Below are 115,343 nucleotides of genomic sequence, written 5' to 3'. Positions count from 1 at the left end.
TTAACAGTGGCAAGTTACCTTTAGCCCTACGCCCACGTATGACCATAGGCGCGCTTAATTTTGAACGCCTAAATCATGCGGTCGCCCGTCCTTATAACACTCGCAAGAATGCTAAATATAAAGATCAACAAGAAGCGGTGGCTAGCCGTATCAGTCAGGACTAGTTCTGGTGATTTGGGTTAATGGCGTACCACAGGCGAATGTCGATCCTACCGATCGAGGTATTGCTTACGGGGATGGCCTGTTTGCGACTATGCGAACCGGCGCTGAGGGGATTTTATTTTTTGAAACCCATCAAGCTCGTTTAACCGCAGGCGCTGCAAGACTTAGATTTCAATGGCAAATGAATGAAGCATTGCAACAACAGCTTCAGGCTTTAGCCATTGAGTATCCACAGCATTGTATTAAGCTAATAGTTTCTCGTGGTGTGGGTGGCCGAGGCTATGCGCCGCCAGAACCCGAAATAGTTAAGCCTACCGAAATTGTTTCAGTTCATACTATTCCGAGCCATTATGCCCAGTGGCAACAACGGGGTATTTGCCTTAAAACCTCGTCGATACGCTTAGGTTTGCAGCCTTTATTGGCTGGAATAAAACACTTAAATCGACTCGAGCAAGTGTTGATTAAATCTTATCCGCTACCGCAGGGCTTTGATGACTGGCTAGTGGCTGATATTGAAGATAATATAATCGAATCTTCAATGGCGAATATATTTTTTATCAAAGGCAATCAGGTACTAACCCCTTCATTAGCCCAGTGCGGCGTGGCGGGAGTGATGCGTGAGCACGTGATGCTGGCTTTGCTTGAACAGCATCTAAATATCGAATGTTTGCCCGTTGGCGCTGAGCGTTTAATCGAATTTGACTCAGCGTTTATCACTAACAGCATTTTAGGCATTGTGGATGTGCTGGCGATTGATTCGCTTACATTCACCCGCACTCCTATTACTGCGCAACTTAGACAGACACTTTCACTTACTCTATGAAAAAAATCATTATTATTGCCAGTTCAACCCTGTTGACCTTGCTGACGTTAGCCTGTGTGGGCGCCTTTTGGGGCTATCAAACGGTGATTGAATACAGCCAAACACCGTTAAACCTAGACGAGCCAAGAGAACTCACTGTTGAACGCGGAACCAGTGTGAATCAACTGGCACAACAACTCACAGACGACGGCGTGATCCAAGATACTTGGAAACTCAAATGGTTACTCAAGTTTCGCCCTGAACTAGCTAATATTCGCACAGGTCTTTACGAAATGTCGCCATCACAAACCGTTACTGATTTGCTTAATGATCTGATAGCCGGAAAAGTTAAAACCTTCAGTTTGACGTTAGTTGAGGGGAAAACTATTGCAGAGTGGGAACAACAATTAGCCAGTGCACCGCATTTAAAGCTGTCACCAGAGATTTTTGTGGCGGTATTGATGGAGCAGGGCGATGATTCAGCGTTACCCGAAGGTAAATTTTTTCCTGATACTTACCATTATACCGCTGAGGCTAATGCAAAAGTCTTGCTGACTCAAAGTTATAAAATGATGGAGCAGGAGCTTGCTAAAGCGTGGGCTGAACGTGCGCCCAATCTACCGTTAAAATCACCCTATGAAATGCTGATTTTGGCATCGATAGTTGAAAAAGAAACTGGCCAAGCCCATGAGCGTGAACAAATAGCGGGAGTATTTGTCAATCGTCTAAATCAAGGTATGCGGCTGCAAACCGATCCTACCGTTATTTACGGTATGGGCGAGCGTTATAAAGGTAATATCACCCGTAAAGATTTAGTTGAAGAAACACCGTTTAATACTTACCGTATTTTTGGTTTACCCCCCACGCCCATTGCGGCGCCAAGTAAAGCGTCACTTGCGGCCGTGTCTAAGCCTGCCAGCGTGAGTTATCTTTATTTTGTATCGCGTAATGACGGTACCCATGTGTTTTCAACTACGCTTGAAGAACACAACCGCGCCGTTGATATATATCAGCGTAAGAAAAAACCGGCGACGCCAGAAAAGTCACCCGAGTAAAAAACGCAGAGTAATCCCATGTCAGTTTATGCAAAATTTATTGTTATTGAGGGTTTAGAAGGCGCTGGTAAGTCGAGTGCTATTGCCCTGATTCGTGATTTTATTGAAAAACACACTGGACAAGCGCCTGTTTGTACCCGTGAGCCCGGTGGTACGCCGCTTGCTGAACGTATCCGCGATTTAGTCAAAATAGCCGATGCAAGCGATCCTCTGTGTGATGAAGCCGAGTGTTTACTTATCTATGCCGCTAGAGCTCAGTTGATTGCTAATGTGATTAAACCCGCGCTTGCAAAGGGTCAATGGGTATTGGGCGATCGGCATAATCTATCGTCGCTGGCCTATCAGGGCGGTGGTCGTGGCTTAATGCCATTAGTGGAGGCGGTGAGTCATGCCACGCTAAAAGGATTCAAACCTGATTTGACCTTGTACCTCGATTTAGATCCTAAGCTTGGACTCACACGCGCAGCTAAGCGCGGTGAACTGGATAGAATTGAGCAGCAAGCGATTGACTTTTTTGAGCGGGCTCGCGCTACGTACCTTAAACTTGCCTGCGAAGATGATAGTATTATTGTTATTGATGCTAGTCAAACCATGGCCGAAGTCCATAAGGATATCTTAGCTGTGCTACAGGCGATGGCATGGTAGCTGAGTTAGCATATACGGCTGAGCAATTGCCTTGGCTCGAAGCACCAAGACAAGCATTTTTAGCGCAATTAACTGGGCAAAAAATCCCCCATGCTCAGCTCGTCGGTATTGATTCTGCCTATGGCGGCGAGTTACTGGCTGTTTTTATGGCGCGTGCGGCCATGTGTTTGCAACCTACGCGAGTGGGAGCCTGCGGTTTTTGTAAGTCTTGTCAGCTCTTTGATGCGGGTAATCATCCTGATTTTTACCATATTGCCGCCGACGGTAATCAAATTAAGGTCGATCAAATTCGTGAACTGTGCACTCGCCTAACCGCCACTGCACAGCAAAATGGCCGACGTGTTGCGGTTATTCATCATAGTGAGCGGCTCAACTCCGCCGCTGCCAATGCGCTACTTAAAACCCTTGAAGAACCCGGTAAAGACACTTTACTCATATTGCAATCAGATACGCCTGCACGTTTGATGGCGACGGTCAGTAGCCGCTGTCAGCGGATTCCTTTTGTGGTACCGAACAGAGAAATGATTAAAAATTGGTTAGCGCAACAGTGCGCCATCCAAGAAGATGTGACTTGGTGCCTTAGTGTTGTAGGCGGGCCATTAAAGTTGGCAGAGAGTTTGCTATCTGACGACGTGCAACAAAGCCGTTATCAATCCTTGCTACAGTTTCGCAAAGATTGGGCTCAAAGTTTGTCGTCGGGTCATCTGTGTGCTAGTTTGTTAATGATAAGTGAACAACAAATAATTGATGTTCTTAAGGTTCTATACCTACTTATGCGACAGGTTTTATTGAAAAACAGCCATCAAGATGCGTTTATTCAAGCGCAGATCGGGAACTTGGCGGCGAAGATCATGGGAATGTGTCATAGTTTGAGTACAATGCCGAGCGTCAATTATCTGGCCTTGTGTCAAAGTTATGTCTTAGAATATAGAGAGATAATAAAATAAGAAATATACCATGGTAGATCTCGTCGTTAACTTTGATACCTTACATCAGCTATACCGCGCCTATATGCCGTTTATTAAGCCGGCAGGATTATTCATTGCAACCAGCGAAAGCCATTATCTTGGTCAACCCCTGACGATTTCGTATCGTTTACCGGGTGCAACACTCATGAATGAATTTCGCGGTATAGTGGTCTGGATAAACCCTTTAGGTGCTTCGGGTGGGCGTCCTGTGGGCATTGGCATTAAAATTGTGTCTGAGCCTGATAGTCATAAGCATCATATCGAAAAGTTACTGTCCCGCGAACTCGCCTCTGGGGATTTAACCTGTACTATGTAGGTATATCCCACTGCATTATTGCCGTATTTTTAATGTTTACTCGCTGTCCAAACCTATTATTCAGTGTTGTCGAATTTGACCTCGATCCCTTGGCTGGGTATCCTTGTCGTCCTTTTGTTACTCTGCTTGGAAATCTCTGTGCTTATTGATTCACACTGTCATCTTGATCGCCTCAAAGCGGCGCCTGATCAACAAACTCTTGAAAATATTCTTGCTAGTGCTAAAGCTCGTGGCGTCGATTATATGTTGTGCGTCAATGTGCGCCAACAAGGGTTTGAGTCGATGCGAGATAAGGTGGCAGCCTTTGAGCAGATATTTTTATCATCGGGCGTGCATCCTTTAGATGTGAAAGAAGGACTCGATGTTGAGCAAATTCGTCGCTTCGCTACTGATCCTAAAGTGGTTGCGATTGGTGAAACTGGCTTAGATTATTTTTATGCTGATGATACAAAATTACTGCAACAACAATGTTTCGAACAACAAATAGCCCTTGCAGTAGAAGTAAATAAACCTTTGATTGTGCATACCCGTGATGCACGTGAAGACACCATCAATATGTTAAAGCAGGGCAACGCAGATAAAGTAGGCGGTGTGTTGCATTGCTTTACTGAAAACTGGGAAATGGCGAAAGCGGCGATTGATTTGGGCTTTTATATTTCAGTGTCAGGCATAGTCACCTTTAAAAATGCTGGTGACCTGCGTACCGTGATTCGTAAAGTGCCTCAGGATCGCCTGCTAGTTGAAACTGATTCCCCCTATTTGGCACCTATTCCGCATCGTGGACAAGAGAACCAGCCTGCCTATGTGCGTGATGTCGCGGAGTTCGTAGCCGAGCTTAGAGGTGAGCGTTACGAAGAGCTAGCAGAGTACACTAGCAATAACTTCTTTAATTTATTCAAAGATGCGGCGCGTTTGGTTGGCCGATAACAGTGTGCTCTACCCAAGGCGATATGTTGGCGTGATTGCCTATACAGACATAAAAAAAGGCCCAAAACGATTAAAGCTGTTTGGGCCTAGGGGAATGGCTCATTGAAGAGCCGTGCGCTACAGATGAAAGCGCCATGCAGCACGCTTTACAATAGATTCAGTGTAGCTGAGTTTTTATCCTCGAGTTTTTTATCCTTCCCCTTTTTTAGGTTATTTATCGCTAAAAAACAGCGATACTATAACGATTTTATCTGTTCTGGCAGCAGTAACACTTTATCTTTTACTAAGTCTCTGGGCAGGTTGTTTTTTAATTTATTGCCTAAGTGTTTCGCCATGCCTAATGGAGCGCCGCCATAACAAACAATCACTTCACCTTGGGCTTTTACTGCTGTATTTAAAGGAATATCTCGTCCCATTAAATACTCTTTGGCTTCAACATCACTTACATCGACCGTTTTTGACGCTGGGCTAAGCTGCTTTCCCGCTAATGCAATAATTGCTTCATGGCGCACTTTAAAGCCGTGCTTACTGTTATCGGCGAGTTTAATACCAATACGCTGAAATCGCATACGACCGATAAAGTTGTTGAACACGTGCGGAAATAACCAAAATTCATCATCGCGAACCATAATGAGTTCGTCCGGCAAGTTTATGCCTAAATCTTGCTGAAAATACTCTTTAATCTCTTGAGCTTGTTTTGCTGAAGCGGGCGTAAAAGGAAAGTTTTTTTGCCGTTTAGGCTCGGGCAGTAAACGCGGCACTGAGGCGGTTTTGGTTAATTTTGCGACGAAAAAACCTTCACTGTCGTAAATCTGTGGCCAGACATGTAAGAAACCTTCGGCAGTTGTGGCCTTTTCTGCACCATCAAATAAATCATGTAAGGATTCAAATTGCACGGCATCGCCGTAGGCTTGTTTTAAATACTCACATACGCCTTGGTTTTCGAGGCGATTTAAGGTGCAGGTCGAGTAAACTAAACTGCCGCCGGGTTTCAGGGCGAGAAAAGCGGATTCAATTAAGGCTTTTTGAGTTTCGCTAATCGCCACCACATCGTCTAGGCTCCAATGCTTTAGCGCATCGACGTCTTTACGCACCGTGCCTTCGCCGCCACATGGCGCATCGATGAGCACAGCATCAAAACTTTCATACAAGTATTCACCAAACACACGGCCATCAAAATGGGTCAGTGCGCAGTGGCTTGCGCCCATACGCAGTACGTTGGCGTGTAAGACTTTCACGCGGCTTGCCGAATACTCATTGGCCACCAATAAACCTTGGTTTTGCATTAACGCGGCCATTTGAGTGGTTTTTGAACCTGGTGCGGAGGCAAGATCGAGTACGCATTGCCAATTTGCATAGTGTGTAAAAAGTGCTGTTGGCGGCAACATAGAGCTGGCTTCTTGAATGTAGAATAAGCCCTGAATATGCTCTAAAGCATTGCCGAGTTGTTCTTCCTCATCGTAGCTTATCCAAAAACCATCAGCGCACCAAGGAATCGACTCGAACGTCCAACCCTTAGGTTGCATCAGTGTTTTAAAATCATCACTGCTGATTTTTAAGGTATTGACCCGAATGGAGCGTCTAAGCGGCCTGTCACAGGCGGTAATAAACTCGTCCATGGATAAATGGGCGGGGAGTTCTTGGGTGATTGTGTTGATAAAATTTTGATTTAATTGAACCATTGACGTTATTGGACCATTGATTTCATTGCACGAGAGGGAAATAGACTGTGTTTCAACGGGCGCAAGTATATCATAATCCCTTATTAGGGCTGAGATTTTCTCCTTTGATACTCTGTGGATGTGGCCACTTAACGCGATAGGCACTGACAATAGTACAGATATTGAATTGAACCGCCAAAGTTAACGCACTGCAGCGTTAAGTTAAATAGAATAAAAATAAGTAAAATAAAGGGGATAGGTGTGCTAAATCGTGTGTGGTTAGCTTTTTTTATCACGGCACTGCTCGCAATTGCGGTGCAGTTGTTCAATGGTCACTTTGACGTTTTATCGGTTTCGGTAGCGGCATTATTTGCTAGCGCTAAGCTTGCCGCTGAAATATCCCTTGGGCTGATTGGCGTGCTCTCTCTGTGGATGGGATTGATGCAGGTCGGTGAAAAGGCCGGTGTGGTTGGTGCTATCGCCTTTGTGTTTGAGCCATTACTGCGCCGTTTGATGCCAGAAGTCCCTAAGGGGCATCCTGCTTTTGGCAGCATTACCATGAATTTAACCGCGAATATTTTTGGCTTGGATAATGCTGCCACGCCGCTTGGTTTAAGGGCTATGCATGATTTGCAGAGTTTAAATCCATTAAAAACCGTGGCGACTAATGCGCAAATTTTATTCTTAGTACTCAATACTTCCTCTGTCACTTTAGTGCCAGTAACGGTATTTCTTTACCGCGCTCAGCAAGGCGCGGCAGCGCCTGCGGATATTTTCCTACCGATTTTACTGGCAACCTCAGCATCAACACTGGCGGGCTTACTAGTTGTAGCATTAGTGCAACGGATTTCATTATTGAACTCGGTGGTGCTCGGTTACGGCGCCTTGATGCTCTCTGGCTTAGTGGCGAGTGGATTTTATTTAATGACTTTAAGTGCACAGGCGATAGGCACAGTATCGACGGTAATGGGGAATGGTATCTTACTGTTACTGGTGTTTACCTTTGTTATTGTTGCTGGTATTCGCAAGGTGGCGGTTTATGATGAATTTATTGACGGGGCAAAAGCCGGTTTTGCTCAATCAATTCAGCTTATTCCTTATCTGCTCGCTATGTTATTGGCCATTGGTTTGCTACGCGCATCTGGCGCTCTGGATTATTTGTTGCAACTGATTGCCACTGGCGTACGTTTATTAGGTTTCGATACTCGTTTTGTCGATGCGATGCCAACTGCACTGATGAAACCTTTTAGTGGCTCAGGCGCCAGAGCTATGATGTTAGAAACCATGGATCACTATGGCGTCGATTCTTTTGCAGGGCGATTAGCCGCGATTTTTCAGGGCAGTACTGAAACTACTTTTTATGTTTTAGCGGTGTATTTTGGATCAGTGGGTATTCGTCACGGCCGTCACGCCTTAGCCTGTGGATTAACCGCCGATTTTGCGGGTATAAGTGCTGCTATCGCTGTCTGCTATTGGTTTTACGGTTAGAAAAACTTATCCTTAATGTTTTAAGATAAGTGCCCCTTTAATACCAATCGTATTGGCTATGTTCACGTTAACTGTGTCTGCATAGCCAATATGCTATTTTCATTTGGATTATCATGGGCTTCAAAGAATCTAAACCAGCCTAAGTAGTTCGGAAGATATTTAGTTGCTACGCCCCGAAAGGTATTTATCCATAAATGCAGTCGGCTAGGGTAAGCATTGATATGTTGAATATGAAAAACACCCTCCTTGACTCGCTTGCCATGACCTGCATTGAGTATCTTATGCTCTACTTTCATATCCTGAGTCATTTTTAGGTAGGAAAGAAAGCCATCGCTACACACCGCTGAATCCGCAGCTATTTTATTTTCTAGCACTCGGCCTTCTGCACGCTTGGCAGCAAGCGCAACCTGATAGCCACTGGTTGTTGCCGCTGAAGAAAGGCACTCAATATGAGGTGGTTCGAACGTTGGGTCAGCATGACCAGCGGGTGAGGCTAACCACCACGCCTCAAGCCAGAAAGAAATGGCCGCAGCTCCCTAGTCCGTTTACTTACTAAGACAGTGAAAGGTAAGCCAGTCGCTATTTTAACCTCGTTGACTGACCCGATGCGTTACCCCGGCGAAGACATTGTCGACTTGTATGCCCATCGATGGGAAATCGAACTGGGCTACAGAGAGATGAAGCAACACTTGTTGGAGAGTCGTTTTACGCTGCGCAGTCAAGTGCCGGAACTCGTGACTCAAGAGCTGTGGGGCGTGTTGCTGGCCTATAATCTTATCCGATACAAGATGTTACTGATGGCCAAAAGCTTGCCATCGGTCCATCCCAATCAACTGAGTTTTCGGGATGCTGCGAGTCATATCATCTTCAAGCTGACACAACTGCCATCACAAACGCCGGGGAATGTCCCGAGAGATGTATTGGATATAGAACGTAATGCACGGCAATTTAAGTTGGATGGTAAACGGGAAAGGGCTTATCCAAGAGTGCTTAAAATGAGCAAAAACAAGTATCCAATTAGACCAAATGAAAATGCCGTTCACTTAAGAGTGAACGGCATTAAGCATTATGCTCCCCTTTGTATTGATGTTATGGAGAGTTAAGCTTTCATCGCCTTTTCACCGCGGGCGAGACCTACCACGCCTGAGCGAGAAACTTCGACTAACTTTGTTACTTCAGCCAGAGCATGGATAAAGGCATCGAGCTTGTCTGAGGTACCGACCATTTGAATAGTGTATAAATTAGCGGTGACATCAACAATCTGACCGCGGAAGATATCCGCCATGCGCTTAACCTCTTCCCTAAACTCACCTTGAGCACGGACTTTAACCAGTGCTAATTCACGCTCAATATAAGCAGACTCGGTAATATTGGAGACTTTTAAGACATCGATTAACTTATGCAGCTGCTTTTCGATTTGCTCTAGCACCATTTCATCGGCAACGACTGTGATGTTAAGGCGCGATAGGGTGATGTCGTCCGTAGGCGCCACGGTTAAACTTTCAATGTTATAACCGCGCTGTGAAAATAAGCCGACCACACGAGAAAGGGCGCCGGATTGGTTTTCTAATAATACAGATATAATTCGACGCATTAGCATTGCTCCGTCTTGGTTAGCCACATTTCATTCATTGCACCACCGCGGATCAACATGGGGTATACGTGCTCAGTTTCGTCCACCATGATATCGAGAAAGACTAATTTGTCTTTCATCGCCAGTGCTTCAGCCATTTTTGATTCAAGTTCGGCTGGATCGCTAATCGTCATACCAACGTGGCCATAGGCCTCGGCAATTTTGGCAAAATTAGGCACTGAATCCATATAGGAATGTGAGTGGCGGCCAGAGTAAATCATGTCCTGCCACTGTTTAACCATGCCAAGAAAGCGGTTGTTTAAGTTGATAATTTTAACTGGCGTATCATATTGTAATGCAGTAGATAATTCTTGAATGTTCATCTGGATTGAACCATCACCGGTGACACATACCACGGTGGCATCAGGCATCGCCATCTTCACGCCCATTGCCGCGGGTAGGCCAAATCCCATCGTGCCTAAACCACCGGAATTTATCCAGCGGCGCGGCTTATCAAACGGGTAGTATAAGGCAGCAAACATTTGATGTTGGCCAACGTCAGAGGCAACATAGGCATCGCCATTGGTCAGCTTGTATAGGGTTTCAATGACTTGTTGTGGCTTAATGCGCCCACTCTTTTTGTCGTAGGCCAGACAATCTCGGCTACGCCATTGCTCAATATCGGTCCACCAAGTTGCAATGGCTTCGCTGTCGTTGTGCTCGTGCGATTCATCTAGTAGCGTTAACATACTATCTAAAATACTGTCGGCTGAGCCTACGATAGGAATATCCACGTGGATAGTTTTAGAAATAGACGATGGGTCGATATCGATGTGCAAAATGGTCGCATTCGGACAATATTTTTCCACATTATTAGTGGTTCTATCATCAAAACGTACGCCAATACCAAAAATCAAATCGCAGTTATGCATCGTCATGTTGGCTTCGTAGCGACCGTGCATCCCTAGCATACCTAAACTGTTTTTGTGGGTGCTTGGAAAGGCGCCAAGCCCCATTAACGTGCTAACAACAGGAATATTCAGTCTCTCAGCTAATTGCAGGATTTGTTTATCACAACCTGAGATAATTGCGCCGCCGCCAACATAGAGTACTGGCTTTTTAGCGGCCAATAGGGCTTGTAGACCACGACGAATTTGACCTTTATGGCCAACGGTGGTTGGATTATACGAGCGCATTTTGACGCTCTTGGGGTAACAATACTCATGCAATAAGGCAGGATTTAAACAATCCTTCGGTAGATCGACAACCACAGGGCCTGGGCGACCCGTGGAAGCAATATAAAAGGCTTTTTTAATAGTTTCAGGGATTTCGGTTGGATCAGTGACTAAAAAACTGTGTTTTACGACGGGCCGTGAGATACCAATCATATCGCATTCTTGGAAAGCATCATTGCCGATAAGATTACTTGGGACTTGGCCTGATAACACGACAAGCGGAACTGAATCCATATAAGCGGTAGCGATACCGGTAATCGCATTTGTTGCGCCAGGGCCTGAGGTGACTAATACCACGCCGACTTTTCCCGTAGCACGGGCATAGCCATCGGCCATGTGTACGGCAGCTTGTTCGTGGCGGACAAGTATGTGTTCAATACCGGGGATAACGTGCAGGGCGTCGTAGATATCTAAAACTGAACCGCCAGGATAACCGAATATGTGTTGTACGCCTTCATCAATCAAAGAACGCACTATCATGCTGGCGCCGGATAACATCTCCATGTGAAACTCCTATTGCATAGTACCGTTACGGTAAACAGTAACTTGTTACAGCGACGGTAATCGCTCTAAAATTAAGCCTGAACGGTAATCCAGACTGCAAAATGCGGCATCGACTTTGTAAAAGACAAGTAACTTATCCCTTAGGATGCTGCGACTGTTGCAATGAACAGAATTTCATCATATTCAAAAAATACTATAACTCAAGACTTTTATCCAAAAATTAACCAACTTGAAACAATTTCATGTTTGAGTCGCGCTAGAATGTATAAATAAGAGTAAGTGATGTTGAGTGTATTGTTTTTTATTTACTTACTTTCAATAGGTTATACTTTTAATGAGCAAAAAAGGCACTGGAAGTGCCTTTTTTGTATAAGACATTAAATAAGGGAGACCTTAACTAATGATTATTTCGCGTTATTGGTTTGTTGCTTTTATGCACATTAATGTGAGCTTCTTATTTAGCACAACATCCAGACTCATAAGATCTCGGTATCTGATAGTGGTTAAATCGTTGGCGGTAGTTGATGTTTTGGACGATTAAACTGACAAATCCCAACTAATAAAATCGCCGCTAACATGAGTGCGGCAAAGGGGACTGCGGTACCATCATAAAACATCGCCAATAAGGGGCCAGCCAATGCACCACAACCAAATCTTAAGGTGCCAATAACCGCCGTTGCCGTGCCGGTTTCTTGTTTGAACTTCATCAACACGATCGCATCGGCATTCACTGACATAACCCCAAGGCAACCCATCAAAGGAATAAGCATCATCACGGTAAAGTGATAACTCATACCGAGTAGGTTGACGGTTAATAAACCGACTCCCGCAATGGCGCCAAAAAAGGTCGATACATGCAACATACGCAGCGAGCCATAACGGCTCACAATGCGAGTATTGATGATATTTGCTAACATCAAGGCACCAACGTTGGTGCTAAATAAGATGGCGAAATAGGATTTATCTAGGGCAAAGACCTCCATATAAACGAAGGGTGATGCGGTGAGATAACAGAAAAAAGCAAAGGAGGTCAGTACGCCGCTGGCAATATTCAACTTAACACCTTGGCGAGTTAATACCGTTGCGTAGGCGCCAAGGAACGACTTTTGGCTGCGAGTATCCATATCTTTATCACTGGGCATTTTTAGCGCAAACAGCACGAGCAAGAGTAAGGTGACGGCATAAGCTGATTGAATAAAGAAGATTAAATGCCAATCACCCAGTTCAAGGATCACGCTGCCAATGCTTGGGGCTAATAATGGCGCCAACATCATGATTAAGCTCACATATGACATACCTTTAGCGGTATTGTCACCATAGACTTCTTTGATGTATCCCGGTACAACTACAGTTGCGGCGGCGCCGATAAAAGCTTGCAAAAAACGCAGTCCCAGAAAGACTTCGACTTGACCGGCAAAACCAATCAATAAACTGATCAGCATAAATCCACTTAGCCCAATGATCACCATTGGCCGGCGGCCAATACGATCGGCTAAAGGGCCAAAACACAACATGCCAAGAGCATAACCGGCTAAGTAAATACTCAGGGATTGTTGCACCGTGGTGACATCCGTTTGAAAACTGAGCGCCAATGTCGACATCGCGGGTAAGTACATGTCGATGGCTAATGGGGTGATAGCTACAATCGCCGCAAGCATGGGAATAAGCAGAGCTAAATTCGGTATACGTCTACCGTTATTAGCTGAAGACAGTGATTGTGGGCCCACGGTTACCTCGAGTGATAAAAAATGAAAATAGTTTTCTCAGATTGATTCGGTGATGTAAATTGTCCTATGACAATGTGCAATTACTGCCATGACTATATCAGCCCGTACTTTGCATTAATATCAACGCTATAATTACAACAATTGACAGGATTTAGGGCAATAGCGTTGCTGATTCATATTGTTTTGGCGTTAAGCAATAGCATAGTAGAGTGCTCAGATAAATAAACCAATCCTTACGGCGATTTCTTTACCACGTTTTACCGCTTAAATTGCAACTAAGATGACTTCCGTGATAATGCGGGCTTTGTGAGTAAGTCGCGTAATAGCGTAGTTCTTGATACCAAACATGGTTAAATTATCTATAGGTATGAATTAATTTCATCTTATTTTATGTATAATAATCAGTTGTTTTTATGATTTTAATCATCCTTACACTACAGAATAAGCATTTTGCACCAAAGAATGAATGGCCGCTTCGATACAATCAATCGCTTGTTGAAATTGTGCATTATTTTCGGCGCCGCCAAGGCTCAAGCGAATAAAATTATCATGGCAATTAAAGTCATCACCATTACGAATTAATATGCCTTTTGCGGCCAGAGCGGTAACGAGGTGATGCGCTTTAATATCTTCGGGTAGTTGTAACCAGCCGTTGAGTCCTCGCCAAGTCTGGATTAATCCTAGTCGTTCACCCATAGCAACACAGAGGCGCTGGCGCTGGCGCACTATGGCATCTCTATCTGCGGTGATTTTTCCTTTCTTAATCAACTGACATGCAATTTCAATATTGAGTGGTGACACCATCCAACATTGGCTATGGATCGCGAGGCGCACTTGGGCGATAAGGGGTTCTGGGACCAGAATAAAACCTTGTCTTAAACCACCAGAAAATAATTTCGATAAGCTAGAAATATAAATGACCCGTGGAATAGCCAGCTGCTTTGCTAATTGCCACAGGGGCGAATGCCATTCTTCAGGCAAACAATAATTCACATCATCTTCAATAATATAGAACTGGTATTGCTCTGCCAGTTCGAGGATTTTTTGTCGCTGCGACTCACTGTATTGGATACAAGTTGGGTTTTGATTATTTAGGGTGAGATAAACTACTTTCGGTGTGTGGATTTGTAGTAATGCCTCAAAGCGGGTGAGATCGACCCCCTCATGAGTGAGCGGTACACCAATGCTGTTTATACCGAGTTGCTTAGCGCAAATTCTCACACCAGGATAGCTGTATTGCTCGTGTAACAGTACATCGCCCGTCTTTAAAAAAGCATTTAAACAGGCAAAAATAGCTTGCTGGCCACCATGGGTAAAAATCAATTGCTCGGGAGTTTGCTCTATACCACGTTGATTAAGCCATTGGTGAAAAACTTGTTGGTGTTGATCTAATGGGCTAGCACGATAACCGAGTAACTGACTGAGTTTATTCGGGTCTTTCGCTAATTGGCTGAGACAATCGCTTAGGGTACTGATTTGATCTGTGAGTGGTTGTTGGCAGGTCGCCATATTCAGTTGTATGTTACCAATCTCAGGCACCGTGGCGGCATTAACATAGGTACCGTCTCCCACACGCGCTTGCACATAACCCCGTTGCTCCGCTAATGCATAGGCGCGGGTCACAGTGCCAACAGTGATGCCTAAAGCATCGGCTAAACGACGCTGCGGTGGCAGTTTACTGCCTTGGGATAACACCTTGTGTAGTATGCCTTTTTCTATGGCACTGACTAAGCGTTGATATTTAGGACCTGAAAATTCGGTTAGATCCGGCGTCCAGATTGTACCCATGACAATAAATCCATTGATCTCTAGTATTGTCCGTATATTATTTATTGACTCTGTTTATGTCAATAAATGTATGCATACAATATTAAGTCGATTATGAACACCGCATTACTCTATGATCCACAGTTATGGACTTTGATGGCGTCCACGGCCCTGTTTTGCGCCACCATGACGATGACGCCTGGGCCTAATAATGTGTTGTTAGCCAGCTCGGGGGCGCACTTTGGTGTGCTGCGTACTGTACCGCATATCACTGGGATCCGCTTGGGCTCGACGTCTTTACATCTTTCGGTATTATTCGGACTCGGGGCCTTGTTCGAAGCACTGCCTGTATTACATCAAGTATTGAAGTATTTTGCTTTAGCGTATTTGCTTTATTTAGCTTACAAATTAGTGACCTCGCCAGTGAACAATACGCATGTAGATGACGGTAGAAAGCCGATGACGATGATTGAAGCCGCATTATTCCAATGGATTAATCCTAAGTCTTGGATGTCGACAATTACCCTATGCAGTGCTTTTACATTAGGTGGCGATGGTTTTTGGTTAAGTGCTTTTTTGGGGGTGTTGGTGTTTAACTTAGTGGGATTTCCCGCCTCATTCACTTGGGTATTTGTGGGGGCTGCAATCAGTAAAAAACTGAATACCGATAAACGTAAACGCCATTTCAACTGGTTTATGGGTAGTTTATTATTAGTATCACTGCCGATGATCTTGCGCTAATGGCGTTTAATATCACTAAGCTTATCGTTTGTAGAAAAGTTTGCACAAAACAAACTCGGGTAATGATTGGCTTTATGTCATAAGCAACTTAATATTGGTAACTTTTTGAATAAGGATCACTCTAGGTCATCATTTGGGGATGGTTATACTCAACCTAGGGCATTTCAAGTATTATTTAACTGAACTTGGGATAATAGCTGTGCTAACGGATTAATCTTATTACCTTATCCACAAAATTAACTCTACAGAGTGGTTTTTTCGTTATCAAGGCAAGCTTGCACACCTAATAGCGGGTTACTTAGTCGCAAAGTTAATGCGGAGAAAGGGAGAACTAACCTGTAGAGATGCAGAGCTTATCCTAAGTTCAGGTTAGTTACCTTGGGAGTGAATATATGGAGGTTATCGCGTGAAGTTTCCCAGTTTAGTCTCGTTTATGCCTGGTTTAGCGCAAATGCTGCAGTATGAAAAACAATGGTTAAGGGATGATGTCCGTGCTGGACTGTCTGTTGCTGCTGTAGCATTACCCGTTGCGATTGCTTATGCCCAATTAACCGGTGTGAATGCCGCTGTTGGCTTGTATTCCTGTGTCTTACCTATGTTGGTGTATGCCTTTTTTGGCACTTCAAGGCAGCTTATCGTGGGGCCTGATGCGGCAACTTGCGCAGTAATTGCGGCTGTGGTTACGCCGCTTGCAGCAGGTGATAGCATGAAGCATTGGCAGTTAGTCATGACCATGACGGCGATGACGGGTTTTTGGTGTCTCATTGCAAGCCGGTTTAAGCTTGGCGTGCTGGCTGATTTTCTTTCGAAGCCAATTCTTATGGGGTTACTTAACGGAGTCGCGATTACCATCATTGTTGGGCAATTTTCAAAAATATTTGGCTTCACTTTTGACGAACGTTATCTCATTGAGCGTCTCAGCGGTACGCCTTCTTATTTATCAAAAACCCATTGGCCAACACTGTCGATGGGGATTGTGACGCTGGCAACCTATGCCTTAATTAAGCGTTTTCGCCCTCAATGGCCTGCTTCTATGTGCGCAATGGCGATGGCAGCCTTGCTGGTGTGGATGTTTAATCTGACAAGCTTTGATATTAGCGTTGTGGGGGAGGTTACTGCGGGATTACCGTCGTTTCAAGCACCGGCTTTCAATTTGGGTATTGCCCGTGAACTTGTGGTCCCTGCACTTAACTTAGCCATGGTGAGCTTTGTCAGTATGATGCTGACAGCGCGAAGCTTCGCCGCAAAAAATGGTTATGATATCGATGCAGATAAAGAATTTAGGGCGTTAGGGTTAGCCAATATAGCTTCGGCATTATCCCAAGGTTTTGCCGTTAGCGGCGCGGATTCTCGTACCGCTGTTAATGATGCTAATGGCGGTAAAAGTCAGCTAGTGTCTATTATTGCGGCAGTGTTGATTGGTGTCGTGGCATTATTTTTTACCGAGCCGCTAAAGTATATTCCGAGTGCCGCCTTAGGTGTGGTACTAGTGATTGCCTCTATTTCACTCATTGACTTAAAGTCGTTATGGAATCTGCGCATAAGGGACCGTTCTGCTTTTTTATTAGCCTCAATTACGTTGTTTTCGGTGTTGTTTATCGGGGTCATTCCAGGGATAACCTTGGCCGTATTGTTAGGATTATTCCAATTCTTAGCCACAGTCATGCGCCCAACAGATCAAGTGCTTGGTTTAGATCATAAGGGCGTTATTCGTAGCATTGATGATTCGGATAAAGCTAAATCAGTTCCTGGCGTGTTTATCTATCGGTTTAATTCTCCATTAACCTACTTTAATGCGACCTATTTTAAGCGCCGCTTGTTAGAACGATTTGTGCGCGAATCAGAGCCAGTTGATTGCATTATTATTGATGCAGTGCCATGTTTTACACATTTAGATTTAAGTGTGATGGCGATGTTAGCTGATTTACATCAGTTACTTAAAAAGCGCGGGGTGCGTTTAGTGTTAGCGGGGCGTAAGCGACAAATACTGAGTTGGTTCGAGCAAGCGGGTATGCATACTGGGGAAGGAGGGATTTTGATCCGCCCTGATTTATACTTAGCCCTTAAAATGAATCAGAGCTACAAACAGGCGTTGGCAGAAGGCCAAGCCCCAGTGATTAAAAAGGTTCCCGATGACTCAGTATTACTACACAGTCACTTGTAGTTAACACTAAGCTGCTTAAGTACAGCTATCGTTAATCCTTGATGATGATATTTTAGTAAAAATAGCGTAACTGAGATTGCGCTATTTTTTGCTTGCCAGTAACTTATCCATAGAGGGTATGAGGTTTTGCTACCGTTTAGTCTTTAAGAATTCTATCTAGCGGAATAAAACCGTGGTAACCATAGTAACCCATAGGGCCGAGTATCAGGCTGAGTAAACACCAGAAGCATTTCTTATTTGTGCTGAGGTTGACTCTACTGTTGAAGGCTCGTAAGGCGAATAGACAATGCAATAACAGCAATCCTGCCAGCATAATCATGATGTTGATATCCATATGTTCCAACTTACGTATCCTTGTATTTAATCATTCACGCTTTTGAGAGATGAAGAGCGGTTGCTTTTTATGTCTCTATGTTGCCCAAGTAATCAGCACTTTACTCGAACGGCGTATTAATAGCCATAACATAAAACCACAATAATCCTTTAAATTTATTTACTTACAAGTCCTCTAACAAGTAAATCGGTGCATGACTAGCATTCCAGATCACATGTTTATGCATGGCGCGAATAAATATCTCGCTCGACATTAATCGCTCTAGCCATACAGCGACAGCGGGAAAGTCATCACTCAGCGCACGTTTGGTTTCTACTGCGGCAAATTGGCGTACAAAAGGTACAATGGCATAGTCGGCGAGGCGAGGTGTATGGCTCACTAAAAATGGCGTTTCACTAAGGCACTGTTCCAGCTGTATGAGAAAACGGCTCGCCTGTTGGTAATAGTCCGTTTGTGTTTGCTCTGGGTAACGATCGCTATATTTATAGCGGTCAAGCCATGGTTTAAATTGCACATCATTTTGCTCAATAAGTGCTGCCATTTTATCGGCATCAGCAGGGTTTTTATGGCATAACAAATCTAATGGATCGTGCTGCGTGAGTGCCCAGCGCATAATATCAAGACTCTGGGCAATGACATCGCGGTTCACTAGCACTAATACGGGCACTGTGCCTTTAGATGACGCGGCCAGCATCTCTAGCGGTTTGGTTTTAAGTGTAATTTCGCGGATTTCTACATTACATTGAGCGAGTAATAATCCAAGACGCGCTCGTATGGCATAGGGGCAGCGGCGGAAAGTATACAGAACGGCTAAAGCCATGTAGGACTCCTCACTTGTGTTATCAGTTTGAAAAAGCCTTGGCAGGAATGCGGCTTATGAAAGGTGCAGATAGTACCGTGTTAATACGCATATTTGTATTCAACACATTATTTTTATCACTCATATACGTAAAGAATAACAGGCCCTGCATTTTATCTGTGTTTATCTGGCTGTGACTCAGGTAGAATTCTGCGCTATTTTGAGATCTGTAGCAAATCTACAGATGGTTAATGTGTTTATGCACTGGAAATGAAGTTCCAGCCAGCAAAGAGGGTGTTATGGCTAAAGTTGTCGTGTGTGCGTTATATAAATTTGTGTCGTTACCGCATTTTGAATCGATTCGAGCACCGCTGCTCGAGATGATGGAACAGGCCGAAATCAAAGGCACTTTACTACTGGCAAGTGAGGGGATTAATGGCACTGTCGCAGGTACTGAACAAGCTATCGAAGCACTATTAGTTTGGCTTAATAGCCAAAATGGCCTAGACAAAATTGTTCATAAACTGTCATTTGACGATGAAATGCCGTTCTACCGCACTAAAGTCAAATTGAAAAACGAAATAGTGACTATGGGCGTTGAAGGTATTGATCCTTTAAAAGTTGTTGGCACTTACGTTAAGCCGCAAGATTGGAACGCGCTGATCTCAGATCCCGACGTGATTTTAGTCGACACTCGTAACGACTATGAGGTTCAAATCGGCACCTTTAAAAATGCGGTTAACCCAGTAACTGAAACCTTCAGAGAATTCCCTGAATATGTGAAGCAGAATCTTGATCCTGCCAAACATAAAAAAGTGGCTATGTTCTGCACTGGCGGTATTCGTTGTGAAAAATCAACAGCCTATTTGAAAGAGCAAGGTTTTGAAGAGGTCTACCATCTTGAGGGCGGCATTCTTAAATATCTTGAAGAAGTCAAAGCCGAAGAAAGCCTGTGGGAAGGCGAGTGTTTCGTATTCGATAATCGTGTTGCGGTAAATCATGATTTAAAGAAAGGCCAATACGATCAATGTAATGCTTGTCGTATGCCCATCACAGAAGTTGAGAAACAGAGCCCTGCTTATGTGCAAGGCGTGAGTTGTCCACATTGTATTGATAAGATTTCCGACGAGCAGCGTAAACGTTTTGTTGAGCGTGAACGCCAAGTGAATCTAGCCAAAGCCCGTAATGAAGCGCATATCGGCAGCGATGTAAATCAAGTGATTGAAGCCCGCCGCGAGCAGAAAGAAGCACAGCGTCGACTCGCCGCCGAGAAAAATAACGCGAAAAAATCACCAGTGGTATAAAGCATACTGCATGAGTCATTAATATAATGTGTACTATGGCCCGACTTGTTCGGGCCATTTTTTCATTATTTATTGTGTATTTGCGCGAAAAGCCCCGCTATAACAATTGGCTTTAAAGCGTTTTGGTTGAATTATTTTATAAAAAAAAAGCGCATTTAACGCCTTTTTAAAAATAAAATAAACACGCTTAAGCACTGATTACTCTTTGCGATCCTTTGTATTAGGCTCAGAACTCGTCTCTATCGCTGAGGTTGGCTGTAATGGTGTGTCGCTACCTGCTTCACTAGGCATTTTATCCGGATCGTCATTGGCAGCGTTTGCCCCTGTCTTCAACTGCTTATCTTTGTCATGCTGACCAAATTGCGGCAGCTTAAACTTAGCACTGTATTTGAGTGCGGCAAGATTACTGGCAATGACACCAAGGATCAAAATAATCAGGATCCAAACTTCTAAGGTTGACATACTCAGCTCCTATTTCAAAAAGACCAACAATGCAATTACTTAGCCGCTAATCTTTGCTCACATTTACGAATGTCATCTGGCACATCGACTTCGACGGAATCAAAATCGCTAATCGCTATTTTGATCTTATAACCATGTTCTAGGGCGCGTAATTGTTCAAGTTTTTCCAGTTCTTCTAGGCGACCTAATGGCAGCGCGGCAAAAGCTTGTACGAATTTGCGGGTATAAGCGTAAACGCCTAAATGCTTATAAACAGGGTAATCTTGCGTATCACGACCAAAGGGAATGCGAGCACGGGAGAAATACAGGGCAAAGTCGTTGTTATCAAAAACCACCTTCACATGCATCGGGTCATCAAGCTCAGCTTTATTATCAATCACTAAACCTAAAGTGGCCATTTCAAACTCACCAGGTTGATCTTTAAATAGATTGATTAACTGTTCAATAGAAGTGGGATTAATTAGTGGCTGATCGCCTTGCAGGTTGATCACTAAGTCCTCATCTTTTAGCCCTAAGAGACTTATCGCTTCATTGATGCGATCTGTACCTGATGCTGCATCTGGGCTGGTCATAACAACATTACCGCCAAAACCTTCAACAACAGACTTAATGCGATCATCATCGGTCGCGACATAAATGTTAGTCAGACCTTTGGCTAACGATGCGCGTTCATACACATGTTGGATCATAGGTTTGCCATTAATCAGTGCTAAGGGTTTACCCGGAAAGCGGCTTGAAGCATAACGAGCGGGGATTAAAAGAGTGACATTCATCAAATTATCCTATTTTTATCAAATGCATACAGTTTAGTCAGCAAAAGAGCTCGTGATGAGCGCTTTTGATATGTAATAGAGCCTAGATGCGGCAGAAAAAAGTCGTCAACATGTTACCTATGATTTCCTACGCCTATGTCTCTATTATTGAAAGCAGAGTATGTAACCTGAACTCGGGATAAACTCTGCGTCTCTACAGGTTACTTTTCCCTTTATCTGCGTTAACTTTGCTAATTGCTCGCTATTGGTACGCAAACTTGCCTTGATAACGAAAAACTCACTCTGTAGAGTTAATTTTGTGAATAAGGTAATAAGATTAATCAGTTACCACTGCCACTATCCCTAGTTCAGGTTATGTAGGGTTTTCTTTAGCGTTTTGACGTATAGGCGGATTATAACTGGGGTAAAAGCCCCTTGCGATGTTTAATTGTTAAAAACAGCCATGTAAAAATAAAACCTGCACAGAGGCAGGTTTTATCTAATTTTTACGCGAACTTAGCATGATGCCACCCGCCCAAAAGCGAATCATTAGCGTGGATGGGCTAATCCATGTTCGCGGTCAACCGTGACATCTAAATCGGTGAGTAAGCCGTTATCAATACCGTAAATCCAGCCGTGCACCGCTACTTCTTGACCGCGATCCCATGCTTCTTGCACTATGGTTGAACTGGTTACATTAGCAACTTGCTCAATGACGTTAAGTTCGCACAGGCGATCAAAACGTTTGGCTTCATCCATCTGTAACAATTCTTCTTGATAGATACGGTAAATATCTCGTAAATGCCCGAGCCAGTTATCGATAAGCCCTAAGCGTTGCTGACCCATAGCGGCGCGCACGCCACCACAACCATAGTGACCGACAACCATAATGTGCTTCACTTTGAGTACATCAACGGCATATTGCAGTACTGATAAGCAGTTAAGATCGGTGTGAATCACCATGTTAGCGATATTACGGTGAACAAAGACTTCACCAGGCATAAGATCGATGATTTGGTTAGACGGTACGCGACTATCAGAGCAACCAATCCATAGATATTCAGGATGTTGCTGTTTAGCTAATTGTTCAAAGAAATCAGGGGTTTCTTGACGTATACGTCCGGCCCAGCGGCGGTTATTGTCAAATAGCGGTTTAAGTAGTTTCATTATAACCTATTGTTTTGTTGACACATAAAAGTCTTATGACGCTCTAGCTCTTGCTGGTAGCACTCTTTTTATAAGAGTATAGCAGTAAATTTTTCTGTGCTGGTCTATCCAATTCGTGACAATATTAACGGATTGAATCTTTATGATGTTTGCTATTTTTTATAACACAGGCCCCTTATATGGGGCGGTTTTATAAATAACGCGCGAGAAAGGTGACTAAATGTTGATTGATAAACTCAGCTTGCTCAAGCGTTGAAATATGTCCTGCTGACGGAATATGCACTAGTTGGCTACCGTCAATACTATCACTCATCAAATAGCTTTCTAATACACTATGTACCTTATCCTCAACCCCCGCCATGATAAGGCAAGGTAGCGTAAACTGCTCAGCATATTCCATCGTATCGCGTCGACCAAAAATCATCCGTCCCAGTTTAACGATTGTCGGGATTTTTTCTGCGGTGATATTTGCCAGAGAGTGCTCAAAAGCGGCGACACGCTCAGGTGCGTTATCTATCGCATGATTAGCGAAAAACAAGGGTGAAATGGTGCTGATAAGCGCCGCAGGCATAGCGTTCGCCATAGCGATAGTATCCAGCATGGAATAATATTTAGCACGAGTCACTTCGGGTTCAAAACCAATAAAGCTATTTAGCATGACTAAAGCGTTAACTCTTGTCGGCACTTTGAGCACCAGTTCAGCGCCCCACATCGCGCCAACAGAAAGCCCAATAATACTAAAATTATCAATTTCGAGGGCATCCATTAAGGCCAACATATGATCAGCAATATCAAGTAGGGTCGTGCAGTTATCGGGGAGTAAATCTGACTGACCATGGCCCCAAAGTTCTGGCACTATGCAGCGGTAATGGGCACTTAATACCGCGATTTGTGGCGCCCACATGGCGCTATCCCGTAAATAACTGTGACCGAACAACAATACTGGGCCAGTGCCGATATCGAGATAACTTAAATTACGCTCGGCAATAGTACATTGTTGATAGTGTGAAGAAAAATCCATAAAACCTACTTAATCAAATATATCATTATGTTAAGCTCCAACCTTGACGATGTTATTGGCCTAACCTTGGCGAACACTCGTAGTTAGGACTGGGCGATACGTAGTACGTATTCATCTACGAGCGCATCTAAGCGGACAAGTACAGCATGTTTGAGCAACATATCACTGTCGGCTAATAGGATGGCCAATTCAGTGCGATCAAATTGAGGCAATAGTAATTGTGATTCGGGGAAATAACTGATGTGCCAAGGCTCAGGGCTCACCGCACTTTGTCCACGTTGGAAGGGAAAATAAAAGCCAAAATCATAGGCATTTTCTAGCAACCAAGCATGCAGTTTGGCGCAGGGGCCATCTTCGACATATTCTGCTTCAATAAGACGCAGCGCTTTGACATCAATCGTCGCCGCATCGAATACATCAAGATCAGTGCCCCAATGATGGCGGGATGCGCCCGGAAGCGCCGACCAGAGTAAAATCAAGTCGACGATAGCATCATCATTCAGCCCCTGAATATTTACCACTTGTTCATTAATATCCAACACCGCACGTTTGCCGCTTGCCTTAGCATTCCAAATAGCGAGTTGCCGTTCAAATGGTCTGTGGGCGGAGCAGATAGCCAGTTTTATGCCCGCTTCGTTAGCTTTTTCCGCCATCGCATTAAAGGCAATCGCAGTGTTGGGCTCTAACCAAAAGCTATGATACCCATGGTGATGTGGACTTAAATACTCCACTAAGTCTGAGGAGGTTAAGCCATAAAGCCGTGCATTTTCGGGGCGGATATTAAGATGTGCTAGCACAGCAGTTGTTCCAAGATAATTTCATAACACAGGGCTAACTGTTCAAGATCATCCACTTTAACGCATTCATTTACTTTGTGAATGGTGGCGTTAACCGGGCCCAGTTCTAACACTTTAGCACCCGTTGGCGCGATAAAACGTCCGTCTGATGTGCCACCAGTGGTCTGAGGGTCGGTTTCATAACCAGTGACTTGGCGAATCGCGTGACGCGTTGCATCAAGTAATGGACCATCACCGGTTAAAAATGGCAGGCCATTGAAAATCCAGCTGATATTATAATCCAGTTCATGGGTTTTCAATAATACTTCAACACGCTCAATTAATATTTCAGCGGTCACTTCGGTAGAATAGCGGAAGTTAAACATCACCTCGAGTGCGCCAGGGATCACATTTGATGCGCCCGTACCGCCATTGATATTGGCGATTTGAAAGCTGGTAGGCGGGAAAAAATCATTGCCGTTGTCCCAGTGCATTTGGCTGAGTTCAGCTAAAAAAGGCGCCGCTTTATGAATGGGATTATCGGCGAGGTGCGGATAGGCCACATGACCTTGAACCCCGTTAACAGTTAAGTTGCCCGTTAAACTGCCGCGGCGACCATTTTTGACGACATCGCCCAGCTTTAGCGTTGAGGAAGGTTCACCGACGAGTGCCCAAGTAATCTTCTCGTTGCGGGCCTCTAGGGTATCAATTACCCGCGTTGTGCCGTTGATGAATGGGCCTTCTTCATCGCTGGTAATCAAAAAGGCGATAGAACCATGGTGATCGGGATGTTTTGCGACAAAGCGTTCGGTGGCAATGATCATCGCCGCCAGTGAACCTTTCATATCTGCCGCGCCGCGGCCATATAAATAACCATCGATAATAGTGGGCACAAAAGGCGGCGTGTGCCAGCGACTCACATCGCCTGTTGGAACCACATCTGTGTGGCCTGCAAAACAAAATAGTGGACCTTCATTGCCACGTCGTGCCCACATATTAGTGGTGTCTTCAAATATCATCGCTTCGATATTAAAGCCGAGTGTACTGAGGCGTTCTGCCATTAAGGTTTGGCAGCCTTCATCAAGCGGTGTCACCGAAGGGCGAGCGATTAATGCTTTAGTGAGCTTTGTTACGGGGTAATTATCAGCTGATATCATAGCGAGAATACTCTTTTATAATCGGCTTCATTAAAACCCACTAATACGTGTTCACCAGATACAAGGACGGGACGCTTGATAAGTGTTGGCTGCGCTAACATGAGTTTAATGGCTTTTACTTGATTAATATCGGTTTTGTCAGCGTCGCTCAGGGCGCGAAAGCTGGTACTGCGCTTATTGAATACAGTTTCCCAACCTAAGGTATTGCACCAGAGTTCGAGGTCTTCTTGACGTAAGCCGTCATCTCTAAAATCGTGAAAATTAACCGCTAGTTGATGATTTTCAATCCATTTACGTGCTTTACGCACTGTATCGCAATTCTTAATACCGTAGAGGGTCAAAATGATGCTCCAGTGTGGATGGACGCTTGACTAGCAAGCATTGATTTTGCAGGTATTTATCACGATATTGTTTATTTATCCTAAAACATAAAGGGCACTTATCATGGAAATCGCTCCCCCGACTATATTGTCTGGTAAATCATATCGTCTGGTAAAGAGTGCATTGCAATCATTAACCTAAAGCTGCACTGTGAAAAATTTAAAGCTGTACTGTAAAAATAACATCTTTACCCGCAACGACACTGCCTTGGGCTTTGTCGAGGTATTTAATGTCTTCCATATTCGCAAGTACGACAGGCGTTAGTAAGCTGTCGACTTGATCTTTAAGGTAATCAAGATCAAACGACAAAATAGGATCGCCGACTTTAACTTCTTGTCCTTCTTCGGCTAAGCGTGTAAAACCTCTTCCCCTGAGTTCAACTGTGCCCACACCAAAGTGGACAAATAATTCTAAACCTTGGGGCGATTCAATACTGAATGCGTGATTAGTCTCGAAAATTTTACCAATAGTGCCGTCGATAGGAGCAAGAATTAATTCACCTTTTGGGGCGATAGCGATGCCATCACCAACAATTTTTTCGGCAAAAACCACATCGGGAACCTTTTCGATTGCCACAATATCGCCTGATACTGGCGCATATACCATGATACCGCCCGCTAATTGAGACTGACCCGATACCAAGCGCCTTATTCGGCTTAAAAATCCCATAATGTCATGCCTCTTATACTTTTTTTGGTTATCGTTTTTCTTCTATAGATGCAGCATAACGAATAAATGTCTCTATTTATAGCTTGTTATACACTGCTGCAGGTTTGAAATTCTATCTTGTTGTAATGCTGTGTGTGCTAGTGCGGTAAATTGTTGCATATTGCCTTGGCAAATCGCCGCTTTCACTTCTAAGAGCGAGCTTAAGTTAACACTGAGCTCATCAAGCCCCATGCCAATGAGCAGTGGCGTAATGTGCGGTGAGCTGGCGAGTTCGCCGCAAAGTGAGACTTTAACATTGGCGGCTTTAGCTTGGATTATTGTCATGTTAATTAACGCTAAAACGGCAGGGGACAGAGAAGGATAATCTCGGGTTAATTGCGGGTTAGTTCTATCTGCTGCCATGGCATATTGGGTTAAGTCATTCGTGCCAATGCTGACAAAATCAAGCCTTGGTAGCATAGCGCCTAAATTCAGCACTGCTGCGGGAGTTTCAACAACGATGCCATAACTGAGTTCACCGTAGCCTTTTTCTTCCTCTTCTAAGGCATCTTGGCACTGGGCTATTAATGTAAACACCTCATCTAACTCTTCGACTTGATTAACCATAGGAAACATTAAGCGGATAGGACCATGGTTAGCGGCGCGCAAAATGGCTCTTAATTGGGTTTTAAATAATTCGGGGTGGGCTAAGGTGTAGCGAATACCGCGCAAGCCTAAAGCGGGATTTTCTTCCTGTTCTTGGTACAAGCAGGGAAGCTTTTTGTCTGCACCGATATCTAACGTTCTAATCGTAAAGGTTTTACCGCCTAGCGCGTGCAGAGCTTCGCAATATAAACTGTATTGGGCTTTTTCGTCGGGTAGGGTGCTTACGTTCATCAACATGAATTCAGTACGAAACAAACCGATGCCATCTGCACCGACATCACTCACATGGATGATGTCGTTCAGGTTACCCACGTTGGCCATTAACCCCACTTGGTGGCCGTCTAGGGTTTGTGCAGGGACATCTTTATAGGCTTGTAGTGCTGCGCGGCGCAGCTGTTCATGGTGAAAGGTAACCGTGAGTTTTGCCTGTTGTTCAGGATTTGGATTAATACAGAGTTCACCATTAAGCGCATCGAGCACTAAGGGTATGCCATTGGGGATGGCGTCGGCATCAAACTGGCAACTTAACATCGCAGGAATACCCGCCGCTCTGGCTAAAATAGCCGTATGGCTGGTTAAGCCACCAGTTTTAAGCACAATCCCACAGAGGTTTTCCCGGGGGAGTAATGCAAATTCTGCAGGGGTTAAATCTTGGGCTAGTAATATCGTCGGCGTGTCGAACTTTGCAAAACCCGGGTCTAAATGACCGTTAATGGCTGCCACGACTCTTTGGCCCAACGCGCGTACATCTTGCGCCCTATTAGCAAGATAAGGGTCGTCTAATGACTCTAGCTCATTAGCTTGATGAGCAAATATACGCTCGACCGCCACACTGGCTGACAATTGTAGCGTCCGAATAGCGTCATTAACTTGTTCAATTAACTCATCATCTTGCAATAAGAGTAAGTCAGCCTCAATCAATTGATAGTTATCTGAGTCGTGGCTTAATGTTGTTTGGCTATGCGTCAGCTGTGCTTGTAACTCTGTTAATGCTTTAACAAACTTACCCTGTTGTTGAGGAGTTTTAGACAGGGGAATCGGACGATAATCAAGGTGATGTTCGGTGTGAATAAGGTGAAGCGCCTGACCAAAAGCGATTCCCGATGACACTATAATCCCCGTTATTGACATATTCATTCCTAAATTAACCACTGAGCTTAGTGCTCTTTCGCCGATAGCGAGTCTAATTGAGTGCTGCTGAGTTTGTAAAGAGTGGGGATAAATGCATTAAAGCGTGACAATAATTGGACTAGCTTAGGGTAATAAGGAGTTCTGAAACCTTTTCTACCGCAGCTTGTGCTTGCTCACCTTCAGCAAATACTTTAACCGTCACGCCATAGTATAAGCCTAAGGTTTGTAGTTTAAACAAACTCTTAGCACTGGCTTGTTTGCCATTACATTCGACTAGGACATCACAGTCAAAGGTTTTGGCTTCTTTGACTAATAGGGCCGCAGGACGAGTATGAATACCATGTTTAGCAATAATCGTGACTGTTTTTTCGTACATAGTAACTGAGCTCATATTTAAGGGGATATTACACTTCACTTTTGGATTCTATGATGTGATAGCCCTGTTTTCTCAAGGCATCAATGGCAAGGCTGAGCCGATTATATTTCACTAAAATATAATCAGTATCAAAGGTCGACATGGCAAAAATACTGATATGTTCGTCTGCTAAGGTGCTCAACACTTTAGATAAAATGCCCGTTGTCAAGAATCCGAGTGGACCTAGCACTTCAAAACAGCGCCAACCGTGTTCTTGCTCTAAGCTATCGAGTGTGACATCACTGTCAATAACCAAAGATAAGCCTTCTGGTGTTTTGCCAATGAAATAGATTTCTTGGGCAAAGACTTCACTGGGTAATACGGCATTCGGGCTAAAGCTATGAATGGTATATTGTTCGGGAAGAACAGCTAAGGTCATGCGCATGGCAATTACTCGTTAGGGTATTGTAACTAAAGCATACCGCATATCAAACCCAGAGTGTGACACTGAATTTGTATTGAGCTGGCTGCCTTGTTGTCAACTGCAGGGCTTTAAAAATAAGTGATTCAACAAAAGCTAATAAAAAAGGGTGCTTAGTCGCACCCTTTTTATTGAGTCATCATGTTGTTAGAGCATTAGATTTTAAACTGCCCTAAAGTGCCAGACATACCTTGGCTAATGTCTTGCAATGACTGCGCGGCATAGCGGTTACTTTCGTTAGCCTTAACCGAGACTTCAGTTAACTCAGAAATGTTACAAATATTGCGATTAATTTCTTCAGTTACAAGGGATTGCTCTTCAGTGGCACTGGCCAGTTGAGTATTCATATCACTAATATGCGCGATTAATTGCAGGATTGCTGCCATCGCTTTACCCGCTTCATAGGCTTGTGCTTGTAATTCATCGGATTGCAGTTGAGTCTGATTATTACTTTTCATCACTGAGCTCACGCCCGATTGGATTTCACCGATGATGTTTTGGATTTCATTCGTCGAAGCTTGCGTGCGAGTCGCTAGGGCGCGAACTTCATCGGCCACCACAGCAAAACCTCGGCCATGAGTACCCGCGCGCGCAGCTTCAATCGCGGCGTTGAGGGCTAACAAATTTGTCTGGTCGGCAATACTGCGGATTACATCAAGTATGTTACCGATTTGCTGAGAAGCTACAGCCAGCTTTTGGGTAACGACTTCAGAGGCTTTTAATTCTGCCACCAGCTTTTCAGTATTATTAACCGTGTTATCGATCACAATTTGGCTTTGCTGCGCTTGATGTTTCACACTGTTGGCTGCATCGGCCGCTTGTTGTGTATTGCTCGCCATTTCATGCGTGGTAGAGAGCATCTGATTGATAGCGGTGGCTACACTACTGGTTTCTTTGTATATATGGTCGGTACTTTGATTTGATTCTTCTACCGCAATCAACAGTTGTTTTGCATCAGTGTCTAATGCTTGGCCTAAAGGCTGTAACTGGCCCACCATGTCGCCAATTTTTTGGGCAAACAGATTAAAAGCGCGGGCGAGGTGGGCAACTTCATCTTTACCTTGGGTGCTAATGCGCTGACTTAAATCGCCTTCGCCTTGGGCAATGTTTTCAAGGGCATCAATGGCATCATTTAAAGGCGAGGTAATAGAACGGTTGAGTACCAAAAAGAAAGCAAAAATTGGGACCGAAATCAAAAACATGATGATCAAGTAATCGATAATGATAGATTGCAAACTGGCTTTTACATCGTTTAAATAGGCGCCCGTTATCACCGTCCAGCCCCATTGTGGATAATAGCTGGCCTGTGCGAGCTTATCTTCTATGGCTCTAGTCATGGGATCGGTAATCGGATATTCGAGGGTGGTTTTCGATTGAGCCCGTGCTAATGGCAGCATAGTGGCTAATGGGTTGGTGCCATTAGGTAGCTTGAAATTTAATGCTGAGGTGCCAACTAAGCTCGCGTTATCACCGTGGGCCAGAATTTGATTCTTATCATCAATCACAATGAAGTAGCCTGAGCCTGAATAGCGAGTCTGATTGATTAAGTTAGCTGCTGCTTTTTTAGCTCCATCTTCGTTAAACCTACCTTTAATGGCATCTTGATGGTGTGCATCTATTATGCTTAATACGTTGGAGAGTTGACCATCGATCTGTAGCCATTTTTGCTCGATTAAATTGCTGTATTGTTCCTTAATCGAAAAGCTAGCAAAACAGACCGTGCCTAAAGCTGCCATAAGGAGCATCATCATTAAGCGTTGTAAAATGGTAAATCGGCGCAAAAATGTGATCATGGGTGTTCCTTAAGGTATTATTATTGAAGGTTAATATACCCGTGAATCATTTTTAATTGAATCATCTAATCTGTAAATTCAATTAACCCGCTTAATAAAGATCAATTTATTTGATCTAAAGCAGATTATTAAGGAGAGTCAATTTGAATGTGTTTCTTTATTAGCCAGATTTGTTTTTGTGTCGCTATTTTTTAAGTTTCTTAGTTGACGACGTTTTATCTGTTCTATTAGATATCAACACGTTAGGTTTATGTTAACACCACTAATATGATAGCATTAGGCTAATTAATTGTTTTAACTTTGATTTTTAACGCATTTACGCGCAAGATTAACCCATTATTCAGTTTGAGAATCAATTATGACCAATAATACTATCGTAACGTCGGATGATATTTTACTGAAGCTGTGTCATTCAGTCGCCCACGTCTTATCCAGTACCAGTGCCAGTCATGTCACCCACGCGGGTATGGTGCAGAGTATTGCACGCACTCGCCTTAAGCCCGATCTTGGTTGTTTTTCAATTTTTGATGGTGGTTTTTCTGGGCTGGTAGTGATTAATTTTTCCTCATCTGCTGCAATTGAAATTTACCGTCGTTACATGCTGAATATGGGCATGCCTGAAGCTGAACTCGCGTTTTCACATACGTCGGATGAAGTGGGTAATGTGATAGGTGAGCTGATGAACCAAATTTTAGGGGATTTTATTAATAAAATTTCTAAGGAATTACAAACATCGATCAGCCAAAGCCAGCCAAAAATGTTAACGATTAATAAAGAGTTAACTATTTCTATTGATGCAAATCTTGATGATGCCGTTGCTCGCAGAGTGTCATTTAGAACTGAAAATAATCATATTTTCTACCTTGAATTTGCCATGGACAAAACCGAGTTCATTCGTTTAGATGAGTTTGTATATGATGAAGAGTTCGATCCCGACAGTCTTTTAGAGCTGCACAGCACGATAGGGGCAAATAAGGGCTCAGCTTCAAATGTCTCGTCGTTGGTCAAAAATGTTGATAAGCCCGCAATCGCGACGCACACAATTGATAACGAAGCCGATGATTTACTTGATCAACTTGGCATTTAAGCAGGAATAGTAGTGTAAGACGGATGTTAATGCATTCGTCTATACAAGCTAATTGAACTGTTTTAGCATCATCGCAATATATGACTAAGGTAGAATGCTCTTTATGACACGATAGGGACCTCGATTGGTATTGCTTATCGCGCGTGGGTATCCCTGGTCAATAGCGTCCCGCGCACCTACAAGTCATCGACATGTTAATGTGGATATTAATCAAAATATTCAAGGTTTTGCTAAATTTTTTGATTGCTGGTTAAATGAAAATACCAGAATCGTCACACTCAAAATAGCCATACTTTGGCATTTAATGACTCGTGAATTTATTCTTTTTTATCCGCTAGACTTTAACGGCGTGCTGACTTAAAAAGCGTGGTACATCGGCTTTGCTTTTCTTGGTGAGCTTTTGCAGTAATTCAAAGGTCGGTGAACAGAGGCCAAAATCTTGTTTTAGATCGGCTAGCATCGCCAGCCATAAATGGCCTGTCATTTCAGCATCGGCTAAAGCACGGTGAAAGGTGCCATCAGTGGGTAACTGTTTATAGCGCACTAAGGTGCCCAATTGATGGTTGGGTGCCGCTTGATATAAACGTCTTGCCACCAGTAAGGAGCAGCCAAATTGCCCAAGATAACGGTGGCGAATTTTAGCAAACTCGGCATCTAAAAAACGTTGGTCAAAGGCTGCATTGTGGGCGACTAAATTATGGTTGGCGATAAAGCGGGCAAAGCGCGCCATCACTTCATCGCAAGGCGGCGCATCGCTGAGCATTTGATTACTGATCCCCGTGTAGTCCTCAATAAAGCGACTTATTCTGAATCCCGGGTTCATTAACTCTGAAAATCTTTGGGTGATCACACCATCTTCAATCAACACCGCCCCGATCTCAATCGCGCGATCCCCTTGATTAGGCGATAGCCCCGTGGTTTCAAAGTCGAGTACGACCAAAGTGTTAGCGGCGGATTGAGGCATAGATTTTACCTTGGCTTTAAAATAATGAATCAACATTTTATGCAGTAAAAAGAAAATGCTTAGTGATAAGGCAATTGTAATTCAATATGTTAGTAAATTCACTATCAGTATTATTATTGACTATTAGCCAGTGCTCGGCGGTAAGCTGCTTATTCGTCTACGGCTTAAGATTAACGTTCTGATGTTAAATCCTTATATAATCAATTTCCAGAACGTATGCCGATGGTTCGGCTTCCAAGTTACACACTATGCATTATATCGCCAACCTAAATACCCGCTGGCTCAGATTAAAACACAGAGGGTTATGGTCGCTTTATTGAGCGCTAAGCGCTAAATTATTTCTCATTGTTTCAGTCGATTAAAGGATTTTTATGTTTGTTGTTTCGCTCACCTATAAAAAGCCCATTGCGGAAGTGGAGTTACACTTAACCGCCCATATTGCCTATCTTGAACAGTATTATGCCGCAGGAACTTTTATAGCCTCGGGTCGTAAAGTGCCACGTACCGGTGGCATCATTTTAGCTAAAGCCGCAACTCGCACGGCATTAGAACTGATTTTACAGCAAGATCCTTTTGCTATTGCCGATGTTGCTGAGTTTGAGGTGATTGAGTTTGTGCCGACCAAAACCGCCGCTGGTTTAGAACAGCTAATTGAAAAGATCTAATTTTTATCGTTTTTTAAAATATTAATCCGTGTATTTTGTTATCGCTTGGTGGGAGGAAACGATTGGAGCCTCAGCCACCAGTGATGAAACATATCAATTTTAGGTCGGCGCCTGCTTTTAGCCTTTGTCTTAAAAGGCGTCTAACGAAAGCGATATAATAAAGTTGGCGTACCTTGTACTACCTCGCCAAAGCTCATTATTTCGGGTTATGCTGGTTAATTTCTCCGATATTTTGCGACTTAGTTTGGTATTATGCCGTTTTACTTCCCCAACCTTAAACAGGTTTGCGCTGCGCGAGTCTTGCTTTTTATGTCTATTCAAACGCTGTTATCGACGGCTCTGGCGAAACGCCATGATTTTTTACAACATGCAGAAGATAATCAAACCGATTGTTTTCGGGTGTTCCATGGCACGGTTGAAGGTGTGAGTGGCTTAAATATCGACCGTTACGGCGATACTTGGCTAGTACAGAGTTTTCATCAGACCTTAACTGACCAAGAGTTGACCGATGTTAGCGCCATTTTGCTGCAACAGGCCGCTTTGCCTATTGTATATAACGACCGTTCATTAGGTAATTCTCGTGTATTGAATACGTTATCGCCACAACTGGCTGAGATTGCGAGTTCTGAGCGGGTGATGCAGGAAAATGGCATTAAGTTCAGTACTAAACTGCGCCATGAAGGACAAGATCCGCTGTTATTTCTCGATATGCGTATTGGGCGTGAATATGTGCGGGCAAACAGCCAAGATAAAACGGTACTGAATTTATTTTCTTACACTTGCGGCATTGGTACTGCGGCTGCCATCGGCGGAGCAACCCGCGTGATGAATGTCGACTTTTCTTCATTTGCTTTGGCCACGGGCAAAGTCAATGCGGCGTTAAATCAGGTGTCGAATGTGTGTGAGTTCGTGCAGAGTGACGCGTTTCCTGCATTGCGCCAATTAGCAGGCTTGAGTGTGGGAGGGCGGCGTAATCAAAAATTACCGAGTTATCCCAAATTACCGCAAACCCAGTTTGATCTGGTATTCCTCGATCCGCCGCGTTATGCCAAGAGTGCCTTTGGTATTGTCGATTTAATCAATGATTATCAAGGTCTGTTTAAACCTGCGTTAATGACGACTAAAATGGGTGGCACTATCGTTTGCTGCAACAATGTGGCGAAAGTCGATCGTCAAGCATGGTTTGACAGTTTAGTGCGCTGTGTTGAAAAACAAGGCCGCACCGTTACTGCACATACTTGGCTCGATCCCCATGAGGATTTCCCCTCGTTCGATGACAATCATCCACTTAAGATAGTGGCTATGACGTTAAGCTAATGTAATAGCCTACAAAAATTTATTTTTATATTGATAAAATGCGATTGAACGATAGAGGAAAGGGCCTAGTTGAACTGGATGTAAGGCAGTTTTTTCTCTGAAATTGTACGTTTTTCGTTTATGCTGCCCTTTTTTAATCTCGAGCAATGAGCATGCGTCTACTCAAATCTACCCAAGATCCCGCGGTTAACCTGCTAACCGCTCGCGTTTTTTATCGCAGAGCTGCCCGTGCTATTGTGTTATCGGGCGATGATATTTTGCTGCTTTATACCCAAAAATATTGTGATTACAGTTTACCTGGCGGTGGGGTTGACGACGGAGAAAGCCTCGAAGCCGGTCTTATCCGCGAGTTACAGGAAGAAACCGGGGCTTTGGATATTCAAGTGTTAGCCCCCTTTGGTCGTTACGAAGAATATCGACCTTGGTACCGTGAAGGGGCGAACGTAGTACACATGGAATCATTCTGTTATGTGTGCCGCATTGATACCAATCTTGGCGAGCGGGGCTTAGGTGAGACTCGGCTCGAAGCCCACGAGATTAAAAATGGTATGCGGCCAAAATGGTTGAACATCCATAAAGCCATTGCCCACAATGAAGCAATACAGCGTAATCATCCGCAAAAAGGCCAATCGATTGAGCGAGAAACTTTTTTACTCAAACAAATCGTTTTAGAGTGCTTATGATTGTTAACTCAGTAAAAGCATTGAGTTAACAGCGACCTATTCTTAAGCAGTCAGGAAGCCAATGCAGATAATTTTGCTTACCCATGAACGCGAGCTAACCCGTAAAACCAATACTGGCCGTTTAGCCTTAGAAGCGTTTCCAGCCAAGGTGGTGAGTATTGTTTGGTCGAGAGTCGCTGCCGATAAAAAACTCATCGAAATGCTTGCATCGCAGCAAGCTAAATTGTTGTTTCCAAATGAGGATGCCGAACTTGCAGATGACTCTATAGAGACTGGCTTACCTGAGGATACCTTACAATTTATGCAAACTCAGGTTATTGCAAAACAGGTAATGCCTGAGCACGTGGTGATTTTAGATGCGACGTGGCAGGAGGCTCGTAAAATGCTACGGCAAAGCCCCTATCTTAAAACTGCTGCACGAGTAAGCCTGCCGTCGTTGATACCGCAATCTGCCTTTATATTGCGACGTAATCAACAAGAAGGGGGCTTGTGCACCGCAGAATGTATTATTACGCTTTGGCGCCAATATGGCTGTGACGAACAAGCGACAGTATTAGCATCGCTGTTTGCTCAGTTGAATACCCGTCAGTAATGGGATGTGTGAGAAAAATTTAAAAAGTATTGGGATAAAGCATCAATGATAACGACATCACGATTAGCGTTGATTTAGTTTAAATTACCGTCAGATAGATGCACAAAAAGTGACTTATCGCGCCGCCGAGCACAAATAGATGCCAAATAGCATGGTTAAATGGAATACGTTTACCGACGTAAAACACTACGCCCAGAGTGTAAAATAAACCACCTAAAATCAAAAGATTAAACCCCAGTTCTGACATCGCCGCGGTTAAATCGCCTATTACAGTGACGCATAGCCAACCCATGGCGAGATATAACACTAGACTTAACTTTTTGAATTTGTGAATAAACAGTGTCTTAAACAGGATCCCGCCCATCGCGAGTGACCAAATTGCCGTTAAAATTACTGTCGATTGTGTGCCTTGTAAGCTTATCAGCATTAAAGGGGTGTAAGTCCCTGCAATCAAACAGTAAATGGCGCAGTGATCGGCAATCTTAAGTTTATGTTTCCAGCCTGAATGGCTAACGCTGTGGTATAAAGTAGAGCATAGAAAAAGCATGATAATGCTGGCACCGTAAATGACAACGCCGGCAAGTTGAATTGATGTCAGGTGATCTTGCCCTTTTAGTAACATCAGCACTAATGCCACTATGCCTGCAATAACACCTAAGCCATGGGATGCACTGTTAGCGATCTCTTCTTTTATACTATATGGCCCAGATTTAGCTGGGACAGTGTCTGTATTTTGTTGTTCGATAATACTGTGACTCGACATGGTAGATACACACTCGCAAACGATAATGACTGAGTCTATCAGTTAGGAAAATAAATCACCATATTTAAGCGTACACTTGTAAGCTTAAATATGGTGATTTATATTGTTTTAACCTTTTAGATTTTGAACGCCGTCTTGCATTCCCGTCAGCGCATCGATGATGTTATCCGCTTCAAGATATGAGAGTTAACAAACCATTGCCCATTAATTTAGCGCAATTGTGATCTCAATTCCCAGCCCTATTTTTCTCAACTGGCAAGTGTCTTATCAAGCATGGGCGTAAGCGTTATGTTTGTAGCATGTAGCATTTGCGTTAAACCCTGCCTTGTTTGTCTCCTCTAATCTGCATTGAGCACCCGCAAGTGAATGCATCATTGGATAATTCGCTTTTAATATTCATCTACAAAGTGCACTCGCATCATCGAAATCAATGGATACTATACAAAACCTAAGGATGGATTTTGTCTTTTCAACGTCAACCTAAAGCAGCGACTTTATTTCCAGCATCACGTACAGCGATTGGAGATGATGCGGACAGTGCTTTGTTTATTTCGGTCATATAGCCAGTAGGTGAGACTTTTATTGCATTTGTTTATCACCTCGGTGATCTGAATGATACTCAAACGCCTGTTTTTACCATTGATACCGAGCCGTCAGCGTTCAATCGTGGTGCAGGCCGTTTAGTCATTAAGCATGACACTCAAGCTATAGAGCAAGCTCAAGATGTAGTACAACAAAAAAACCATACTCAATATCAAGATAAATTTGCACTTGAATCCAAATTTGAACTGTCTTGGACGATACAAACCCCTATTCAAAGATTGGGGACAGAATCAGTTTTGCGTGTTCGCCAGCCGTATTGCAAAGTATTAAGCCTGCTATTTTTTGTGTTCTCAGTGCATACGTGTTTATTTTTACTTATCTGAATTTTGTGACGCCCACAGTTAAATCCTTTTGAATTAATGGCAAGCGAAAGCCGTGGCTCTAAAGTGACGGCGCTCAAGGCTTACTATATTTATGATCCCGCGGTAGAGAAGGCTGAAACTACTGCGCCTATACCTGTTCCCACGCCTCCAACTCAAGTTAAGTTTCGGCGAATACTTGAAAAGGTCATGCCTCAATCAATAGCACCTGAAAAAGCCGTCCTTGAAAAGGTAGAGCCGGAAAAAATAGAGCAGGGAAAAGTGAAGTCAGAGACTGTTAAATCCGACATCACTCAATCGAGCCAATCTCAATTTAATAAAACTCAATCAAGTGCCCAAAGTGAAGTTCAACCCGCTGAAGTGACGGCAAAAAAACCAACTAATGCGCTTGATACCACAGAAATAAAGCCGCAGTTTGGCGCTAAGAGTTCGCCCGCAGCAGAAGGTGAGAGCACAATAGCGACAAGCTCAAGCATGAGTTTATTCACCCAGTAATATTTTGAACGTCAGCGTGAGCAAGCGCTCGATGCTCTCGTCATTGAACAGGCCGATAAATTCACCCAGAAATCGAATATGAGTGAAATGAGCCCTGAGATGGAAGTGTTATTTGTCCCTAACGCCGATGATTTCGGTGGCACAACGAGTCACGATTTACCCTTAGATCCAAATCGTATTGTGCGTAAAGGGGATACTTGTTATCGCGTGGTACAAGTCGGCACTCAAGTTAATCCTTACGCCGAAAATTTAGGCTTCCCATTTGACTGCAGTGGCAAAAAAATCAATCAAGCTATTGATGATGCCATTCAATCTCGATTAAATAAAATGATGCTTAAACCCCATAAATAGTGACTTTCTTTTATGATCTATTTTCATGCTAATTATGACATTTTTATTTTAATTTAATTTAATCAATTAAAAACAATAAATTATGAATCTTTATTTCGGATTGATAGTTAAGGTTTTTAATTACTTTTTTCCTTGTTTGTTGCTGCCGCTTCTGTCTATACTGCGCACTCATCTTGTCGGAGTGCCTCTTGGCTGAGACCGTTTATTCGGGATCCGTTGAACCTGATCAGGTTAAAACCTGCGAAGGAAACAAGCGTAATAACACAGATTAAATCGAAAATAGACGGCTTTAACACCTGTTTACTCAGCAGGGGTTTAAGCCTTAATGTTTAGATTTAATTGTTATTGAGCAGGGTAACTCAATTTTTGAAGCCAGTTTTGGCCACAAAAATTGATAGCCATGTCCAGCTATCAACAACTCAATTCTCCAGACAAGCAACTCCATTTTTTAACGTGAGATTGCTTATGTCCAGTTCAAACCCAAACCCAGCTGTAGCTGCCAATGCGATAGAAATCACAGCGCCAGAATCGACAATACCTAATAAATCGACAGTGGCTAATACATCGGCTGAGTCTAGTCAATCAACAGTGCCTAAGGCGCCGAGTCGCCGCGAAACCCGCGCGCAGGCGCAAGCCTTTATCGATACCTTAGCGCCACTGCAACATCCTAATTCACAAAAGATTTATCTCGAAGGTTCCAGTACGGATATTCGCGTTGGTATGCGGCAAATTCTGCAGACTGACACGCTGGTCGGCGGAACAGGTGATGCGCCTATCATGGAAAAAAATCCGCCAATCCGCGTGTATGATTGCGCCGGACCTTATTCCGATCCAGATGCCGACATCAATGTGCGTCTAGGCCTTGGTAAATTAAGACAAAACTGGATCCTAGCCCGCAACGATACAGAGCAATTACCCTGCGCGACCTCAGATTTTACCCAACAAAGACTCGCCGATGATGGTTTAGACCATCTGCGTTTTGAGGCAGGCTCGAGTGTCATTGTCCGCCCACGCAGAGCGCTGCAGGGCAAACGAGTCAGTCAATTACACTATGCCCGTCAAGGGATTATCACTCCCGAAATGAAATATGTGGCGATCCGTGAGAACATGGCACTTGCCGAAGTACAGGATAAAATCCTCAATCGTAAAGCCAAAGGCGAAGCTTTTGGTGCCTTAGTCGGCGAACCGATTACCGCCGAATTTGTCCGCGCCGAAGTTGCCCGTGGCCGCGCGATTATTCCGCTGAATATTAACCATCCCGAAGCCGAACCTATGATCATAGGGCGTAACTTTCTGGTGAAAGTGAACGCCAATATTGGTAATTCTGCGGTGACCTCTTCCATCGAGGAAGAAGTGGAAAAGCTCGTCTGGTCAACCCGTTGGGGCGCAGATACGGTAATGGATTTATCCACGGGGCGTTATATCCACGAGACCCGCGAGTGGATCATCCGCAACTCGCCAGTGCCCATCGGCACAGTGCCGATTTATCAAGCGCTGGAGAAAGTGAACGGCGTGGCAGAGGATTTAACCTGGGAAGTGTTCCGCGATACCTTGATTGAACAAGCTGAGCAAGGTGTTGATTACTTTACTATTCATGCTGGTGTGCTGCTTCGTTACGTGCCGATGACGGCTAAACGCGTTACTGGGATCGTTTCCCGTGGCGGTTCAATCATGGCCAAATGGTGCTTGAGCCACCATAAGGAAAACTTCCTCTACAGCCATTTTCGTGAGATCTGTGAGATTTGCATCGCCTACGATGTATCCCTGTCTTTGGGTGATGGCATGCGTCCAGGATCTATTGCCGACGCCAATGATGCCGCCCAGTTTGCAGAGCTTGAAACCTTAGGTGAGCTAGTCAAAATCGCGTGGGAATACGACGTACAAACCATTATCGAAGGGCCGGGACATATCCCGATGCAGCTGATTAAAGAGAACATGGACAAGCAGTTAGCTCACTGCGATGAAGCGCCGTTTTACACGCTTGGCCCGCAAATCACCGATATCGCACCTGGGTATGATCATTTTACCTCCGGCATAGGCGCGGCCATGATCGCTTGGTACGGCTGCGCTATGTTGTGTTATGTCACGCCAAAAGAACACTTAGGATTACCGAATAAACAAGATGTTAAGCAAGGTTTGATTGCTTATAAGATCGCCGCCCACGCCGCCGATGTGGCGAAAGGTCATCCAAGTGCGCAAATTCGTGATAATGCGCTGGCAAAAGCGCGGTTCGAATTTCGCTGGGAAGATCAATATAACCTAGGGCTCGATCCTGAAACTGCGCGTGCTTATCACGATGAATCTTTGCCGCAGGAATCTGCTAAAGTCGCGCATTTCTGCTCTATGTGCGGCCCTAAGTTTTGTTCGATGAAAATCACCCAAGATGTGCGCGCCTATGCTGCGGGTTTAGAGGCGGCAGAAGCGAAGGCGGAGCAAGTTGAAGCTGCTGACCAAGCCATGCAAGTCACAGTCAAGACGCCGCAGGAGTTGGAAGCGGCAATGGCGCTAAAATCGGCAGAGTTTGCTGCTTCGGGCGCCGAGATCTATCATGCCAAAAATAAGCTTATTACTGAAGTCGGGGAAGCCTAATTATGCTGGGTATTCATGGGGATAATGCGCCCATTAATACCGAGCGTCCCGCGCTTGTTTGGACTATAGCTGGTTCAGACAGTGGCGGCGGTGCCGGTATTCAGGCGGACTTGGCGACAATTCAAGATTTGGGCTGTCACGGTTGCAGTGTGGTCACCACAGTGACGGCGCAAAGCTCAGTGGCGGTCACTTTAGTCGAGCCCGTATCAGCGGCGATGTTAATGGCTCAGCTGACGACTTTGCTTTCAGACTTGCCACCCAAAGCAATTAAAATCGGCTTACTGGCAGATCAAACTCAAGTGGCATTGCTGGCAGATTGGATAGCAGGTTTTAAAATCCACTATCCATCGGTGGCTGTGATTGTCGATCCTGTGATGGTCGCCAGTTGCGGCGATACATTAGCAGCAGATAACTGTCAGGATATAAAAAGTACGGCCAAATCAACCTTAGATTTTAGGCCTTTCAAAGGTTTAATCGAACTTATCACGCCCAATGTTCTTGAACTTGGGCGGTTAACTCACAGTGATGTTTCCACGAAAGCGCAATTCGCTGCCGCGGCACTGGCTTTATCCCAGAGCCTTGATTGCAGTGTGCTCGCCAAAGGTGGCGATGTGATCTTTGGTTGCACTGACATTCTTGATGATACTCATGTTCAAACTCACGCTAGCACTTATGCTCAAACTCAGGCTAACGCTCACAAGAGCAACGGCTGGGATCTTGCGCTTGCCGAGGATTATCTGGTTTGTCGTCAAGTGCGCGCGAGCTCTAAACTGCATCAAAATGGGCGTTTCTGGTTAGCCAGCCAGCGGGTTAATACCCGTCATAACCATGGTAGCGGCTGTACTTTGTCATCGGCCATTGCCGCTGTGTTAGCGCAAGGTTTTGTATTGCAAGATGCAATGGTGGTTGCGAAAGCCTATGTGAGTCAAGGCTTAAGCGCAGCGATTGGTTTAGGGCAAGGTCCAGGCCCGTTGGCCCGAACGGGTTGGCCTAATGATTTATCCCGCTATGCAAAGATAAGGCAGTGTGATGGCAATTTTATTAGTCATCAACTCAACCAACACCTTGATTTTGTTAATTATTTAGTTGCAACAGTTTTATCTGCAACAGATCAGGCAACCGCTCAGGTAAGAATAGCCTCGACGCCATTTCAAAATATTTTATCCCACGGTTTTAAAGTGCTCGATGCCGATCTGGGTGTTTATCCCGTAGTGAATGACCTAGCCATGCTGGAGAGTTTGTTAGCTGCGGGCGTTAAAACCGTGCAGTTACGGATAAAAACTGACATCAGCGAGTTAACTACTACCGCGCCAGCCGAATTTGATTTAGGCAAGTCTGCGCTTGGCAAATCTAAGTCAGGCAAATTTGAGTTAATTGGCTCTGAATTAGAAGTACAAATTCAAACGGCCATTGCCTTAGGCAAGCATTTTAATGCGCAGCTTTTTATCAATGATCACTGGCAGTTAGCGATAAAATACCATGCCTTTGGGGTACATTTAGGCCAAGAAGATCTCGCCGTTACCGACTTAGCGGCCATTCAAGCCGCGGGGCTCGCGTTAGGTCTATCCAGCCACAGTTATTTCGAGCTGTTATTGGCGCACCAATACTCTCCATCCTATATAGCGCTTGGGCATATATTTCCAACCACGACTAAAAAAATGCCTTCAGCCCCTCAAGGATTAGCAAAACTCAAACATTATGTAATGTTACTCAAAGATCACTATCCTTTAGTCGCCATTGGCGGCATTGATATCGATAATGTGGCAAAGGTAAAAGCCACGGGGGTTAGTAATATTGCTGTGGTGCGCGCAATCACACAAGCATCGGATCCCCTTGCAGCGTTTATTCAATTAAGCCAAATATGGGAGCAAAGCTGATGCAAGTTATGAATAAGCCTGACGCTATTACCGAGTGCAACACGCTTAATGATAAAGATTTTATGCGTTATTCACGGCAAGTCCTACTGCCAGAAGTGGGCGAGGCCGGCCAATTACGATTGGCCGATGCCCATGTGGTGATTATTGGCATCGGCGGTTTGGGACAATTAGCAGCGCAGTATTTGGCTTGTGCGGGAGTGGGTGAATTAACGCTAATTGATATGGATAAAGTGGAAGTATCAAACCTACCAAGGCAATTGTTATTTAGCGATGCCGATATCGGGCTCAATAAAGCGTTAGTTGCTAAAGAAAGACTCAAATTTTTAGCGCCGAATTGCACTATTACTGCATATGAAACGAGCTTTAACATTAAACAATTGTATGGTGTTCTACAGAAAAAAAGGCAGGGGAAATGTACATTGGTACTTGATTGCACCGATAATTTTGAGACTCGCCAATTGATTAATCGCAGTTGTGTCGAAGCCTATTTACCCTTAGTGAGCGCGTCCATAGCTGCATTTAGCGGCCAATTATTCGCGGTCGATCAAATATCTTTCCCTTCAAGTGGTTGCTATCACTGTATTTTCCCTGCACATACTCGAGTGTCCCACAGTTGCAGTACTCAAGGCGTACTTGGACCGAGTGTGGGAGTGATGGCGTCGATGCAATCATTGGTGGCTATGCAACTCTTGTTGGGTATGGATAGTCGTTGTGATGGAGCACTACATCCTTTACTCGGGCATTTTTGGCGCTTTGATGCTAAATCTCTGTCATGGACATCAGCTAAATTAACGCGTGATCCTTATTGCGATGTATGCGGTGTTAGAAAGGCAATTCCATATTTAACATAAACAATGCTGAGGTTTGATATGATTTTAATTCATATAAATAATGTTGCGCAATCATTAACGGAACCGACTTCTCTCGCGGCGGTGATCCTCGCGCAAGATATTGCCCTCGACTCAGTTGCTATCGTGTTGAATGCAGAGTTGATTCCGCGTAATCGCTGGCAATCCATTCTCTGTCAACATGAAGATAAATTAGAACTTTTCTCAGCTGTAGCGGGAGGCTAGTATGTTAAAGATTGCCGATGTGGAGTTTGAATCACGGTTATTTACCGGAACAGGAAAGTTCAGCAGTAGCCAAGTGATGATTAAAGCGATAACGGCTTCTAAATCGCAGTTAGTGACAGTTGCGATGAAAAGAATTGATTTTAAAATGGGGCTTGATGATTTACTCACGCCGTTACGTCAAGCGGGTGTCCGGCTATTGCCTAACACTTCGGGGGCGAGAAACGCCAAGGAAGCGGTGTTTGCGGCAGAGCTTGCCCGTGAAATGCTGGGAACTCATTGGATTAAGCTCGAAATCCACCCAGATCCTAAGTACCTAATGCCCGATGCGATAGAAACCTTAGAGGCGGCCAGAATCCTCTGTGAGAAAGGCTTTATCGTGTTGCCCTACGTGCATGCCGATCCTGTGCTGTGCCGTCGTTTGGAAGAAGTGGGCTGCGCTGCGGTTATGCCACTGGCGAGTCCGATTGGCAGTAATCAAGGTTTAGTCACTGAAAGCTTTTTAAAAATCATCATAGAGCAGGCGCGGGTGCCAGTGGTGATCGATGCCGGCATTGGCGCACCTTCACAGGCTGCGCGGGCAATGGAGCTGGGCGCCGATGCGGTGCTCGTTAACACCGCCATCGCCAGCAGCGCTGCGCCGATAGTGATGGCCGAGTGCTTTAAGGAGGCGGTGCAATGTGGTAGACGGGCCTTTGAAGCTGGGCTTGGCCGAGTACAAACGGGCGCGGTACATACCAGTCCTCTTACGGGATTTTTAAATCAATGAGTTTTGTAGCGGAATTTGCCAACATCCCACGGGATAAACTGTTACTCGATTTGTATTCTTGCACTGCCCAAGATGTTGAGCGGGCGCTAGTGAGTCCAGCAGGGGATTTATGTAGCTTACTGGCCTTGTTATCACCTGCGGCGGAACCTTATATCGAAACCATGGCGCAGCACTCTGCGGCGCTTACGCGGCAGCGATTTGGCGCGAATTTGGGCTTATATTTACCTTTATATCTCTCAAATTTGTGTGCCAACGAATGTGATTACTGTGGTTTTAGCATGAGCAATAAACTCAAACGCAAAACCTTGAATGAGCCGGAATTGATGGCCGAGATGGCCATTATCAAAGACAGAGGCTTTGACTCTATTTTATTGGTATCGGGTGAGCATGAAACTAAGGTTGGTATTGATTACTTTAAGCAAATGTTGCCGTTGGTAAAACAGCAATTTAGCCATGTGGCGATGGAGGTTCAGCCCATGAGCGAGGACCATTATCGTCAGTTAGTCGCGCTAGGTTTAGATGCGGTGATGATGTATCAAGAAACCTATCAGCCAGAGACTTACGCCAATCACCATACTCGGGGTAAAAAGCAGGATTTTGCCTATCGTTTAGCAACGCCTGACAGAATCGCGTCGGCGGGCGTCGATAAAATAGGTCTTGGGGTGTTACTGGGGCTGGATGATTGGCGTTTAGATTCGTTAATGATGGGATATCATCTCGACTATTTAGAGCGACGTTATTGGCGCACCCGCTTTAGTATTTCGCTGCCAAGGTTACGACCTTGTACTGGCGGGATTACCCCAAAAGTCATGCTATCCGATCTAGGTTTAGTGCAAATTATTTGTGCATTTAGACTTTTTAATCAACAGCTTGATATCAGCATGTCGACAAGGGAAAGTCCCTTGCTTAGGGATAATCTTTTACCTCTTGGGATCACTCAAATGAGTGCGGGCAGTTCGACGCAACCGGGGGGCTATCAAGCGCCTAACAGTCAACTCGATCAATTTGAGATAAGCGATGTTCGCAGTGTCGAGCAAGTCATTGAACAGATGCAACGCGAGGGCTTTAATCCGGTATTTAAAGATTGGGAAGCTAATTGGATCACAGGATAAATCTGGCCATAAATAGCAAGAATATGGATAAAACCTGTACATCCGCGGGTGACTGGTCAATAATCAACCCATCAATCACAGCGTGCAGGAATATCATTATGCAAATCCAATCATCTGGTATGCAAGGCTTGCAAAGTGCTCAATCAGGGCTAACTCAAGCCACCATAGATGTGGCTAAACCCACACCGACTCAAAGTTCGACTCCGGCAGCGGCCACAAGAGAAGTTGCCCAGCCTGATAAAACCTCAGCCTTGCTGTCTGCAAATGAGTCATTAAGACAAGGCGAAGCATCAACTAAAGTGATTGAAGCTGGATCAGAAACAATAGGCTCGATCATTGATATAAAGGTATAAATATCATGTCGGTTGTGGCGCTATCTCCTAAGGTTAGCGCACCATCCTCTTCATTTTCGGCGCAGGATAAGACGCTAAGCCCGAATCTAAGCCAGAGTCATGCTAATAGCACTTACCAAGGAGCTAGCACTCAAACAGTGGGCTCCGCTAAAATTGAAGCGAGTGGTGCCTATAAACCCCATTTTACTGGAGCTTTAACTGCTTCGGTTCAAGCTGCGCCAGTGGCTTCGTTAGCTTCTAATTTAGCCACCAAAATTTTACCCTCTCTACACTCATCACCTAATGTACCCCTTGTCGAAGCTACACCACAGGTCAATTCACTTAAGCCCAGTACGTTAAACAATCGGGCAAGCTTACATGCTGATACGAGTTTTAGTTTATTATCTGGACCACGATCCATTTCGGGTGTGCGCGCGGGGCAAATTGCAGTACCTACGTCTACGTCGGCATTTCCAGCAGTTTCATCGTCCTTATTGAATGCGGCGGATAGTAGTGGCTTAGCGACAAATTCTTTGCCGAAATCGAGTCTCAATACAACAAGCCTTATTAACCGCGATACTTTTATCCATTTAAGCCCATTAACGGATATGAGTGGAATAACCGGTGCGGGTAGAATCGACGTTCCTGTTATCAGTCTTGCAAGTACGAGCAGTATTTCCGCTACTACGCCTGTTTTGGCTGCGGTATTTAAACCGATACCTTTAACGGGAGGCACTTTAGCTAAACCTTCAACGGCTAGTTCAACGGATAATAATCCAATAATAGGTGCAGCTGTTCAAACTTCTTCATCATCGAGTAATGCAGTTGCAAAACCTTCGGTATTGGAACAATTTACTCAGGTTTTTGGTGAAGTTAAGGCCCAAGCCACAGCAGTTACAGACCCTTTGGTTGTACCTAACTCAGATGATCCTCTGCAGGCCTTCGCTGCTGTTTTTGGTAAAAATGATTATCAGATTGAAAAGCAAGCACAGGAAGAGGCTTTGCAGAAACAGCAAGTCGCGGCAGCGGAACAAGCAAAGCAGGAACAATCGCAGGCACAACAGGTTCAAGAACAAGTCAAACAAGCTCAAGAAAAAGCTCAGGCTCAACATCTACAGCAGGTCAATGCACTTAAAACTCGAGATTCAGAAGTCAAAGCTCATGAGCATGCTCATGCCACGGTCGGGGGGCAATATGCTCAGAGCCCAAGCTTTAAGTATGAAAAAGGCGCCGATGGCCAACGTTATGCTACCGATGGTGAGGTACAAATAGATGTATCTTCCGTTGGAGGTGATCCGCTTGCAACAATGAATAAGATGAAACAAGTGTACGCTGCGGCAATGGCACCTGTTGACCCTTCATCTGCCGATGTTAGGGTTGCTGCTGAAGCTTTGCAAAAAATGAATGAAGCGAAAGTGAAGCTTACAGAAGAGCGCCAGCAACAGATTATAGATTCACAAACGACTCAAACCTTATTGGGTGCTGATGCACAGATTAAAGGGCTACCGCCGTTACAAGAACGTATACCCGTAGTTACGGGGAAAGTGGATGAGAGTGGAAATATTGCGAAGGAAGAGGAGATGGTTTCAACATTGGTATCTGATGCGCTCGATAGGATAAAACAAGGTATTGAAGCGCAAACGGCCAAAACTGTTACCGATACTCTCTCTAAAATCCCGCCTGATATTGTGAATGGCAGCAGCGCAGCCAATACAAAAACGACAGTGGAATCGATTGAACCACCGACCGCCACTTTAGCATCGGCAATGACCTTGGCTCCTGTAGATTTAGCCGCGAGTTTTATCTCAACATCTAATAGCATGGCGAGTCGCTATTATGCTGCTGTTGCCCAAGCCAATCCGTAATTTTTGCTCACAAACGATACCCAGCCCCCCAAATATATGGCTATTAATGATAGTCGCGCGGGTAGTCCTTTTCTAATGATTGCTATTTGTCGTTTCAATCCCATGCTGTTTTAAAATCAATGAGGTGAGCAGTTTTGATGCGGGACCTTGTTGGTCTCTATCTGGGATCACTAGGCTGAGCATGATGCGACGTTTTTGGTTACCCGATAAATGTAAACGCACTAAATAACCTGAGCTTAATTCCGTTTGGATTAAGAAAGAAGGGATCCAACAGAAACCAATACCTTGATTCAAAATTACTTTTGCCTCATGAAAATTAGACACTGTCCAACGCTGCTCCGCCTTCAGCCAGCCGATATCGGCATTAGATTGTACGCCAGTATCTTTTATGACTAACTGTAAATGCTGCGCCAGTAGCTTATCGTCTTCGATTATGCCTAAATCAGCCAGAGGATGGCTTGGATGACAAACAAGAAAGAGTTCCTGTTCACATAACGGTTCAGATAAATATCCCTTTGGTGGGGTTCCTGCACAGATAGCAATATCGACCTTATTTTGCAAAATATGCTCTTGGGTGCCAGTGATTACTGAGTCCAGCATGATAATACGGGTACCGCGGCTATCGGGAAGAAAAGCATTGAGGGCACAAACCAAGGATTCCATCGGATAAATAATTTCGCGGGCGATAGTCAGAGTAGGCTCCCAGCCTTGTTCGAGGTTACTGGCGAGCTGCTCTAATTCACTAACCGCTTGGGTGACGTGCCGTGAGCGACGCAGTAATACTTCGCCCTGTTGTGTGAGATAGGCTTTACGGCCTTTGACTTCGAGCAAGTCAATCCCAAGCTGATGCTGTAACTTGGCAACGGCATGGTTCAGGGACGATTGACTTTTATTAAGTTTTTCGGCCGCTTGGGCATAACCACCAAAATCGACGACCGCTTGCAAAATACGCCATTGCTCTAAGGTGGATTTAGCTCGAGTCATTATTATTATCTCAAAAATGATAGATTGCGGCTCATAGTGGCCAGTTGTTACTATTTTTCAATTAAATCTGTATCAAAGATATTGTGTGTTCTCTGCTTTTATCGTTGTCGCGCTAAGTTATAGAGGACATCAGTTTATGTGTTTGATGGAATACCTATTGATTTACTCAGTCTCTGATAGTTGAGATATGCGTTGAATTAACGATGCACTATCGACCGGAACACCGATAGTGGCAGTCAATTGTTCGCTAAAGCTAAGTGACGCTTCATTGATTATTAACGTATTGAATAAACCAAGCTTGTCTGGGTTGTTTAATGTGGTTTGATAAATCAGCTGCGCTAACGATGTTTGCCAAAGGGATTGATAGTGAAGTGGACCTTCGTTGGCGATAGCATTAAAACTATATTGATAATCCTCCCTATGCGGCCACTCCTGCCCAAAGCTGGCATTGAACTCTGCATCAAGATTAGGATAAATTTGTGCATCTTGGCGCTGATAAAAGTTAACCGCTACCTTAGCACGAAAGACCTTGAGCTGTTTGGCATACGCTTTCGCGAGTATTTCGCGTTCATGTAGATAGGTCTGTTCAAATTGCGGGAAGACTTGTTGGCGTAATGTTTCAGCTAGCCAGAGGCTAGCTACAAAATGGCTATCTTGGCTTTGTCCCATCGCATTGTTGAGGTAAAAATGGCTAGATCTGGCTAACGATGTTACTGCTTCTGCTATGGCTTCACTTAACTGTTCAATGTCTTTGTAGTTACTGAGCTTTGGCTTGAGATCTAATGCTTGCTGGCCAAATTGCTGTCCTAGCACGCTTTGACGCAGTGTTTGATGATGGATCTGCTGCGATTGAGCGTGATAAGCCACGTAAATTTCACCTAACAATCTTTGCTGGTGGTAAACCCTCACCGTATACGGCTGATTAAGATTATCTTCAGTATGTGTGGTTGCTATGGTTTCAAACTGTAAACCAAAGTTTTGCAGGTAGGTAAAAATTTGGTTTAATAATTCAGCCGTTTGTAATGTTGGACCTTTGACCAAAGCCTGCTGCGATAGGTTTCGTCCAATATCCCAAGGCGCAATGTTTAAATTTTGAGTTTGGCTATCGAGAAACGCTTTAACCGATTCAGGGGATGATAACTGCTGGGTACTAAGCACTAAATCCGTGTAATCGTTAAATCCTCTTGTGACTGCGGCATTTTGGCGTTGCTGCGCAATTCGCTGTAATGCCAACTGATTCGTTTCTTTTGCTCTTGCTTGATAAGCCTGCCACACATTCTGTCGACATGTTGCGTTTTCTTGTGTGAGCAAATAACTGGCAATAGTGTTTGAAAATTTTGTATTTTTAGCTTCGCTATTTTGATTATCTTCTTCACTAAGCACACTATTTTTTGCTTGGGTCGCTTCTGGCTCACATTGATTGTTATTGAAGGCAAGATTAAATTGTTGACTGCTTAAGCCTTGACCAACACTGGCCTGAGCGGTATAAAGCTTGGCTTTATCTTCTGCAGGCCAATGTTGTTGCAGCAATAGTGTTAGCTGTTGACTCAATAAGACTTGTTCCGCATTACCTTGAGCTAAAGCTTGGCTAAGCTGGCTAAATTCGGCTTGATTGAGTAACTGCGATAAGGTGTCAGCAAGATGTAACTGACATTGCAGTAAACCTTGACGTTCTGCACTTGGCAAATCAAAACGACGGTAATAGTTGAGCCTATCGTTGATGTTATTGAGGCCTATTGTCTGTTGCTCAAAAATCAGCGCTTGCTGAGCTAAGGTGGCTTCAGGTGTATTTGAACGTGTATTAGCAAACGCCGCTCCAAGCTCAATACTGGGCAAACGTAAACATTGCTCGACTAAGAGCGGCACAGGGCTTGGCGCCGCATAAGCAACGTCCAAGCTATAAAGGCTTAAACTAAATAAGCTAATCAGTAAAGTGGGCTTTAATATAGGCGACATGTTTTGCAACTATTATAGAGTGAGCTGACATGGCATCAACATGCTTGGCTTAAGCATAACGCGCCCCCTTTGTGACAACTTAGATTTAGCCCAGTAAATCTTGATTAGGTTGATTCTTCACTGCGATAATAGTGGCGCGTTTTGGCGCAGAATAGCCTTCAACGGTTTTAGTCATATCGGTTGGGTCAAGATATTCAACCAGCGACTCGTTGGGCATCCAGTCGGTACGACGTTGCTCTTCAAGGGCCGTGATATCGGTATCAACACAGCGTATATCGGTGAAGTCACATTTTTTTAACCACAGCATTAGCGCCGCAACGGATGGAATAAACCATACATTATTCATTTTGCCATATCTATCTTCAGGTACGAGTACCGCATTTTCGTCGCCATCGATAACTAACGTTTCTAATACTAGTTCACCACCGGTACGTAACTGATCGCGCAGCTGTAACAAGTGATCGATAGGTGAACGCCTATGATATAAAACACCCATCGAGAAAACCGTGTCGAATGCATCAAGCGGGGGCAACTCTTCAATACCAAGGGGCAACAAGTGCACAGGATGATGTGTGCCTGCTAAGCGTTTTACAGCTTCAAATTGACATAAAAACAACGGTGAAGGATCAATGCCCACCACGCGTTTGGCACCTGCACCCAACATGCGCCACATGTGATAACCACTACCGCAGCCAACATCAAGCACAGTACGATTTTTTAGCGGTGAAATATGCTGTTTAACGCGATCCCATTTCCAGTCGCTGCGCCATTCGGTATCAATATGGATACCGTGAATGTGGAAGGGTCCTTTACGCCATGGCATAAATAGACGCAGTAGATTCTCTAGTTTCTCTTTTTCACCTGGGCTTAATTGCTCGCCGCTACCTATGGTCACGCTATCAATAAAATCCACTTGGTCTGGCACAGGATAGTGCAGTTTATTCAGCACTTTTTCCCACTTTGGTAAGTTGCCGTGCTTATGTTCCCGCTGCCACTTGCCTAAAATACTCGGTAAGGTTTCAAGCCAGTGTTGTAGATTTGAATCGGCGATTTGTTGGTAAAACGAGCTAAAGCTGATCACTTGATGGCCACCATGGAAGTAAAATTAAAGCATTGAAACCAGAGACTAAAGTGACTGAATCCTTGGTCGGTTAGACGTTGTTGATGTGTGGTTAATGTGTCGGGCTTCATCACATTTTCCAGCGCACTACGCTTCTGGCTGATCTCAAGTTCGCTGTAACCGTTGGCGCGTTTAAAGTCTAAATGTTGCTCTTCAAGTAAGGTTTGAATAGAAGCATCATCAAAGCGGATTTTTTCAGATAGCACTAATATTCCGCCAGGGTTTAACCCTTGGTAAATTTTAGCGATCAGCGTTTCTCTGTCTTCTGGTGGTAAAAATTGCAACGTAAAGTTCAGTACCACCAGTGACGCATTTTGGATATCGATATCGCGAATATCACCACAAACCAGGTCAACCTCTGTATCGCTGACATAGGCATTTAGGTTCTCTTGGCAGCGCGCCACCATTGATTCGCTGTTATCTACGGCAATAATGCGACATTGGCGGCCTTGGATTTGACGACGAATACTTAACGTCGCCGCGCCTAATGAGCAACCTAAATCGTAAATTTGCGTATTGGGCTTGACGAAACGATCTGCAAAATCGCCTATGGTATTAATAATTTGCGTATATCCAGGCACAGAGCGGAGGATCATGTCACTGAACACACCCGCCACGCGGTTATCAAACTGGAAATCGCTAATATTGTCGCTCGCTTGAGCGTAGATAGTGTCTTGAGAAACGGTCATCTGAGATTTTTCATGGGAATTCGACCTGTCATTTTAACGAATCCTATTGATTAGCAGCAAGTCTCATCTAGTAATTTGCGCTAATTTTTTGTCTAATACGCTACTTATAACAAAACCGTTACATGTACCTTACGTACTAAGGGTTCAACTTGAAGTTTTTGATCCATTTAATTGTGATCTTGTGTAGCGGTTTTTTTTGCACTATGGGGCAAGCGAGTTCGCTGCCCACTGAGCCGTTAGTGATCGTTATGGGTGAGGATAGCTTTCCCTATCAATATGTTGATAACGATGGTGAGCCAACGGGGCTGCTGGTCGATTTATGGAAAGAGTGGGCCAAACAAACTCAGACTCATGTGGTTTTTGTGGCGCGCCACTGGCACGAGTCCCTTGAACAGCTGAGGCAACATAAAGCGCAAGTGCATATCGGCATGGGTAAAACTCAAGAGCGAGCGCAAGAGTTTGACTTTGCTGAGCCTCTCGCTGATGTGGGCACCTTTTTGTATTTGCATAAATCCTTACAGGGTAAAAAATCGATTAAAGAACTGATCCCCTTTCAAGTTGGCATCGTGGTGGCTTCGTCCCATGACGTGGAATTACATCGTATCGAACCTCAGCTAGTGTTTAAACGCTACGAAAGCCGTGAGGCGTTACTGGCGGGTGTAGCTGCAGGCGAGATTATGGTGTTTGCCGGCTTAGAAGGTTATTTGAAAGATCCGGCTTCATCGCAAGTGATTGGCGCAAATTTTCCTAATACTATGCGTATTCAAATTAAAACGATGCAGTTGGCTCCCGCAGTAACTAAGGGAAATACAGCATTAGTTAATAAAATTAATACGGGGTTTGCTTTACTCAAAGCCGATTTTATCCAACAAACGGAGCGACGTTGGCTTGGCTTTCAACGTCAGCAATCTGGATTAGTTATTTCTATGCAGCAAGGCGTTGAACCCTTTGTCGATATTGGCGCAGATGGTTTACCCCATGGCTTGTATGTGGATATGTGGCAGTTGTGGTCTGAAAAAACAGGTATTGCGATTGATTTTATGTCCGGTGATATGAACTCCAGTGTCGACGATGTCCGCCGTGGTCTAGCCGATGCGCATATTGGCTACCCTGAGAGTGATGATTTAAAAACAGGCCTTAAGCGTGCTTGGCACTTATATAGCTTAAAGAGTCGTTTGTTTCTGTATCAACAGCAGTTAACCGATTTAAACAGTTTAAAAGGGAAACGTATTGGCGTGGTGCCGACTGCGCCTTATCTGGTGGAACTTCGTAAAGCTTTACCTGAGGTTTCACTGCGTTATTACGATAGTATGGATGCCATGGTGACTGGCGCACGCGCGGGGGATATTGTCGGTTTTGTTGCCGCAGGGGCATGGACATCCCACTACTTGTTACTCAATAAAAGCTGGACTGATTTTTATCAGTATCAAGGGCTAGAATTTGCTACCGATGTCTATGTGCTAACCCGTAGTGATGATCCTGGGCTTACCGAGCGGATCGCCAATGGTTTTAATAGTATCAGTCCCCAAGAGTTTGCCAATATTGAACAAAAATGGATGCTTAATCCAAAAGATCATATTTTTACTCAGGCGGAGCCCCATGTCAGTTTAAGTGTTTCCGAGAAGGCCTATGTCGATGGTTTAGGGGAGTTAAAGGTAGGTTATCTTAAGCAATGGCCACCGATGGAGTTTATGGATCCGCAAGGACAATTTTCTGGGATCAATAGCGATGTGGTTAATTTGCTCAAAGATCAACTCAATCTTAAAGTTACCGCAGTGGCATTTAACGATTGGCACTCACTTATCAAGGCATTACAGAAAGGCGAAGTCAATTTAGCTGGCAGTGTTGCTAAAACGGCGGATAGGCAGCAACGCTTAATGTTCAGCGAGGCTTACTGGCCATCACCGTGGGCCTTAGTGTCACAATTAGAACAAGTTTCGCTATTTAATATTGCACAACTAGCAGGCCAAAGGGTGGCTGTGATTGAAGGCTATCATTTAGTCGCCCAACTGATGAGTCTAGAGCCATCGCTAAAGTTGGTGCTTGTCCCTAATACACAGGCTGGGCTCGCTGCGGTGGCTAACGGTAATGCCGATGTATTTATTGATAAAGTAGTGATATTGGCCTCTAATCTTAAAACAGGGCAATATCCAACACTGAAAATGTCGTTACTGAGTGATTTAGCCGATCAGCACAGCCATATTGGCGTTCATCCTCAGTTTGCGCCATTAGTACCACTGATTAATAAAACCCTGGCTTTGATTAATGCTCAAAAGCAGCAACGCATTTATGCCCGTTGGGTGTCATTTTCTGTTGCGACGGATAACAACCAATATCAACAGTGGATAAATTATATTGTGCTTGGTGGTATAGCCTTGTGCTTAGTGATGGCGGCGGTATTGTTAGTCAATCGCCGCTTAAATCTTGAGATAGCCCAGCGTTTAATCGCCGAAAAACGCTTACAGCATATAGCGAACCATGACGCTTTAACTCAGTTACCTAACCGCGCCTTACTCGATGATAGATTAGCCCAAGCATTATTGTCACATCAGCGCGAACAAGCACATTTCGCATTGTTATTCATTGATATAGATAATTTTAAACAAATCAATGATCAATATGGCCATCCCATTGGTGATGAATTACTTGTATGGATAGCTAAAAAGTTTAGCAAGGTTATCCGTGGTTCAGACACCGTCGCGCGATTTGGCGGCGATGAGTTTGTTATCCTGCTAAATCGTGTGCAAGATCTCGATGCTGTAACCCAAGTTGCTGATAATATTCTACAGGCATTGTCGAACCCTTTGATTATTCAAGGCGTCAGTGTCAGCATAGCGGTTAGTATTGGGGTGGTGGTTTATCCTCGAGATGGCGACACCGCGATAAGTTTGTTGAAAAAAGCCGATCAGCGAATGTACCAAGCAAAAAGTGATGGTGGACGTTGTTATCGCTTAGCTTGATGTTTTTTTGAACGCTCATGCGCCGATAGTACACTCGGCTCTAGTCAAGGGCGTAAAACTGTTTGATACTTCACCGCCTAAGTGTGAAGTACTTTGGTAATCGGCATTATTTTACTATAATGCCGCTTTTATCTCGTTTTGATTATTTCCAAAGCACCGGTTTCCGGATAAAGGATAGAGTTAGATGCGCAGTCATTATTGTGGGGACGTCAATAAGTCTCACGTTGGACAAGAAGTTACCTTGGTAGGTTGGGTTAATCGTAGCCGTGATTTGGGTGGCGTTGTCTTTTTAGATTTAAGAGACAGAGAAGGTCTGATCCAAGTGGTCTATGATCCAGACTTACCTGAGGTATTCAATGTCGCCAGCACGCTGCGCGCCGAATTTTGCGTTCAGGTTAAAGGCCTTGTTCGCGCTCGCCCCGATAGCCAAGTTAATGGTCAAATGAAGACGGGTGAGATTGAAGTCTTAGGCCAAGCCTTGACGATCATCAATGCTGCTGATCCACTGCCATTGAGCATGGATAACTACCAGAACAACAGCGAAGAGCAACGTCTTAAGTACCGTTACTTAGATTTACGTCGCCCAGAAATGGCGCAACGGTTAATTTTTCGCGCTAAAGTGACCAGTTCTGTGCGTCGTTTCCTCGACTCAAACGGTTTCTTAGACATAGAAACGCCAATCCTGACCAAGGCAACCCCAGAAGGTGCCCGCGATTATTTAGTACCAAGCCGTACTTATAAAGGTCAGTTCTTTGCCTTGCCACAATCGCCACAGCTGTTTAAACAGTTGCTGATGATGTCAGGCTTTGATCGTTACTATCAAATCGTAAAATGCTTCCGTGATGAAGACTTACGTGCCGACCGTCAGCCAGAATTCACCCAAATCGATATCGAAACGTCTTTCATGAGCTCTGAGCAAGTGATGGCGAAAACCGAAGAGATGATGCGCGGTCTGTTCCTTGAAATGCTGAATGTCGATCTGGGCGAGTTCCCGCGCATGACCTACAACGAAGCGATGCGTCGTTTCGGTTCAGATAAGCCAGATTTACGTAACCCATTAGAGCTGGTGGACATTGCCGATTTACTCAAAGAAGTCGAATTTGCGGTATTCTCTGGTCCTGCTAACGACGAAGAAGGCCGTGTTGCTGCACTGCGTATTCCAGGCGGCGCTGCACTGTCTCGTAAGCAAATAGATGATTACACTAAGTTTGTTGGCATCTATGGTGCTAAAGGCTTAGCGTGGATGAAGATTAATGACCTAAGCCTTGGCTTAGAGGGCATTCAATCACCTGTGCTGAAATTCTTAAACGAAAGCATAGTCAATGAAATCGTCAGCCGCACTGGCGCGCAAACCGGTGACATTATTCTGTTTGGTGCTGACCAAGCGACTGTGGTTGCCGAATCTATGGGCGCACTGCGCCTTAAAGTGGGCGAAGATTTCAACTTATTACAAGGCGAATGGCGTCCACTGTGGGTGGTTGACTTCCCTATGTTTGAGAAAATCAACGGCAGCTTCCATGCAGTTCACCATCCGTTCACCGCACCGCGCGGCGTAACGGCGGCAGAACTTGAAGCCAACCCCGCTAATCGCGTTTCTGATGCCTACGATATGGTGTTAAACGGCTGCGAATTAGGTGGTGGTTCGGTGCGTATTCATAACCAAGAAATGCAGTCTGCGGTATTCCGTATTTTGGGTATTGGTGATGATGAAGCTAAAGAGAAGTTCGGCTTCCTGTTAGAAGCGCTGCGTTACGGCACACCGCCACATGCTGGTTTAGCATTTGGTTTAGACCGCATCATTATGTTGATGACGGGTGCAAGCTCAATTCGTGATGTGATGGCGTTCCCGAAAACCACCACAGCAGCTTGTCCGCTGACCAATGCACCAGGGTTTGCCAATCCGCAGCAGTTAGCTGAACTTGGCATTGCCGTGGTTGAGAAAGCCGTTAAAACGGAAGACTGATTTTTGGGAAGAGGGCTCTAATAAGTCGACTCTGGTAAGTTGTCTTTGATTAGTCCTCTTTTATCAGTCGTATCGTAAACCGAGGCATAAGCCTCGGTTTATTTTAGTAACATGTCATTTCATCGCTTATCAATATTTTTTAGTTCAATCCTTTAGGTAAATAGCCGTTATTCAATCCGATTACACCTTGAGCTATAAATAATCGGCTATAGATAAGCTGTGCGATGATATAGCCAAACTAGAGGAGACTTCCCATGGCAGGTCACAGTAAATGGGCCAATATTAAGCACCGTAAGGCAGCTCAAGATGCTAAGCGCGGTAAACTCTTTACTAAATTTATTCGTGAATTAACCGTAGCAGCCCGTGAAGGCGGTTCAGATCCCGATTCAAATCCACGATTACGTGTCGCCATTGATAAAGCCCTCGGTGGCAATATGACCCGCGATACGGTTGAGCGCGCGATTAAGCGCGGCGCCGGTGAATTAGAAGGTCAGCAACTCGAAACCATTCTCTATGAAGGCTATGGCCCTGGCGGCACGGCTGTAATGGTTGAAACGATGACGGATAATCGTAATCGTACCGTGAGCGGCGTACGTAATGCGTTTACTAAATCGGGGGGCAATTTAGGCACCGATGGTTCGGTTGCTTATTTGTTCACTAAGCGTGGGGTTTTATCCTATGCGCCGGGTACCGATGAAGATACCTTGATGGAAGCGGCGCTTGAAGCGGGCGCAGAAGATATTGTCAGCTATGATGATGGCGCAATCGATGTATTCACCTCTCCCATTGATTTTTATACGGTGAAAGAGGCACTTGATAAAGCGGGCTTTGTGGCCGATAACGCCGAAATCGCAATGATAGCAGCAACCAAAGCAGAGCTTGATCTCGACACCGCTGAAAAGTTTATACGTCTTATCGATACCCTTGAAGATCATGACGATGTGCAAGAGGTGTATCATAATGCGGAAATCTCCGATGAGGTCATGGCAAACCTAGGCTAGATAGTTGGTGAGCTGGATAGCATAGCAATTTTGGCCAAGTCCGGCTCACAAACACTAACATAGGGTTCGAGATCAAAATTCAGATCGCATATAAGGCATGTAATGGCAATTATTTTAGGTGTCGACCCTGGCTCACGGATCACCGGCTATGGCGTGATCCAATGTGTGGGGCGACAGCAGATTTACCTCGGCAGTGGTTGTATTCGCACTTCGTCCGAAGAGCTTCCTGGCAGGCTCAAACAAATATTTGATGGCATCACTGAAATTATTCGTCAGTATCAGCCAGATGAATTTGCGATTGAACGGGTATTTATGGCAAAAAATGCCGATTCTGCGCTCAAGCTTGGTCAAGCACGCGGGGCGGCCATCGTTGCCGCTACTGTGGCGAATTTACCGGTTGCAGAATACAGCGCGACTCAAATAAAAAGCGCAGTCGTTGGCACGGGCCGGGCACAAAAAGCCCAAGTACAACATATGATCCAACAACTACTTAAATTACCTGCAGCCCCACAAGCTGACGCTGCAGATGCACTCGGTGTTGCAGTGTGTCACTATCACACCAACCAGAGCTTAATAGCATTAAGCGGCCGGGCAACGGCAAGAACATACGGACGGTACAAATGATAGGTCGTTTACGGGGCGTTTTAGTTGAGAAACAAGCGCCAGAAGTGTTGATTGATGTTAATGGTGTCGGTTACGAGTTGCAGATGCCGCTTACCAGCTTTTACGAGCTGCCTGAGATTAACCATGAAACCATGGTTTACACCCACTTTGTGGTGCGTGAAGATGCGCAGTTACTCTATGGTTTTATCACTAAGCAGGAAAGAGCGTTATTTCGCTTACTGATCAAGACCAATGGTGTGGGTCCTAAACTCGCGCTAACCATATTATCTGGCATGACCGCCGGAGAATTTGTCGGTTGTGTAGAGCGTGACGATATTGTCACCTTAGTGAAATTACCCGGCGTAGGTAAAAAAACCGCCGAGCGTTTATTGGTAGAAATGCGCGATAAGCTCAAGAGTTTAATGGCAGCTTCTGCAGGTTCAGAGCGTGAATTTGTGTTGCAATCCAATTATTCGCCAGCACCAACGGTTAATAGTGCCGAAGAAGACGCTATTTCAGCCTTGATTTCATTAGGTTATAAACCACCGCAAGCGAGTAAGTCCGTTTCTGCAGCCTATAAAGCAGGCATGGATTCAGAAACGCTGATTAAAGCAGCCCTTAAGTCGATGCTTTAATTGAATAATGATGATAATTAAGATGAAAGCTTCGATAAGGAATAATAATGATTGAGGCAGACAGACTTATCCAGCCGCAGATCCAAGTACAAGATGAGTCCATTGACAGGGCAATGCGCCCTAAAATGCTCGATGAGTACACGGGTCAAGATGACACTCGGGCGCAGCTTAAGGTGTTTATTCAAGCGGCAAAGAATCGTAATGAAGCCTTAGATCACATGTTGATTTACGGCCCGCCAGGATTAGGTAAAACCACCTTGGCTATGATTGTCGCCAATGAGATGGGCGTAAACATTAAATCGACATCTGGACCCGTGCTTGAAAAAGCCGGTGATCTGGCCGCACTTCTGACCAATCTTGAATCCGGTGATGTGTTATTCATCGATGAAATTCACCGATTAAGCCCTGTGGTTGAAGAGATATTGTATCCGGCAATGGAAGATTATCAGCTGGATATCATGATAGGTGAAGGCCCAGCAGCGCGTTCTATTAAACTCGATTTACCGCCATTTACTTTAGTGGGCGCGACAACACGGGCAGGGGCGTTAACCTCACCATTGAGGGCGCGTTTTGGGATCCCACTACGGCTTGAGTTCTATAACATCAAAGATTTAAGCACAATCGTCACCCGCTCAGCGCAGGTAATGGAATTAGATATTGATGCTGAGGGCGCATTTGAAATCGCCCGTCGCTCACGTGGAACACCGCGCATAGCCAACCGACTGCTTCGCCGCGTGCGGGATTATGCGCAAGTGAAGCATGATGGCGCAGTTACCAAGTTTGTGGCCGAGCACGCTTTAGACTTGCTAGATGTAGACTGCGAAGGTTTTGATTATATGGACCGCAAACTACTGTTGGCAATTATCGATAAGTTTATGGGCGGCCCTGTGGGGCTGGATAACTTAGCCGCTGCTATTGGTGAAGAGCGTGAAACCATTGAAGATGTGCTGGAACCTTTCTTAATCCAGCAGGGATTTATCCAGCGCACCCCACGCGGCCGTATTGCTACCGCGCGGGCATATCAGCATTTTGAATTGATTAAACCCGAATAAGAGTTAGCTTAATGTATTGAAAAAAGGTGACACTGTGTGTCGCCTTTTTTTATTGTTAAATTTACGTATTTTGGAATATCAGCAGATTATTTTGTGCAGAAATTTATATTAATAATACCCAAATAATTAAAGTTAAAGATCTTACCTGTATCTCTTTTATTATTTTTAATCGAATCCTAAATGTAACGCCAGCACTTATTTTTAGCTGATTAGTTCGACGGTGGCAGAGTGATTATTAACTTAATTATGTTAATTTCAATTTGCCCATAGTAAATTACAAGCTTGTAATAAATGTATCTATTTTTGTTGTTGGTTTAATTAAATGACCGAGATGTCTTTTTTATTTTCTACAGATTATGAGTGAACAATTAACCATCAAAAGAAACGAATGGGCTTGTTCCGTGATTGAATGCGAAATAGTTTGTATTAAAATTGTTTCATTTTCATTTAGACGACTATGTAGGTGCATAAGTAACGATGATTTTATTCACTGAATTTTGACTGATATGTTGATTTATCAAGCAGAGATTGACTTTGAGCGTGTTCTTCAATCAGTGTTGAATTAAATAGGTATGCAATTTTAGTCAACATTACTCGGTACAATACTTGTTATCTATTTTTACTTATTCAAAAATGTGTGACTTATATCACATTTTTTAATGATATCGATGTTGCAGGTATGTTTCTTGTTAACAGTTTTAATCACTATTAAGTTGGTGATTACTGGAGTTATAAACTGCAAAAAATGAACTTATTAAATCAATAAAAAAATATAGCTATAGCTGTTAACTTTTATGCAACTAATGGTTAACCATTTGTGTTTTTAAGTTAATTTATTGGGCGTTGACGGAGTCAAAGTGAATCTTCAGTATCGTGTGCAACACTAGTACAGCAATTGTTGTACAAGCTGTAAGCATAAAAATAATAGTTAGATCTTAGGGAGCATTCATACATGATCAAAAGAACCAAAGTAGCGTCAGCTATTAACTTAGCTATCGTTGCATCTATCACTACAGGTGCATTTGTTACATCAAGCGCATTTGCTGCTGAAGAAACCGCAAAAGTTGAGCGTATTGAAGTAACAGGTTCACGTATTCAACGCCAAGACATGGAAACAGCTTCTCCTGTGACTGTTATCGATGCAGCAGCGATTAAAGCAGAAGGTTTTACTTCGGTAGACCAAATGCTGCAAGTACAAACGTCTATGGCGGGTGCCGCTGTGGGTTCAACGACAAACAATGGTGCAGATGGCGTTGCGCAGGTTGACTTACGTGGTATGGGTGCACAGCGCACGCTTGTATTACTGAATGGCCGTCGTATGGTGAACTCAGGATCAGGCGCCGATAGCTCTGTCGATTTAAACTCTATTCCTGTCGCTATGATTGCCCGCGTTGAAATATTAAAAGATGGTGCATCAGCGGTTTATGGTTCAGATGCGATTGCGGGTGTCGTCAACATTATTACCAAAAAAGACTTCGAAGGCTTCCAGTTCGATGTTAATGGCAGCGGCACAGATAAAGGTGACGGCGAAAACGGTGATGTAAGTGCACTGTATGGTTTCAATACTGATGGTGGTAATTATACTTTTGGTGCTGCCTATGCTGACCGCCGTGGTGTGATTCAAGGTGATCGTAATTGGACTGCACCTGGTGCAAGCTCATTTATTCCTACTGGTACTTTAGGTGGTAAAGTTCAAGACGCCAATGGTAACTGGGTCGCACGAACAACAGGTTATGATTTCACTCAAGATAGTTTTTATCAAACACCAAGTGAACGTCGTAGTTTATTCGCTAATATGACACAAGAGCTTGGTAATGATGTCGTATTAACTGCGGATGCTATATATACAAATCGTCGCTCTAACCAACAGTTAGCTCCTCAACCTGGTGATATCATGCTAAATGTTTGTGGTGCTGCGGGGGTGCCTGCAGGGGCATCATGCGTAACACTTGATAGCGCGATGATTGCCGGTGGCATTAAAGCTGATGATAAGGGTTTAGTTAACTATCGTCGTCGTACTAACGATGTTGGACCACGTGTTTACACTCAAGATATTGATACTTGGCGTTTATCTGGTGGTTTAGCTGGTACTGTAGATGTCCACACTGGTATGAACTGGGATCTTACTTATACTTTTGGTAAAAACAAAGCTAACACTTCTGTTGGTAATTCTATTAATGCATCAGATATGGCTGACTCCATTTACGCTAATCCAAATGCATGGTTTAGTGGTGTGCCGCTAACTGAGCAAATGGTCAATGATATTAGTTATTCTGAAGATGCAAATGGTGGTAACGAACAACAAACACTATCAGCGGGCTTAAATGGAGAGTTATTTGATTTAAGTGCTGGAGCTGTGGGTTTTGCAATTGGTGCAGAATATCGTCGTGAAAGTGGTTTTTACAATCCAGATCCAGTAGTTGTTGCGGGTGAAAGTACTTCAGCACAACAAGATCCAACAGACGGTAACTATAACGTTATCTCTATTTTCCAAGAAGTTAGCGTACCCTTTACTGAGAAGTTAACCGGTGAGTTTGCACTACGTTTAGATGATTATTCTACTTTCGGTAAAGCGACCACCTGGAAGATTGGTTTAACTTATGCTGCAACGGATGATCTAATGCTCCGTACTGTTGCTGCTACAGGGTTCCGAGCTCCAAGTGTAAGTGAGCTTTATGGTGGTAACTCAGGTTCATACGATTACTTAGACGATCCATGGGGTAATGCTCCAGATCCACAAATTTTAGTAAATCGTACTTCTGATCCAGATTTACAGCCTGAAGAGTCTGAGTCTTATACTGCTGGTCTAGTATACTCACCAAACTATATTGAGGGCATGTCAGTAACATTGGATTACTGGCGTTTTAAAGTTGATAACGCGATTGCGCGTATGGACACTCAGGCTGGTTTAAACGCTTGTCATAAATTTCAAACAACTGGTAGTAGTACAGATGCAGCATCATGTGAGATATTTAACATTGGCGCTAATGGCGATTTAAATAACTTAACCAATGCTTTAACTAACGTAGGTACTCAAGACACTAGTGGTGTTGATTTCAACTTAGCTTATGGCTTCGAGTTAATAGGTCTAGATTGGAAAGTGAATAACGATACAACTTACTTAGTTAACTTTGAACAGGATGGCGAGGATTACACTGGCACTATCGATGGTAACTTCGGTGCATATGCCCGCGTTCGTAACAACTTTAGTCTTTCTGCTGGTAGAGATGATTGGAGTGTAATGTACTTCAACCGCTTTATTGGTGAGATGACTGATTTAGCAGAAGGTACAGATGTTGATTCGATTTTATACCACAATATTTCAGGAACATATCACATCAACGATATGACGACTGTTAGTTTAGGTATTAAAAACTTTACTGATGAAGACCCTGTTGCAGTTTCAAACGGTAGCGACGGCGGTACAGTACCACAAGTTTACGACACAATCGGTCGTACTATTTATGGTGGTGTAACCGTTAAGTTCTAATTAGAGTTAATTCTGTTATGACTCATAAAAAGCGCCGAAAGGCGCTTTTTTTATGGGATTATTTTCATTAAAAACTAAGTGAAATAAACCGATGATATCGGCATTTGGTGTAGATAGAACAAAGGTAATCTTGTTACATATCACACTTTACTTATAACTGAACTGAATGATGTGATTAACACTAGAGTCAGAGATAAACGCATGCTAATATAAATGATATCGATTCTCGTTTGGGCTTTTAGGGATGAGTAAAATACTGTTGGTCGATGATGATCACCTGATAAGAGGGTGGTTAACTGAAGCACTGTGTGTGCAAGGACATGAGGTGGAATGTGCGGTAAATGGTATTGACGGATTGGCTAAAATAGCCAGCTTTGCACCTGATATCATTATGTTAGATTTAGTCATGCCACAAATGAACGGTTTTGAGCTGCTCAGAGCGCGCGAGTGTGTCACACCTGTTATTATGATTTCAGCCACTGATAGCGAAGAAAATAGAATAACTGGTTACGAACTTGGAGCTGATGACTTTTTAGCCAAACCTTTTAGTATCAAAGAATTGCTAGTGAGATTGCATGCGCTTGAGCGGCGTCTATACGCAACACCACTACGCCAACCCAAAGTGACTGCAATAGGAATGCTGCCAGTTGACTTTGACGATGCTGCCTATCGCATCACAATAGGTATGAACAGTGTTGATTTAACCCAAACTGAGTTTAGGTTATTTAAATATCTTTTTGAAAGAAAAGGCCAAGTGATCACCAAGCAAGAGTTACAACGCTCAGTGTTGCAGAAGGATTTAGGACGTTTTGATCGCAATCTCGATATGCACATTAGCAACACTCGCCGTAAATTAGCCAATATTAGCTTGCCGCGTAACTTAATTAATACCGTGCGAGGTCAAGGTTATAGCTTCATGGCTTAACATCATTTGACGCTTAGTGAGCGGCTAAAATTTGTGAATTTTAAGGTTGAAAGTGGGTTAATAAAAGTGCGCCTAAAACCGTATTGATTGAATTTTTTGGCTTTCATTTTCCCCTTGGGATGTTTTGGTTTATCCTATCGGCCATATAATAAAATATGCCGTGTGCTATCAGTCTCGTAGCATTAATTGCCCTTAGCGTTAACAACCTGTTAGGAATCATTATGCGGATCAGTGCCAACTTTGATGGCGGAAATATCCAAGTCGTCAATCTTGATAATAAAGACGATATTCAACTTGCTATCCGTCCAGACGCGGGCTGCGAGTTTTATCAATGGTTTAATTTTCGATTTGAAGGTGAAGTGGGTAACCATTACACTTTAAATATCATTAATGCCGGAACGGCTTCCTATACCAAGGGATGGGAAGACTATCAGGCAGTCGCAAGCTACGACCGCCTGCATTGGTTTCGTATTCCAACCCAGTATCAAGATGGCAAACTGAGCATGAGCATAGAGCTGGATTGCGATGCGATTCAAATTGCTTACTTTGCACCATACAGCTATGAACGCCACCTAGATTTTCTCAGCAGTGCCCAGTTACACCCTGATGTCAATTTAGAACATTTAGGCCTGACCTTAGATGGTCGCGATATTACGTTAATGAAAGTGGGTAATGGCGATACTTCTAAGCGAAATATCTGGATCACTGCCAGACAACATCCGGGCGAAACCATGGCAGAATGGTTAGTCGAAGGTTTAGTGAATCGTTTACTCGATAATGATTGCCCAACGGCAAAGGCGCTGCTCGATAAAGCCAATTTCTATATTGTGCCAAACATGAATCCCGATGGCAGTGTTAGAGGTCATCTGCGCACTAATGCCATTGGTGTCAATCTCAACCGTGAATGGCAAACCCCGAGTTTAGAGAAGAGTCCTGAGGTGTACCACGTCGTCAACAAGATGCAACAAACGGGCGTAGACTTATTTTACGATGTACATGGTGATGAAGGCCTGCCTTATGTATTTTTGGCGGGTTGTGAGGGCGTGCCTGCTTACAACGATAAATTGGCGCAGCTGCAAGCGGATTTCAGTCAAGCATTGACCTTAGCCAGTGCCGATTTCCAAACTCAGTTTGGCTATGACAAAGACGAGCCAGGCAAAGCTAATTTAACCGTTGCATCGAATTGGGTCGCACAGACCTTCGAGTGTTTATCCAATACCCTTGAAATGCCTTTTAAAGACAATAACAATCTGGCGGATCCTTTTGTGGGTTGGTCGCCAGAACGCAGTATTTATCTAGGTGAAGCATCGCTTATCGCTATGCTTGCCGTTGTTGATAGATTGCGTTAGGTCGAGGTAGATATGGCATTAATTGAATGTCCAGTGTGTCGCAAGCGTATGTCGAGCAAGGCGACATCATGTCCTTATTGCCAAGCGAGCACTAATGGTGATAACGGATCCTTATCGCGCATTAGTCATATTCAAAAGTCCAGCAGCCTAATGAATCAAAGTTTCGTTGCTATGACCTTGTTTATTGCTGGGGTGGTAATTTGGTTTTGGGGTGGAGAGCCTGCCGAAGGTATGCGGGCGAATATCGCTGGAATATGTTTTGTGTTTGGCTTTGTAGGCTATCTCATTACACGAGTCAGAATTGTGTTACATAAGCGGAAAAGTGTATGACAGATATTAATCAAGTGATCGAGCAAATGCCCATTGAAGTCTATGAAAGGCTTCGCAGTGCGGCTGAATTAGGTAAGTGGGAAGATGGTACTGTGTTAAGTGAAACGCAGCGTGAATCGACCCTACAGGTAGTGATGTTGTATCAAGCCCGTAAGCTTGAACAAACGGAGCATTTCACCATCGCACCCGATGGTAAAATTAATGAGCTGTCTAAAGCTGAGCTACAAAAGCAGTTCCGCGGTGAACCGATTGCCGAGTTTAAAGCACAGGATTTATAAATGGCTCTGACTTCAAAAACGGTTTATGTTTTATAAGAAGTTAGATAAAGATTAAGATCACTGTTTGATTGACGTTTATATTGAATTGATATCAAATAACTTCAATATAAATAACGTCTGGTAAATTGAACTATAATAAGTGCTTTTTGACAGTCATATAATTTGAATTAACATTTTAAAAGCCCATTAAACATGGGCTTTTTTTGTTTATAGCAATTAATAATATGATTATGGTCAAAGACATTTCTTCAAAGAGAGTGTCTTTAATCTATGCTCAATTCACCGACTAAATTTTGCAGCATGGCTGCTTTTATCTCTGCTGGTTTTAAATTTTTAGATAGCAAATAATGCAGTTTTGCTAATGCTGCTTCTATGGTCATATCGGCACCACTAATCACGCCTGCTTGAGCTAGCGCATTGCCGGTAGCGTAGCCGCCCATGTTCACTTTGCCTTGGAAACATTGGGTGAGATTAACCAAGACAATGCCACGCTCATCTGCTTGCTTTAGGGTGTTGAGTAAGCCAGCATCTTGCGGCGCATTGCCAACACCAAATGTCAGCAATATTAGGGCTTTAACTGGCTGTTGCAGGATGTTCTCAAAAATCTGTGTTGAAATGCCAGGATATAAAGTGACCACGCCGATAGGTTGCGGACTGATGTTTGATACTTCTAATGGGGTCTCGTTTGCGACGGTTATCTTGCCTGCACGCAAATTAATTTTAATTCCCGCTTCGAGCAATAGCGGAAAATTAGGTGAGGCGAAGGCATCAAAGCCATCGGCGTGGGCCTTAGTCGAGCGATTACCCCTAAAGAGTTTATTATTGAAAAACAAACACACTTCAGCAACCGGGTAGTTCGCTGCAATATAGAGTGAGTTCAATAGATTTATTTGCCCATCTGAACGCAGCTGCGCTAGAGGTATTTGTGAACCGGTTACTATCACAGGCTTTGATAAGCCTTGCAGCATAAATGACAGCGCCGAAGCCGTATACGCCATAGTATCAGTGCCATGGAGGATTACAAAGCCATCATACTTATGGTAATTAGCTTGTATATCGTTGGCAATCATCTGCCAATCGGTCGGCGCCATATTGGAAGAATCGATAAGTGGATTGTATTCGTGGATTACGAATGCCGGCATTTCTTCATGGTAAAACTCAGGCATTGATTGCACGCACTGAGTTAAAAATCCCGCCACAGGAACGAAGCCGTTATCGGTTTTTTGCATACCTATGGTGCCGCCCGTATAGGCAACATAAATGGAGCGTTTAGTCATTATTATCATTTTCTTAGCTTCAAGTGGGTGAATTATACGATTTTATGCGTATAAACCCAATAAAAAAGCCCGAAGGTTCGGGCTTTGTATTTATGATCTGTTTGATGCTGCGTGCAGTAACACAGACTGACAGATTTAGTTCATCAAGTTGCAATTATCACAATAGATGTAAACATTGTTTGGATCATCGAACGAAGTGAGCGTTTTCAAACTACTGCTCCACTGCTGTAGCATGTGTTCTAACACCGATGATTGACTCAGTGAGGCTGGCAGGTAGCTTGATACTGAAGCGAGCATCTGTTGCATAAACATTTGCTCAGGAGTCAGCTCTTGTTCAATGAGACGGGTATCAAATAACGACATATTAGCCAATTTAGCCGCTTTAGCAATTGCGGCATCCATATCGCCCAGTTCATCGACTAAACCAAGCTCAAGGGCTTTCTTACCACTCCAAACGCGGCCCTGGGCAATCTTATCGACTTGTTCTATGGTCATTTTACGTTCTTTGGCGACTAGCGAGATAAAGTCTAAATAACCACGTTCTATATGGCGTTGAATAATCGCTTCAACTTGGGGTGAAAGCGCGCGAGTGACAGATAACCCTGCCCACTCTGATGTTGATACACCATCGGTATGCACGCCTAAGCTGGCAAGTGAATCTTCAAAGGTGGCAATCATACCAAAGATACCAATGGATCCCGTGAGCGTCGTCGGCGTAGCAAAGATATAATCCGCACTGGCTGAAATCCAGTAACCGCCTGAGGCCGCTAAGCTCCCCATACTAACAACCACAGGTTTGCCAGCGGCTTTTAACGCTAACAGTTCTTGCCGGATTTGCTCTGATGCAAACGCGCTACCGCCAGGGCTATCAACGCGCAATACTAAGGCTTTAACATGCTTATCAAAACGTGCCTTACGGAGTAGCTCGGCAGTGCTTTCACCGCCAATTTGCCCAGCAGGTTGAATCCCGTTCAGAATTGTACCACTGGCGACAATAATGCCAACGCTATCTTGCTCAACAAAGCTTGGTAATGGCGTGACTAAGGTTAAGTAATCATAAAAACTTACTTGCTTGAAACTGTCGCCTTTTTTAGCTTTACCAACGGCTTCTAGCATGGTTTTACGAAAATCTTCCGTAGTCGCTAAGCCATCAACCCATTTCATGTTGATAGCCATCGTCGCTGAATCACCATTGGCTTTATCTAACTCCGCTAAATAAGTGCTGGCGTCGGGTACCAGTGAATTAGGGTCTATGTTGCGATTACCCGCTACCGTTTGTGTATAGCTTTGCCATACATCGGCTAATAGTGCACTGCTGGCTTCTCGCGCTGCATCTGACATATCGTCACGTATGTAGGGTTCAACGGCGGATTTAAAGGTTCCTACGCGGAAAATATGCGCGTTAACTTTGAGTTTATCTAAGGCTGATTTGAAGTATTGGTTGTACATACTCAGACCATCAAGTGATACACCGCCTTGGGGGTTGAGATAAATATTATCGGCAAAGCTTGCGAGGAAATATTGGTTTTGTTCGTAGTAATTGCCTATAGCGACGACTTTTTTACCACTTTCCTTAAAGCGAGTGAGTGCATCACCTATAGATTGCAGCTTGCTGATCCCCGCGCGTTTAAGATCGGCAAGGTCAAGTACGAGCGTGCTAATCCTTTTGTCCTGTGCTGCATTGTCAATCACATAAAGCACATCGGCTAGCAGAATTTCGCCATCTGTATCCGCATTTTTTCCTTGTTTAAATGCCGCCTCTAAGGGATCGACCTGTTGTTTCTGATCAACAATAGTACCGGCCAGGTTGAGCACTAATGCCGAGTTATCTTCAACTTGGATATCTTCACTGCTGCCAATGGCAATAATGATGGCAGCTAAGAGACCAAAAAAGATTAAATTGAGGATGAGTTTACGAGTCCCGTTCAGGGTGTGCCAAATAAATAAACATATTCTTTTGAAAAACGATGGGTTAGCGGACATTTGCCACTCCTTTATAAGTCCAATCTGTTTATGCTAACTGAAAATAGCGCGACAGGCTAAACACAATTGTAAAGGATTTTGACTCGAGGGTTTTACACAACGGTTGAGCTTAGATTTGACTCAAGGTATGCTGATTTAAATCACTTGTTTTAAAAGGATGTTTGAATGTCGTTTCCCCATTTATTAGAACCCTTAGATCTGGGCTTTACCCAGCTCAAAAACCGCGTGCTTATGGGCTCAATGCACACAGGTTTAGAAGAAGAAAAGGGCGGATTTGAGAAACTGGCAGCGTTTTATAAAGAACGCGCTCAAGGCGGTGTAGGTCTGATTGTAACGGGCGGTATTTCTCCTAATCTGCGTGGTCGGCTTACGCCCCATGCTTGTCAGCTAAGTTTCCCTTGGCAAGTGGGCAAGCATCGTGTGGTAACGCAGGCGGTGCACGAGGCAGGTGGTAAAATCTGTATGCAAATTTTGCATGCTGGCCGTTATGGTTATCATCCTTTTTCCCTAGCACCGAGCAAGATTAAATCACCAATTACCCCTTTTACGCCGTCTGCGATGTCTAGTCGCCAAGTACGCTCAACAATAAAGGATTACGCTAGCTCAGCTGCGCTTGCGAAAAAAGCGGGTTACGATGGTGTTGAGGTGATGGGCTCTGAAGGCTATTTGATCAATCAGTTTGTCAGTTCCCGCACGAATACTCGCACCGATGAATGGGGCGGCGCGTTTGAAAAGCGGGCTCGATTTCCCATTGAGATTGTTAACGCAATCAGAGCAAAAGTAGGGAAAGATTTTATCATTATCTTCCGTCTATCGATGCTCGATTTGGTGGATAACGGCTCAACTTGGGATGAAGTGGTGCAATTGGCACAATGGCTAGAGCAAGCTGGGGTTTCTATCTTGAACACCGGTATCGGTTGGCACGAAGCGCGTGTCCCGACAATTGCCACCAGTGTGCCCCGCGGCGCATTTGCCTGGGTGACAGAAAAACTTAAAAAATCGGTCTCAGTGCCGCTAATCGCCACCAACCGTATTAATACCCCCGAGATTGGCGAGCAGATTATTGCATCAGGCCAAGCGGACATGGTGTCGATGGCGCGGCCGTTTTTAGCCGATCCTGAGTTTGTCAATAAAGCTGCCGCAAACACACCAGAGCTTATTAATACGTGTATAGGCTGTAATCAGGCTTGTTTAGACCATACCTTTGCCCTTAAACGTGCTACGTGTTTAGTGAATCCTCGCGCCTGTTACGAAACTGAAATTAACTTCTTACCGACATCCAATAAAAAGTGCATTGCTGTTATGGGCGCTGGTCCTGCGGGTATGGCATTTTCGGTATACGCCGCAATGCGTGGCCATGAGGTAGTACTGTTTGAAGCGAAATCTGAAGTGGGTGGGCAGTTTAATCTCGCCCGCAAAATTCCAGGCAAAGAAGAGTTTAACGAAACTATTCGTTATTTTATCAACCAAATTAAGCTACATAAAATTGATCTGCGATTAAATACTCGCCTTGATGCTAGTGTACTCGCAACAGAAAAATTTGATGAAATAGTCATTGCATCGGGTGTTGTACCACGGGATTTAGTGTTGCCAGGATTTGATAATCCACGGGTGGTGGATTATCAAAAGGTGCTCTCGGGTGAAGTCACTGTTGGCAACACTGTCGCTTTGATTGGCGCGGGTGGCATTGGTTTTGATATGGCACATTATCTTTGCGAGCGTCAATCTAGCACGCTAAATCCTGATAAATGGCTACAGCAGTGGGGCATAGATAAAACCTACCAACATGCGGGCGGCCTGACAGTGCCTCACACTGATAATACCGATCATCGTAAGGTGTACTTACTGCAACGTAAAACCTCAAAAATGGGTAAAGGTTTAGGTAAAACTACCGGCTGGATCCATCGTCTCGTGCTCAAGCAACATGATGTGAAAATGAAAATTGGCGTAAGCTACGATAGATTTGATGACGCAGGCTTACATATCCGAGTAGGTGAAACGAGTGAAGTGCTTGCGGTTGATAACGTGATCCTTTGCGCGGGGCAAGAGTCGAATCGCACATTACTAGATGAGATGAAAGCGACGGGTATTCCAGTGCATTTGATTGGCGGTGTTGATGTCGCAGCAGAGCTTGACGCTAAACGCGCTATTCGACAAGGCGCTGAGCTAGCTATGCGTTTGTAGTAAAATAAAAGCGAGTATTTTATGAAGCCTAGACTTAAGTTTGGGCTTTTTTATAGCTGCTATTTGTAAAGGGAGTGCTTACTGATTTTATACTGAGTAAAATAGCGATGATTACAGGTTTAATCATCTAAGTTTAACCAAATTAACTCGAGTTCTTTTTATATTGTTATAATATCGAGTACGATTATTGGCGGTTGTTAAAGCAGGGTGTAACAGAGTAACACAAGTGCAAGCCAGAATAACTTTCCTATAAACGGCATCGAATATAGCATTGCTGAAATACTGATAATGATCAGTAATGTCGTTGGTTTACATATAGGCTTAACGCCAGTAAGAAATGATTTCATTACGTTTCTCTAGCATAAATACAACAATCGGCCTTGCGGAAATATAAAAATACGCTGACAATGATAATAATGATACAGCCAAAATAAATATACAGACTTTCCCTTTTAAAGTAAATGTTGAAACAGATCAATACGTCATTACTTTAACTAGAATATGGAACATAGAGTCTATTTTTTTATAATGAATATTTTAGACTTAAATATATTCCTATATGGTTCAGCGGCTTGGGGCTGAGCTGTTATTCTTTCCACACGACTAATCTATCTGAATATATTGAATGTTGATGGTTTTATAAATTTATATAAATATGAAATTGGAGGGGGAACTAGGTTTTTTGTATGATATAAATCTAAGCTAGATTGATATAAAGTCTATTGTTGAATGTTATTTCGCGGTAGATATTTTTTGTGGCGTTATCGGTTTAATTTATGCGATTACTTACTGCGTTGTTGCGGTTAATTATTTATTGTGAAGTGTATAGCATTAACAGTGGTAACACTAAATGCTTACGTTCATAAAATCAACACTAGTTAAAATGTCTATCTGTATGAAAGAGATAATTAATCCTTTCTTAGCTCAAGTTTTAATAACGGTGCCAGCTCTTCAAATTGCTTAATTCTCAAATACTTCTTTCTGTAGTGTTAGAGTTGTTGCGGTGTTATTTATCTGCTTTGGCTGACAAAAGCTAACTACGGCAGCACCTTCTGCTGATAAATCTAGTTCTAAATCCGTGGCCGGTATACAGCAACAAGGCAAACATTCATCGTGTTTGAGCTCGGCCAAGGGTTCGCTTAAATAGCTGACTTTACCGCTGATGATACGTGTTTTACAGGCACCACAAAAACCGTTGCGACACTCTGAGAATATTTTGACCTTTTTGGTTTCGAGCGCTTGCAGCAAAGTGCCGTATTGCTCACTAAAGAGTAATAGGGGCTGACCTTGCAGGCGCACAATCGGCGCCTTAGTAAACAGTTTTTTATGTGATGTTTTTGAGATCATTTTGGACTACAGATCGAAATCAAGAAACTCATCACCATCAACCGCAGAGTCGATTTGGCCAACAAGGTAAGAAGAAACTTCAACTTCCTGTGGTGCAACTTGCACAGCATCACTTTCTAACCAGCTTTTCATCCAAGGTAATGGATTGGTTATTTCTGGGTACGGTTGTGGTAGGTTAACCGACTTCATGCGTTGGTTTGTAATAAACTCCACATATTGGCAAAGAATTTGCTCGTTTAAGCCTATCATAGAGCCATCTTTAAACAGGTATTTCGCCCATTCTTTTTCTTGCTCTGCCGCCTTGAAAAATAAATCAAAGGCTTCTTGTTGGCACTGGGCAGCAATTTCACCCATTTCAGGATCGTCTTTACCCCCTTGCATGATGCTTAAAATATGCTGAGTGCTGTTTAAGTGTAAGGCTTCATCACGGGCGATTAAGCGAATGATTTTTGCGTTACCTTCCATTAGCTTACGTTCAGCAAAGGCAAACGAGCAGGCAAAGCTAACATAGAAGCGAATCGCTTCTAAGGCATTGACTGACATCATGCATAAATATAAGGCTTTTTTCAGCGTGCGAGTGTTAACGATGATTTCTTTGCCATCGATAACGTGGGTACCTTCGCCGAGTAAATGGAATGCTTGGGTTAATTGTATTAAGTGATCGTAATAAGCGGCGATATCGGTTGCACGACTTAAGATCTCTTTGTTTACCACGATATCATCAAAAATCACCGAAGGATCATTAACAATATTACGAATAATGTGTGTGTATGAACGCGAATGAATCGTCTCAGAAAAAGACCACGTCTCTATCCACGTTTCTAATTCAGGTAGTGACACTAAGGGTAAAAAGGCTACATTTGGCGAGCGACCTTGAATCGAGTCAAGCAGGGTTTGATATTTCAGGTTTGAAATAAAAATATGCTTTTCATGATCAGGTAATGCACCGTAGTCGATTTTGTCACGACTAACGTCTACTTCTTCTGGACGCCAAAAAAACGATAGCTGTTTTTCTATCAGTTTTTCGAACACTTCATATTTTTGTTGATCGTAGCGAGCCACATTGACCGATTGACCAAAAAACATCGGTTCGCGGGTGGCATCGTTAGGTGTTTGACAAAAGGTAGAATAGGCCATGTTGCTATTTTCCAATGGGTAGGGATCTCACCTTAAGTGGATCCCTACACTTCTTATGTGTAAGAGTACCGTTAATGTAAAAAGTTATATTTTACATGCGCCGCCGGCACAACCGTCGTCTTCTTTCTCAAGGCTGGTAATGTCATCGTGAGAATCTGACGCACCATCGCGAGTGTTATGATAATAAAGCGTTTTAACACCCAACTTGTAAGCATTGAGCAAATCTTTCAGTAGTGTTTGCATCGGTACTTTACGGCCCTCAAAACGTGAAGGGTCATAGTTAGTGTTGGCCGAAATCGCTTGGTCAACAAACTTTTGCATAATACCTACTAGCTGTAAGTAGCCGTCGTTACTTGGCATTTTCCACAGTAATTCATAGCTATCTTTTAGAGTGTCAAAGTCAGGCACTACTTGTTTCAGCTGGCCATCTTTACTCGATTTTACACTGATAAGACCGCGTGGTGGCTCAATACCATTAGTCGCATTAGATATTTGCGATGAGGTTTCTGATGGCATTAATGCCGACAGTGTTGAGTTACGCAGGCCATATTGTTTAATATCGCTACGCAGTGATTCCCAGTCTAAGTGCAATGGTTCAGCACAAATTTTATCTAGGTCACGTTTATAGGTGTCGATAGGTAAAATGCCTTGAGAATAAGTGGTCTCGTGGAATAACGGGCATGCACCTTGTTCTTTAGCTAAGTTCATTGAGGCTTTCAGTAAATAGAACTGAATCGCTTCAAAGGTTCTGTGGGTCAGTGCATTGGCGCTACCATCAGAATACTTCAGGCCATTTTTCGCTAAGTAGTTCGCAAAGTTAATCACGCCTATGCCTAAAGTACGGCGATTCATCGAAGCGCGTTGTGCCGCCTTGATGGGGTAATCTTGGTAATCTAATAAGTTATCTAGCGCTCGCACGGCCAGATCGGCTAATGGCTCAATATCAGATAATTCTTTGATAGAACCCAAATTTAGCGCCGACAAGGTACAAAGTGCGATCTCACCCTCAGGATCATCAATGTTGTTCAATGGTTTTGTCGGCAGGGCGATTTCAAGACACAGGTTAGATTGTCTGATCGGCGCGACTTTTGAATCGAACGGGCTGTGAGTATTGCAGTGATCCACGTTCTGTATGTAGATGCGGCCAGTAGAAGCACGCTCTTGCATCATTAGTGAAAACAGCTCAACAGCCTTTATGGTTTTTTTACGAATACTGCTGTCTTGTTCATACTGCAGATATAAACGCTCAAACTCGTTTTGATCTTCAAAGAAAGCATCGTACAGGCCAGGTACGTCCGATGGACTGAATAGGCTGATATTTTCGCCTTTGATCAAACGTTGATACATCAGTTTATTCAGCTGCACACCGTAGTCTAAATGACGGATACGGTTGTCTTCCACGCCGCGGTTATTTTTCAATACCAGCAGTGATTCGACTTCTAAGTGCCAAATTGGGTAGAACAGCGTCGCAGCGCCACCACGCACGCCGCCTTGAGAACAAGACTTCACCGCGGTTTGGAAATACTTATAGAAAGGTAAACAACCCGTATGGAAAGCTTCGCCGCCACGGATTGGACTACCTAATGCACGAATTCGACCAGCGTTAATACCGATACCCGCACGTTGGCTGACGTATTTCACGATAGACGAAGCTGTCGCGTTGATTGAATCTAAGCTGTCACCACATTCGATCAGTACGCAAGAACTGAACTGACGCGTTGGTGTACGTACACCCGCCATGATAGGCGTTGGTAGCGAAATTTTAAACGTCGACACAGCATCATAGAAATCTTTAACGTATTTCAAGCGCGTTTCTTTTGGGTAACGGGCAAATAAACACGCTGCCACCAAAATGTACAGAAATTGCGCGCTTTCGTAGATGTCGTGTGTCACACGGTTTTGAACTAAATACTTACCTTCAAGCTGTTTTACTGCAGCATAAGAGAAGTCCATATCGCGCCAATGGTCGATATAGGTATCCATTACATCCAGCTCTTCGCGGGTGTAATCTTGTAAAATATGTTTATCGTATTTACCCAGCTCAATCAGCTTAGTCACATGAGCATACAATGCTGGCGGTTCGAACTGACCAAAGGCCTTCTTACGTAAATGAAACACCGCTAAACGGGCGGCAAGGAACTGATAGTCAGGTGCCTCTGGTGAAATTAAATCCGCCGCTGCTTTGATGATCGTTTCGTGGATAGCTTCAGTAGGGATGCCATCAAAAAACTGTAGGTGTGAGCGTAGTTCAACTTCAGAAACAGAAACGTTTTTTAATCCCTTGGCTGCCCAAGTAATTACGCGGTGAATTTTGTCGAGATCGATGTTTTCACGATCGCCACAACGTTTTGTGACTGTCATAGTGCTTTTCATTTGAAGATAGGCCTTGGTTCTTATATCTGTTTAGGTGAGCAAGTTCACCGAACGTATCCTTGTAAAACAATCAATAACCGTCCCTTAAATATCGATGACTGAGTAAAAACAAGTCAATTAAGCGGCGAACTTCATAGAGTGTCTGATTGCTACCTATACACAAGATATGGTGTTTTAAATTATCTGGGATACAAGATAGTGAGGTTTGCCCCTATTTGCAAGCCTGAATTCAGGGGGTATCTTGTGGATATCTTGGGGGTAAGTCGATGCGTTAGTAGTGACTAACCTTGTAGGTCAATTTCAGGGTAGCATACACAGTTGCTGAATATCTTTTAAGCGATCTCTTGCTGAGATCGCGATCGCTACAATAAGCAGCGATCGCTGTTTTTGGCTTAGCATTTTTTGAGCGACGTTACTGTTCCTTTCTAGTTCACCGCAAATGGCACAAATTATAATAGATGGTAAGCACCGTTTTTAGGCTAAATTAGCGCAATGACTCAGTATAATGTTAATGCTTGCGTTAACAGGCTAGCCGCTCGATTAATGTTTGATGTAGCTGTTCAGGGCTTACAAAGTAGGCGTGAGCTGGCCACTGTAACGGCTTATCGTTCTCCCCTAAATAACCCCATAGTGCCACGCCGCCTAACATGCCTGCAGCTTTGGCTGCCAGCAAATCGCGCTCAGCATCCCCAAGGTACAAAATCTGCGATGGGGCGCAGCCAAGTTGTTGTGCGCCTAACAACATTGGCGCTGTATGGGGTTTGGGATGTTTTGTCGAATCGCCGCTGATAATAACGGGCATACGCAAGTGCAAATTTAGCTTTCGTAATAAAGGCCGGGTAAAGCGCGCTGGTTTGTTGGTGATCACCCCAAATGGCACATGCGTTAATTCGAGCCAATCGAGTAATGCCATTATGCCTGTAAATAGTTCACAGTGATCGCCATTAATGCGCTGATAGTGGGCGAGCAGCCCTTGCTGAACCTGAATACGAAGATCATCCGCTGCATTGGGTATTGCCGCATCGACTAAGGCAAAACTACCATGGGAAGCGGCGTAGCGCATGGCTTCTAACGGCTGCGGTGCAATGCCAACATCTTGAAGACTTAAATTGAGCGCTTGCACCAGATCCGGCGCGGTATCGGCTAAAGTGCCGTCGAGATCGAACAGTACGCCTTTAATCTGCGTCAAGCTCATACTAATCAACCTTACGCGTCGCTATCATGTAATTCACATCAACCTTAGGCGTGTATTTAAAAATGCCCGTCAATGGGTTGTAGCTAACACCTAACGCATCGATACAGATAAGGTCGGTGTTATCCACCAGCTCAATCAGCTCGGAAGGCTTAATAAATTTTTTATGTTCATGGGTGCCAACAGGCAGCATTTTTAGCAAATATTCGGCACCTAAAATGGTGTGCACATAGGATTTAATGTTGCGGTTAATGGTTGAGAAAAACACATAGCCGCCGGGTTTTACCATGTCGCAACAGGCTTTAATAACCGATTGCGGATCGGGTACATGTTCTAGCATTTCCATGCAAGTCACCACGTCATAGTACTCTTGATGATCTTGGCTGTGGGCCTCGGCTGTGTTTTTCACATAGTTAATGTTGACGCCCATTTCCAGAGCGTGTAGGCGCGCAACTTCTAAGGGCGCTTCACCCATATCTAACCCATCAACCTTGGCGCCGATGCGTGCCATGCTTTCAGATAAAATTCCGCCGCCGCAGCCGACATCGAGTACTTTTTTACCGAAAATCCCCTCAGCAGTTTGATCGATGTAATTTAAGCGCAGCGGGTTTAATAGATGCAGCGGCTTAAATTCGCCGTTGAGATCCCACCAAGTTTCGGCCATACGTGCAAACTTTGCGATTTCCTGCGGATCAACATTGGTATTTTGATGCATGCTATTTACCTGAAAGAAGCTGTTTTGTGCGGCTATTATAACGACTATGGTTGATAAACAAAGTGTTCGACTAAGCCATGTCCTTGTGGTTGATTGAATTTTCAGCAATTGTCCGGCTTTATGTAAATTGTTGTGCTCCACATCGACTTTTCAGGTCATCTATTTGAAGATTTTTTCTGACCTTCAGCGGTTAATTCGAACGGTTGTTTACCGTTAAAATGGCTAAATTGATAGTGTTTTCATCGATTAAAGCACTAGACTCCCAATTCGATAAGGATAGGTCTGGCGACATTAAATAACTGTGTTAGAATGCCAAATCACGTTTTTGGGCTAGGCAATGATACGGATTATACGTTGTCGGCTATTTTTCAGGGGAACGAGCAGTTTATGACTGATCTGGCATCATCTATTTCGCCAATTAATATCGAAGACGAACTAAAGAATTCGTACCTTGATTACGCCATGAGCGTTATCGTGGGACGTGCATTACCAGACGTGCGCGACGGCTTAAAGCCTGTACATCGCCGCGTTTTGTTTGCCATGAGTGAATTGAAGAACGATTGGAACAAGCCTTACAAAAAATCTGCCCGTGTGGTCGGTGACGTCATCGGTAAGTATCACCCCCATGGTGACTCTGCTGTTTATGACACTATTGTCCGTATGGCACAGCCATTCTCACTGCGTTACACCTTAGTTGACGGCCAAGGTAACTTCGGTTCGGTCGACGGTGACAGTGCGGCGGCAATGCGTTATACCGAAATCCGTATGGATAAGTTAGCGCACCAATTACTGGCTGACCTTGAAAAAGAGACGGTTGATTTCGTCCCTAACTACGACGGCACAGAACTCATTCCAGCGGTTATGCCTACACGCGTCCCTAACCTGTTGATTAACGGTTCATCGGGAATTGCGGTTGGTATGGCAACCAACATCCCACCACACAACTTAACGGAAGTCGTGAAGGGCTGTTTAGCACTGATTGAAGAACCTTCGCTGTCGATTGAACAGTTGATGGAATACATTCCTGGTCCAGATTTCCCAACAGCTGCGATTATTAATGGCCGTAAAGGCATTATTGATGCCTATAACACTGGGCGTGGCCGCGCAATTATGCGTGCGTTGGCGAGTGTAGAAACCGAAGATAATGGCCGTGAACGCATTATCGTGACTGAAATCCCTTATCAAGTGAACAAAGCGCGGTTAATCGAAAAGATTGCCGAGCTAGTTAAAGATAAAAAGCTTGAAGGGATCAGCGGTTTACGCGACGAATCTGATAAAGACGGTATGAGTATCGTTATCGAAATTAAGCGCGGCGAAGTGGGCGAGGTAGTATTAAACAACCTTTATGCTCAAACGCAAATGCAGTGTTCTTTCGGGATTAACATGGTGGCCCTGACCAATGGTCAGCCTAAGCTATTTAACCTTAAAGAAATGCTCGAATGCTTTATTCTGCATCGTCGTGAAGTGGTAACGCGCCGTACTGTATTCGAATTACGTAAAGCCCGTGAACGCGCCCATATTCTGGAAGCTCTCGCGGTTGCACTGGCCAACATTGACCCGATTATTGCACTGATCAAGGCCTCGCCTACGCCGGCTGAAGCCAAAATTAAATTGGTTGAACAAGGTTGGGAATTAGGTCACGTTCAAGGCATGCTTGAAAAAGCGGGTGATGACGCTGCGCGTCCTGAGTGGTTAGAGCCACAATACGGCATCCGTGACGGTCAATATTTCCTGACTGAACAACAAGCTCAGGCAATTCTTGAATTGCGTTTACACCGTTTGACCGGTTTAGAACACGATAAAATCATCGCTGAATACGAAGAACTACTCGAATTTATCGCAGGTTTACTGTTTATTCTGCGTAGTCCTGAACGTCTGATGGAAGTGATCAAAGAAGAACTTGTTCAAATTCTTGAAGAATATGGCGATGCCCGCCGTACAGTGATTAATGCCAACGAAGTGGATATGAGTCTTGAAGACTTGATTAACGAAGAAGACGTTGTTGTAACACTGTCACACTTAGGGTATGCCAAGTATCAACCATTGACCGATTACCAAGCCCAGCGCCGTGGTGGTAAAGGTAAAGCCGCGACGAAAGTAAAAGACGAAGATTTCGTCGAGAAGCTACTCGTTGCTAATACCCATGACACCATTTTGTGCTTCTCAGACTTTGGTAAGATGTATTGGCTCAAGGTGTATCAATTACCACTGGCGAGCCGTACGGCCCGCGGCCGTCCTATTGTTAACTTATTACCGTTAGCCGATGGCGAGCGCATTACTGCGATTCTGCCAGTACGTGAATACGCCGCTGACAAGTACATCATCATGGCGACCTCACACGGTACTGTGAAGAAAACCGCATTAACTGCTTATAGCAACCCACGTGCAAACGGCATTATCGCCGTTAACCTCAAAGACGGTGACCAACTGATCGGTGTCGACATTACTAATGGTGATGACGAAATTATGTTGTTCTCAAACGAAGGTAAAGTGGTTCGTTTTGGTGAGAAAGTGCGTGATTCAGAAACCGGCCAAGTGAAAACGGATCCCGAAACTGGCGAAGAAGTCTTGTCCTTACGTCCAATGGGCCGTACAGCAACTGGCGTTCGCGGTATCCGTTTAGAAGAAGGTCAAAAAGTCGTATCACTTATCGTACCTAAAGGCGATGGTGCAATTTTGACTGTGACCGAAAACGGTTATGGTAAACGAACTCAATTATCTGAATATCCAGCGAAGAGCCGTGCGACTAAAGGTGTGGTTTCAATCAAGGTGAGCGAGCGTAACGGCGCGGTCGTTGGCGCAGTTCAAGTCGGTCTTAACGACGAACTGATGCTCATCAGCGATAAAGGCACTTTAGTGCGTACACCGGCAAGTGGCGTGTCTATTATTGGCCGTAACACTCAAGGTGTAACGATTATCCGCACTGCGGGTGACGAGAAAGTGGTTGGCCTGCAACGTATCGATGAAATCCAAATTGATGAGGATGAAGTCGAGCTGGATGAAAACGGTTTACCGATTGTTCCCGTCGTGGTTGAGGGCGAATTAGCCGACCAACCTCTCGATGACCAGCTTGACGAAGAGCTGGATGACGAAGAAGAGTTGGATGAAGACGACGAGCTTGCTGATGATGAGCAAGACGAAGAGTAATTAAGTGTCACATTAACGAGCGTCCAATTGGACGCTCGTTTTTTTGATGGGTTATTTGTCATTAAGAACATTAATCATGGTTGGGATTAAGGAGAGTATCAGTGAGCGCGATTTATAATTTCTGTGCTGGACCAGCAATGTTACCCGCAGTGGTAATGCAAAAAGCACAACAGGAATTACTTGATTGGAATGGCCAAGGCGTTTCCGTGATGGAAATCAGCCACCGAAGTAAAGAGTTCATCGCGCTGACTGAGCAAGCCGAGTCCGATTTACGTGAACTGATGCAAATCCCTGCTAATTACCATGTGCTATTTATGCACGGCGGTGGTCGTGGACAATTTTCTGCTGTCGTGAATAATTTTCTCGGTGAGCAGGGCAAAGCCCTGTATTTAACCAGTGGTCAATGGTCGTCAGCCGCATTAGCCGAAGCGCAAAAGCTCGCGAGTGAAGCGCAAATTGACAGTCTCAATATTGTTGAAAAACACAATGGACTCAATGCAGTTGTCTTACCTGACTTACATAAAATCGATGCCGATTATCGCTATGTTCACTACTGTCCAAATGAGACCGTCGATGGTATCGAAATTTTTGATGAGCTAGATTCACCTTGGCCGATTGTTGCCGATTTATCGTCAACCATTATGTCCCGTGAAATCGACGTTAGCCGCTATGGCTTGATTTACGCTGGCGCGCAAAAGAACATTGGGCCATCGGGTTTGTCGATAGTGATTGTACGCGATGACATGCTAAAACTGCCGAGTTTACCGCAGTCGTCCATCATGGATTATCGGCTCCAAGTCGAGCACGGTTCTATGTTCAATACGCCACCTACCTTTGCTTGGTACCTTGCCGCAGAGGTTTTTGCTTGGCTTAAATCCATTGGTGGTATTGCGAGCATTGCGAAAGTTAATCAACAAAAAGCGCAGATGTTATATCAATGTATTGATGGTAATGCGTTTTACCGTAATGGTGTCGTTGCTGCTAACCGCTCACAAATGAACGTGACCTTCCAGTTAGTTAACGAAGCGCTTGATAGTGAGTTCTTAAAACAAGCACAAATTGCTGGACTCGTCGCCTTAAAAGGCCATCGTATTGTCGGTGGTATGCGCGCGAGCCTTTACAATGCGATGCCACTTGAAGGCGTAGCTGTGCTAGTCAAGTTTATGAATGAATTTGCTGCTAAGCATAGCTAAGCGCGCATAGTTCTAAACGCACATAGTGTAGTTTTTATGTGTGTATTGACCTTGTGCGAGTGCCAGAAATCTTTTGTAAAATATGTTGATAAATAAAAAAGCGAATACGTTGAGTATTCGCTTTTTTTTTTTGCATCCCCCGAATGAACGATATCCACACCCAATCATCTCTAATGTCACTCTATTTTTATCTGTGCATGTCTTGATAATGAGTCATTCGAGTAAGGTATGACACCATTAGCATTAAGTCCAATATTAGTATCGTGTCTGCCTAATCCCACTTAATCAGGCTTTTTCGGTTGAGGTTAGTTTTACCACCTTCACCTGTCATTTATATTTTACATATTTAAACGAACTGTATGGCTTTTTAAACGAAAGCCTGATTATAATTTCGTTCTCTCATGGTGCTGTTCTCAATAATTAGTGGCTAACAAATCAAATGGACTCAACTCTTCTTACTGCATTTTTTAAGCACGGTACTATTCGTGATGTCGAATGTTTATTCCCTGATATCTCTGGTTATCCTAGGGGTAAACTTATGCCAGCCCAAAGTTTTGTAAAAGGGGCTGAACTGCGTATTGCCCAAGCGATTTCAATGCAGGCGATTACAGGCGAGTATTCCTATGATGCTGTGTTCCCTGATGCCGATCCTGATATTCTGTTAATCCCTGATTACAGTAGCTTAAAAATGATCCCGTGGAGCACGGTGCCACGCGCCTTTGCCATCCATGATTGCGTGTTATTAGATGGCCGTTTATGTCCATTTGCACCGCGCTCTATCTTGAAAAACGTATTAGCACGTTACCAAGCGCTTGGATTAACCCCTGTGGTCGCGCCAGAAATTGAGTTTTATCTTACTGAGGCGAATACCGATCCTAATGTGCCATTTAAGGCACCTATATCAAAAAGCGGTCGCACTGAAAATGGACAATCTGCCTTTAGCATGAATATGCTAAATGAGCTTGCGCCATTTTGGGATGAGTTTAATGCCACTATCGATGCGATGGGGATCAAGGGGGATACCTGGATCCATGAGATGGGTTTATCACAATACGAGATTAACTTAGTGCATGGCAATCCACTAGCCTTAGCCGATCAAGCGTTTATGTTTAAATATGCGGCAAAAGAAATTGCGATTAAGCATGGAATGAACGCCGTCTTTATGGCCAAGCCGATAGCGGGCCAACCTGGTAGTTCTATGCATTTACATCAAAGTGTGGTCGATAATAACGGTGTTAATATTTTTAGTCACAGTGATGGTAGCGACACTGAACGGTTTCATCATTACATTGGCGGCTTACAAAAATATCTGCCTGATTTGATGCTGTTATTTGCCCCCAATATCAACTCGTTCCGACGTTACATATCGGGTAGCCAAGCGCCCATTAACTTAAGTTGGGGGGTTGATAATCGTACGACAGGCTTACGTGTGCCATTAAGCGTTCCGTCTGCGAGACGGGTAGAGAATCGTATTGCTGGCGCCGATGCGAATCCGTATTTGATGATTGCCGCTTCTCTTGCTGCAGGTTTGGCAGGACTGGAAGAAAAAATAGCCGCCACCGAACCCGTAATAGGCAACGCTTATGATAATAGTCATGACTTAGCCCCCACCTTTTTAGCAGCATTAATGCAAATGCGCCAAAGCGAATCGGCAAGACGTTTATTAGGCGATGACTTTGTGGCAGGTTTTGTGTCGGTGAAGGAGATTGAATTTCAAAGTTACTTGGCAGAAATAGGCGCCTGGGAGCGACGATTTTTAGGCCCGCAAAGCTAACCTTTTGATACATAAATGCATTAGCCATCTTAGGGTGGCTTTTGCACTTAATACACTGAGTAGCGATTCAGTGTATTTCAACATTTATGGGTAGACATTATCTACTATGGTAAGTGCTATACCTTAGGTTGATATCACACTCTATTGATTTGTATCATCTTTTAAAACAGCGCATCCCTTATAATCTGCAAGTAATAGTACCTATTCTCAAATGATATTTATAGTTATCGCGATAAACTGTCTGACCAGCTCAAGGGATATAAGCAATGGATTTAGCAAAACTTTCACGTATCAGCATGAAGCATTTGATTACCTTACATGTGATGCTTGACACTCTTAGCGTGACTGCGAGTGCTGAACGTTTATGCCTAAGCCCTTCATCCGTCAGTAAAACCCTGAGCCAACTGAGAGACAGCTTAAATGACGAGTTATTTTATCGTCATGGCAATACATTAATCGCCACGCCCTTAGCGAGAAGATTAGGCCCAAGCGTGCAGCAAATGATCAATGATATGAATCAAATCCTGAGTCAGGATGCGTTTGACCCTACACATTATCAGGGGCGGTTTTCGCTCGCGATGCGAGAAAGCACCTTTGAACTGCTGGCCGCTAAACTCAGCGCGCATATTCTCAATTTGGCGCCTAATATCCGCTTAGAGTTTTATAGTAAGGACAATATTGGTTTTGATGGTTTAAGCAAAGGTTCATTAGATTTTGTTCTGTTGCCCCATGACTTGAGCCAACCTAATCCTCTTCAAGACGATCTGGTATGGGAGACCTTGTTCAACGATGAAATGGTTTGCCTAATGAACGCGTCCCATCCATTGGCCAAACAGCAAAATATCAGCTTCGATGACTATCTTAATTACAGTCATATTGGCATCACAGATACTGATCTCAGTACGCCTTTTTTTGATATTCTACTTGCTCAGCAATCTAAAAAGCGTGCCGTACCGATTTCAGTGCCTGATTTTGGCAGTGCCGCATTAATGTGTCACCACAGCGAGTTACTATTTACCTGTTCGCGCCGCTGGGCCAGTATTGCCAGTCAAGCTAAAGGCCTAACGATTAAGCCTTTGCCCATTGAATATGGCAAGGTGGCTTATAGTCTAGTTTGGCATCGACAAAGTATGAACGATCCCGCCCATCGCTGGCTTTACGCACAAATATTGCTTTGTAGCCATTAAATTAGTCATTAGATAAACGTAGATGGCAGTACAATATTGGTTAATCCTCGCTTTGCAAGTTGAGCCGCTAAGTTTTCGATATCCGTTGACGTACATTTAGGCCACATCAAGGCTTCATTAACCACACCATGGTGATGAAAAGCATTGAGCTTAATGTGAATACCCGTGCCTAATTGCAGTAAATAACGCGCTAATTCTTCTATTTCTTGTTCATAATCTGTGATGCTAGGAATGTGTAACAATCTCACTTCATACAATTTTTGATGTTGAGCAAGCAACTGGATTGACTTGAATACAGCATGGTTGTCGCGACCAGTAATGTACCTATGGGTATCTTGCTGCCACGCTTTAAGATCCACCATAGCGCCATCTAAAAAAGGTAATAGTTTGTGCCAACCGGTTAAACTCAAACTGCCATTGGTATCGAGCATGCAAGTGAGGTGTGATAGTTGTGTGGATGTCTTAATCGCTTTAAAAAGTTCAACAATAAAAGGCAATTGTAGACTCGCTTCGCCGCCGCTAACCGTAATACCATTGATAAAGTGATGTTGACTGTGAATGATGCCTAGCACGTCCTCAACACTGTAATGAAGGACCTTAGGGCTTGCTTGTTTCGGACACACTGAAATGCAGGTATCGCATTGGCTGCAACGTTCGCTATCCCAAACAATATGGGGCTTATTATTTGGGTTTATCAGTGACAGCGCATTTTGAGGACAATGAGTAATGCAGTCACCACAGGCATCGCATAATCCTATGGTGTGGGGGTTATGGCAATTTTTGCATTGATAATTACAACCTTGCATGAAGAGAACGAGCCTGCTACCAGGCCCGTCGACACATGAAAAGGGTAATATCTGATTAATAATCGCTTTTTTATTGAGTGACGTAGGGGGATTGTTCATGGGCAATCACTCGTGCTTGTCGTTGTAATATTCCGGTGTTAATTGCCGCTTCTGTTGCTAAACCTGTGGTGTTGGTGCGCGAGCCACATTGCTTAAATGCCTCAATGTCTGACCGTTTTACCATATAGCCCGTTACCCGCATTAAATCACTACCGCTGACATTGGCGGTAAATTCCCTAAAGCCTAAATTAAGCGCCGCTTTACACAGTTGAAACATAGCTTGAGGATTGGCTTTTACGGTTTCATCTATGGTTAAAATATCGCTTATCCCCGCCGTATAATATTGATGATGCTGCGCTAAGGCTTGAATGTGAGCGATGGGGTTAGGTTCAGTACCATAGGGAATGCGTACGCCTGGTGTAATGTCTTTATCGATACTAATCCCACCTTGAGAATGCAGTAGCGCCCGATTGTGGTAACCATGTGTAACGGGTGTTGATTTAACAATGGCATCGAGCATTGACGAGATCCGGTAACCGAGCTGATTTGCATCAGTCCCATGACCATAGCGTTGTTCTCGCTTGCTGGGTGTTGATGTTGTGTTGGTATCGCTTGGCGATAACGCTTGTAAAATATTAACGGCTTCTGCCATACCATAAATGCCAAACATAGGCGCAAAACGCGACTCATCAATCAATTGTTCTTTCACTAAAAAACTGTCAAAGAAGTGTGATTCTTGATGCAAAAATGCTGAGCGCGCCTCAATCAGTTTGAAGGTGAGTGAACTGTAATAGGGCAATACAGTATCGAAAAAGTCATTAATGGAAGTGGCCTTTAACGCGACTTCTTTAAGATTAAGTCGAACTAAGGTGTTGGCGCCGCCCGCTAAAGGTAAAGCGTTATAGCAACTTACAATGCCAAAACCGCGTTCATCAAATGCCTTGGCATGCAGTGGGTAATTCGCGATATGCGGCTTAGCGCACTGACAAATATTGGTGGTGGCAAGCAGCAGCAATTCATCAGGCGTGACGGCGGGGTCGTACATAAAGGTTAAATTTGGGGCAACTTGTTTTAACTCGGCATCAATACGTAACACAGTGCGGCAAACAATATTATCCGTAGGACCAATATTCACGTGCATAAAGGCATCGGGCAACGTCCTGTCGAGCATGATCCAGAACAGTTTTAATTTACGATAAAGCACTTCGTCACTAACCCCGAGGGTGAAAGGCATTAATATTTCATCTAACTGGCCTAAATACACTGGAATATTGGTCACCGACGGTACGTGGTGATAAAGAATAGTTAATGCGGTTAAAGCTTCATCCAAGTCCTGTGCGGCTGGCAGTTCTAAATACTCCGATCCTTGCTTAAGATAGCGGGCATAATCTGGCAACACATAGCGCGGTTTAAACGGCGCATGGCCTTCAAACATATCGCAAATAATGCCGTCATTTATAGCCGTTTTCACTTCTGCTGATATTGGCATATAGGGCAAGCTCGCCTCTGCCTCTAGGGCCAAGTAATTCGATTTTTGCTTGGGTGAAAGCAGAGGATTTGTCACTATTTGTACTAATTTATCTTGTAATAGCATGGTGGAATATCCATAAGTTCTATGATGACTACTAATCTACTGGGCAGCTCTGGCTTTAAAAAGTGAAAATAGCCGCAGCCCTGATTGGTGAAATGGAAATCCGTCGACCTAGATCACAACTTGCGATTTATTGCATTAAACGACCGTTTGTTAAAACGATAGAGTGTGGTTTTTACGATTAAAAATAAAAGCTTGAGCAGAGAGATATAGCTTTGCTTGATAAGGTTTTAGGGATTAGAGCTGAAGGGAAGGTTTGTTAACGCTGACGCAGTGGGATGATTGAAAATTTTAACGTTTGTAAGAGGTAAATAAACTCTGCTGAATCGTGACGATACAGCAGAGTGAGCTGTGCAGATAAACTCAGCCGTGCTTAAAGCACTTTAACGATAGACTGAGCTAAGTAATCGACATTATCTTCACTGATCCCAGCAATACTAATGCGGCTTGAACCCACCATATAAATGCTGAATTCCTTTTGCAGGCGCGCCACTTGCTCTGGATTCACCCCGAGGAAGGAGAACATGCCTTTTTGACGGGCGATAAAGCTAAAGTCACGGTCTACGCCATTGGCTTTAAGTTTATCGACTAAAATGGCGCGGTTGCCGTTGATGCGATCGCGCATCACTTTCAGCTCATCAAGCCATTCTTGAGTTAATTCTGCTGATCCTAAAATCGTTTCAACAATCGCCGCGCCGTGGGCTGGAGGCATAGAGTAGAGGCAACGAACCACATAAAGCAGTACCGATTGCGCAACATTGGCGCTATGGGCATCTTTGGCAATCACAGAACACGAACCGATACGCTCACGGTACAAACCGAAGTTTTTCGAGCATGAGCTGCAAAGGATCATATTATCGACCGCTGCCGCCATTTGACGCACACCGTAGGCATCAATATCAACGCCATCACCAAAACCTTGGTATGCCATATCGATAAGCGGAGTAAAGCCTTGCTCTTTAGTTAGGGCAACGACTTTATCCCATTGCTCTGTGGTTAAATCCATGCCACTTGGGTTATGGCAACAGGCATGGAATAACACCACATCATCAGGACTCACTTGCGATAGGGCTGCAAGCATCTCATCAAATTTCAATGATTGGGTATCGTAGTCATAATACGGATAGGTTTTAACAGTGATACCCGCCGCTTCGAACAAACCGATATGGTTTGCCCAAGTCGGATCGCTCACCCATAACACCGCATTAGGGTTGCAACGTTTAATAAAGTCAGCCGCAACGCGCAGTGCGCCCGTACCACCGGGTGTAGAAACAGTGCGAATACGGTTAGCTATGATGGCACTATGGCCAGCGCCAAAGGCTAATTCTGTCATTAAGCTATTGAATTGTGGTGAGCCCGTTGGTCCGATATACACTTTGGTGGTTTCGGTATCGAGGCGAAATTTTTCTGCCTTTTTAACGCAGCTAAGAATAGGAGTCACGCCGGTAGGATCTTTATAAACTCCGACACCTAAATCGACTTTCAGTGGGTGAGTGTCTTCGCGGTACTGAGTCAACAAGCCAAGGATCGGATCCGCTTGCATTGCAATAAGTGAGTTAAACATAGCTCCATCTACCTTTATGGTTATTTAGCAAACGTGATGATGTATCAGATATGCATTATTTATTGTTTGACCATTAGGATAGCGCGGAAAGGCTAAGTGTTTAAAGTGAAAATGTGATTAAGCGCTCGTTATGTTGTTCACAAAGTCAGGCAAAAATACGCTTAAATCATAAGTTGGCGGCTTATATTATAGATTTTGGTATTTTTATATTGTTTTCAGCAAATAATCTGACCTAAAAACCATTTTTATCGAAAAAACGGTTGAATCCTTAGCTGCAATCGGTAATTTTATAACCACGAAGGATTAACAAGGCCGCAATCTCCCTTTATTTGTAATCTTAACTTGACGCTGTGTAGCATTAAGTTGCCATTTACGTATTTAGCCCGCGTGATCGTGATGATGACGCCCTATAGAGAAAGAAGATTTATTCATGAAGCAATTACGTCTTGAACCTGTTGTGCAAGTCCGCGGTGAGATCAATATTCCGGGCTCAAAAAGTATTTCGAATCGCGCCCTATTATTGGCCACTTTAGCCCAAGGTACGACCACACTCACTAATCTGCTCGATTCAGATGATATTCGTCACATGTTGGCATCCTTAAAGCAGTTAGGCGTGAATTACCGTTTATCGCATAACAATACTGTGTGTGAACTCGATGGCTTAGGTGGCGTGATCTCCTCAAAATCTGCACAGGAATTATTTTTAGGCAATGCGGGGACCGCCATGCGTCCTTTGTGCGCCGCCTTAACCTTAGGCCAAGGCGAATTTACCTTAACGGGCGAGCCTCGCATGGAAGAGCGCCCGATTGGCGATTTAGTGGATGCCTTAAGGCAACTGGGTGCCCATATCGTTTATCTCAAAAATGACGGTTTTCCACCGCTGACGATTAACGCGACGGGTCTTAATGGCGGCGATGTTGAGATTGCCGGTGATTTATCCAGCCAGTTCTTAACCGCATTATTAATGGTCGCACCGCTTGCCAAGGGCAAAGTTAATATCTATGTGAAAGGCGAGTTAGTGTCTAAGCCTTACATCGATATTACACTGGCCTTGATGGCGCAATTTGGCGTCACTGTGATTAACCATGATTATGCCCGTTTTGAAATTGTTGCAGATCAACATTATGTGTCACCGGGTAAAGTGCTGGTAGAAGGCGATGCATCATCAGCATCTTACTTTTTAGCCGCAGGCGCGATTAAAGGCGGTGAAGTTAAAGTGACGGGCGTGGGGCGTTTGAGTATTCAAGGTGATGTAAAATTTGCCGATGTGCTTGAAAAAATGGGCGCAGATATCGAGTGGGGCGATGACTATATTATCGCCCGCGGATCTCAATTAACGGCGGTTGATTTAGATATGAATCATATTCCCGATGCAGCCATGACCATTGCTACCGCCGCCTTATTTGCCAAAGGTACGACGGTTATTCGTAATATCTACAACTGGCGTATTAAAGAAACCGACCGTTTAGCCGCAATGGCGACCGAATTACGAAAAGTTGGCGCCGAGGTTGAAGAGGGCAATGATTACATTAAAATCACCCCGCCAGCCGTGATTAATACTGCTGAAATTGATACCTATAACGATCACCGTATGGCCATGTGTTTTTCCATGTTAGCATTCGCCGATTGCGGTATTACCATTAACGATCCTGATTGTACTTCTAAGACATTCCCCGACTATTTTAAACAATTTGCGAGTCTTCAGCATTAAGTTGTCAAGACCTAAAAACTTAATTTAGCCTCAACGCAAAAGAAGCAGTCGTATACATACGGCTGCTACTCCTCATAAAAAAATCCACGGTTTTTGTTTGTCTTTTATTGTACAATGCTGCGCGCTCATTTTCGGGGCTCACTTGATGAACTCACGGATGATGGTTATTTTTTGCGGAGGAATATATGTCTGAACGGGCTCCTGTAGTCACAATCGACGGCCCAAGCGGTGCCGGGAAAGGTACGATTAGTCAATTATTAGCCCAGCATTTAGGCTGGCAACTACTTGATAGTGGTGCTATTTACCGAGTTCTTGCGCTTGCAGCAATTCATCATAACGTTGAACTGGATAATGAAGAGTCTATCACGCTGTTAGCGGCACACCTTGATGTGAAGTTTCTAACAGGCACTGATAAAGATCCGGTTCAAGTCATATTAGAAGGTGAGGACGTCACCACCGATATACGCACCCAAGAGTGTTCGAATGCCGCGTCAAAAGTCGCTGCATTTCCAAGGGTGAGAGAAGCATTACTGCGTCGTCAACGTGCTTTTAAAACGGCACCAGGATTAATTGCCGATGGTCGCGACATGGGAACGGTTGTTTTCCCCAATGCACTGGCAAAATTATATTTAACCGCCTCAGCTGAAGAGCGTGCCCAAAGACGCTATAATCAGTTGCAGGACAAGGGCTTCGATGTTAATATCGACCGCCTTTTAAGTGAAATTATCGAACGTGATGAGCGCGATATGAATCGTCCGGTGGCTCCTTTAGTCCCCGCCGAGGATGCGCTCATTATCGATACTAGCGGTAAGGGTATTGATGAAGTGCTGGCGCTTGCGCTTAGCTTTATCAACCAAAAATTATCCGACGCTAACTAAGTTAGCCCACCGGGTAGGTATTCGTATTAAGGATGATACGGATAATTTGACTGACTCCACGTCTAGGACGGACAGTGGTTTAATAAATAAAGTAACCTAAACATGACTGAATCTTTTGCTGATCTATTTGAACAATCCCTTCAAACTCTGGAGTTCCGTCCAGGTTCTATCGTTCGTGGTACTGTTGTATCAATCAAAAACGGTATGGTACTGGTTGACGCCGGTCTGAAGTCTGAAAGCCCAATTCCAGCTGAACAATTCAAAAACGCTCAAGGTGTTTTAGAAATTGCTGTTGGTGATGAAGTTGACGTAGCTCTTGACTCTGTTGAAGACGGCTTCGGTGAGACTCAACTGTCTCGCGAAAAAGCGAAACGTCATGAAGCTTGGATCGTTCTGGAAAAAGCTTATGAAGATGCTGAAACTGTAATCGGTATCATCAATGGTAAAGTTAAAGGCGGTTTCACTGTTGAATTAAACGGTATCCGTGCTTTCTTACCTGGTTCTCTAGTAGATGTGCGCCCAGTTCGCGACACCGCTCACTTAGAGTACAAAGAATTAGAATTCAAAGTTATTAAACTAGACCAGAAGCGTAACAACGTTGTTGTTTCTCGTCGTGCAGTTATCGAATCAGAAAGCAGCGCCGAGCGTGATGCACTGTTAGAAAACTTGCAAGAAGGTCAAGCTGTTAAAGGTATCGTTAAGAACCTGACTGACTACGGTGCATTCGTAGATTTAGGTGGTGTTGACGGTCTGCTACATATCACTGATATGGCGTGGAAACGTGTTAAACATCCATCAGAAATCGTCAATGTTGGCGATGAAATCAACGTTAAAGTACTGAAGTATGATCGTGAGCGCACTCGTGTATCTCTAGGTCTGAAACAACTTGGCGAAGATCCATGGTTAGAAATCAGCAAGCGCTACCCAGAAAACACACGTTTAACGGGCCGCGTCACTAACCTAACTGACTACGGTTGCTTCGTCGAGATCGAAGAAGGCGTTGAAGGTCTGGTTCACGTTTCTGAAATGGATTGGACTAACAAGAACATTCACCCATCTAAAGTGGTTAACTTAGGTGATGAAGTTGAAGTTCTGGTTCTGGACATCGATGAAGAGCGTCGTCGTATTTCTCTAGGTCTGAAGCAATGTAAGACTAATCCATGGGATGACTTCGCAACTCGTTACAATAAAGGCGACAAGGTTTCTGGTAAGATCAAGTCAATCACTGACTTCGGTATCTTTATCGGTCTTGACGGCGGTATCGACGGTTTAGTTCACCTGTCTGACATTTCTTGGAACGGTACTGGCGAAGACGCAGTTTCTGAATACAAGAAAGGCGATGAAATCCATGCAGTGGTTCTGTCTGTAGATCCAGAGCGTGAGCGCATCAGCTTAGGTGTTAAGCAAACTGAAGATGATCCATTCAACGCATACTTAGCTGACAAGAAGAAAGGCACTATCGTAAACGGTACTGTTTCTGCTGTTGATGCTAAAGGTGTAACTGTTGAATTGGCCGACACTGTTGAAGGTTACATCCGTGTAGCTGACATTTCACGTGAGCGTATCGAAGATGCTTCTACTGTCTACAATGTAGGCGATGCAATCGAAGCTAAGTTCATGGGTGTTGATCGTAAGAACCGCTCTATCAGCCTGTCAATCAAAGCGAAAGACGAAGCTGAAGAGAAAGAAGTAATGGCGACGTTGAACAAGCAAGATGACGTTGTTATTAGCAATGCAATGGCTGAAGCGTTTAAAGCAGCTCGTAAATAATCGCCTGTTGTTTGGGGAGACTTATCTCCCCATTAGGCGACTGTGTTTGGCTTGATAATAGGGGATAGCTAAGATGACGAAATCTGAACTTATCGAAAAACTCGCCACCAGGCAGTCGCAGCTGTCGGCGAAAGAGGTTGAAGGCGCAATCAAAGAAATGTTGGAGCAAATGGCAACAACATTAGAAAGCGGTGATCGTATTGAGATCCGCGGCTTTGGTAGTTTCTCTCTTCACTATCGTGCACCGCGGACTGGCCGTAATCCAAAGACAGGTTCATCTGTCGATTTGGAAGGTAAATATGTCCCGCACTTTAAGCCAGGCAAAGAACTGCGCGAGCGTGTTGACGCCGTTAATGTGTGATTGACCGCATAGTAAAAAGCCTCCGTTAGGAGGCTTTTTTGTATCTATTGCTGGTCAGCTCAGTAAATTTCTTGGATAATCATTAAATTGAAACGCGAATAGGGAGTGCAGCGTGAAATCATTTGTGGCAACTGTGCTGGTAGCACTATTATTTATTTTGGCGTTGATTTTTGGTGCACGTAACGAACAAGTTGTGACAATTAGCTATTTTGTCGCACAGGGTGAGTACCGCCTGCCAGTCGTGCTTGCTGTGGTCTTTTTTGTAGGTTTTATGCTGAGTTGGTTAGTGGCGAGCTATTATATTGTTCGCTTGAAATTGAGCTTAGCAGCGACGAAGAAAAAGCTAAATCAAGTACTTGCCAAGGCCCCTCAGGATATAGACGCTTAATATGCTTGAGATCCTCTTTCTGTTGCTTCCTATCGCCGCCGCTTACGGTTGGTATATGGGGCGACGGAGCATAAGGCAGAATCAATCTAATCAACGTAAACAATTTAGCCGTGATTACTTTACAGGGCTCAACTTTCTGCTGTCCAATGAATCCGACAAGGCAGTTGATTTGTTTATTAGTATGCTCGATGTTGACGATGAAACTATCGACACTCATTTATCGCTTGGCTCGTTATTTCGCAAACGCGGCGAAGTCGATCGCTCCATTCGTATTCACCAAAATTTAATCGCGCGCCCCAGCCTAACCAACGAACAACGCGATATTGCGATGATGGAACTTGGCAAAGATTATCTGGCAGCCGGGTTTTATGACCGCGCCGAAGAAATTTTTATTAATCTCGTCAGTCAAGACGACCATAGTGAAGAGTCTGAAACCCAACTTATTGCAATCTATCAAGTGATTAAAGAGTGGCAAAAAGCGATTGATATCACTAAGCGTTTGAGTCGTAAGCGCCAGCAAGCTTTAAAGCCGTTAACTGCACATTTTTATTGCCAGTTAGCTGATGAAGCGAGCGACGATGCACAAAAAATTAAATTACTACAACAGGCACTCAAACAAGATCCTCAGTGTGGCCGAGCTTTATTAACCTTAGCTAAAAAATTCCTCGATATTCAAGATTATGATCAATGTAAACAAATGCTGCTGCAGTTGAAGAACGCTGATATTGAGCTGTTTGCCGATGCGATTCCGACGGCAAAACAAGTGTACCGTGATACTAACGATAGAGAAGGTTTCCAAGAATTACTGGCAGGCGCTATGGCTGATGGCGCTGGGGCATCTGTCGTTGTCGCTTTAGCGCAGCACATGATCAGTTTAGATGAGATAAAAGCAGCAGAAAGCATGGTTCTCGATGCGTTATATCGTCATCCGACCATGAAAGGCTTTCAGCACTTGATGCAAATGCATTTACGCCAAGCTGAAGAAGGGCAAGCCAAACAAAGTTTAACGCTGCTAGAACAGCTCGTTGAGCAACAAATTAAATTCCGTCCAAGTTACCGTTGTAAAGAGTGTGGTTTCCCATCTCATGCGCTTTACTGGCATTGTCCTTCTTGTAAAAACTGGGGCAGCATTAAGCGGATAAGAGGCCTGGATGGCGAGTAAACCATAACATATCTATACTCAGTGTACCCCCCGTTGGAGAGATAATGACGACTAAACCTATCCTCGTAGCACTTGATTACGATAATAAAAACCACGCTTTACAATTGATAGATAGACTCGATCCCAACATGTGCCGCCTTAAAATTGGCAAAGAAATGTTTACCTTATTTGGCCCACAATTGGTAAAAGATATCCATGACCGTGGTTTTGATTTATTCCTCGATTTGAAATTTCACGATATACCTAATACCGTTGCTAAAGCCGTGGCAGCGGCCGCAGAGCTGGGGGTGTGGATGACGAATGTACACGCTAGTGGCGGTTTAGCGATGATGGAAGCAGCCAAAAAGGCATTGCTGCCTTATGGTGACAAAGCGCCGCTGTTGATTGCTGTGACGGTATTAACGTCTATGAGTGATGCTGATCTTAAATTACTTGGTATCAACGTGCCTGCCTTTGAGCATGTACAGCGTTTAGCTAAACTCACACAGCAAGCAGGGCTTGATGGCGTGGTGTGTTCAGCACAAGAAGCGACGGTATTAAAAACACTGCTGGGTAAAGAATTTAACTTAGTCACGCCAGGTATTCGCCCTGTTGGCAGTGACGCTGGCGATCAACATCGGGTGATGACGCCGCCTCAAGCCATCGCAGCGGGCTCGGATTATTTGGTGATTGGCAGGCCGATTACCCAAGCAGCCGATCCCTTAGCTGCGTTGCAAGCGATTCATCAATCGTTGAAGTAACCGATTAGCACGGTTGAATAATATTGTTGATACATGATTCACGAACTGAAGGGTAAGGCGATTGACATTGTATTTTTGATAGCAATATAAAAATACCCACACAGGATTAATGCTTATTTTGTTGTTTACGGAGAACTTCTATGTTTAATGCTACGATGTTTAATTATCACGGTAAGAATGTTGTCGTTGTCGGTGGGACCAGTGGGATTAATCTTGCGATTGCCATCGCGTTCGCACAGGCTGGCGCCAATGTGGCCGTTGCGAGCCGCAAGCAAGATAAAATAGATGCCGCCGTATTGCAGCTGAAACAGGCCAATCCTGATGGCATTCATTTAGGTGTGAGTTTTGATGTACGTGATTTAACTGCACTGGAAGTAGGTTTTGATAAAATTGCCTCAGAGTTCGGCTTTATCGATATACTCGTCAGTGGCGCAGCGGGCAATTTCCCGGCTAGTGCGGCTAAACTCTCCGCTAATGGATTTAAGTCAGTAATGGATATTGATTTACTGGGAAGCTTTCAAGTCCTCAAACAAGCTTACCCTTTGTTACGTCGTCCCAATGGCAGTATTATTCAGATTTCAGCGCCGCAAGCTTCAATTGCGATGCCAATGCAAGTGCATGTTTGTGCTGCTAAAGCGGGCGTTGATATGTTAACGCGTACACTTGCATTAGAATGGGGTTGTGAAGGATTAAGGATAAACTCTATTGTTCCAGGACCAATTGCTGATACGGAAGGTTTTAATCGTCTGGCTCCTAGTGCAGTATTACAACAAAAAGTAGCCCAATCGGTCCCGTTAAAACGCAATGGTACAGGTCAAGATATCGCCAATGCCGCGCTATTCTTGGGCTCTGAGTTGGCATCTTACATTACGGGAGTGGTGTTACCAGTAGATGGCGGTTGGTCACTGGGCGGCGCCAGTATCGCAATGACAGAACTTGGCGAATTAGCCGCAAAAATGTAATTTAGTTTTAAGCGTCGATAATTAATTTCACATCGACCTCTTGTGTTTATAAATAGATTAAATAGGTAATGATCCATGGCTAATGCATTACAAGAGCAATTACTCAAAGCTGGGCTTGCCAGTAAACAAAAGGCGCGTGACCTTAAAACCCAACAACGCCGCGACAAAAAATCGCGCATAGACGATGGCTCAGGTGTTTTTAAGCAAGAAGTCGCAGATCAAAAACGTTTGCAGGCACAGAAAGATAAAGCGCTGAATGAGCAACGTTTTGCCGAAGCATCGGAGCGTGGACAAGTGCGCGGGTTAATCACTGAGTTCACCCAGTTTGCGATTAAAATCCCTACCTATGCTGAAGTTAAATTTAACTATACTCTTGATAATAAAATCTATTCTTTATATATAGATGAAAAATTACAGGCGGAATTGCTCAAAGGGCAGTTAGGTATAGTACGTTACGAAGACAAGAGTTACTTAGTTCCGCATAAGTTAGCCGAGCGAGTGAAGCTGTTAGTGCCGCAGTGGTGCGGTTATTTATGGCAACAGGATAGTGCTAAAGCCGTAGTGGTTGAAGATGATCCCTATGCTAATTATGCGATTCCAGATGATTTAATGTGGTAATAATTGTAAGCGTGAGCTAACGCTGCGACAATTTAATTGTAAAACTTATAAAATAGAGACCCTTAAGATGCTTAAGGGTTTTTTATGAGTTTAATTTGTACTTAGCTCACGCACTTTTATATCTAACCCAGCTTAAAAGATACCGCAGTTCGAAAATAGAGGTGGGTTAGGGATATATTATTCGCAGTTGTATTTGTAATGAGATTGTTTTCTACATTGAACTGGTATAAATTAAAACAACTGTTTTAATTCTACGTTAAGAGTCTACTAATGAACCCTTACCAAGCCCCGTTGACGGATATGCGTTTCCTGTTAGAACAGGTATTTGATGCTCCTACCACTTGGGCACAATTGCCTGATATTGCTGAAATAGTCGATATTGATACCGCAAATGCCATTCTTGAAGAAGCGGCAAAAATTAGCAGTGACTTAATCCATCCACTGAACCGGACCGGAGATGAGCAGGGCGTGTTACATCAAGATAATCAAGTGATTACTCCTGATGGTTATAAAGCCGTTTATGAACAGTATTCGCAGGGCGGCTGGATTGGTTTGTGTGGTGATGCTGAGTTTGGTGGCATGGGCATGCCCAAAATGCTGGGGATCTTAGTTGACGAAATGGCTTACAGTGCCTGTAATGCCTTTACGCTTTATGGCTCGTTAACTGCGGGTGCGGCTTTATGTATCAATGCACACGGCAGCGAAGAATTGAAACAAGCTTATTTGCCTAAGTTATATTCTGGCGAATGGGCGGGTGCTATGGATATGACAGAGCCGCAAGCAGGTTCTGATTTGCGTAGTATTCGCACGCGCGCACTGCCACAAGACGATGGTAGTTATGCCATTACTGGGAGTAAGATTTTTATCACGGGTGGCGATCATGATTTAACTGAAAATGTCATTCATTTAGTGTTAGCCAAATTGCCTGATAGCAAAGGGATTTCACTTTTCCTCGTGCCTAAAATATCGATTAATGCCGATGGCAGTTTAGCTAATCCAAACGGTGTATCTGTGGGTTCTATTGAGCACAAAATGGGTCTTAAAGGTTCTGCGACCTGTGTGATGAATTATGACAACGCCCAAGGTTACTTGATTGGTGAACCTAATCGCGGTCTAGTGTGTATGTTCACTATGATGAACTACGAGCGTTTAGCCATTGGTATTCAAGGGCTTGGCAGTGCTCAGGCGGCGTATCAAATGGCAGCCGATTACGCTAAAGAGCGTAATCAAGGCGTTGCCGCTGGCGGATCGCCGACAGGTAGTGAGTCCGATCCTATAATAGTGCATGGCGATGTGCGCCGTATGCTGTTGACCATACGCGCGATGACAGAGGCCGGTCGTGCTTTGTCGGTATTTACAGGACAACAGCTTGATTTAGCAAAATATGCTCAAGATGATGTTAAAGCCAAAGCGGCGCGTTATGTGGGGTTATTAACCCCAGTTGCTAAGGCATTTTTAACCGATCGCGGTTTAGATGCCACTATCATGGCTCAACAGGTCTTTGGTGGACATGGATATATTCGCGAAACAGGTATCGAACAATTAGTGCGCGATACTCGTATCGCACAGATTTATGAAGGCACTAATGGTATTCAAGCAATTGATTTCCTTGGTCGTAAAGTCACTGGCGATAATCTAGCGGCGTTAAACGAATTTGTGGCAGACTTAAAGGCACAAATGCGATCATTTACCCATGTTGATGCTGTAAAAGTGGCGGCAGTGAGCTCACGTTTAGATGCATTAGTCGTTGTTGCTGAGTCAGTTAATCAGCATAAAGTAGCTCAGCCTGCGCTAATTAATGCCTGCGCGGTCGATTTTTTAGATGCCTTTGGTTACACGCTTTATGGATTTTACTGGTTAGCTATGGTCGATAAAGTGACCGATCACGAAGATAAAGTCTTTGCCGAGCAGAAAAACTACTTAGCTAAATTCTATTTTGATAAGTTATTGCCTAAAGCGGATTATCATATCGCCCAAGTACGCGCGGGTGACACAACCACTATGGCGATGCCAGCAGAGTTGTTTTAACCAATATATTTTAGCTTTAGTAAATTAAAAGCACTGAATTTTCAGTGCTTTTTTATTGCAGTTGTAGCAGCAATTTGCGCTGAAATATAAGCTAGTATATTGGGGCGTTAACCGTTTCAGTGGTCGGTGAGGGCAGTTGTAATATTGAAATTAAGTGTTGAAGAAACTTAGCATTAAAAGATATTTTATGCTGTTTTTTGACATCAGGACTCATGCCATTTTCAAGTATCACAAATAGCGTGTCGCTATGCTGTGGCAATCGAATAAAACCCGCTAAATTAGATACGCCTTGCATTGAACCCGTTTTGGCAAAAATTTGCTGTTTAAGGGGAGGCTTATTGTAGCCTAAACGGTATTTTAAAGTACCGCTCACACCTGCTTGCGGCAAACTGGCCATTAATAGACTAAAGCGACTATCTTGATGCATTAACGTAAGGACGGCCGCAAGTTGCTTGGCATTAAGCAGGTTATAGCGTGATAATCCCGAGCCATCGACAATCTTGGCATTGGTTAAATCAATCCCTAAATCAGTTAAAATGCGGTTCATCGCCACCGCGCCATTGGTAAAGCTGCCCTGGGTATTAAAATAACTTTTACCCAGTTGCTTAAACAGACTGTCGGCGATTAAGTTGTCTGATTTAAGTAACATAGTATCAAGTAATGCTGGTAGCGGTGCTGAACTATGGCTGGCAATAAGCTTCGCCTTTTTAGGTAAACTTGTCCCAGGTTGAACCTTACCTGCTAGCGACATCTCCCCCTTGAGTTGAAAGGTCAGAGTATCTTGGGCAAACTTAAGTGGATCAGTCACAGCAATCGCTAATGGAATAGCCTCTGCACCTGGATAACAGCCACGTAGATGGTAACTATTTTGGCCTAGTCGCATCAAATCGAGCTGGCAAAATTCGCGACTCGCTTTTTGATCAAACACGGCATCACTACTGATTTTTATACCGAAGCTCCCCGTTCGCAGACTTACCAGCGAGGGGTTGTTGGCGGTGCTAGGGCTAAACTGACCATAGACACAATTCTGGTTAATAATGTAGCTCGATACTGGCGCAGCAAAGCAAATCCCTAAATCATCCCATACCCAGCCTGGAGCTTGTAATTGCTCCTGTTTATCGCCGATTAAATACAGATGCCCATCAATACGGTTAATGCCTTGTTTGACTAAACTGGCAAAAATGGCTTTGAGATCGGCCTGAGTGAGCGTTGGGTCGCCACTAAAACGCAGATAGGCACTGCCAGCGATATGGCCTTTACGTATAGGAGCATCGCTCCATAATTCAGTGACATATCTAAAATCAGCACCAAGCTGAGCCATAGCGCTTACCGCCGTGAGCAGCTTTTGAGTACTGGCAGGAATAAAAAGTGTTTCAGCCTGTTGGCTATATATGACTTGATGATTAGCCATATCCATTGCAAGCAGCGCAACTTGAGAATACCGAGGGCTTAATTCGCTGACGGCTTGGCTTAGTGATTGTGCTGGAGCACTTTGAGTTTGCTCAGCATAGGCGAGATTATGACTCGCAGTTAAGATGAATCCTGCATACAGTGTAGTTCTTAATAACATATCCATTTAACGAGCAACCCAATCAGTCTAAATCAACACAAAAAGGAACCGAGTAGTGATAGAGCCATGAACTGGGCTAATCCTCATTATTATCCTTTTCCATTAAGCGGTATAAACGTAAGGTAACAAATAATACCAGTCCAATAAACAGTGGCAGGATGAATAATCCCAGTTGGGCCTTAAAGTGAAAAATACCCCAAGCAAATAACAATGTTAGCGCTAGGGTGAGTAAGATTTTCTTATTCATTCTCAGTCTCTTTTATGGCAGTAATTTAATCAGTAAAAGTCGCTTTAGTTTACGTTAAAACACCTTGTTAAGGGTGAAAGGCAAGTGTTTTAAAGGAGTATTTTGTGATTTAACCACTAGGTTATCAGCATTTCAGTGGCATATTACATCATTAATAGGAAGTAAATACGGTGATAAAAAAGCATAAGAGCCCGCTCCGTAGACTGAAAAAGTCTCTTTTTGAGCGGACAGCCATAAAGGTGCTATTCGGGTATATTTTGCCTAAATGTGTTCAATTTGCTGGCATAAAATCGTCTAAGGTCAAATTACCAGCAAAACCGCGAGGTTTAAGGGGACTTTTGGGAGAAAAGTCTTGCCGAGACGGGGTGAAGTCGGTAATTTCTAATCCTTACGATTTTAGGTTCTTAGGTAACAACTAAACATGCCACATATTAGTATGCGCGGCCTACCACAAACGGTCGTTGCAGCGTTCAGCCAAACATTACTGCAGTCATTGGCGGATATATGTAAAGGTAATGTAGAGAGTTTCACATTAGATTGGATCCCAAGCATCAGTTTTCGAAATGGAAAAATTGATCAACGCTTCGTCCAAGTTGAATTACTCTGGTTTCCTAAAGATCCTGATATCCATCTAAAAGTCGAACAAACGATCAGGCTGGCAGTTATAGATGCCTATCCAGAATTAACTCATATTGCGGTGATGTTTTTATCACTTAACCCTAGTACTTCCTATCGGGGTGGTCAGCATGTTTAAAGGAGGATGCCTTGCTAGATAAGCTTGGTGGAATAGCCGTTCAACCCGAGGCTTTAACGTGGTTGCTCACGCCATGCCGCTTCAAGGCAGAATTACTTGCTCGCATTGCAAGCGCAAAGCAGAGTATTTATATTGCGGCGCTGTATTTAGAAGATGACGAAGCTGGCCGTGAGATATTACAAGGGCTGATGGCTGCCAAAGCGGCCAATCCTGCACTCGATATAAAAGTATTAGTCGATTTTCATCGTGCTAGGCGTGGTCTTATTGGTCATAAAGGCGATAGCGGTAACTATTTGATGTACCGTAGGGTGATGGCTGAAGCTGAACATCCTATTGAGATTTTAGGCGTGCCGGTTAAGTCGCGCGAATTTATGGGCGTACTGCATCTTAAGGGTTTTATTATCGATGATGCGGTGATCTATAGCGGTGCCAGTCTTAACAATATTTATTTACAGCAACATGATAAATATCGATTCGATCGTTATCATTTGATTGAGTCGGCGGAATTAGCCCGCAGTATGCGTGCTATGATCCAGACGAATATTATTGCTGATCCTGCGGTGTGTTCGCTCACGCAAGAAGCGGCAGAAGAAGTACTCCCCCCTAAAGCAGATATGCGTAGCTTTAAGTTGAGATTATCTGACGTTGAGTACCAATTTAAAGAAACCCATGAAGGTAATCGAATTACCCCGTTACTGGGTTTAGGGCGGAAGAAAAATCTGCTCAATAAAGTGGTGGTGGCTTTAGTGGAGGAATCCAAGGAGTCGTTGTTTATCTGCACTCCTTACTTTAACCCTCCTTATATTTTAGTACGTGCTTTATCTAAGCACTTACGTAAAGGCAAACGTATCGATATCGTAGTGGGTGATAAAACGGCTAACGATTTTTATATCCCGCCTGAGCAGGATTTCTCTACAATAGGTGCGCTGCCTTATATGTATGAGCAATCTCTGCGTAAATTTGCTAAACGGCAACAATGGGCAATTGATAATGGTCAGTTAAATATTCATCTGTGGAAGCATGGCATTAACAGTTATCACCTCAAGGGTATCAGTGCTGACGGTAATAAGCATTTGATCACGGGTTCTAATTTGAACCCAAGAGCTTGGGCGCTAGATTTAGAGAATGGTTTATTGATCCAAGATGAAACCGGCTGCTGGAAAAGCCAGTTTGAAGCAGAGCAAGCCCATATTTTGGAACACACGCAGCGGTTATATCACTACAGCCAAGTGGATACGTTACAGAGCTATCCTGCGCCAGTGAAAAAGATCATGACTCGAATTCGTCGCCTTAAAGCCGACTTTTTACTGCGGCGTATTTTATAGTTTTTTAAGCGGAACACAGTTATTGATGAACCCAAAAGCCACAGAAATGTGGCTTTTTATTTTCGATGAATTGCACCTTTTATCAGCAAGAGATAAACTGAAACGCTGCGATAGAAGATAGCTTAGGCTATAAATCTAGGCCCTTAATTATCGCGATCCCGATTAAGTTTTAACAGAGAATTGGTTTTTATGGCTTTAGCCCCCCATGCTGTACATCGTTTATATCAATATCGAAAATCAATCTCGACTAAGCCCTTTGGTGCCCGTGGTAAAAGCCTAATCCGTTGTCCATTATGCCTATTAGGCGAGCAATTTTGTACCTGTGCGCTACGGCGTCAGTTACAGACTCAAGCCAGTTTCTTGCTAATTATGTATAACGACGAAGTATTAAAACCGACCAATAGCGGCCGCTTAATTGCCGATTTAATCCCTGATACCCATGCTTTTCTTTGGTCAAGACTCGCCCCAGAGCCAGAGTTATTGGCGCTATTAGCATCACCACAATATCAACCATTTTTAGTCTTTCCAGCCCAGTATGCAGAACCAGGACAAACGGTTTTGAGCCAAGTCCCGCCGCCGATGCTAACACAAGGTAAGCGGCCATTACTTATCATGCTCGATGGCAGTTGGCGAGAAGCGATTAAGATGTTTCGTAAGAGTCCTTACTTACACGCGTTGCCGCTGTTGTCCTTCGATCCTGACACGCTGGCAACTTATGCATTGCGTAAAGGTAGCCATGATTTTCAACTTGGCACCGCTGAGGTCGCTTCATTAGCATTAGGCGCAATGGGGGAGGCCGCTAATGGTAAGGCCTTAAGTACATGGTTTGATTTATTTGTTGAGTCATCTTTATTAGGGCGTAATCGTCGTTGTCGTGAAGATTTACTGCCCATTACAAACTTCACTGATGCGTTTGAGCAAGCCTTTGAACAGGCAAATAGCAGCCATAATTAACCATTATGTGATGTTAATACGCTCGTTACTGCGGCGATAAATCGCCATAAAAATAAAAAGCTGCTCACTGTGAGCAGCTTTTTATATATAATTTTTAGCTTTAATTAAGTGCCTAAAATTAAGTACTTATGATTGAAATTGATTAACAAGATTATTGTTTATACGGCGACTTCTTTACCATCTAACTTACGGATCACCACAGTGGCAGCGCGTGGGCGTAATTTTGTCCCCGTGGGTGTTGGCTCTGCGGCATTAGATGAGTAAGGCCAGTTACCTGGGTGTTGAATATTGGCAAATATGGAGGTGTAATCAGGGCTAATCGCAAAACCTGTGACTTCACAATCATTGGGGCCAACGAAAAAGCGTTTTAATTCCATTTGGTTATCTGCTGTTACACCAAGCTGCTTTTCTTGGCTATCCGTAAGTGTTGATGGCACGATAGCGAGCATCTGATCGTTAGTATCTTCAGCGACTTCCTTTGCTCCATTATCAGTTTGAACCCACAAAATACCGCGTTGATCGAAAGCTAAACCATCTGGACTGGCAAATTGATTAAGATCTGTTAAACCCGACAAGTTAGTGTCGGCATTCGCATCACTAGGAGCGCCGAATACAAAGATATCCCATGTAAATTCAGTGTCTTTCTCACCTTCATCCCAACGAATAATATGGCCAAAATTATTGTTTAATCTTGGGTTTGCAGGATTCGCCTCGGTACGTTTTGAGTTATTCGTCAAGGTTAAATAAACAGAACCAGTAAACGGGTCAACCGCGCACCACTCAGGGCGGTCCATTGGTGTTGCACCGACTAAATCTGCAGCACCAGCAGTATTTAAAATCATGTCGGCTAAGCTTGCGAAAGTATTGCTTAAGGTTTTGCCGTCTGTAGTTTGGCTATCTAATGTTAACGGTAACCAAGTACCACCGCCATTTTCATTGAATTTGGCGACATATAAAATCCCTTCATCCATATACTTATCACCAGTTTGTAGGCGATTAGTGCTATTGGCATCTTGTTCATCCCAAACCGCCGCCGAGACAAATTTATATAAGTATTCAAATTGTGAATCGTGGCCAGAATAAAAGATAACCGGCTTGCCTACGGTTAATTTACCAAAGGTACAACCTTCATGGCGGAACCGACCAAGTGCCGTTCGTTTGACCGCGCGCGATGTCGCATTATAAGGATCGATTTCAACGATATAACCATGACCGTTCGCTTCATTACGGTAGTCGTATTGGGCACTTAAGCCCTTTGGCGTTACATCGAAACGGGCAAATTCATCCAAACGTTCTTCATCGTGGCCAGCAAGATCATCCCAGCCATAACGAGTACTGGTTTTGCTGATCCCAATACGGCTTTGATCGGCCGTTAAGCTGCTACGATTAGCAAAATAACCAGGCCAATTTTCTTCGCAGGTAAGATAAGTGCCCCAAGGCGTATAACCATTGCCACAGTTATTTAAGGTGCCACGTGTTTGACTACCATCGGGAGAATAGCGGGTTTCGAGTAGGGAAGAGTAGGCCAGTGGACCACTAACATCCATCACAGTCGCGCCGGTGAAGCGGCGGTTATGGTTATCATTGTTGACCACTTCCCACTGATTATTCATCAGCTTAATTCGTACAACTGATACACCGTGAGCGTTAATTTCTTTGCGTACCTCATCGACAATGGTACGTAAGCCAGAAGCGGGATCGAATGTTTGCCCGTTAGGGTGTAATGCATCTTCATCAATATATTCGTGATTAATGCAAAGCAAACCATCATCACCCGCTTCATTTAAAGGGAAAAAATGCATACCATCATGGTGCATTCCAACTGAGTTGGCTTGATCATCGGCAGTGTTACTACCATCACTTTTCCATGGCGCCGCTTTGGCGTTTAATGGCGTCCCCCAAGGGGCTAAAACTTGCGCCATGTAGCCTTCTGGAACAACAACCGCATCTAAGCGAGAACCCGCAACTGAGGTGAAATTCAGTTTAGCGCTACTTTTAGTTGGCAGTAATGGCGTGACAGGAGTGATAGGTTTTGGACTTGATGCGCTATCGGAGCCACAAGCGGTTAAGCCAACACTCGCAAAAGCGGTCATAGCACTGAGGCCTAAACCACTTTTGACAAAATTCCGACGAGATAAGTGTTTATCCAACACTTGATTAAATGGGATATTATTACTCTTATTATACAGTGTGGGGTCAAAGGTAGCCTTGCTCATATTTACTCCGCTTAAGACAATAAAATAACTTTCGTGCTTAAGGTTAAAGTATCAATATGACAAAAATAATGAATTTACATTTCAAAAATGTTACGTGTTGAATGCCATTAAGTTCCGACTATACATGATGGAATGTAGTAAATGATGAGCGTCATTGAAGTTGACATTGCTAGGTAAGGAAGAATGAATATATAATATATACATCTATATTAACTTAATCTTTTATGATTTAACCCACTACTTTTTTATCATAAAAATATTATTCAAATATAAATATAATCTTAATGACGTATAAGTGATTATTTCTTTTTAAGCAGTAAATTATATGCTTGAAAAATAGAAGATAGAAAAAACTAATAACTTGATGGCTGATTTTTATCTTATAAGTATTAACATCTAGTCCCTAGGTTTTAAATAATGACGTAATGAACGAGGATCTGTGTGTCCGGTTCTTGCCATGATATACAAATGATCTCTATTATTTTCATGAAGTTGCGTAACACAACCACTACGTAAACTATGAGCACCATAAAACCTTGCGGGTAATCCTGCTTTAGTACAATATTTTTTGATAATACGATAAATATCATCACCGGTGAGGAAACCACTATTTTTATTTAAGGTTGAGTTTGCATCTAAATTACGCTCGACAATCTGATATGGGCGTAAATCTTTACCATCACGGGATATCGAACGAAATAAATGTCCATCTTTAATATTAGTTAACGCTAACCAATATTTAACAGCATCAAATGCGGCAAAGGGTTCATGATCTGGAAGATCTTTCCATTCTTTTTGACCTTGCTGATTACTCTTAGAATAAGGGAGGCGTACTTTCAATTTGTTTCGCAAAAAACTGACATACTGTACTTTTATATCTGCAAGTTCAGAACGACGAAATCCGCCCTGTAATCCTAATTGAATAATGGCTTTATCTCGCGCTCGTATTAAAGGATGCACTTGTTCATCGATTGCCTGGATTAACATTTCCACTTCATCATACATAATGGGTTGTTGATCATAATCACTGACATGACGAGATTGGTTTCTGCTTAAGCCGCGCATCACTCGGATCACCAAAGGGTGCTCGGTTGGAGAATGGAATCCGGCTTGAATATGATAATAACGAATCGCTGCCAATCTTGTCGTAAGAGTCTGCTTTGACAGTTGTACGCCCGTGTTTTCTTGAATTAATTCTTTTTGATGACCGATAAATGAAATCACACTACGGGGATCGGCTGGGAGGGGCTGAAGTTTATGTTCAGCACAATAACGGCTAAACAAACTAAAGCTCGTGTTATAGACACGGCGAGTGTTAGTTGAAATTTCATATTCCGTTTCTTCGGCGGCGCTTAAATAGTCATTACGTACAGATTGTGGAAGATATGATTCCTCAAAAAAATGCGGGTTTTCGGTGTGATTATTCTCTGATCCGGTTAGTTTTTCATTTGATATATTGTGGTTATTTTGACCAGATGAATTTACACGGATCATTTTAGACATACTGCTCGTATTACCTTATATCGAATAATAAGGCGTAATTATACGCAAATCATAGTAATATCTACCAGTGATAATCGTCATTATCACTGGTAGATATGCTATTTGATTAAAAAGTATTCTTTTATTGAGAGTAATGTTTTAAATAATGCTTAGTTTGTTATTTATGCTTAAAAATAACACACAGTTTAAGCGCTGTAATAATGGTCGATAATAAGGCGAAAATATAATAGAAGAGAACAGGTGTATTAAAATCATGCACAACATGGGTTCGTGCTTTAGTCAAGTTAGCTGAATACTCCTTATTTTTAAAGAATGGTTTAACCATTCTATGTGACGTCTATATGATTAACATTAAACGAGAGAGTAGGTTTGAATGCTTTTTAACCGATGAGTTACAGTGAGTTACCTGATTATTGTTTTGTTCATTCCGCATAAAAATACCTAAAACAGCATTTTGGCGTTTACAACCCTATAAAATGGTTGAACCATATATTAATGATCGGCGATTTGTACTAGTATTGGGTGTCATTTAATTAATAGCATATTAGATATAAAAAGTATTTATGGCAGCACAAGCTTGGAAGTATCATGAGAGTAAGCCAACAGCAGGTAGAAAATTATTGTTGCTTGAGGAGAGTGAGTTAATCTTTGCCTTACCTTTAATTTATCGACTTATAAACCCTGATGCTGCAGCCTCGAAAGCAACGTGGTTTTATAATCTAAACTCTTACCCTGAGTTGGTCACTCTGTTAAATGAAGTGGTTCGTTTACGCAAAAAAGGGCAGCTACTCGATAACGAACTCACCAAAGCAAATAATATGCTTAATCAATATTTCTCTGATTTTGGTTGGCGTATGGTTCGTAAAGAACTATCTCAAATAAAAAAACGCCAAAAAAAATCTCATATTGAGGTTAGTAGGGATATTATTCAAAGGTTGAAGCACTATATGGAAACACAAAAATTAGACAGCTTTGATCAGGCGATAGATACCTTGTTATCAGAGCATGATGAAATATCAGCATTAGATATTTCTCAAGCCGGCTACATAATGGACTAAGTAATAAAAAACTATTATTAGCGACACTAATTTACGGTTTTTTATATTTATGTGTATCGGCATTGAAAATAATGGTTAAGCTTAACGCGATATGTTAAGTTTTTACGGTATCACATTGAGGGCTAAAGATGAGTGTAAGTATTGTTAGCGAGCGACAAATTGCAGTATTGTGCCGCATTGAACCTGGCTGTCTTGGCCCCAATGGCTTAGATCATATTGAAGCTTTTTGTGCTTTGGCCCAAAAGGCGATGCAAAACTTTGACGTCAATGTCGGCACTTGGGTACTGACCCCAAGGTATAATAAAAGCCTTGAAGAGATGCAGTACAGTGTTGCTAATAAATTACTTTCACATGAACAAGCAACCAGATATTTCCAATTAATTGGGCGCGATATTGAGAGTTTTGAAGAAAGATTTCAAGATAAACTGACAGCTTTAATTAGTCTCTATTTAGCGAGGAAATCATAAATTATCAATAATTTATAACAGCACTGGTTATAGCAATAAGCTCACCATTATTTATAAAAATGATAGGTTTCTAATATCTTCATTAAGCAAACTTATTTAGTTATTAGCATTTTATTATTGACTAAAAGGTCACGTTAATTCTTCTTTTATCAATCAGTTAATGACTCTCAATTCATGATGTCCTCCTACTTTTTTATCAGCTCACTTGCGGTTTTAAATGCGCTTGTGAGTAATTAACTCCATAAAGTATCTTAAAATTTGCTAAACTAGGCGATTAATTAAATGCTAAATCTTTTTCTTGCACTAGGTCTTAACATTTAGGCGGGTAAGAATGAGTGTAAAGGACGCTTGATGCTTAATCCTATTCTAGAGACCAACCCGTATGAAAGTTTATTGCAACAAGGTTTTGGTTTCTCTGAATTTCGTCCTGGGCAAGTGCAAACCATAGCGCAACTATTGAGTGGACAGTCGAGCTTAGCTATCTTCCCAACGGGCTCGGGTAAATCCCTTTGTTATCAATTTACGGCATTGCAGTTACCTCATTTGACACTAGTGATTTCACCACTATTGGCCTTGATGAAAGATCAGCTGGAATTTTTGCAATCTAAAGGTATTAATGCTGCCAGCATCGACTCCACATTGAGTGCCGAACAGAGTCAAAAAGTGATGGTAGATGCACGTTCTGGTACACTTAAGATTTTAATGGTGTCGGTAGAACGTTTTAAAAATGAGCGTTTTAGGCAATTTATTCAATCAGTTACTTTATCTATGTTAGTGGTTGATGAGGCACATTGTATTTCAGAATGGGGACACAACTTTCGTCCTGATTATCTTAAATTGCCTGATTATCGCCGTGAGTTACAAATCCCATTAGTATTGTTATTAACCGCTACGGCGACGCGCAAAGTTAAGCTGGATATGGCAAAACGGTTTGATATCGCGCCTGAGCACATAGTGCAAACGGGTTTTTATCGACCTAACTTAGATTTGACAGTACTGCCTATCTCCACACAAGAAAAAGATGCTTTGCTGGTTAAGCAAATCGCCTCATTTTCTGGCGCCGGTATTGTGTATGTGACGTTACAGCAAACTGCTGAAACGGTAGCGCGCTTATTAAGCCAACATGGGATTATTGCCAGCGCATACCACGCTGGATTTGAAGATGAAAAGCGTCAACAAATCCAAAATGACTTTATGCAAGATAAGTTACAAGTCGTTGTGGCCACTATCGCCTTTGGCATGGGGATAGATAAGAGTAATATTCGTTTTGTGATCCATTATGATTTACCTAAATCGATAGAGAATTACAGCCAAGAAATAGGTCGAGCAGGGCGCGATGGTCAGTTATCTCACTGCGTAACTTTAGCCAATCTTGATGGATTAAATACCGTTGAAAATTTTGTCTATGGAGATACTCCAGAGCGGGATGGTATCGCACAAGTAGTTGACACGATTAAACTTGAACAGCATTTAGGTCAATGGGAATGCCAGTTAAATGGCCTCTCCACTGCGAGTAATATTCGCCAGTTGCCCTTGAAAACTTTGCTCGTTCAGTTAGAAATATTAGGCGTAGTAAAGCCGTTGTTTGCTTACTACGCTGATGTAAACTATAAATTTCTAGCAGATAAGCAAGCCATCTTGGAGCGATTTAATCCAGAGCGGCAGGCATTTTTGTCGCAGATTTTTAATCATACACAAATGAAAAAAATATGGGGCGCATTGGATTTTGATGCTCTATACAGTGCCACTGGCCATGAGCGTAGCCGCGTGTTAGCAGCACTGGAATATTTAGCAGAACAGCAGTTAATTGAGTTAGAAACTAAGCGTATAACAGATGTGTATCAGGTAGATGCGAACGCATTGGCGCAAGCGGATTTGGTTGATGTGCTTTATCATTATTTTAACGATAAAGAACAGAAAGAAATTGCACGAATAGCACAATTAGTGCGCTTTTTTGAACTTGAAACATGTTTAAGCCATAATTTATCGCGTTATTTTGATGATAATCAGGCACCCACCTTGTGTGGTCATTGTAGTGTTTGTCGTGGAAATATTGCTCAGTTACGCTATTCAACAGAGCCCGTTTGGCCCACTGAACAGCAAATACTCGCTGATTTGATTGCGTTAAAAACGCATTTAATCGCCAAGGGTATTAATGCTATATCCCTTGATACCTACTGTCGTTATCTTGCTGGTATGGCGGTTCCCTTGGTCAGTCGCTTTCAAGTGCGCAAGTTAAGTGGCTTCGGTCGCTGTGAAAAATTGAGATATGCTGAAATTAAACAGAAAGTTGCGTCGCAGTTGTCGCAACTAGATGAGAAAAGAGTTGATCATGAATAAGGCCGTAAAAAAGATGTTAGCTACCCATGAGCATTTGGTTCACTCTGAAGGTGTGACTGTGGTTTCTCACATGCAAAGAGAAAAAGCTGACTGGATACAACATACCGTGATGATTGAAGATTGTGATGTGCCGTTTAAATTTCGCCGCGTCAAAAAGTATAAAAATTTGCAAGGGCAAAAAATCAACGTTATTTATTATCCAGAAACAGAGACTGTTGCTGGCTTTGAAATAGAGATTATGCAAGTTGTTAGAATTAAAAGATTTTGATTAATGTGCTTCGAGCCTTTGCTCGTGATGATTAGCAAAGACTCGAAGCGCATTGGAACTATTTTTACTTAGAATATTGATATGTTGAGTCTACTTTCCAGGTTCTAACGCGTATTTCTGTTCCCTCAGGAAGATAAAAAACTTTAGGTAAGCGGTTGTCATAGCGCAGTATAAGTTCGTCTGGGATTTGGATAAAAGCACTTTGTTTTGCTGTATCAGAACAAGCCATCATAGTGCTTGGACCTGCCGATATTTCATCTACTTGATAATAGTTATAGCCCCAGCCTTCGACTGTGCGCTCTTTTAACTCGCCATTTAATCGATGTTTATTACAATCAACCATTTTCGTCTGACCAATTTGAATTTCGATCATATAGTCATCTTCATTTTCTAGCTTAGGCAATGTCAAAATGTGTTGCACTATCCCTGCCGAAGGCGCGGGAAACATCTTAGTCACTTCCTGTGGGCTGTAATCTGTTTGGCCAAAACGTTGAATGCTGATCATGGGGGTATCGAGTCCTATTAACTGGGGTGAGCTCATTGCCATGGCGTTAAATGAGCTAATGGAAAGTGCTAATGACAGGGCTGCAGCACTTAATAACGTATTCAATTTCATCATGTTTCTCCTAATCTAACTCGCTTTTATCGGCAACGTTGCCGATGTGTTGTCCCTATGAAGTGGTCAACTAAATTTGGCCACGGCTTTAGAATCTTCCCAAAATCTTCGCTCTGATTCATTTGGGCTTAATCCTGCATTGTAATG

At 43.7% G+C, this 115,343-nt stretch carries 98 protein-coding genes, 2 pseudogenes and 1 riboswitch (1 of these 101 running past the window's edge); of the genes and pseudogenes, 59 read left to right on the top strand and 41 right to left on the bottom strand.

The window, feature by feature from the left end; genetic code table 11:
- From dcd to L2717_RS07240, 7 genes are all read left to right on the top strand, one after another.
- Positions 1-164, top strand: the 3' portion of a protein-coding gene (gene dcd, locus L2717_RS07270) for a dCTP deaminase (RefSeq protein WP_220774448.1). The gene continues 418 nt to the left of window position 1, outside the view; only the last 164 of its 582 coding nucleotides appear in the window; its start codon lies beyond the left edge, outside the window; the stop codon is at positions 162-164.
- 5 nt (positions 165-169) lie between these two features.
- The gene (gene pabC / locus L2717_RS07265; RefSeq protein ID WP_220774447.1) at positions 170-985 is read left to right on the top strand and encodes an aminodeoxychorismate lyase; all 816 of its coding nucleotides are present in this window, start codon (positions 170-172) and stop codon (positions 983-985) included.
- Positions 982-2,019 carry an endolytic transglycosylase MltG gene (mltG, locus tag L2717_RS07260; protein ID WP_220774446.1) on the top strand — a complete coding sequence of 346 codons (1,038 nt, stop codon included), beginning with the start codon at positions 982-984 and terminating at the stop codon, positions 2,017-2,019. Before pabC ends, mltG begins: the two co-directional genes overlap by 4 nt.
- Positions 2,020-2,037: 18 nt before the next feature.
- Entirely contained in the window at positions 2,038-2,664 is a 627-nt protein-coding gene (gene tmk, locus L2717_RS07255) for a dTMP kinase (RefSeq protein ID WP_220774445.1), read from the top strand.
- On the top strand, positions 2,658-3,611 hold the full coding sequence (gene holB / locus L2717_RS07250; protein ID WP_220774444.1) for a DNA polymerase III subunit delta': 954 nt from the start codon (positions 2,658-2,660) through the stop codon (positions 3,609-3,611). The genes tmk and holB overlap by 7 nt, the downstream gene beginning before the upstream one ends.
- A gap of 10 nt (positions 3,612-3,621) precedes the next feature.
- On the top strand, positions 3,622-3,948 hold the full coding sequence (locus L2717_RS07245; RefSeq protein WP_076499726.1) for a PilZ domain-containing protein: 327 nt from the start codon (positions 3,622-3,624) through the stop codon (positions 3,946-3,948).
- Positions 3,949-4,086: 138 nt separating this feature from the next.
- Positions 4,087-4,875, top strand: a complete 789-nt coding sequence (locus L2717_RS07240; RefSeq protein ID WP_220774443.1) for a TatD family hydrolase — start codon at positions 4,087-4,089, stop codon at positions 4,873-4,875.
- A gap of 236 nt (positions 4,876-5,111) precedes the next feature.
- Here L2717_RS07240 and rsmF read toward each other — a convergent pair whose 3' ends face one another.
- A complete protein-coding gene (gene rsmF / locus L2717_RS07235; protein ID WP_220774442.1) occupies positions 5,112-6,557 on the bottom strand; it encodes a 16S rRNA (cytosine(1407)-C(5))-methyltransferase RsmF in 1,446 nt (481 codons plus the stop codon).
- A gap of 240 nt (positions 6,558-6,797) precedes the next feature.
- Between rsmF and L2717_RS07230 the strand changes: the two genes are divergently transcribed.
- A complete protein-coding gene (locus tag L2717_RS07230) occupies positions 6,798-8,024 on the top strand; it encodes a nucleoside recognition domain-containing protein (protein WP_220774441.1) in 1,227 nt (408 codons plus the stop codon).
- A 62-nt stretch (positions 8,025-8,086) separates the two neighbouring features.
- On the opposite strand, the gene L2717_RS07225 is transcribed toward L2717_RS07230, so the two are convergent.
- A complete protein-coding gene (locus L2717_RS07225; RefSeq protein WP_246611810.1) occupies positions 8,087-8,365 on the bottom strand; it encodes an IS1595 family transposase in 279 nt (92 codons plus the stop codon).
- A 23-nt stretch (positions 8,366-8,388) separates the two neighbouring features.
- Between L2717_RS07225 and L2717_RS07220 the strand changes: the two are divergent.
- Positions 8,389-9,127, top strand: a pseudogene (locus tag L2717_RS07220) (transposase); the annotation flags it as partial.
- Here L2717_RS07220 and ilvN read toward each other — a convergent pair.
- From ilvN to L2717_RS07200, 4 genes are all read right to left on the bottom strand, one after another.
- Positions 9,124-9,618: an acetolactate synthase small subunit gene (gene ilvN / locus L2717_RS07215; protein ID WP_220775016.1), complete on the bottom strand. Its 495-nt coding sequence runs from the start codon at positions 9,616-9,618 to the stop codon at positions 9,124-9,126. The pseudogene L2717_RS07220 and the gene ilvN overlap by 4 nt on opposite strands.
- A complete protein-coding gene (locus L2717_RS07210; protein WP_220775017.1) occupies positions 9,618-11,336 on the bottom strand; it encodes an acetolactate synthase 3 large subunit in 1,719 nt (572 codons plus the stop codon). The genes ilvN and L2717_RS07210 overlap by 1 nt, the downstream gene beginning before the upstream one ends.
- A gap of 503 nt (positions 11,337-11,839) precedes the next feature.
- The gene (locus L2717_RS07205) at positions 11,840-13,063 is read right to left on the bottom strand and encodes a multidrug effflux MFS transporter (protein WP_220775148.1); all 1,224 of its coding nucleotides are present in this window, start codon (positions 13,061-13,063) and stop codon (positions 11,840-11,842) included.
- 429 nt (positions 13,064-13,492) lie between these two features.
- A complete protein-coding gene (locus L2717_RS07200; RefSeq protein WP_220774902.1) occupies positions 13,493-14,851 on the bottom strand; it encodes an aminotransferase-like domain-containing protein in 1,359 nt (452 codons plus the stop codon).
- A 93-nt stretch (positions 14,852-14,944) separates the two neighbouring features.
- On the opposite strand from L2717_RS07200, the gene L2717_RS07195 reads away from it, so the two are divergent.
- Both L2717_RS07195 and L2717_RS07190 read left to right on the top strand, forming a co-directional pair.
- Positions 14,945-15,571 carry a LysE family translocator gene (locus L2717_RS07195; protein ID WP_220774901.1) on the top strand — a complete coding sequence of 209 codons (627 nt, stop codon included), beginning with the start codon at positions 14,945-14,947 and terminating at the stop codon, positions 15,569-15,571.
- A gap of 406 nt (positions 15,572-15,977) precedes the next feature.
- Positions 15,978-17,735, top strand: coding sequence for a SulP family inorganic anion transporter (locus tag L2717_RS07190; RefSeq protein ID WP_220774900.1), 1,758 nt, complete (start codon positions 15,978-15,980; stop codon positions 17,733-17,735).
- Positions 17,736-17,871: 136 nt separating this feature from the next.
- Here the strand turns inward: L2717_RS07190 and L2717_RS07185 are convergent, their stop codons facing one another.
- Together L2717_RS07185 and L2717_RS07180 are read right to left on the bottom strand one after the other, a co-directional pair.
- Entirely contained in the window at positions 17,872-18,069 is a 198-nt protein-coding gene (locus tag L2717_RS07185) for a hypothetical protein (RefSeq protein ID WP_220774903.1), read from the bottom strand.
- 163 nt (positions 18,070-18,232) lie between these two features.
- Positions 18,233-18,889, bottom strand: coding sequence for a glutathione S-transferase (locus tag L2717_RS07180; protein WP_220774899.1), 657 nt, complete (start codon positions 18,887-18,889; stop codon positions 18,233-18,235).
- 278 nt (positions 18,890-19,167) lie between these two features.
- Here L2717_RS07180 and trhO point away from each other — a divergent pair, with 278 nt between their 5' ends.
- Entirely contained in the window at positions 19,168-20,172 is a 1,005-nt protein-coding gene (trhO, locus tag L2717_RS07175) for an oxygen-dependent tRNA uridine(34) hydroxylase TrhO (protein ID WP_220774388.1), read from the top strand.
- 198 nt (positions 20,173-20,370) lie between these two features.
- On the opposite strand, the gene L2717_RS07170 is transcribed toward trhO, so the two are convergent.
- The 12 genes from L2717_RS07170 to L2717_RS07115 all read right to left on the bottom strand — a co-directional run bounded on the left by L2717_RS07170 (position 20,371) and on the right by L2717_RS07115 (position 30,962).
- Positions 20,371-20,634: a DUF2897 family protein gene (locus L2717_RS07170; RefSeq protein WP_220774387.1), complete on the bottom strand. Its 264-nt coding sequence runs from the start codon at positions 20,632-20,634 to the stop codon at positions 20,371-20,373.
- 35 nt (positions 20,635-20,669) lie between these two features.
- Positions 20,670-21,407: an 8-amino-3,8-dideoxy-manno-octulosonate cytidylyltransferase KdsB gene (gene kdsB / locus L2717_RS07165; RefSeq protein ID WP_220774386.1), complete on the bottom strand. Its 738-nt coding sequence runs from the start codon at positions 21,405-21,407 to the stop codon at positions 20,670-20,672.
- A 528-nt stretch (positions 21,408-21,935) separates the two neighbouring features.
- The gene (gene can / locus L2717_RS07160) at positions 21,936-22,553 is read right to left on the bottom strand and encodes a carbonate dehydratase (protein ID WP_076500346.1); all 618 of its coding nucleotides are present in this window, start codon (positions 22,551-22,553) and stop codon (positions 21,936-21,938) included.
- Positions 22,554-22,743: 190 nt separating this feature from the next.
- Positions 22,744-23,574, bottom strand: coding sequence for an alpha/beta fold hydrolase (locus L2717_RS07155; RefSeq protein ID WP_220774385.1), 831 nt, complete (start codon positions 23,572-23,574; stop codon positions 22,744-22,746).
- Between the two features lie 83 nt (positions 23,575-23,657).
- Positions 23,658-24,371, bottom strand: coding sequence for a M15 family metallopeptidase (locus L2717_RS07150; RefSeq protein ID WP_220774384.1), 714 nt, complete (start codon positions 24,369-24,371; stop codon positions 23,658-23,660).
- The gene (dapE, locus tag L2717_RS07145) at positions 24,365-25,507 is read right to left on the bottom strand and encodes a succinyl-diaminopimelate desuccinylase (protein WP_220774383.1); all 1,143 of its coding nucleotides are present in this window, start codon (positions 25,505-25,507) and stop codon (positions 24,365-24,367) included. The genes L2717_RS07150 and dapE overlap by 7 nt, the downstream gene beginning before the upstream one ends.
- Positions 25,504-25,848 (bottom strand): ArsC family reductase, encoded by a 345-nt coding sequence (locus L2717_RS07140; RefSeq protein ID WP_220774382.1) that lies wholly within the window; start codon positions 25,846-25,848, stop codon positions 25,504-25,506. The genes dapE and L2717_RS07140 overlap by 4 nt, the downstream gene beginning before the upstream one ends.
- Positions 25,849-26,047: 199 nt before the next feature.
- A complete protein-coding gene (gene crr / locus L2717_RS07135; RefSeq protein ID WP_220774381.1) occupies positions 26,048-26,557 on the bottom strand; it encodes a PTS glucose transporter subunit IIA in 510 nt (169 codons plus the stop codon).
- Between the two features lie 72 nt (positions 26,558-26,629).
- Positions 26,630-28,333, bottom strand: a complete 1,704-nt coding sequence (gene ptsP / locus L2717_RS07130; RefSeq protein ID WP_220774389.1) for a phosphoenolpyruvate--protein phosphotransferase — start codon at positions 28,331-28,333, stop codon at positions 26,630-26,632.
- Between the two features lie 118 nt (positions 28,334-28,451).
- Positions 28,452-28,709: an HPr family phosphocarrier protein gene (locus tag L2717_RS07125; protein WP_220774380.1), complete on the bottom strand. Its 258-nt coding sequence runs from the start codon at positions 28,707-28,709 to the stop codon at positions 28,452-28,454.
- A 28-nt stretch (positions 28,710-28,737) separates the two neighbouring features.
- Positions 28,738-29,133: an ACT domain-containing protein gene (locus tag L2717_RS07120; RefSeq protein WP_220774379.1), complete on the bottom strand. Its 396-nt coding sequence runs from the start codon at positions 29,131-29,133 to the stop codon at positions 28,738-28,740.
- Positions 29,134-29,324: 191 nt separating this feature from the next.
- A complete protein-coding gene (locus L2717_RS07115) occupies positions 29,325-30,962 on the bottom strand; it encodes a methyl-accepting chemotaxis protein (RefSeq protein ID WP_220774378.1) in 1,638 nt (545 codons plus the stop codon).
- A gap of 358 nt (positions 30,963-31,320) precedes the next feature.
- Between L2717_RS07115 and L2717_RS07110 the strand changes: the two genes are divergently transcribed.
- On the top strand, positions 31,321-32,049 hold the full coding sequence (locus L2717_RS07110; RefSeq protein ID WP_248938015.1) for a DUF3334 family protein: 729 nt from the start codon (positions 31,321-31,323) through the stop codon (positions 32,047-32,049).
- Between the two features lie 334 nt (positions 32,050-32,383).
- Here L2717_RS07110 and L2717_RS07105 read toward each other — a convergent pair whose 3' ends face one another.
- On the bottom strand, positions 32,384-33,013 hold the full coding sequence (locus L2717_RS07105) for a 3'-5' exonuclease (protein ID WP_220775219.1): 630 nt from the start codon (positions 33,011-33,013) through the stop codon (positions 32,384-32,386).
- A gap of 371 nt (positions 33,014-33,384) precedes the next feature.
- Here L2717_RS07105 and L2717_RS07100 point away from each other — a divergent pair, with 371 nt between their 5' ends.
- The 4 genes from L2717_RS07100 (at position 33,385) to L2717_RS07085 (ending at position 36,270) form a co-directional block, all read left to right on the top strand.
- The gene (locus L2717_RS07100) at positions 33,385-33,678 is read left to right on the top strand and encodes a YciI family protein (RefSeq protein ID WP_220774861.1); all 294 of its coding nucleotides are present in this window, start codon (positions 33,385-33,387) and stop codon (positions 33,676-33,678) included.
- 309 nt (positions 33,679-33,987) lie between these two features.
- Entirely contained in the window at positions 33,988-34,995 is a 1,008-nt protein-coding gene (locus L2717_RS07095) for a class I SAM-dependent rRNA methyltransferase (protein WP_220774862.1), read from the top strand.
- A gap of 152 nt (positions 34,996-35,147) precedes the next feature.
- The gene (locus L2717_RS07090; protein ID WP_220774863.1) at positions 35,148-35,678 is read left to right on the top strand and encodes an NUDIX hydrolase; all 531 of its coding nucleotides are present in this window, start codon (positions 35,148-35,150) and stop codon (positions 35,676-35,678) included.
- A gap of 61 nt (positions 35,679-35,739) precedes the next feature.
- Positions 35,740-36,270: a tRNA-uridine aminocarboxypropyltransferase gene (locus L2717_RS07085; RefSeq protein ID WP_220774864.1), complete on the top strand. Its 531-nt coding sequence runs from the start codon at positions 35,740-35,742 to the stop codon at positions 36,268-36,270.
- 79 nt (positions 36,271-36,349) lie between these two features.
- Here L2717_RS07085 and trhA read toward each other — a convergent pair whose 3' ends face one another.
- Positions 36,350-37,033, bottom strand: coding sequence for a PAQR family membrane homeostasis protein TrhA (trhA, locus tag L2717_RS07080; RefSeq protein ID WP_220774865.1), 684 nt, complete (start codon positions 37,031-37,033; stop codon positions 36,350-36,352).
- A gap of 581 nt (positions 37,034-37,614) precedes the next feature.
- On the opposite strand from trhA, the pseudogene L2717_RS07075 reads away from it, so the two are divergent.
- From L2717_RS07075 to L2717_RS07035, 9 genes and pseudogenes are all read left to right on the top strand, one after another.
- Positions 37,615-38,802: pseudogene (locus L2717_RS07075) on the top strand (hypothetical protein).
- A 167-nt stretch (positions 38,803-38,969) separates the two neighbouring features.
- A riboswitch (TPP riboswitch) is annotated at positions 38,970-39,068 on the top strand.
- Positions 39,069-39,267: 199 nt separating this feature from the next.
- Positions 39,268-41,391 carry a phosphomethylpyrimidine synthase ThiC gene (gene thiC, locus L2717_RS07070; protein ID WP_246611763.1) on the top strand — a complete coding sequence of 708 codons (2,124 nt, stop codon included), beginning with the start codon at positions 39,268-39,270 and terminating at the stop codon, positions 41,389-41,391.
- 2 nt (positions 41,392-41,393) lie between these two features.
- Positions 41,394-43,268 (top strand): bifunctional hydroxymethylpyrimidine kinase/phosphomethylpyrimidine kinase, encoded by a 1,875-nt coding sequence (locus L2717_RS07065; protein ID WP_220773609.1) that lies wholly within the window; start codon positions 41,394-41,396, stop codon positions 43,266-43,268.
- Positions 43,268-44,119, top strand: coding sequence for a HesA/MoeB/ThiF family protein (locus L2717_RS07060; protein ID WP_246611762.1), 852 nt, complete (start codon positions 43,268-43,270; stop codon positions 44,117-44,119). Before L2717_RS07065 ends, L2717_RS07060 begins: the two co-directional genes overlap by 1 nt.
- Positions 44,120-44,137: 18 nt before the next feature.
- Positions 44,138-44,341, top strand: coding sequence for a sulfur carrier protein ThiS (thiS, locus tag L2717_RS07055; protein ID WP_220773607.1), 204 nt, complete (start codon positions 44,138-44,140; stop codon positions 44,339-44,341).
- 1 nt (position 44,342) lies between these two features.
- Positions 44,343-45,107 (top strand): thiazole synthase, encoded by a 765-nt coding sequence (locus L2717_RS07050; protein WP_220773606.1) that lies wholly within the window; start codon positions 44,343-44,345, stop codon positions 45,105-45,107.
- Positions 45,104-46,219 carry a 2-iminoacetate synthase ThiH gene (thiH, locus tag L2717_RS07045; protein ID WP_220773605.1) on the top strand — a complete coding sequence of 372 codons (1,116 nt, stop codon included), beginning with the start codon at positions 45,104-45,106 and terminating at the stop codon, positions 46,217-46,219. Before L2717_RS07050 ends, thiH begins: the two co-directional genes overlap by 4 nt.
- A gap of 98 nt (positions 46,220-46,317) precedes the next feature.
- The gene (locus L2717_RS07040; RefSeq protein WP_220773604.1) at positions 46,318-46,572 is read left to right on the top strand and encodes a chemotaxis protein; all 255 of its coding nucleotides are present in this window, start codon (positions 46,318-46,320) and stop codon (positions 46,570-46,572) included.
- A gap of 5 nt (positions 46,573-46,577) precedes the next feature.
- Positions 46,578-48,416 carry a putative metalloprotease CJM1_0395 family protein gene (locus tag L2717_RS07035; protein ID WP_220773603.1) on the top strand — a complete coding sequence of 613 codons (1,839 nt, stop codon included), beginning with the start codon at positions 46,578-46,580 and terminating at the stop codon, positions 48,414-48,416.
- A gap of 72 nt (positions 48,417-48,488) precedes the next feature.
- Here L2717_RS07035 and L2717_RS07030 read toward each other — a convergent pair whose 3' ends face one another.
- The 4 genes from L2717_RS07030 to cmoA form a co-directional block, all read right to left on the bottom strand.
- On the bottom strand, positions 48,489-49,400 hold the full coding sequence (locus tag L2717_RS07030) for a LysR family transcriptional regulator (RefSeq protein WP_220773602.1): 912 nt from the start codon (positions 49,398-49,400) through the stop codon (positions 48,489-48,491).
- Positions 49,401-49,562: 162 nt separating this feature from the next.
- Positions 49,563-51,347, bottom strand: a complete 1,785-nt coding sequence (locus L2717_RS07025) for a M3 family metallopeptidase (protein WP_220773610.1) — start codon at positions 51,345-51,347, stop codon at positions 49,563-49,565.
- A 94-nt stretch (positions 51,348-51,441) separates the two neighbouring features.
- Positions 51,442-52,437, bottom strand: a complete 996-nt coding sequence (gene cmoB / locus L2717_RS07020; protein ID WP_220773601.1) for a tRNA 5-methoxyuridine(34)/uridine 5-oxyacetic acid(34) synthase CmoB — start codon at positions 52,435-52,437, stop codon at positions 51,442-51,444.
- Positions 52,434-53,165, bottom strand: coding sequence for a carboxy-S-adenosyl-L-methionine synthase CmoA (gene cmoA / locus L2717_RS07015; protein WP_220773600.1), 732 nt, complete (start codon positions 53,163-53,165; stop codon positions 52,434-52,436). The genes cmoB and cmoA overlap by 4 nt, the downstream gene beginning before the upstream one ends.
- Positions 53,166-53,314: 149 nt before the next feature.
- Between cmoA and L2717_RS07010 the strand changes: the two genes are divergently transcribed.
- The 11 genes from L2717_RS07010 to L2717_RS06960 all read left to right on the top strand — a co-directional run bounded on the left by L2717_RS07010 (position 53,315) and on the right by L2717_RS06960 (position 67,751).
- The gene (locus tag L2717_RS07010) at positions 53,315-56,125 is read left to right on the top strand and encodes a transporter substrate-binding domain-containing protein (protein ID WP_220773599.1); all 2,811 of its coding nucleotides are present in this window, start codon (positions 53,315-53,317) and stop codon (positions 56,123-56,125) included.
- Positions 56,126-56,309: 184 nt separating this feature from the next.
- Positions 56,310-58,088 (top strand): aspartate--tRNA ligase, encoded by a 1,779-nt coding sequence (gene aspS / locus L2717_RS07005; RefSeq protein WP_220773598.1) that lies wholly within the window; start codon positions 56,310-56,312, stop codon positions 58,086-58,088.
- 254 nt (positions 58,089-58,342) lie between these two features.
- Positions 58,343-59,089 carry a YebC/PmpR family DNA-binding transcriptional regulator gene (locus L2717_RS07000; protein ID WP_220773597.1) on the top strand — a complete coding sequence of 249 codons (747 nt, stop codon included), beginning with the start codon at positions 58,343-58,345 and terminating at the stop codon, positions 59,087-59,089.
- A gap of 102 nt (positions 59,090-59,191) precedes the next feature.
- A complete protein-coding gene (gene ruvC / locus L2717_RS06995; RefSeq protein WP_220773596.1) occupies positions 59,192-59,713 on the top strand; it encodes a crossover junction endodeoxyribonuclease RuvC in 522 nt (173 codons plus the stop codon).
- Complete coding sequence (gene ruvA / locus L2717_RS06990) at positions 59,710-60,327, top strand: Holliday junction branch migration protein RuvA (RefSeq protein ID WP_076500402.1); 618 nt, start codon at positions 59,710-59,712, stop codon at positions 60,325-60,327. The genes ruvC and ruvA overlap by 4 nt, the downstream gene beginning before the upstream one ends.
- A 47-nt stretch (positions 60,328-60,374) precedes the next feature.
- Entirely contained in the window at positions 60,375-61,379 is a 1,005-nt protein-coding gene (gene ruvB / locus L2717_RS06985) for a Holliday junction branch migration DNA helicase RuvB (RefSeq protein ID WP_220773595.1), read from the top strand.
- Between the two features lie 952 nt (positions 61,380-62,331).
- Positions 62,332-64,869 carry a TonB-dependent receptor plug domain-containing protein gene (locus L2717_RS06980; protein WP_248938014.1) on the top strand — a complete coding sequence of 846 codons (2,538 nt, stop codon included), beginning with the start codon at positions 62,332-62,334 and terminating at the stop codon, positions 64,867-64,869.
- A gap of 244 nt (positions 64,870-65,113) precedes the next feature.
- The gene (gene ssoR / locus L2717_RS06975; protein ID WP_220775082.1) at positions 65,114-65,794 is read left to right on the top strand and encodes a response regulator transcription factor SsoR; all 681 of its coding nucleotides are present in this window, start codon (positions 65,114-65,116) and stop codon (positions 65,792-65,794) included.
- Between the two features lie 221 nt (positions 65,795-66,015).
- Positions 66,016-67,143, top strand: coding sequence for a M14 family metallopeptidase (locus L2717_RS06970; RefSeq protein WP_220775083.1), 1,128 nt, complete (start codon positions 66,016-66,018; stop codon positions 67,141-67,143).
- A gap of 12 nt (positions 67,144-67,155) precedes the next feature.
- The gene (locus tag L2717_RS06965) at positions 67,156-67,473 is read left to right on the top strand and encodes a zinc ribbon domain-containing protein (RefSeq protein WP_220775084.1); all 318 of its coding nucleotides are present in this window, start codon (positions 67,156-67,158) and stop codon (positions 67,471-67,473) included.
- Positions 67,470-67,751: a YeaC family protein gene (locus L2717_RS06960; RefSeq protein WP_076500414.1), complete on the top strand. Its 282-nt coding sequence runs from the start codon at positions 67,470-67,472 to the stop codon at positions 67,749-67,751. The genes L2717_RS06965 and L2717_RS06960 overlap by 4 nt, the downstream gene beginning before the upstream one ends.
- Positions 67,752-68,014: 263 nt before the next feature.
- Here the strand turns inward: L2717_RS06960 and ansA are convergent, their stop codons facing one another.
- A complete protein-coding gene (ansA, locus tag L2717_RS06955) occupies positions 68,015-69,028 on the bottom strand; it encodes an asparaginase (protein ID WP_220774845.1) in 1,014 nt (337 codons plus the stop codon).
- Positions 69,029-69,163: 135 nt separating this feature from the next.
- Entirely contained in the window at positions 69,164-71,011 is a 1,848-nt protein-coding gene (gene sppA, locus L2717_RS06950) for a signal peptide peptidase SppA (RefSeq protein ID WP_220774846.1), read from the bottom strand.
- A gap of 165 nt (positions 71,012-71,176) precedes the next feature.
- Between sppA and L2717_RS06945 the strand changes: the two genes are divergently transcribed.
- Positions 71,177-73,195, top strand: a complete 2,019-nt coding sequence (locus tag L2717_RS06945) for an oxidoreductase (protein ID WP_220774847.1) — start codon at positions 71,177-71,179, stop codon at positions 73,193-73,195.
- A 960-nt stretch (positions 73,196-74,155) separates the two neighbouring features.
- Here the strand turns inward: L2717_RS06945 and yfaE are convergent.
- The 5 genes from yfaE to ubiG form a co-directional block, all read right to left on the bottom strand.
- Positions 74,156-74,542: a class I ribonucleotide reductase maintenance protein YfaE gene (yfaE, locus tag L2717_RS06940; protein WP_220773415.1), complete on the bottom strand. Its 387-nt coding sequence runs from the start codon at positions 74,540-74,542 to the stop codon at positions 74,156-74,158.
- Between the two features lie 6 nt (positions 74,543-74,548).
- A complete protein-coding gene (nrdB, locus tag L2717_RS06935; RefSeq protein WP_220773416.1) occupies positions 74,549-75,679 on the bottom strand; it encodes a class Ia ribonucleoside-diphosphate reductase subunit beta in 1,131 nt (376 codons plus the stop codon).
- An 84-nt stretch (positions 75,680-75,763) separates the two neighbouring features.
- Positions 75,764-78,052: a class 1a ribonucleoside-diphosphate reductase subunit alpha gene (gene nrdA / locus L2717_RS06930; RefSeq protein ID WP_220773417.1), complete on the bottom strand. Its 2,289-nt coding sequence runs from the start codon at positions 78,050-78,052 to the stop codon at positions 75,764-75,766.
- A gap of 520 nt (positions 78,053-78,572) precedes the next feature.
- Complete coding sequence (locus L2717_RS06925) at positions 78,573-79,247, bottom strand: HAD family hydrolase (protein ID WP_220773418.1); 675 nt, start codon at positions 79,245-79,247, stop codon at positions 78,573-78,575.
- A 1-nt stretch (position 79,248) separates the two neighbouring features.
- Entirely contained in the window at positions 79,249-79,959 is a 711-nt protein-coding gene (gene ubiG, locus L2717_RS06920) for a bifunctional 2-polyprenyl-6-hydroxyphenol methylase/3-demethylubiquinol 3-O-methyltransferase UbiG (protein WP_220773419.1), read from the bottom strand.
- Between the two features lie 387 nt (positions 79,960-80,346).
- Between ubiG and gyrA the strand changes: the two genes are divergently transcribed.
- From gyrA to L2717_RS06900, 4 genes are all read left to right on the top strand, one after another.
- On the top strand, positions 80,347-83,106 hold the full coding sequence (gyrA, locus tag L2717_RS06915) for a DNA gyrase subunit A (RefSeq protein WP_220773420.1): 2,760 nt from the start codon (positions 80,347-80,349) through the stop codon (positions 83,104-83,106).
- Between the two features lie 101 nt (positions 83,107-83,207).
- Positions 83,208-84,299, top strand: a complete 1,092-nt coding sequence (gene serC / locus L2717_RS06910; RefSeq protein WP_220773421.1) for a 3-phosphoserine/phosphohydroxythreonine transaminase — start codon at positions 83,208-83,210, stop codon at positions 84,297-84,299.
- 439 nt (positions 84,300-84,738) lie between these two features.
- Entirely contained in the window at positions 84,739-86,073 is a 1,335-nt protein-coding gene (locus tag L2717_RS06905) for a glutamine synthetase family protein (protein ID WP_220773422.1), read from the top strand.
- Between the two features lie 266 nt (positions 86,074-86,339).
- Positions 86,340-87,260 carry a LysR family transcriptional regulator gene (locus tag L2717_RS06900; RefSeq protein WP_220773423.1) on the top strand — a complete coding sequence of 307 codons (921 nt, stop codon included), beginning with the start codon at positions 86,340-86,342 and terminating at the stop codon, positions 87,258-87,260.
- 8 nt (positions 87,261-87,268) lie between these two features.
- Here the strand turns inward: L2717_RS06900 and L2717_RS06895 are convergent, their stop codons facing one another.
- The 3 genes from L2717_RS06895 to L2717_RS06885 all read right to left on the bottom strand — a co-directional run bounded on the left by L2717_RS06895 (position 87,269) and on the right by L2717_RS06885 (position 91,260).
- Entirely contained in the window at positions 87,269-88,165 is an 897-nt protein-coding gene (locus tag L2717_RS06895; RefSeq protein WP_220773424.1) for a YjjW family glycine radical enzyme activase, read from the bottom strand.
- Complete coding sequence (locus tag L2717_RS06890; RefSeq protein ID WP_220773425.1) at positions 88,137-89,699, bottom strand: YjjI family glycine radical enzyme; 1,563 nt, start codon at positions 89,697-89,699, stop codon at positions 88,137-88,139. The genes L2717_RS06895 and L2717_RS06890 overlap by 29 nt, the downstream gene beginning before the upstream one ends.
- A 370-nt stretch (positions 89,700-90,069) precedes the next feature.
- The gene (locus tag L2717_RS06885) at positions 90,070-91,260 is read right to left on the bottom strand and encodes an amino acid aminotransferase (protein ID WP_220773426.1); all 1,191 of its coding nucleotides are present in this window, start codon (positions 91,258-91,260) and stop codon (positions 90,070-90,072) included.
- A 430-nt stretch (positions 91,261-91,690) separates the two neighbouring features.
- Between L2717_RS06885 and aroA the strand changes: the two genes are divergently transcribed.
- The 10 genes from aroA to L2717_RS06835 all read left to right on the top strand — a co-directional run bounded on the left by aroA (position 91,691) and on the right by L2717_RS06835 (position 101,878).
- On the top strand, positions 91,691-92,971 hold the full coding sequence (aroA, locus tag L2717_RS06880) for a 3-phosphoshikimate 1-carboxyvinyltransferase (protein ID WP_220773427.1): 1,281 nt from the start codon (positions 91,691-91,693) through the stop codon (positions 92,969-92,971).
- A 185-nt stretch (positions 92,972-93,156) separates the two neighbouring features.
- Positions 93,157-93,849 (top strand): (d)CMP kinase, encoded by a 693-nt coding sequence (gene cmk / locus L2717_RS06875; protein WP_220773428.1) that lies wholly within the window; start codon positions 93,157-93,159, stop codon positions 93,847-93,849.
- 102 nt (positions 93,850-93,951) lie between these two features.
- On the top strand, positions 93,952-95,619 hold the full coding sequence (gene rpsA, locus L2717_RS06870) for a 30S ribosomal protein S1 (RefSeq protein WP_220773429.1): 1,668 nt from the start codon (positions 93,952-93,954) through the stop codon (positions 95,617-95,619).
- 73 nt (positions 95,620-95,692) lie between these two features.
- On the top strand, positions 95,693-95,980 hold the full coding sequence (gene ihfB, locus L2717_RS06865) for an integration host factor subunit beta (protein ID WP_006081718.1): 288 nt from the start codon (positions 95,693-95,695) through the stop codon (positions 95,978-95,980).
- 112 nt (positions 95,981-96,092) lie between these two features.
- Positions 96,093-96,368: a LapA family protein gene (locus L2717_RS06860; protein ID WP_220773430.1), complete on the top strand. Its 276-nt coding sequence runs from the start codon at positions 96,093-96,095 to the stop codon at positions 96,366-96,368.
- 1 nt (position 96,369) lies between these two features.
- Entirely contained in the window at positions 96,370-97,530 is a 1,161-nt protein-coding gene (gene lapB / locus L2717_RS06855) for a lipopolysaccharide assembly protein LapB (RefSeq protein ID WP_220773431.1), read from the top strand.
- A 44-nt stretch (positions 97,531-97,574) separates the two neighbouring features.
- Complete coding sequence (gene pyrF / locus L2717_RS06850) at positions 97,575-98,270, top strand: orotidine-5'-phosphate decarboxylase (protein WP_220773432.1); 696 nt, start codon at positions 97,575-97,577, stop codon at positions 98,268-98,270.
- A 140-nt stretch (positions 98,271-98,410) separates the two neighbouring features.
- Entirely contained in the window at positions 98,411-99,232 is an 822-nt protein-coding gene (locus L2717_RS06845; RefSeq protein WP_220773433.1) for an SDR family oxidoreductase, read from the top strand.
- A 75-nt stretch (positions 99,233-99,307) separates the two neighbouring features.
- Positions 99,308-99,850, top strand: coding sequence for a DUF2058 domain-containing protein (locus L2717_RS06840; RefSeq protein WP_248938012.1), 543 nt, complete (start codon positions 99,308-99,310; stop codon positions 99,848-99,850).
- Between the two features lie 270 nt (positions 99,851-100,120).
- Positions 100,121-101,878, top strand: coding sequence for an acyl-CoA dehydrogenase family protein (locus L2717_RS06835; protein ID WP_248938011.1), 1,758 nt, complete (start codon positions 100,121-100,123; stop codon positions 101,876-101,878).
- 91 nt (positions 101,879-101,969) lie between these two features.
- On the opposite strand, the gene dacB is transcribed toward L2717_RS06835, so the two are convergent.
- Positions 101,970-103,454: a D-alanyl-D-alanine carboxypeptidase/D-alanyl-D-alanine endopeptidase gene (gene dacB, locus L2717_RS06830; RefSeq protein ID WP_248938010.1), complete on the bottom strand. Its 1,485-nt coding sequence runs from the start codon at positions 103,452-103,454 to the stop codon at positions 101,970-101,972.
- 70 nt (positions 103,455-103,524) lie between these two features.
- Positions 103,525-103,695, bottom strand: coding sequence for a hypothetical protein (locus L2717_RS06825; RefSeq protein ID WP_107882899.1), 171 nt, complete (start codon positions 103,693-103,695; stop codon positions 103,525-103,527).
- Between the two features lie 421 nt (positions 103,696-104,116).
- Here L2717_RS06825 and L2717_RS06820 point away from each other — a divergent pair, with 421 nt between their 5' ends.
- The 3 genes from L2717_RS06820 to L2717_RS06810 all read left to right on the top strand — a co-directional run bounded on the left by L2717_RS06820 (position 104,117) and on the right by L2717_RS06810 (position 106,728).
- Entirely contained in the window at positions 104,117-104,449 is a 333-nt protein-coding gene (locus tag L2717_RS06820; RefSeq protein ID WP_220774746.1) for a DUF1904 domain-containing protein, read from the top strand.
- An 11-nt stretch (positions 104,450-104,460) separates the two neighbouring features.
- Positions 104,461-105,774: a CDP-diacylglycerol--serine O-phosphatidyltransferase gene (gene pssA / locus L2717_RS06815; RefSeq protein WP_220774747.1), complete on the top strand. Its 1,314-nt coding sequence runs from the start codon at positions 104,461-104,463 to the stop codon at positions 105,772-105,774.
- A gap of 189 nt (positions 105,775-105,963) precedes the next feature.
- On the top strand, positions 105,964-106,728 hold the full coding sequence (locus tag L2717_RS06810) for a tRNA-uridine aminocarboxypropyltransferase (RefSeq protein WP_220774748.1): 765 nt from the start codon (positions 105,964-105,966) through the stop codon (positions 106,726-106,728).
- A gap of 158 nt (positions 106,729-106,886) precedes the next feature.
- On the opposite strand, the gene L2717_RS06805 is transcribed toward L2717_RS06810, so the two are convergent.
- Both L2717_RS06805 and L2717_RS06800 read right to left on the bottom strand, forming a co-directional pair.
- Positions 106,887-108,944: a PhoX family protein gene (locus L2717_RS06805; RefSeq protein ID WP_220774749.1), complete on the bottom strand. Its 2,058-nt coding sequence runs from the start codon at positions 108,942-108,944 to the stop codon at positions 106,887-106,889.
- 396 nt (positions 108,945-109,340) lie between these two features.
- On the bottom strand, positions 109,341-110,447 hold the full coding sequence (locus L2717_RS06800) for a tyrosine-type recombinase/integrase (RefSeq protein WP_220775161.1): 1,107 nt from the start codon (positions 110,445-110,447) through the stop codon (positions 109,341-109,343).
- A gap of 563 nt (positions 110,448-111,010) precedes the next feature.
- Here L2717_RS06800 and L2717_RS06795 point away from each other — a divergent pair.
- From L2717_RS06795 to L2717_RS06780, 4 genes are all read left to right on the top strand, one after another.
- Positions 111,011-111,505, top strand: a complete 495-nt coding sequence (locus tag L2717_RS06795; protein ID WP_248938009.1) for a hypothetical protein — start codon at positions 111,011-111,013, stop codon at positions 111,503-111,505.
- A 128-nt stretch (positions 111,506-111,633) separates the two neighbouring features.
- Positions 111,634-111,972 carry a hypothetical protein gene (locus tag L2717_RS06790; RefSeq protein WP_248938008.1) on the top strand — a complete coding sequence of 113 codons (339 nt, stop codon included), beginning with the start codon at positions 111,634-111,636 and terminating at the stop codon, positions 111,970-111,972.
- A gap of 351 nt (positions 111,973-112,323) precedes the next feature.
- Positions 112,324-114,312 (top strand): RecQ family ATP-dependent DNA helicase, encoded by a 1,989-nt coding sequence (locus L2717_RS06785; protein WP_248938007.1) that lies wholly within the window; start codon positions 112,324-112,326, stop codon positions 114,310-114,312.
- Positions 114,305-114,580: a hypothetical protein gene (locus tag L2717_RS06780; protein ID WP_248938006.1), complete on the top strand. Its 276-nt coding sequence runs from the start codon at positions 114,305-114,307 to the stop codon at positions 114,578-114,580. The genes L2717_RS06785 and L2717_RS06780 overlap by 8 nt, the downstream gene beginning before the upstream one ends.
- A 64-nt stretch (positions 114,581-114,644) precedes the next feature.
- Here L2717_RS06780 and eco read toward each other — a convergent pair whose 3' ends face one another.
- The gene (eco, locus tag L2717_RS06775) at positions 114,645-115,196 is read right to left on the bottom strand and encodes a serine protease inhibitor ecotin (protein ID WP_248938020.1); all 552 of its coding nucleotides are present in this window, start codon (positions 115,194-115,196) and stop codon (positions 114,645-114,647) included.
- Between the last annotated feature and the right edge of the window lie 147 nt (positions 115,197-115,343).

It is taken from the genome of Shewanella glacialipiscicola (assembly GCF_023283485.1).
GTDB classification, from domain to species: Bacteria; Pseudomonadota; Gammaproteobacteria; order Enterobacterales; family Shewanellaceae; genus Shewanella; species Shewanella glacialipiscicola.
This window is presented reverse-complemented; position numbering and strand designations above follow the sequence as displayed.

Coding starts and splice junctions, on each gene's coding strand:
- mltG (WP_220774446.1), top strand. CDS start 982: ATGAAAAAAATCATTATTATTGCCAGTTCAACCCTGTTGACCTTGCTG.
- tmk (WP_220774445.1), top strand. CDS start 2,038: ATGTCAGTTTATGCAAAATTTATTGTTATTGAGGGTTTAGAAGGCGCT.
- holB (WP_220774444.1), top strand. CDS start 2,658: ATGGTAGCTGAGTTAGCATATACGGCTGAGCAATTGCCTTGGCTCGAA.
- L2717_RS07245 (WP_076499726.1), top strand. CDS start 3,622: ATGGTAGATCTCGTCGTTAACTTTGATACCTTACATCAGCTATACCGC.
- rsmF (WP_220774442.1), bottom strand. CDS start 6,557: ATGGTTCAATTAAATCAAAATTTTATCAACACAATCACCCAAGAACTC.
- ilvN (WP_220775016.1), bottom strand. CDS start 9,618: ATGCGTCGAATTATATCTGTATTATTAGAAAACCAATCCGGCGCCCTT.
- L2717_RS07210 (WP_220775017.1), bottom strand. CDS start 11,336: ATGGAGATGTTATCCGGCGCCAGCATGATAGTGCGTTCTTTGATTGAT.
- L2717_RS07200 (WP_220774902.1), bottom strand. CDS start 14,851: ATGGGTACAATCTGGACGCCGGATCTAACCGAATTTTCAGGTCCTAAA.
- L2717_RS07195 (WP_220774901.1), top strand. CDS start 14,945: ATGAACACCGCATTACTCTATGATCCACAGTTATGGACTTTGATGGCG.
- L2717_RS07185 (WP_220774903.1), bottom strand. CDS start 18,069: ATGGATATCAACATCATGATTATGCTGGCAGGATTGCTGTTATTGCAT.
- L2717_RS07180 (WP_220774899.1), bottom strand. CDS start 18,889: ATGGCTTTAGCCGTTCTGTATACTTTCCGCCGCTGCCCCTATGCCATA.
- trhO (WP_220774388.1), top strand. CDS start 19,168: ATGGCTAAAGTTGTCGTGTGTGCGTTATATAAATTTGTGTCGTTACCG.
- L2717_RS07170 (WP_220774387.1), bottom strand. CDS start 20,634: ATGTCAACCTTAGAAGTTTGGATCCTGATTATTTTGATCCTTGGTGTC.
- kdsB (WP_220774386.1), bottom strand. CDS start 21,407: ATGAATGTCACTCTTTTAATCCCCGCTCGTTATGCTTCAAGCCGCTTT.
- can (WP_076500346.1), bottom strand. CDS start 22,553: ATGAAACTACTTAAACCGCTATTTGACAATAACCGCCGCTGGGCCGGA.
- L2717_RS07155 (WP_220774385.1), bottom strand. CDS start 23,574: ATGGATTTTTCTTCACACTATCAACAATGTACTATTGCCGAGCGTAAT.
- dapE (WP_220774383.1), bottom strand. CDS start 25,507: ATGATATCAGCTGATAATTACCCCGTAACAAAGCTCACTAAAGCATTA.
- crr (WP_220774381.1), bottom strand. CDS start 26,557: ATGGGATTTTTAAGCCGAATAAGGCGCTTGGTATCGGGTCAGTCTCAA.
- ptsP (WP_220774389.1), bottom strand. CDS start 28,333: ATGTCAATAACGGGGATTATAGTGTCATCGGGAATCGCTTTTGGTCAG.
- L2717_RS07125 (WP_220774380.1), bottom strand. CDS start 28,709: ATGTACGAAAAAACAGTCACGATTATTGCTAAACATGGTATTCATACT.
- L2717_RS07120 (WP_220774379.1), bottom strand. CDS start 29,133: ATGCGCATGACCTTAGCTGTTCTTCCCGAACAATATACCATTCATAGC.
- L2717_RS07115 (WP_220774378.1), bottom strand. CDS start 30,962: ATGATCACATTTTTGCGCCGATTTACCATTTTACAACGCTTAATGATG.
- L2717_RS07110 (WP_248938015.1), top strand. CDS start 31,321: ATGACCAATAATACTATCGTAACGTCGGATGATATTTTACTGAAGCTG.
- L2717_RS07105 (WP_220775219.1), bottom strand. CDS start 33,013: ATGCCTCAATCCGCCGCTAACACTTTGGTCGTACTCGACTTTGAAACC.
- L2717_RS07100 (WP_220774861.1), top strand. CDS start 33,385: ATGTTTGTTGTTTCGCTCACCTATAAAAAGCCCATTGCGGAAGTGGAG.
- L2717_RS07095 (WP_220774862.1), top strand. CDS start 33,988: ATGTCTATTCAAACGCTGTTATCGACGGCTCTGGCGAAACGCCATGAT.
- L2717_RS07090 (WP_220774863.1), top strand. CDS start 35,148: ATGCGTCTACTCAAATCTACCCAAGATCCCGCGGTTAACCTGCTAACC.
- L2717_RS07085 (WP_220774864.1), top strand. CDS start 35,740: ATGCAGATAATTTTGCTTACCCATGAACGCGAGCTAACCCGTAAAACC.
- trhA (WP_220774865.1), bottom strand. CDS start 37,033: ATGTCGAGTCACAGTATTATCGAACAACAAAATACAGACACTGTCCCA.
- thiC (WP_246611763.1), top strand. CDS start 39,268: ATGTCCAGTTCAAACCCAAACCCAGCTGTAGCTGCCAATGCGATAGAA.
- L2717_RS07065 (WP_220773609.1), top strand. CDS start 41,394: ATGCTGGGTATTCATGGGGATAATGCGCCCATTAATACCGAGCGTCCC.
- L2717_RS07060 (WP_246611762.1), top strand. CDS start 43,268: ATGCAAGTTATGAATAAGCCTGACGCTATTACCGAGTGCAACACGCTT.
- thiS (WP_220773607.1), top strand. CDS start 44,138: ATGATTTTAATTCATATAAATAATGTTGCGCAATCATTAACGGAACCG.
- L2717_RS07050 (WP_220773606.1), top strand. CDS start 44,343: ATGTTAAAGATTGCCGATGTGGAGTTTGAATCACGGTTATTTACCGGA.
- thiH (WP_220773605.1), top strand. CDS start 45,104: ATGAGTTTTGTAGCGGAATTTGCCAACATCCCACGGGATAAACTGTTA.
- L2717_RS07040 (WP_220773604.1), top strand. CDS start 46,318: ATGCAAATCCAATCATCTGGTATGCAAGGCTTGCAAAGTGCTCAATCA.
- L2717_RS07035 (WP_220773603.1), top strand. CDS start 46,578: ATGTCGGTTGTGGCGCTATCTCCTAAGGTTAGCGCACCATCCTCTTCA.
- L2717_RS07030 (WP_220773602.1), bottom strand. CDS start 49,400: ATGACTCGAGCTAAATCCACCTTAGAGCAATGGCGTATTTTGCAAGCG.
- cmoA (WP_220773600.1), bottom strand. CDS start 53,165: ATGACCGTTTCTCAAGACACTATCTACGCTCAAGCGAGCGACAATATT.
- aspS (WP_220773598.1), top strand. CDS start 56,310: ATGCGCAGTCATTATTGTGGGGACGTCAATAAGTCTCACGTTGGACAA.
- L2717_RS07000 (WP_220773597.1), top strand. CDS start 58,343: ATGGCAGGTCACAGTAAATGGGCCAATATTAAGCACCGTAAGGCAGCT.
- ruvC (WP_220773596.1), top strand. CDS start 59,192: ATGGCAATTATTTTAGGTGTCGACCCTGGCTCACGGATCACCGGCTAT.
- ruvA (WP_076500402.1), top strand. CDS start 59,710: ATGATAGGTCGTTTACGGGGCGTTTTAGTTGAGAAACAAGCGCCAGAA.
- ruvB (WP_220773595.1), top strand. CDS start 60,375: ATGATTGAGGCAGACAGACTTATCCAGCCGCAGATCCAAGTACAAGAT.
- L2717_RS06980 (WP_248938014.1), top strand. CDS start 62,332: ATGATCAAAAGAACCAAAGTAGCGTCAGCTATTAACTTAGCTATCGTT.
- ssoR (WP_220775082.1), top strand. CDS start 65,114: ATGAGTAAAATACTGTTGGTCGATGATGATCACCTGATAAGAGGGTGG.
- L2717_RS06970 (WP_220775083.1), top strand. CDS start 66,016: ATGCGGATCAGTGCCAACTTTGATGGCGGAAATATCCAAGTCGTCAAT.
- L2717_RS06965 (WP_220775084.1), top strand. CDS start 67,156: ATGGCATTAATTGAATGTCCAGTGTGTCGCAAGCGTATGTCGAGCAAG.
- L2717_RS06960 (WP_076500414.1), top strand. CDS start 67,470: ATGACAGATATTAATCAAGTGATCGAGCAAATGCCCATTGAAGTCTAT.
- ansA (WP_220774845.1), bottom strand. CDS start 69,028: ATGACTAAACGCTCCATTTATGTTGCCTATACGGGCGGCACCATAGGT.
- sppA (WP_220774846.1), bottom strand. CDS start 71,011: ATGTCCGCTAACCCATCGTTTTTCAAAAGAATATGTTTATTTATTTGG.
- L2717_RS06945 (WP_220774847.1), top strand. CDS start 71,177: ATGTCGTTTCCCCATTTATTAGAACCCTTAGATCTGGGCTTTACCCAG.
- yfaE (WP_220773415.1), bottom strand. CDS start 74,542: ATGATCTCAAAAACATCACATAAAAAACTGTTTACTAAGGCGCCGATT.
- nrdB (WP_220773416.1), bottom strand. CDS start 75,679: ATGGCCTATTCTACCTTTTGTCAAACACCTAACGATGCCACCCGCGAA.
- nrdA (WP_220773417.1), bottom strand. CDS start 78,052: ATGAAAAGCACTATGACAGTCACAAAACGTTGTGGCGATCGTGAAAAC.
- L2717_RS06925 (WP_220773418.1), bottom strand. CDS start 79,247: ATGAGCTTGACGCAGATTAAAGGCGTACTGTTCGATCTCGACGGCACT.
- ubiG (WP_220773419.1), bottom strand. CDS start 79,959: ATGCATCAAAATACCAATGTTGATCCGCAGGAAATCGCAAAGTTTGCA.
- gyrA (WP_220773420.1), top strand. CDS start 80,347: ATGACTGATCTGGCATCATCTATTTCGCCAATTAATATCGAAGACGAA.
- L2717_RS06905 (WP_220773422.1), top strand. CDS start 84,739: ATGGACTCAACTCTTCTTACTGCATTTTTTAAGCACGGTACTATTCGT.
- L2717_RS06900 (WP_220773423.1), top strand. CDS start 86,340: ATGGATTTAGCAAAACTTTCACGTATCAGCATGAAGCATTTGATTACC.
- L2717_RS06895 (WP_220773424.1), bottom strand. CDS start 88,165: ATGAACAATCCCCCTACGTCACTCAATAAAAAAGCGATTATTAATCAG.
- L2717_RS06890 (WP_220773425.1), bottom strand. CDS start 89,699: ATGCTATTACAAGATAAATTAGTACAAATAGTGACAAATCCTCTGCTT.
- L2717_RS06885 (WP_220773426.1), bottom strand. CDS start 91,260: ATGTTTAACTCACTTATTGCAATGCAAGCGGATCCGATCCTTGGCTTG.
- aroA (WP_220773427.1), top strand. CDS start 91,691: ATGAAGCAATTACGTCTTGAACCTGTTGTGCAAGTCCGCGGTGAGATC.
- cmk (WP_220773428.1), top strand. CDS start 93,157: ATGTCTGAACGGGCTCCTGTAGTCACAATCGACGGCCCAAGCGGTGCC.
- rpsA (WP_220773429.1), top strand. CDS start 93,952: ATGACTGAATCTTTTGCTGATCTATTTGAACAATCCCTTCAAACTCTG.
- ihfB (WP_006081718.1), top strand. CDS start 95,693: ATGACGAAATCTGAACTTATCGAAAAACTCGCCACCAGGCAGTCGCAG.
- lapB (WP_220773431.1), top strand. CDS start 96,370: ATGCTTGAGATCCTCTTTCTGTTGCTTCCTATCGCCGCCGCTTACGGT.
- pyrF (WP_220773432.1), top strand. CDS start 97,575: ATGACGACTAAACCTATCCTCGTAGCACTTGATTACGATAATAAAAAC.
- L2717_RS06845 (WP_220773433.1), top strand. CDS start 98,411: ATGTTTAATGCTACGATGTTTAATTATCACGGTAAGAATGTTGTCGTT.
- L2717_RS06840 (WP_248938012.1), top strand. CDS start 99,308: ATGGCTAATGCATTACAAGAGCAATTACTCAAAGCTGGGCTTGCCAGT.
- L2717_RS06835 (WP_248938011.1), top strand. CDS start 100,121: ATGAACCCTTACCAAGCCCCGTTGACGGATATGCGTTTCCTGTTAGAA.
- dacB (WP_248938010.1), bottom strand. CDS start 103,454: ATGGATATGTTATTAAGAACTACACTGTATGCAGGATTCATCTTAACT.
- L2717_RS06825 (WP_107882899.1), bottom strand. CDS start 103,695: ATGAATAAGAAAATCTTACTCACCCTAGCGCTAACATTGTTATTTGCT.
- L2717_RS06820 (WP_220774746.1), top strand. CDS start 104,117: ATGCCACATATTAGTATGCGCGGCCTACCACAAACGGTCGTTGCAGCG.
- L2717_RS06810 (WP_220774748.1), top strand. CDS start 105,964: ATGGCTTTAGCCCCCCATGCTGTACATCGTTTATATCAATATCGAAAA.
- L2717_RS06805 (WP_220774749.1), bottom strand. CDS start 108,944: ATGAGCAAGGCTACCTTTGACCCCACACTGTATAATAAGAGTAATAAT.
- L2717_RS06800 (WP_220775161.1), bottom strand. CDS start 110,447: ATGTCTAAAATGATCCGTGTAAATTCATCTGGTCAAAATAACCACAAT.
- L2717_RS06795 (WP_248938009.1), top strand. CDS start 111,011: ATGGCAGCACAAGCTTGGAAGTATCATGAGAGTAAGCCAACAGCAGGT.
- L2717_RS06790 (WP_248938008.1), top strand. CDS start 111,634: ATGAGTGTAAGTATTGTTAGCGAGCGACAAATTGCAGTATTGTGCCGC.
- L2717_RS06785 (WP_248938007.1), top strand. CDS start 112,324: ATGCTTAATCCTATTCTAGAGACCAACCCGTATGAAAGTTTATTGCAA.
- L2717_RS06780 (WP_248938006.1), top strand. CDS start 114,305: ATGAATAAGGCCGTAAAAAAGATGTTAGCTACCCATGAGCATTTGGTT.
- eco (WP_248938020.1), bottom strand. CDS start 115,196: ATGAAATTGAATACGTTATTAAGTGCTGCAGCCCTGTCATTAGCACTT.